Consider the following 115,343-nt stretch of genomic DNA (forward strand, 5'->3'; position numbering starts at 1 on the left):
ATGTTCCTGACGTTCTTCCGTCACGGATAAAGTAATACATAACTCCCTGTCCCGGGAGACCCCGTACTTGACGGCATTTTCAATGAATGTCTGAATAACAAGCGGTGGCACAGCGATGCCCGTAATAACCTCTGGCTGTTCAATTCGATAGGAAAAAGCATCTCGATAACGTGATTTCTGGATGTCCAGGAACGTTCTCACATGCTCAATCTCATTCTCCAGAAGAACGAAATTCTCCCCACTTTGAAAGATATAGCGGAAATATCGGGATGTAGCCAGAGCCATGCTCTCAATTTCTTCATACATCTGCATCTGTGCCATACTGTACATGCTCGTCAGACAATTCAGAAAGAAGTGGGGCTTAATCTGTAACTTCATATAATCCAAACGTATTTTTTGTTTCTCCAATTCCTGCTCGTAGCGATCAATCTTGAATCGTTTAATCTGGCCCACCAGTTCCTTGAACTGTGCATTGACCTGCTCCAGTTCCATAATTCGGCTGCTCTTAAAGTCTGTAGCTTCGTCACCTTCGTTAATACGCGCCAGATTTTTGGAAAATCGCTGAATGGGAACCAGCAGATTTTTTCTGAAAAACAACATAATTGCGCTTAACGAGGACGTTACGATCAGAAAAAGCAGCATAATGAGCAGCTGGGCCACCATAATTTTCTCGAATGCGCCAAACTTGATAACCATATGTGCGCTGAATGCCGCATTGGAGAAGTCACTGCTCACGACATTGTGAGACTGAAACAGATCAAGAAATGAATGTCTCTTTTCCGGTATGTGATCCCCTCCGGCAGGCCCGGAAAGTTGCACACCATTCTCGTCAACGAGAGAGGCGTATCCGTTGGCACCCAGATTAATCTGCCGGAGAGGGGAGATCAGATCATCCGCGGATATCAAGGCAATCAGATAACGGTTGTAGTACGGCACAATATTGATAAGATAAGAAGTGCCGTTCACGTGGATGGGTGTCCAATGGGAATAGAACTTCTCATATACAGCTTTATCGTGGGTCAGCGTAATGATCTGTTTTTTCACTTCTGCATAATCCGAATAGGAGATGCTTATTGGCGCGCAGTTGAGGAAATATTCACTATTCTCCAAATAATAAAAGAAATTGTACGATTGCCCGTAGTTTCGCTGTAGTTCGGCGAAGAGCATATGTAGTTTTTCGTTGGCCTTCAGGAACGGAATACTGTTTACACCATATGTATTCATGTTGTCGAGATTCTCGTCATTGGCCAGTGTCCATCCCATGAAATGATTAATGTACGCAAAATCGTGATTAATGCGATTGATGTACAGATCGGCCGCATCCTGCAAGTATTGGGTGGATTGCTGCTTCACCATAGAGATGGAAGCAATGCTGATGACCAGATCCAGAATGAACACGACAAATGAAATGACGAACATCATGCGGATATAATGCCGAATGGGGTAGGGTTTAATGACGTTCAGGTTTGCCATAAGCAATGCACCACTTTCTTGATTCCTTGGTTATGAATGCGCTTTAATATCTCAGGAATAGTATAAAACCTTTGTTTGAAAAAAGCATAAAGATTTGCGTTTTTTGATTCATAAGTCCGAAATACACACACGAAAGTCTGGATAACGATATGATTTTTGCTCCCAAGTGTTTCGGTTACTCGTGAACTTGAACAATGGAACCAGAGAAGTCCGAATAACGTCCGTAGCGGTCCGATAAACCGAATATGATGGGGTTTATACTGAAGCTATTCCAGAGATGACAGGTCCAGGGGGAAAGCAGCATCAGTATAGATTACAGGAGGGAAGGAAGAACCATGAGGACCAATCCATTATATATCGGAAAAAGGCTAGAGAGAATCAGGCGAAACTGGGGCCTTTACGTTCTGCTTTTTCCAGCAGTTCTGTTGACTCTATTATTTGCCTACAAGCCAATGTACGGCGTATTAATTGCGTTTAAGGACTACAGTCCGGCCATGGGTATCGGAGACAGCCCTTGGGCTGGATTCAAATACTTTGAGAAGTTCTTTCATTCCTATCAATTCACCAATACGATTCGCAATACACTCGTGATTAGCTTGTACAGTCTGGCTACCTTTCCGATTCCGGTTATGCTTGCACTACTCGTGAACCAGATGAGATCGGGGAGATTCAAAAGGTTTTTCCAGACCATTTCGTATATGCCCCATTTTATATCAACCGTAGTTATGGTGGGGTTAATGCTGATCCTGTTCTCACCAAGTACCGGGCTCGTAGGTAACATGTATCAGCTTTTTGGAGCGGAAGCACCGGATCTGATGGGTTCATCCGCTTTATTCAGCAGTGTATATGTCTGGTCTGATGTGTGGCAGCATGTTGGCTGGGACAGCATTATCTATATTGCTGCACTGTCTGCCGTAGACCCAAGTCTTTACGAAGCGGCAACGGTTGACGGAGCAAGTCGATGGCACAAGGTTCGATATATCGATATTCCGATGCTGCTGCCAACGGTCATCACGTTGCTTATTTTACGGATGGGCGGATTACTTGGGGTTGGATTTGAGAAAGTCTATCTGATGCAGAACGACTTGAACATTCTCTCCAGTGAGATTCTGTCTACTTATGTTTACAAAATCGGTCTGCTGAGCAGCCAATACAGCTTCTCCTCGGCGATCAACCTGTTTAACACGGTTATTAATTTCATTTTGCTTATACTGGTCAACCAGTTGTCCAAGAAATATAGTGAAAACAGTCTATGGTAGAGGGGAGAAAAACAAGATGAGCGTTATGGAACCGGCAGCAATGACCAGAACTCCCCGTACCAAACGTCGTGCACCCTTTTCGGTTGCAGAAGTCGTGCTGTATGCCTTTGCTGTTCTTTTTCTCATTGCTATCATTTACCCGATCTATTTTATTGTCATCGCCTCTTTCAGTGATCCTTCATCCGTGGCTAACGGACAGGTGTGGCTGTTTCCCAAAGGCTTTACGCTGGAAGGGTATAAGGAACTGCTGCGACACGAGAATATCTGGATTGGATATCGCAATACCATTCTGTATACGGTGGTGGGAACACTTTTTGGACTTGTGGTTAATATTTCGGCGGCTTATGCTTTATCCAGAAAAGACCTGGTCGGACGAAAGTTTTTCTCACTGTTTTTTATCTTTACGATGTTCTTCAGCGGAGGATTGATTCCCACCTTCCTGACGATCCGCGACTTCCATCTCTACAACACGTTCCTGGTGATGGTGCTTCCATTCTCTGTGGTGGTTTTCGACATGATCGTTGCCCGGACATTTTTCCAGACCAGCATTCCGGGGGATCTATGGGAAGCTGCCCAAATCGATGGTTGTGGGAACCTGCGGTATTTTGTACTGATCGTATTACCGCTGTCCAAAGCAATCATTGCAGTCCTCGGACTATGGATTGCTGTAGGATATTGGAATTCATATTTTAACGCCTTAATTTATTTGAAAGATCCGAATCTGTATCCGCTTCAATTGATTCTGCGCAATATCCTCATCACGAATCAGATGCAGTCCGGTATGGGTACAGGAGAAGCAGCACAAGTTGCCCTGCGCCTTGCCAATTTGATGAGGTATTCCGTTATTATTATCGCTACAATTCCGATCATGTGTGTGTATCCGTTCATCCAGAAGTACTTTAATCAGGGGGTGATGATCGGCGCCGTGAAGGAATAAGGCAGGTTAAAATTCATTACGAATCAAGGGGGTTCCCAAATGGGGAAAAAGATAGGCAAGAAGTTATTTACCAAAATGAGCAGCGTGCTTCTCGCGTCGGTCATGTTGGTCAGCGTTGTTGGCTGTAGTAGTGGAAAGGGTAGTGAACCTGCAGAGCCTACAATATCAAGCGACTTCAATCAGGAAGGTCTGCCGATTGTCAATAAACCGGTCACACTCAAGGTACTGACGGTTCGCTGGGGAAATATGGGCGACACCTTTACACAGAACCAATGGCTCAAGGATTTGGAGAAAGATTCCAATGTGAAGATTGAGTGGCAGGTGATGTCTTCTAATGACTGGGGTGAACAGAAATCCATAATGCTTGCCAGTGGCACACTCCCGGACATTATTCTGGGCGACCAGGTGTTTAGTGATTCGGACATTGTAAACAACCTGAGCTATTTCCGCCCACTGGATGAATATATTGACTCGTATATGCCCAACTTGAAGGCGGCTATGGAAGAGACGCCAGACATGAAGAAAATCAGTACATTTCCAGATGGTAAAATCTACTCCATGCCAACCAGACTTCCTTCCCGTCCAAAAAGCCGGAACCAGCCTGTAATCAACAAGGCATGGCTCGATAAGCTGGGCCTGAAGGCACCAACAACAACAGAGGAACTGTATCAGGTATTAAAAGCGTTTAGGGAAAAGGATCCGAATGGTAATGGCAAAAAGGACGAAATTCCTTACACGGAAACAGGACTGAATGTGGATTTTCTGAATCCGTTCGGGATTACCGACATTAATGCCAGCAGCATGATTGTCCAGGATGGCAAGCCTGTGTTCTATCCAACAACCGATGCCTATAAAGAAGCTCTTATTTATACCAATAAGCTCTATTCTGAGGGATTGATTGATCAGGAACTGTTCACACAGGACAACACCATGACATCAGCCAAATGGCAAAATGCAGACATCCCAATCGTCGGTTTCAGCAATCAGTGGACACCTGATGCGGTATTTGGCAAATGGAGTGACCAATATGAAGCCATTGCTCCCATTGCCGGACCTGACGGCAAACGCTATCAGCCGGGTGACCCCGGCGGCATGAACCTGGCCCGGAACGAACTGCTTATTACGACTTCATGCACTGTTCCTGAAGTAGCTGCACGCTGGGCTGACCAGTTCTATTCCAATGAAGCCAGCATCCAGAATTTCTGGGGTGCGATCGGAACGGTAATCAAGAAAAACGATGATGGCACATACACACTCATGGACCCGCCGGCAGGCACCAGCGCCGATGCATGGTACTGGGATCAATCCCTGCGTGATTTTGGTCCCAAATATGTAAGCCCTTCCTTTGAAGAGAAAATTAAACTTAATCCGCAGGCAGGCGACGGACTCAAACTGCAAATCGATCAGCTGGGCAGCGCCGATGTAACTACACCTTATCCGAAGGTCATGTACAATGCAGAAGAGTTCCAGGAGCTGCCAACGCTGACAACGGATATTGATGGTTACGTGGCCACGATGCGTGCCCAGTGGGTAACGAAGGGCGGTATCGAACAGGGCTGGGATGCTTATATCAAAAAGCTGAATGATATGGGACTTGAACAGTTACTGACCATCCGTAACAATGCCTTCGAGCGTTATATGAACGTCAAATAGGCTCGAATCAGCCGTTCATTTCTTAAATAACAAACAGGTGCGCTTCCGAGTTGAAGGAAGGCACCTGTTTGTTTGTTTATGATCTGCGTTTTAACAATAAGACGCCACTGATATTTGATGTTTTTTTACGATATACCACTTTAAATCCGATATCATTGTCCAGCAAGCAGTTTAAGGCATTGATCAGCAATGCGCCAGGTACCAGTGTGAAGGTACAAGGGGAAGTGTTTCCGATCACACGCACACTTTTGATTCTGCGTGGAGAACCGGGAACGAGCGGATTTCTGGACCAATAGATCAATACCAAATCCGGTTGTGGAACAGCTTTTACAGCAGCCATCCTCATCATCTCTTTTCTATTAAATTTCTTTATAGTAAATGAAAAGTAGATGAGGAAGGTGCTAGACAAAAGACGCTATGTTTGAGAAATGGGGCAATGATCAAGTTGCCAATAAGGCGAATCCCATGCGATATTACATTAAATGCCTTTCTTCGGGATAATAACGGAACAGAGATGTCTTCCAACGAAGGGGTTAAAATATCGGATGACAGCAACTCGCTAAAAGCGGGGGATCGTGGGCCTAGTTCGTTTTGATTACGTTGGGCCGCCGCTGAATCACAAATTGTTGAAACAGGATCTCTTCCCAGAGATCCTGTTTGTTGTACCTGAACAACGAGGAGCATAGTATATCCACTCTTTCATTCTCAGCAGTTCCTGTAGGCTCTACTTATTTGTGCTGTGCTGCTTCCCTGGCAATTTATCTGTTGGTGTTCCCTTGCCATTGTTTTTGTTATGACGCGCTTTCTCGGCATTTTCGTTTACCTTCTTCACAAAATCATGGGTGCTTTCCATGTTTAAGAGTACCTCCTTTAAAATTAAAATGTGCAGCCTGGATCTTAATATAACCATGGAGAGATCATTATATTTTGGAAGCTCGATCTCGACTTCATTTCACAATACAGCCATGACAGAGGCATGTGGGATAAACTGGACATGCGAAGGTAAGGCGTCTACACTGTATAGAAAGATATCAACAAGAAGGGATGGGCCGATTGGACCATGTTGCAGAAATTTGGTTTTACACAATATGAAAGTCAGGTATACGAGGCTATATTTGCGCAGGACCAACCACTGGATGCTACATCCATCGTCAATTCCTCCAATGTGCCCAAGGCCAAAATATACGAAGTGCTTAATCGGCTTATTGATAAGGGAACAGTCCTAACAACGATGCATGGGAAGAAGAAATTGTATATGGCAGTTGATCTTCAGTCCATTATCCTCAAAATAAGGGCCGACTTTGAGAAGGATATTGAGGAGTTGAAGACTTATAAAATCAAACGTTCATTCACGGATGAGCATATCTGGACATTGAAGGATGCATCATCTATTGCATCAAATATTGAACAGCTTATTGAAGAAGCCGACTCATCCATTCTTTTTCTGGCCTGGAACGAGCAAATGGACCAATACCGGGAGCTTTTGGAGCAGAAAGAGGTAGAAGGGGTACATGTAGAGGTTTTGGCTGTAGGAGGATTACAATCCTCTCTAACGCATAAATATTCGTTAATTCCCATGCTTGAGGACAGTAAACTTGAACCTTCGCAATTGATCATTGTGGATTATGCCTATCTTTTGTTTGCCGGTATTGAGCATGACTCATGGAAGGCGATCAAGACGACATCCAAACCAATTGTTAAAGCAATGACGGATTACTTCTATCATGACGTCGCACTTACTCAAATTACCAAAAAATATGGTGACCAGCTGCTTCAGGACGAAGAAATTGCACGTCTGCTGGCGCGTTTAATTTATTGAACCACGTATGGAAAAGCTATTCTTTCGGAGAATAGCTTTTTTGTATTGAAATCTTTTCTTCGTTAGGTTACTATCGTAGTTGTAACTTTCGAGGAGGATTCAAAAATGAACAAAAAAGTATATGTCCTTGCAATCGCGGCTTTTGTGGTGGGCACCGTTGAACTCATTTTAGGCGGGATTCTGGACTTGATTGCGACAGATCTTCATCTAACCTTGGCAAAAGCTGGGTATTTAATCTCCATCTTTTCACTTGTCTATGCGATATCTGCGCCTATTTTGCTAAATATGACGGCCAGATTTGAGCGTAAAAAAGTATACATGTGCACTTTATTCGTTTTTCTGATTAGCAATCTGATCTCTGCATTCAGTGCCAACTTCTATATTCTCATGGCTGGAAGAGCACTTGGAGCCGCAACGGGCTCACTAATTTTTGTCCTGTCTCTGACGCTCGCAGCTCGCATTGTGGAGCCTCAGTATAAAGGGCGTGCCGTGGGAATAATTACGATGGGAGGAAGTGCTTCACTGATTTTGGGTGTACCTATCGGAATCTTTGTGGGTAACCTCGCCGGATGGCGTGAAGTGTTTATGTTGATTGCAATTCTGACTGCAGTAGTTATGGTTGCCATTGGCATCGCCATGGAACGTGTGCAGCCGATTCCAGCCGTATCATTGAAGAAGCAGCTTGCTGCTCTATGGAATCCAAAAATGCTGGCGATCCATGTTACAACATTACTTGTGCTCGCAGGGCATTTGACGTTATATGCGTATTTCACACCATTTCTCCAGGAATCGCTGGGAGCCAGCTCAACAATGGTCACCTTTATATATATGATGTTTGGAATTGCAGCTGTGGCAGGGGGAGGAATCGGCGGTATATTATCAGATCGTCTGCACCCGGCCAAAGCCATTGTTATCGTGCTGATACCCTTTATCGTGAGCATGGCGGTTATTCCATTTAGTACTGGACTGCCTTTGATTGCTTTCTTGATCTTGCTAAGTATCTGGAGTGCGTTAAGCTGGACGGTTACCCCGGTACAGAATAGTCTGATTATCAAAACATCACCGGCAACGGCTGAAACGTTAATTAGCACCAATTCGGGGATTGCACATGCTGGCATTGCACTGGGAACCTATATTGGTGGGGTGGTTATCGAGCATTCGTCCATTATGTATACCGGATGGGTGGGATCTGTCCTGATCCTGATGGGTCTTGTGTCAGCCGTTTATGCAATTAGTCGTAAGGAGCAAACGGTTCAGGCGGCTAGATAAAGCCATTCTCTCCAGTGGATTTTGTGAAAGAACTTGATTTATTTACGTTATTTCATATAATTATTATAGCTTTATAAAGTATATTAATTTATTATATCGTACTTCTTGTCCTTGAATTCATTTAAGCGGATAACAGGTACAGAGTACGGAAAACGAGTGGCAGAAGAGCTAGCTGGAGGCACAGGAATTCATGACAGAAAAAGAGAAATCACAACTGGGACTGCTGTATAATGCGAATTACGACAAAGAATTGATCGATGAGCGTTTGTACGCGAAGGGGCTTTGTTACGAGTATAATCAGCTTCACCCAGGCAAGACCACCGAGAGAGAAGCGTTGCTCAAAACATTGCTTGGTAAAACGACGGATCGTTTCCTGATCGAGCAGCCGTTTGTATGTGACTACGGCTATAACATTGAAATTGGTGAGAATTTCTACAGTAATCATAATATCGTTATGCTGGATGGAGCCAAAATCAGTTTTGGTGACAACGTTTTTGTCGCTCCGAATTGTGGATTCTATACTGCCGGTCACCCTTATGATGTGGAACAGCGTAACGAAGGTCTTGAGATTGTAGGTCCCATCACGGTGGGCAACAATGTATGGATCGGTGGCGGCGTGACTGTTCTTGCGGGTGTGACTATTGGAGATAACACAATTATTGGGGCAGGCAGTGTAGTCACGAAAGACATTCCTTCTGATGTAATCGCTGCGGGTAATCCGTGCAGAGTTATTCGCAAAATAACGGAAGCAGACAAAATGAAGTACAGCAGAGGTTAATCACCAAGTGTATATCAACCTTCAGGATGCCCGATGTTTTTCATCGGGTGTTTTTAAACCCTTTGGAGATATTGTATAGTTACTACATCGAATAAGAAACTTTGGAGGAGGGTGCTTGTGAAAATAGCGAATGCGTATTTGATGAAAGAAATTAATATAAACCATGTACGCCAGGTCATGAAACGGGTGGAAACAGCCACCAAACCTCAACTGGCCTCCTTGACCAAGCTCAGTGTAGTAACCGTCAATTCACTGGTAAAAGAGTTATGTGATCTGGGTGAGCTGTTTGAGGATGAGACAGTCCCATCCAATGGTGGAAGACCGGCACTAACCTACCGATATAATTATGATTTCAGCTTGGCTTTGGTCATTTACATCAACGATAAGCAGGGGCAGGATCTGATCACGGCCACCGTCATTAACCTAGAGGATCGTATGGTGTTCAGAGAAGAATATACGATGCCAACCTTTGATCAGAAACACTTCTATGAAATTATTGAAAACGTGCTGGCTCAGCATGCTTCCATTAAAGTGATCGGTATCGGTATTCCGGGGCAAACCGTGAATGGAAAAATTATGGTGAGCAGTCACCAGCAGCTAGAAGGTATACGCATGATTGAAGATCTTGAAGCGCAGTTCGGATTGCCAGTAATGGTGGAAAATGATGTGAATGCTGCAATCAGCGGATATTGCGCCAAACAGGAGCTTGACGAAGATCACTGTGTCATTGGGATCTATTTTCCAACCAAATATCCTCCGGGCATGGGCATTTATCTGGACGGCAAAGTGATCAAAGGAAAACTTGGCATGGCGGGAGAAGTGAAATACCTCCCAATGGGAGTGGATTGGTATTCCTCAGTGGCAAAGGAAACGTTTATTGAAACGGTATGCAAAATGATTCAAACGGTCAATGCGATTCTTGCACCCGATAAAGTTGTAATATACCAGAAGATGGTTGAAGAAGAAGAGGTTGTTCAAGCATGGGCAATGTATCAAGCTAAGCTATCAATGCCATCTTATCCTGACATTATTCTGATCGATTCTTTTCAGGCAGATTTTGAAGCAGGAATGCGGTGGTTAACGTTGAAATCACTGGAACCGACCCTGGTCCAATTCAATTGAATCTATGGTATGAATGAATAAAAATCCCCCAGCAGAAAACAATACAAAACATGGTGTACCCAATGCTTGTCCGTATGTTCTGCTGGGGGCGAGCAGGAATGCACCTGCTTGCAATGATAGCAATTTTTTAACGTTTTAGGCTCTTACCATTACTGCTGATGATATCTTTGTACCAGTGGAATGATTTTTTGCGATACCGTTCGAGTGTTCCTGAACCATCGTCATGGCGATCAACATAGATGTAACCATAGCGTTTTTTCAATTGTGCTGACGAAGCACTGACCACATCAATACATCCCCAGGATGTATATCCCATAACTTCAACACCGTCTTCAATGGCTTCCCCGACCTGAACAAGATGATCATTCAGATACTGAATACGGTAGTCATCTTCCACTGTCTTCTCACCATCAGATCCGGTAATAAGTTCGTCCACAGCTCCCAAACCATTTTCCACAATAAAGAGTGGTTTCTGATAACGGTCATAGAACATGTTCAGAACATAGCGAAGTCCTTGCGGATCGATCTGCCATCCCCACTCACTTGCAGGCAAGTAAGGGTTAGGTATACCGCCAAGCAGATTACCTTCACCCGCAACTTGTTTGTCCGGATCAGCCGTTTGACAGATACTCATGTAATAGCTGAAGGAAATAAAGTCAACGGTATGCAGCAGCATGTCTTCGTCGCCATCTTCCATTTGAATCTGGATTCCATTTTCCCGGAAATAACGTTTCATGTATCCTGGATAACGGCCTCTTACATGCACATCTCCGAAGAAATAATTGCTATGTTCGAATTCCATTACTTTGATCATGTCATCCGGATTCGGTGTGAGCGGATAAGTCGGCATACTGAGCATCATACAGCCAATCTGCGCACCTGGAATGATCTCATGACAGAGCTTCACAGCAGAAGCACTGGCTACAAACTCATGGTGTATTGCCTGATAAAGATCCTGCTTGCTGAGCTTCTCTTTCGGTGTATAGATGCCGCCACTCATGAATGGTGCTTCCAGAATGGAATTGATTTCGTTGAATGTGAGCCAGTATTTTACTTTATTTTGATAACGTTTGAATACAGTAGTCACATAACGCTCATAGAAACCAATCATCTTCCGATTGACCCAGCCGTCATATTCCTTGGAAAGATGCAGAGGTGTCTCATAATGAGAAAGTGTGACCAGTGGTTCAATTCCGTATTGAAGACATTCGTCAAAGAGATCATCATAGAATTGAAGACCTTCTTCATTAGGTTCCAACTCATCGCCCTTAGGGAAGATGCGGGACCAGGCGATGGAAGTACGGAATACCTTGAATCCCATCTCCGCGAACAGCTTCACATCTTCTTTGTAACGATGATATAAGTCAATTCCGATCAGTTTCATGTTATCTTCAGTAGGTTCTTCAGTAATTGGACCCATGATACCTTTAGGTGCGACATCCTGGGTGGACAATCCTTTGCCACCTTGATTATATGCGCCTTCTGCCTGGTTGGCAGCAATGGCACCACCCCACAGAAAGTTCTCGGGGAAATTGAATGATGGATGTAGAGAATGACTCATACATATCGCTCCTATCGTTATGAATTCATTGTGGATGTTACATACAGCAGCACTGCATAAAAAAAGCTTAAACGTTGGAACGGGTTACACGTCAAGTTTTACTTTTTATATATTTTGAGGCAAACTGTAATTCATCATAGAAAATCAGCAAGAAAGGAGACTTCATGTGTCCAAGTTCGATGAAATTATGAAGCAGTCCGGTTACTCGAAGGCTACGGTGTCCAGAGTGATTAATCATTCACCGCATGTGAGTGACGAGGCCCGGCAGAAAATAACGGAAATCATGAAACAGCTCAACTATATACCGAATCGAAATGCCGTTTCGTTATCCACCGGACAGACGAAACAAATTGGGATTGTCACATCCGCAACCAACGAGATTATTCTTACGTTCATGAATCAATTCATTGATACCGCGATGGATTATGGATTTCAGACCTTGATTTATACTTCGCGTGGAGATAAGGAAATTGAATTGCAGGCGTTCGAGGATCTGCGGAGTAAACGGGTGGATGGACTCGTAATTATGACCTGTGTCAATCATCCCGACAAGCTGAAAGCCTATTGCGAGTATGGTCCGATTGTATCCTGGCAGCGGATGGGAAATGATGAAATTCCGTCAGTGGCCATGGATCAGGCGCATGGCTACAGGCTGGCACTTGAGCATTTGGTTTCCAAAGGGTATACACGTATTGCGAATGCCTTTGGCAGAGCAGAAAGCCTGAATACCCAGAGCCGGCGGTTAGCCTATGAATCATTTATGGCAGATAAGGGTCTGCCTGTATGGCGTGAAGCCTATCAATATTGGGTGTTTAGCTCATCTGATGGAGAAGAAGCGATGCGAAGAATGGCGAGTTGGCCAGAACTGCCTCAAGCCGTGTTATGTTCGAATGACTATGCAGCGATTGGAATTTGGTCTGAGGCACGCAAGCAGAATATACGGGTTCCCGAACAACTTGCGATTGTTGGTTTCGATGACATTGAGCTGTCCCGTGTTCTTGGAATAACAACTATACATAATCCGATTGCAGAACAGGCTACGCAGGCCTTTCATCGATTATGGGCCGTCCTTGGCAAGCAGGAGTTACAGGCTCAGCAGCTGGAATTTCAACTGATTGAGCGTTCAACTACCTAAATGCGGGGAAAAGGACGTACTCGTTTGCAAATTCTTACAAAGTGCAGGAGAAGAGCGCAGTATACCGAAGGAGTGGTCGAAATGGCGCGGGTATTATTCATTAATGGTGGATCAGAGGGACATGTCAATCCAACGATTGGGGTAGTGCAAGAGCTGGTTTCACGCGGAGAAGAGGTTGTGTACTTTACGATAGAAGCGTATCGGGAACGTATGGAGAAGACGGGCGCTATAGTTCGAACCTTTGACGATCAAAAATTCATTAAAGCCTTTATTTCAGGTGGCAGAGATTATTTGCTTGAACGGGTTAACGGTCTTTTGCTTACGGCAGATGTCGTCATTCCGAGCGTGCTTGAACAGATCAAGGGTGAACATTTTGACTACATTATCCATGATTCCATGTTTGGCTGCGGACGCTTGCTTGCGCAAATTTTGAAGCTTCCTGCTATTAATTCATGTACTTCATTTGCACAGACCGAAGAATCATTCAATCATTTGATACAACAATTTCACTTCAATGTTCCTGCGGAAATCGTCCAACCTATAAATGATAGGTTCCATAGCCTGACGATCAGATTACAGGAAAAATATGAAGTGGAGATTCCTTCTCCCTACGAAGTGTTTTGCAATCCCGCACCGCTTACCATCGTATATACAACAAGGGAATTCCAGCCTGATGGAGAAGCATTTGACCACACGTATCATTTTGTAGGACCATCCATCTTTTCGCGACTAACGCATGAAGAATTCGACCTGGCAGCAATTAAAGGGAAAAGACCGATTTACATCTCACTGGGTACAATTTTTAACCAAGCTCTTGATTTCTATAAGCTTTGTTTTGAAGTCTTTGGGAATACCAATTATACCATTGTCATGTCTGTAGGGGAGAAAACACCAATGGCTGATTTGGGAGAAATCCCGGAAAATTTCATCGTTAAACGTTATGTTCCACAAATGGATGTGTTGCAGTCTGCAAAATTATTCATCACACATGGCGGGATGAACAGTACGAATGAAGCACTATATTTCGGGGTTCCCCTAATTATACTTCCTCAAAGCGCGGATCAGCCGATCATTGCTGAGCAGGTGGCCAGCAGGGGAGCCGGCATCCGTTTATCTATGCAAACGTTGGCTGCCCGTCAGCTGCGTGAAGCGGTAGATCAAGTGTTAAACGTCTCTGCTTTCAAGACAGCTGCTGCAAATATTAGGGAGTCCTTTCAAAAATCAGGCGGTTATCATTGCGCTGTTGATGCGATTTTTGAATTTAAAAGTCAATATCTCACTCACGGGTAGTTCAGTCATCAATTATTCAAAATTGAAGCATTTTTGAACCGGAACCATGCGGTATACTGAACAAGAAGTTGCAAGAAGCTGCATCATTACATACGATGCAGCTTCAACTTGAAGCATCTTGTAACAAGTTACATATTTCACAAACTAACCGCTGGAAAGGTGAGATAGAACAGGTGAAGACAGTGACAGGTCGATTCAGAATTGCAGGCATATGGGAAGGGGTATCGTTGCTGCTGTTGATTTTTATAGCCATGCCGCTAAAATATTTTGCCGATATATCTTCCCCAGTAACCATTATGGGCATGATTCACGGCATTCTTTTTCCGCTATATCTGATTGCACTTGTGCATTTGGCAGTGGTGAAGAAATGGAAAGCTTCACGCTGGTTCATGGGATTGGTAGCCGGCTTGTTGCCTTTTGGAACATTTGTATTCGAATCCTATCTTCGCAAGAGAGACTGGACGTAAGAATCGATGAAAAGAACAATAACAGCAGGCGACCAACTCCGGAAGTTATCCGAACTGGTCGCCTGCTGTTTCTGTGCAACATCTTTTTTTGAAAGAGTGTTTTTGGAAAAGTGTGTATTGTTTATTTTACCGTGCCTTGTTGCCGATCGGATTGCAGGCTGACTCCAGTATCGCCAGAGGCGTTAGACACGGGTGCATAAGCGGAGAAGGAGGACACGACAATCAGGGCAGTGAACAGAAAAAGAACTGATTTTTTCATTGAATAACCTCTTTTCATTTGGGATGATATTCCATTTTATTGTAATCCAGGCAGGCTGTATTTGAAAAGAAAATGTTTAGCTTTAGATACGTACACATTTTGTACCGGATAAACATGCATGATAAACTATAGTTTAGCTAAAACCGCCAACAGCGGAAGGGAGTCCTCTATGAAAAAACACAGTGAGTTAACATCCATAGAAATGGTTGACGAGTTTCTTCAACAAAATGAATTGGTTTTTTTGTACGTATCTCGACCAGAGTGCAGTGTATGTCACGCATTGCTTCCTAAAATCAGGGAACTGCTTGAGGCGTACCCTATGGTATACCTGGGACACGTCGATGCGAACCAGGTGGAAGAGGTGGCGTCGAGGTTTTTAATTTTTACAGTCCCGACAATGATCATGTTTGTAGAGCAAAAAGAATATATTCGAGCAGATCGTTTTGTACGCTTTGATCGATTGGAAGAGCAGTTACAACAGATTTATCGGATGTATTCATAAAAGTGTTGTATTGAAAACGGTTTTATGCTAATTTAAAATATATAAAAACGTTTTTATAGCAAAGGAACAAATATTATGGGAAAGATTACAATTAAAGATGTTGCAAGGGAAGCCGGTGTATCCATTTCTACGGTTTCCAACGCCTTGAACGGCGTGGATGTCTTGAACCCGGAGACGAAGTCGCATGTCCTGAAGGTAGCAGAGCGTTTAAACTACGTCCCCAACCTGAACGGCAAGCTGCTGAAGTCCGGACAAACCAAAATGCTGGGCTTTTTCACCACAAGTGTGTCGGGTCCGTATTTTTATAAGCTGGTTGAATCCATGTCTCGCGAATGCGATCGTCTGGGTTACGGGCTGAATGTATTTGTGACCAAGGATAAGCAGGTCATTATGAGTAATATTCTGGGACGGCGTGTGGATGGTGTTATCATCTACGAAGAGCTGCGGATTGATGAGCAGGATATTGTCGCTATGGAGAAAGACAAGATCAAGGCCGTATTTTTGGATCGGGTCTATCAGAGCGATACGATGGGAAGCGTCATTTTTGACTCCTATGTGGCGGGTTACGAAGCGACCAAGTATTTAATTGGACTGGGTCACAAGAAAATCGCCTACATTTCCGGCGTGGACACTATGTTTGATAGTAATCAGCGTAGAGATGGATATCTGGCCGCTTTGCGTGAATACCAGCTTCCGCTGGATGATGATTACATCCTACAAGGGTATTTTGAGGAAGAGGGCACCTACAGTGCTGTAAAATCTTTTCTTCATCTGCATCCTGCCAAGCTGCCTGATGCTTTTCTTGCAGGAAATGATGTGAGTGCAATTGGCTGCATCCATGCATTGAAGTCGCACGGCTTTGAGGTTCCTCAGGATGTAAGTGTAGTAGGCTTCGATGATATTGATATTGCCCAATATTTTTCCCCGCCATTGAGTACCGTAAGAAATCAGATTGCGAGGCAGGGTATACTTGCGATCAACCACCTGGTTCGCATGATCAAGAAGAAGGAACATGGAGTTTCACAAAAATTGGCGGGTGAACTTATTATACGGGGTTCAAGTCATGTGAAGATCGACCGGAGTGATTATTTAACCTAACGTATTCAATCATTTCCGGTCTTTTTTTAATGATAGAATTGAGATCAGGGGGTTTTTTTGCTGAAAAATAAAAACGTTTTTATGAAGAAATGCTTAAGTTGGAGGGGAGCAAAAGAGCGTGAGTAAATTAGCCGTAGAGACGTCAACCGGTAAAAAGCCTGTAAGGCCGGGAGGAAGGAAACCGATCGGACAAAGAATGAAAGAGTTCGTCATCGATTACCGAAGACAATGGGAAATTCAATCGATGATTATACCCGGCATCATTTTTATGATTATTTTTTGTTACATTCCGATCTATGGATTGACGATTGCCTTCAAAAATTACACCGTCATTGATACACTGTCTAGCGCACCTTGGGTCGGGTTGGAAAATTTCAGAATTATTATGTCAGACAAATACTTTTGGGATGCTGTAGTTAATACGCTGGGGATCAGCTTTTTGAAATTGGGTATTGGATTCGTTATTCCGATTATTCTGGCAATCATGATCTATGAATTAAGCAGCGGACGCTTCAAAAAGTTTGTGCAAACGATTTCATATCTACCTCACTTTCTGTCCTGGATCGTACTGGGCGGTATGTTAATCACCTGGTTCTCAACAACGGGATTATTTAATCAGCTGCTTCTCAGCTTGGGAGTCATCTCGCAACCGCAAAACATTTTGCTGGATGCAGGGAAGTATTGGTGGATTGCAGTCTTATCCGATATTTGGAAAGAGGCCGGCTGGGGAACGATTCTGTATTTGGCGATTATGTCGAAGATTGATCCTACGTATTATGAGGCAGCCAAAATTGATGGTGCAAGTCGTCTCAGACAAATCTGGAATATTACATTGCCCAACATGAAGTCCATTATTAGCCTTAACCTGATTCTTACTGTAAGCGGTTTACTTGGTTCCAATCTGGACCAGACGCTGGTTCTGATGAACTCGCAGAACCGTGACAAAGCCGAAGTTATCAATTCGTATGTATATCGTATGGGGATGTCACAGGGTGACTTTTCGTATGCTACCGCGGTTGGTCTGGGCGTCTCGATCGTGTCCGTTATTCTGCTGGTCACCGCGAACAAAATTACAAGCAAATTAAACGATAATCAATCTGTGCTGTAGAAGGGGGCATCCCGTGTGAATGGAAAGGCGGCTAAAGAAGATCTTGATAGTCGGATCTTTGATACCTTAAATATTATTTTGCTCGTTATTTGTACTGTTGTTATTATAGTCCCGCTCTGGAATGTCATCATCTCTTCTTTTAGCTCAGGCAAAGCTTTGGCGGAAGGCGGGTTCATCTTCTGGTCACCGGAGTTCTCGCTGGAGAATTACAGAGCCGTGTTCAACGATTCGAACATCTGGCAAGCGTTCTTCATCTCGGTTTCCAAAACAACCATCGGCGTTGTTACACACGTGTTCTTCTGTGCCATGGTCGGCTACGGTCTGAGCAAAAAGTACATACGTGGTCGTAAACTGTACGTTGCCATGGGTGTTATCACAATGTTCTTCTCTGGTGGAATGATTCCAACGTATTTATTGATCAAATCACTCGGCCTGCTCAACAGCTTCTGGGTGTACATTATTCCGGCTTTGTTCAGCTTTTATGATGTCGTCATTCTGATGAATTTCTTCCGGAATGTCCCGGATTCTCTGGAGGAGTCAGCCAAAATTGATGGTGCAGGGGATTGGCATATCTTCCTGAAAATCTTTATCCCGCTGTCCATGCCAGCCATGGCGACCATCGCACTGTTCAATGGGGTGGGACAGTGGAATGACTTTATGACAACCAAGTTGTACATTACCGATCAGTCACTGTATCCACTGCAAATGATGCTGTACGAAATTATCGTTCAGTCCCAGACGCAATCGATGCAAAATATCGGCGGCTCGGCAGTCATTGAAACAACGACTAAAGGGGTACAACTAGCCACGATTGTTATTACCACACTGCCGATCGTACTGATCTATCCCGTCCTTCAAAGGTACTTTATCTCGGGTATGATGCTGGGAGCGGTCAAGGAGTAAGAGGCATCAAGGTACATTAAAAAGTTCGCTCTATTCCATATTTCTCACCTAACTTTAAGGAGGAAACAATATGTTCAAAATGAATAAGGCAGCAGGCAAAAAAGGAGTTAAACTGTGCGCGGCATTGCTGACAGCAGTGATCATGATTACAGGCTGCAGTAGTGGTTCAGGGGGTTCGAGCGAAGGGAACTGGGTTTCCATTGAAGATCGCTATACCGTCGATCCGGAAAAACCAGCCTGGCAGCTGGATAAAAAGGAAGAGGTTACAGACCTGACCTGGTACGTTAATGCGGACTGGTGGAACACGGATTTTGGCAAAGACATTGTGACCAAGAAGATCAAAGAAGACTTAAACATCAACATCAAATTCATTACAGGTGATGATACGAAATTAAACACGTTCTTTGCCGGTGGTGACATGCCTGACCTGCTGACCGTGTTTGACTCCAACTCCCCGGTGGTGCAAAAAGCTGCAACCTGGGCTATGCCGCTGAATGATCTTGCGGAAAAATATGATCCATACTTTAACAAGGTAGCTGCTGCCGACACGCTGAACTGGTTCCAGTTAGCTGATGGCAAGACGTATGGCTATCCAAACTATTCCAATACGCAAGCCGATTATGATAGCGGTAACATTCCGGCCAAAACAGCATTTATCATCCGTAAGGATGTATACGAAGCTATCGGAAGTCCTGTCATGGGAACGCCAGAGGAATTCGAAAGTGTGATGAAACAGATCAAGGAAAAGTTCCCAACGCTGATTCCATTTGGTTTTAACTCCATCGGTGAAGGCACAGGTTCACTCGGAGACGTATTGCAGGATTTCATTGGCGTGCCGCTTGAAACTGCAAATGGAGAATTCTACGATCGCAATCAGGATGAAGATTATCTTACATGGCTGAAGACGTTAAATAAGGTATACAGAGACGGAAACATTAGTGATGACAGCTTTGCTGATGATGGTACGGCCTTTGAGGAAAAAGTAAAATCCGGGAAATATGCAACGATGCTGCTGGATGGAACTCCTCAACAGGGAGGAAATCTGCAAATTTATCTGAGTGCCAATGAAGGCAAAGAGTATGTTGCCATTGATGGACCGCAAAGCACCAAGGGCAATGCACCGACACTTAATCAATCCGGTATTACAGGCTGGATGATCAACTTCATCTCCAAGGATGCCAAAGATCCGGCCAAAGCGATTCAAATTTATACGTATCTCCTTAGTGAAGAAGGTCAGCTTCTGATGAACTATGGTATTGAAGGCGAGACGTATCAAAAGAATGCCGATGGTACGGTTGAGCTGCTGCCAGCTGTGAAAGACCTGCAGCTGCACAATGCGGACAAATTCAAGAAGGAATACCGGATGGGTGAATTCATGTTCTTTGGTCATGACCGTCACAAAGCGCTGAGTGCGGATGCTTTCCCGGAAGCTATTAAACAAATGCAAGAGTGGGGTAAAGGAAAGCTGAAACCACACTTCATTCTCGAGAATATTAGTCCGAATCAAGGAACACCTGAAGCACGTGCGTTGTCTGCGATCAACGCCAAGTGGAACTCCACACTGGTAAGCATGGTACGTGCCAAGGACGATGCCTCGTTTGACAATGCACTTGCCGCTTACAAGTCATTCTTGGGTGATAACCGTTGGGATGACATCGTGAAGGTACGTAGTGAGAAGATGAAACTGAATAAAGAGAAATTGGGTATCCAATAAGAGGATTGTGGAGGGAAAGCATATGACGAAATTGAAAATGTACAAATCTACGGGAGAAGATGCATTGTTTGTATCCGTATCCCCAGATCAATTACAACCGCAAGACTCCGGTTCGGAGACAACGACAATCCTTCTGGATGATCAGCAAACATATCAGGAGATGGATGGTTTCGGGGCTTCTTTTACCGATTCATCTGCCTATCTGATCAACCAGATATTAAGCGAAGAGCAGAGAGCTGAAGTCATGACCCGGTTGTTCCATCCCGAGGAAGGCATTGGATTGTCGGTCATTCGTAATCCGATGGGAGCTTCAGACTATGCGAGAACGGTGTACAGCTATAATGATCTGCCAGCAAACCAAACGGACCCGGAATGTTCCGGGTTCAGCATTGCACACGATGAAGCGGATGTTATTCCTTTGACCCAAAAGGCGTTGGAGTTGAATCCGGATCTGAAGCTGTTCGCTTCACCATGGAGCGCCCCGGGCTGGATGAAAACAAGTGGCTCCATGATTACAGGTCAATTAAAGAATGAGTGGTATCCGGCATATGCGGAGTATTTTGTGAAGTATATCCAAGCCTACGCTTCGCATGGATTACCTATCCATGCCGTGACACCACAGAATGAAGCACTTTATGAACCGGGTCATTATCCCGGCATGTTGATGCCAGCAGAAGCACAAGCAGACTTTATCAAGAATCATCTGAAGCCTGCTTTGGACAGAAATGATATTCAGTCCAAAATCCTCTGTTATGATCACAACTGGGATCGTCCGGATTATCCGCTGACCGTGCTTGAAGAGGCGGGAGAAGAGGTAGATGGAGTGGCTTGGCACTGGTATGGAGGCGAAGCCTCGGCTCAAACGAAGGTGTATGAAGCCTTTGCCGGTAAAGAGGTGCACTTCACCGAAGGATCAGGTGGGGAGTGGATTCCTCCATTCGAACAGGCCTTCTCCAATGTAATCAGAACAGGTATTGAGATTCTTCGCAATTACAGCAAATCTTTTGTACTCTGGAATATGGCACTTGATGAGAACAACGGCCCTACTGTTCCTGGCTTCGGGAAAAGTACATGTCGTGGCATTGTGAAGGTCAACCAGCAAACTAAAGAGCTTACGTATACTCTCGATTATTATGCTCTGGCTCATTTCAGTGCCTTGATTCGTCCCAAAGCGGTACGTATTGACTCTTCCTCCAATGAGGCATCCATTCGTTCTGTAGCCTTCAAAAATACAGATGGTTCGATTGCCGTTGTGCTTTTCAATGACGGAGAAGAGACAGGAAATGTACAGGTTCAGCTAAAAGAAGAGGATCTGTTAAGTTTCCAACTGGAGTCCAAGAGTGCATTGTCCATTTTGATCAACCAAGAGTAGAGTAATGCAGTGTTCCCCCAGCTCGGCGGGAAGTAGTTCTAACAGGCTGTTTAGATAGTGGATGGCATGGAAAGAAAAGGCGATACGGAGAAAAAATCTCTCTGTATCGCCTTTTTATATTGGCGTCCAGTGAGCCTATACTCTTTGGATCGCTAAATTTGGTGTTCCGCTGCTCTCATCAATAAACAGCAGCACATACTGATTCCCGCTCGTCCCTGTTAACACAAGACCAGGCTGATTCAGTGCACCCGGATTGTAATAGAGCAGTTGTTGGATGAGCGGCAGGGCAGTTGGAAGAGTAGGCTGATTCAAGGCCATTAACTGGGTCGTTGCTTTTACACTGTCCCCCGCCTCAATAACTCCACCGACCCCCAGATTATTTGTGATGGAGGAACTATCGTTAATCTGCAAGCTGCCAACAATCGTCTGGTCTCCGTTAACCTGAAGGTCCAACCCAACCGTTTCATTACCGTCCACCTGCAAATCCTGATTGATGGTCTGGTTTCCCGTGACAAGAATGCTACTAAATGTTGGCAATCATATCAACTCCTATCTGGTATTGATATATTTTATGAGGACAAGAATCGGATGGACACGGGGTTGTGGCACATTTACAGAGAATGACGCAGCCTATCTTATCTTTGAGTAGTTAAATACCTAAAAATACAGCGATAGTGACCTAGCCAAAGACAAATGCATATTGTAGGCAATGAGGATTAATTTGCTGTGTGATTGGAGGGTATGGTCATCAAAAAAAGGAGGCGTATGCAAGTCAAGTCTCAAAGGAATCGGCGCCCTGTCCAGCAGTCCAATCAGCTTTTCCTTAGACAAATGAACGCAGCTTTGAACCGAAAACTTAAATCGATCCGGCAACATCTAGTCGTGCAGCAATCAGATTTACATCAGCATTTAATGAAAGTGATTCAGGAGAGTAAGGAACAAAGCATGGATCGAAGAGACAGCGAGAACGTTCCAGATTCTCCCCGTATTCATTATAAACAGCTGAAGGTTCTCCTGATTACTTCTTCCATGGAACGAGAAGGCTCTGCAAACTCTATTTTGATCGAACAGAGCTTGAGGCATTTGGTCCAACATATCAATGAGATCAAAACGATTCAGCCCTTGGCTGATCACACAGGACAGGAATTGGATTTGATTCTGGTACTGGATGGAGAAGATGTTCTGTCGAATCAGAATCTAGAAGCATTGAGGACATCCTCTGCCAAAAAGGCAATATGGTTGTCGGATCAGTCGGGTGTAAAACATATGGAATCGATAATTCCTTATTTTGATTATGTTTTTACACAGAACTCGGCCAACATTCCATTCTATCGACATATGGGGAATGTCCTGTGTCATGAAATTCCTTTCCCGCCGAACCCTGCTGTGTTCTGTCCTCAGGTTGTAGGGAGAGAATATGAGTCGGATGTCTATATCATAGGAGATGCTCGGCCTGGCAGCTGTCTGTATGCTCTAGCCGGCCATGCATGGTTATCGGATAAAAAAGTGCGAGTAGAGGGACAGGGATGGGAGAATTTCGGCGCATGTGTACCTGTTCAACCTCATGAGAATCGGGAAAAGTTGTACAACGGCACCAAAATTGTTGTTCAGGACAACTCATCGGTGAAACGTATTATGGAGGCAGCAGCTTGCGGAACGTTTCAACTGATTTCGCCTTCCTGTGGTTTTGTGAATACGGACGATTTCAAGCACTATGACTCTCTCGAAGACCTCGTACAGAAGCTCAGCCATTATTGGGACCATGTGGACCAACGGAGATTGTCTGCCTCCCGAACGCTTTCGTATATGAAGTACAATCAATCCTATCTTCATAAAAGTTTGCAACTTATGGATATTATTTTCCAATGAATACATCTGTCAATTGGAGGAGCCTACTTGAAGCTTATTGCGTTACATTTACCCCAATTTCATCGGATTGCGGAGAATGATAAGTGGTGGGGAGAAGGATTTACAGAATGGACGAATGTAAAAAAAACAACACCGCTGTATCCAGGCCATCTGCAGCCCAAGAAACCATTGCATCAGAACTACTATGATTTAACTGACCCCAAGGTGCGCAAATGGCAAGCCGAAACAGCCAAGCATTACGGAATATACGGATTCTGCTATTATCACTACTGGTTCAAGGGTAAACGATTGCTAGAAAAACCGTTTGATGAAATTTTGGACAGTGGGGAACCGGATTTCCCTTTTTGTCTGTCATGGGCCAATGAAACCTGGACACGCAAATGGGATGGACTCGAATCGGATATTCTTATTTCCCAGGACTACGGAGATGAGCGCGACTGGAAACAACATTTCGATTATCTGCTCAGAGCGTTTAAGGATGAACGATATATTCGCGTTGAGGGAAAGCCGTTATTTCTGATCTATCGGCCTGCCAGCATACCTCGATGTCAGGAAATGATTCATTATTGGCGCAGGCTTGCGATAGAACATGGACTGAAGGGTATTCATTTTGTGCAGACGATAGGTGGTTTTCCTACCTTTAATCCCCCGATCTTTGATGCAAGCATGGAATTCGAGCCTCACTATACGTTTGCACATGGTCATATGAATGGAATCTGGATTGAACTGGACATTAAGGGGCAGAAGCACATTGTGGTCAACTACGATAAGGTATGGTCATCCATTCTCGAAAGAACACCGCACCGCAACGGGGAAGTAGTATATCCTGGTGCATTCGTAAATTGGGATAATACGCCGCGTCGGTCGGTTGATGGACAGAGCACTGTCGGTTCAACACCTGAAAAATTCGGGTTGTATTTATCACGACAGATGGCGAGAGCCAGGGAATGGAACGGTAGTGGCTTCCTGTTCGTTAACGCATGGAATGAGTGGGCGGAAGGAGCGTACCTTGAACCGGATGACGATTATGGGTACGCCTATTTAAGAGAAGTCAAAAAAGTGGTAGAGCAAGGAGAGGGTAACCGTAGCCAGTACTAACCGTGGAGTTCCCTTTGCGGGACTCCGCTTGCTTTTTCAGGTGAAAGTTACATAATTCCTCAAGAGATTATAATCGTTGTTTGTCTGCGATACTCTGTCGGGTTAAGCCCTGTATGCTTTTTGAATTGTCTCGAGAAATAATACAAGTCACTAAACCCGAGGTATTCAGCTATGGCAGTCACCGTGTTTGATGTAGAGGTCAGGAGCTCCTTAGCTTTATCAATTTTTCTGCTAGTTATATAGTGGATGGGTGGAACCCCGATCTGCTGCTTGAAGAAACGAATAAAATAATTGGGATGCATATAAGCGATCTGAGCCAGATCCTGAACCGTAATATTCTGTTCGACGTTGGATTCGATATAAGCAAGGATCGCAGACATTTTCTCCATGACAGGCGCATTTACATAAGAAATCTGATTGAGATCCAGATTCATCACATAATAGGAAAATAACTCCATTAGCTTGCTTTTGGCCATCATATGAGCATAGACCTCGCCCGATCTGGCATAAGTAAGGATGCTATGAAAGGTTTCCTGAACCAGTCTCGGATCAGCTGGCGCACAAAAGTGCGGGAGCCGTAGAATTTGAAACAGGTTGAGGCCTCCGACTTTGGCGCTGAAATGACACCAGTATTTGAGAAAAGGACGATCACTGATGGCAGAGTAAGACTGTCTTATTCCTTCGGGCATCAAAAACAGTTGGCCAGGTGTTGGGTAATATTCCTGATTTCCAATCTTGAGCCAGCCTTCCCCTTCGCAGATAAAATAGAACTTACTGTAATCAGGTGTGTAATCGACATCTTTCCAGTCCGTTTCGCACCGATTATAGTTGACCATGAACAATTCAACCTGCAGATTGGATAAGTGGTTCGTGAGCAGTGTCCTGTCATTCACAATCTTCATCTCCTTACAAAGGTTAATATTGTCCATCTAAAAGTTAATGCTCTTCATGTCTATCTATGGCTCAAGTCACTACAATACAGGTGAATAGGATAACGGAAGGGTGACATTGCATAATGGACAAAAATGAATATTTGCAACGTATTGAAGCGACCATTAACGAAGGCAAATTTAAAGACAACTGGAATTCACTGAGTGCAATCCAGGTTCCCGAGTGGTATCGTAACGCGAAATTTGGTATTTTTATTCACTGGGGACTATACTCCGTTCCTGCATTTGATAATGAATGGTATTCGCGAAATATGTATATGGAAGGCTCCAAAGCTCATGAGCATCACCTTGCTGTTTACGGGCCTCCGAAGGATTTTGGATATAAAGATTTTATTCCAATGTTTCGGGCAGAGAATTTTGATGCAGACGAATGGGCTGCGCTTTTTAAAAAGGCAGGAGCAAGATACGTTATGCCAGTCGCAGAGCACCATGACGGATTCCAAATGTATAACAGCGCCATATCTCACTATAACACAGTTGAAATGGGACCCAAACGAGATCTTTTGGGGGAGATGAAGGCCGCATATGAGAAGCAGGGGTTGGTTCTTTGCGTGTCATCTCATCGGGCGGAGCACTGGTTCTTCATGTCTCATGGCAAAGCGTTTGACTCGGATATCAAGGAACCGCTCCGGCGCGGTGATTTCTACTGGCCTGCTATGCCCGAGCCGGATCATCATGACTTATATGGCTCACCTCCAACGGATGAATATCTGGAAGATTGGTTGATTCGTTGCTGTGAACTCGTGGATGATTACCAACCAAGCGTTTTTTATTTTGACTGGTGGATCCAGACGGCTGCGTTCAAACCTTACTTGAAAAAGTTCAGCGCCTACTACTATAACAAAGGCGAAGAGTGGGGTATCCCGGTAGCGATTAACTATAAACATGATGCTTTTATGCTCGGTTGTGCCGTACCGGATGTGGAACGAGGACAATTCACTGACCTCAAGCCGTATTTCTGGCAAACGGATACAGCAGTTGCCAAAAACTCATGGTGTTATACAGAAAATAATGATTATAAATCTGCGGTCGAGATTATCCGGGATCTCGTCGATATTGTAAGCAAAAACGGCAGTCTTCTGTTAAACATTGGACCCAAAGCGGATGGGACCATTCCCGATGAAGATAAGAACATTCTGCTTGCCATAGGTCAATGGCTGGAGGTGAATGGTGAGGCGATCTATGACACGACGTTCTGGCGGACGTATGGGGAAGGGCCAACAGAGGTGAAAGAAGGGCAGTTTACAGATGGTGAGACCAAGATTTTTACAAGTGAGGATATTCGCTTTACCGTAAAAGAAAGCTTTCTCTATGCGACGGTTCTGGTCTACCCGGAGAACGGGACTGTTCATATCCGGTCGCTAAAGGAGAATTCCCATCATTTTCATGGACTGATCAGGAATATTCAGGTGTTGGGCTTCGACGAAGAACCCGAATGGAGCAGGACGGAAGAATCTTTGACGATAACGACAAGGAACGTGCATAGCGGCTCACCCGTCGTATTTAAATTAGAACTGGAATAGGAAATATTTAAGGGCAATAACCAATAGGACTATGTATTGGTTATTGCCCTATTCTTTGTGCGATTCCGCAATGAGTTATACTCGTTTTCGGGTTGAAGAACTGCGACGGAGCTTTCTTCGTTTTTGGGACAAACGATGTATCTTAGCCATACGCTTCCGCTTCAATATCCGCTGCCGCACATGGCTAGGCCCTTTTTTTTCTACAGGTTTGGGAGGTGATTCCAATTGTATTGGTGGTAGTTTGCAGCGTTCATCAGGTATGTCCTTCAGCGCTTTATAGTTTATCGGTACAATGCCCAGCGCCTGTAGCGTTCGGGGGATTGTCTGATCGACAAATACTGCAAGTTCATGCTCCCGGATGTCCAGCCAGCTGGAAATCTCTCGAAGAGCATCGTCTACATATCCCGGATGACATACAATCTCGGTGATGCCATCTGGGAGCCTAAATAAATGTAAAAGCAGTCGCTGCAAACCCTCCTGATCTCCGTAAGTATCCAGCAGAATCGTATCTGTCATCCGGGGGACTGGCTTAGCATGTGTTGAATGCTGGACTTGTGATCCCGAAGGGGGATGTTTTCCCGGACAGCTTTCTCCGCCATGATTTGGAACATTATCGGATCGTTCTGATGCAGCAGCTGATGTGAATCGAGATGTGTAGGATAACGAAATGCTTGAACAAAAACGTTCCATTGAGCATCCTTGGACCGTTCATTCGCACAGACCTGTTAGAATACTTCAAAATGCTGTCTTGTCCAGTGTATATCCTGTTCATGGATAGAAATAATTGAGTCGCAGACAGAATACATTTAATGTAAACGTTGTTACGGATTGAGAAAAATGGGGTATCTCTGTTCAGTATCAGTCCGTTAATATGGGGAGGGAAAAGTTTGTTAAAGAAAAGAAAAATCGTAAGTCTGCTGGTGCTGTTCAGTTTCCTGATCGCTTTACTGCCTGGCACGACGACAAATGCAGCGACCAATTGGAATCTGGTGTGGAGTGATGAATTCAATGGAAGCTCTCTGAATACGTCGAATTGGTCTGCAGAGATTGGTACGGGCAGCGGCGGATGGGGAAATAATGAATTGCAGTATTATACGAATCGTACCGAGAACCTGCAAGTTACTGGTGGAAATCTCGTCATTACCGCGCGCAAAGAAAATTACAATGGCAGCAATTATACCTCGGCACGAATCAAAACCCAGGGGTTGAAAGATTTTACTTACGGTAAAGTTGAAGCGCGTATCAAGCTGCCTTCGGGTCAAGGGCTCTGGCCTGCTTTTTGGATGCTGGGAAGCAACATTAATTCCGTCGGTTGGCCCAAGAGCGGAGAGATCGACATTATGGAACGGGTCAACAACAATGCTTTTGTAAACGGTACCGTGCATTGGGATGCCAACGGGCATGCCGATTATGGAAAGATATCGGAAAATCTTGATTTTTCCCAATTTCATGTGTACAGCATCGAATGGGACTCCAAATATATTAGATGGTTTGTGGACGGTAAACAATTTAATGAGTTTTACATCGAAAATGGAACAGGAAACACGGAAGAGTTCCAGCGTCCGTTTTTCCTCCTGTTGAATATGGCTGTAGGTGGAAATTGGCCTGGCAGCCCTAATAATGCGACACCGTTCCCATCACAAATGCTTGTGGATTATGTGCGTGTATATCAAGCAGCAGCAAGTACACCGAATATTGTCAGCGGGGGCCTCTATACGATCGGTTCCAAAGCAAGCGGTAAAGTGTTGGATATTGTGGATGTCTCCACAGCAAGCGGGGCTAAAGTACAACAATGGACCAACTACAGTGCGAGCAACCAGACGTTCAGAGTCGATAGCACAGGAGATGGTTTCTATAAACTCACAGCTGTTCATAGTGGAAAAGTTCTGGATGTGCCCAACTCAACAGCATCAGCCGGCGTACAACTCCAGCAATGGGATGATAATGGCTCTAACGCCCAAAGGTGGAGCATCCAGGATGCGGGTAACGGTTACTATAAAATTATTTCCAAGGTGAATGGGTTGGCGGTAGATGTTGCGAGCTCCTCAACAGCGGATGGGGCCGCGGTCCAGCAATGGAATGATAACGGAACAGATGCCCAAAAGTGGTTATTCACCAAATTGAACTAATTCTATGCCCGATACTTTATAGGGAGATGGGTACTAATTATAAAGAGGACAGGAAACAAGCTGCGCTCCATGATTTTATTGGAGACAGCTTGTTTTTTTGTTCTTTTAGGTCTATCTTCGTCAGAAACAGGAATAAATCAAACACTTGAGAAAACGTCAAACACAGCTGCCTGCAACTAAATGTGCCACTCTTTGGAAATCCTAAACGGGGAACCCGAAGAGGTGATGGGCAGAGGGTCAAAAAGATAGGTGCGTGGAGGGAATCATGAATATTGAGCAACTTTATTTTCATATTTTGTATTGCAATTCAAGGAAAAGGAATGAACCGCGAAAATTTTCAAATAAAGGGGTGCGGACACTTCAACATCATGAGCTTATTCTTATTACAGGCGGGAAAGCGGAGATTTCCGTTAATAATAAAAAACATACCGTTCAGGAAGGGATACTCATCTACCTTCAGCCTGATGTTCCACACTTCATCGTGATTGATTCTGATGATCCCATAAGTTTTGTGTCCGTACACTTCAACTATGTGCAAATCGAGCAGAATGACAAGGATGTGAAGATGTTCCCTTTGCCCGCTGTCCAGCAGTTAAAGGACTATTATCAAGTGGACGAGGTATTTAAACAAATGGCGGACACCTGGAACACGAAACTGCCCGGTTATGAGTTTATCGCCAAGACGTTACTACAGCAATTAATTATTGCAATTGCGCAAAATATTAAAAAGCGGCATCGTAATTACGCAACATCCGTGAAAGTGGAAAAGATCATCAATTATATGCATCACCATCTGTATGGTAAAGTCACTTTGACTGAACTATCGGAATTGGTGCAGTTGTCGCCTCCCTATCTATCGAGAACATTCAAAGAAATTACAGGATATTCCATCATTGAATTCTTCAATAAGCTGAAAATGGACAAAGCGAAAGAGCTTCTTTTGGAAGGCGACAGTAAGGTCAAAGAAGTGGCTCAGTTCCTTGGTTACACAGACGAATTCTATTTCAGCAGGTTATTTAAACAAACGGAAGGTATGAGTCCTTCAGAATTTTACAGCAAAAATGTCCATGGAGTTTAACATAGTGCATGGTGTATAGCCTTTCTGACCGCTAAGATGAGGATATGATTGTGAAGCGGGAGGAAGGCTGTTGACATGCCGCTGTGGAAAAGAAATCTAATTGTATGCTGGTTTGGGATGTTTGTGACAGGGGTTGGCATGAGTCAGATTGCGCCGATTTTGCCGCTTTATATCAAGCAGCTTGGTGTGAATGATTCGGCGGCGATTGCCCAATTTTCCGGAATTGCCTTTGGCATAACATTTGTACTTTCCGCCCTTTTTTCGCCGATTTGGGGGGCGGCTGCCGACCGATGGGGACGAAAACCGATGCTCCTTCGAGCCAGTTTGGGAATGGCTGTAGTAGTAGGTTGTATGGGGTTCGCATCCAACGTGTACATGCTCATCGGACTTCGACTGTTACAAGGTGTTATCACCGGATACAGCACCGCCTGTACGACACTGATTGCTACCCAGACCGATTCCAAGCATGCGGGCTATGCGTTGGGCACACTTTCAACGGCCAACATTGCAGGGTCCCTGATTGGTCCGACGATTGGAGGTTTCATTGGGGGGCGCTGGGGGCTCCAGAATTCCTTTTTTATCACAGGTGGTCTGATGATGATTGCGTTTATTACAACTGCTTTATTCGTGAAGGAGTCGTTCACGCGAGAGAACAAAGCGGTGCTTGGCCTCAGGGAAGTATGGCGAAAGGTTCCTGAGAAAAGTCTGACGATTCACTTGTTTGTTACTTTTTTTGTACTAACTGTGGCCTTATATTCGGTGGAGCCGATCCTCACTGTATATATTACGCAGCTTTCCGGTAACACTTCCCATGTTGCTTTGATGGCCGGAATCGTATTCTCCGCATCAGGGCTGGCCAATCTGATTGCCGCACCAAGACTGGGCAGGCTTTCCGATCAAGTAGGCGCACAGAAAGTAATATTGGTTGCTCTTATCGCTGCCGGAATTCTCTTCATAGCCCAGGCTTTTGTAACGAGTCCATGGCAGCTGATGGGTCTGCGTTTTTTATTGGGATTGGCGCAGCCGGACTGATTCCGTCCGTAAATACGTTAATTAAAAAAATCACACCGGCTTCTCTGACAGGGAGAGTCTTCGGTTTTAACATGTCAGCCGGATATCTGGGTGTATTCGGCGGTGCCGTTTTAGGCGGACAGGTGGCCGCCTGGATGGGAATACGATATGTGTTTCTGATTACCAGTGCTTTGATATGGATCAACGCTGGCTGGGTGTATTTTAAGGTATACCAAAAACTTGAAATGAACGGGAGAGAAGAGCATGGAAAACTTGAATAAAGCCGAAGCTGAACAGCTTGCAGCAGAAAAAACAGCGTTGGTCGTTATTGATTTGCAGAAGGGGATTGTAAATAGCCGGCAGCAGGCTCCACATACAGGTGAGTCAGTAGTGCAAAATGCAGCCAAGTTAGCGCAGGCTTTTACCGAAAAGGGAGCTTTTGTAGTGCTTGTAAAAGTCTCGACCGTCGATGGAAAAGATATGTTGAAGCCCCAGACGGATATGGAACGTGGAGCGGCTCAATTTACCGCTGATTGGGATCAATTCGTGCCTGAAATTGCAGCCCATACCCCTTATCATACGATTACCAAGCGTCAATGGGGGGCTTTCTTCGGTACTGATCTTGACCTCCAGTTGCGTCGTCGGGGCATTGATACAATCGTATTGTGTGGCGTTTCTACCTCCATTGGAGTGGATACTACAGCAAGAGAAGCTTATCAGCATGGTTATCATCAGATTTTTGCAGAAGATGCTATGACAGCTGCTACCAAGGAAGAGCATGACTACGTTTGTAAAACCATTTTCCCCAGAATGGGTCGGATTCGGTCCAGTGAAGAAGTGGTTACGGCACTGAAATAGGATAGACGGGTCAATGGTCCACGATTATGGCAAGGATCTATTAAGTAGAGTTTCTAAAATGCTCAAAAAGGAGACATCGGATCCGATGTCTCCTTTTTGGAGTTTTCTATAATGCATCAGAATAAATTGTTGGCTGCAATCAACAGCAAGAGAATTCCGCTGACCAGCGTTCCGAACTGACCCAGTGTGAACGAACCAATACGGACATTTGCCGCTTTGGTTCCCATCCACACGCCAAACCATACAGTAACAAAACTGCCGATAGCTGCTGTCAGGGAAATGTACAAGGGGGACAAGCCCATCAGGCCGGCGCTTAGGCCATTCGTCAGTGCATTTGTCGATAGAGCAACGCCCAGGATCAATGCTTCCAGCACTCCGATATGGTTTGATTTATCCAGGTCTACCCGTTCAGGATTTTGCAAAATGGTCCCGATCCCGAGAGCTTGGGAATCGGTCTCTTCATGCTCTTGCTTCTTGCGGGGAACCGATAACAGGATGATACGAAAACCGATGACAAGCAGGATAAATGTGCCCAGTAGTATGGGGAAGACGCCAGGAAGCACGACAGATATCCATTTCCCGAACAAAATGCCAGAATAACTGAACAGTAAACAAACAACGGCAATCAAAAAATTCGAAAATAGGCTAATTTTGATTTTTCTGATCCCGTACGATAGTCCGACACCCAGGTTGTCAAGACTCGAAGAGACAGCCAAAGCTAAGATAAGCATCCATGCCATAAAATCACCTCATGATCTGTAGTCTGCTCCTAATGTATGTGGTGTTGAGAATCCTGTGCCCGTCCTTGAGAAAAAGGTAACAAAACGTTTCCGTTGAGGAAAGAATAAGGTAAACTTTCAGACATTGTCCCATATACTAGACTATCGATCATATCTCTGGAGGGATGCCGGTGAGAGCAAATGATCAAATAAAGGATGGTCATATCGGAGATTTGATCAAGCCTCTGCTAGCCAGACGTGCGCTCTCGATGCGCAAATTCAGCACACTTTGCGGAATGGACACCGCTACCATTTCCCGGATCTTGAATGGGAAGCAGCAACCAAAGCTCACGCATCTGCAGGTCTTTTCCGAACATCTGGATGTTTCTCTGGATATTCTGCTTGAAGCTGCCGGCTATCCAATCCATCACGGAAAAAAAGAGGCCGAGCAGGGTATCCTGGATTCGCTTGAATCGATAAAGTCAGTCCTGCAACATACCCAGTTATTTGACCCTGCAGTGACAACAGAGCGAATTGAGCAGGAAATGATCAAGTACGAACAATATGCCCGTACGGATGAAGGGCACCGAATCATCTGTAAAGAGTTTGAGGTGAAAATCACCCAGACAAACGGTGCAGGACCGTTCATTGAACATTTGAAGGAAATGCACATTCAATACTGTGATGAGATTACACCTGAGAATGATCGGTCCCTGATCGGCAGTGCATTGTTATACTTTATTTCATCTGCCGATCTGATTCCCGACTATCTCTTTCCGATTGGTTATCTGGATGATGCCATCGTTGTTTATCTGGTGTTGAATCGTCTAAATCAGCGTACATGAGCAGATTCATTGGGGGACGATCCACCCCTGCCCTTAATCGATATCCCGGAACATCAAAAGAACGGCGCGAGAGGATTTCGCGTCGTTCTTTTGATGTCAGAATGACTAGGTCATAGTTATAAAGAACCGTTTGAATCAACCGAGCAGCCCTGATATTCGCATTTGCGTAAAATGTGTGAGGGAAGGAGAGACATTAGGCTTATAAAAGCATTAAAAAGGCTTATTTTCTATAATTTTCAAGAAAAATGCTTGTATATCTCATTTTATGACTCTATAATATACCATAAAAATACTATTAGATTCTAAATTTTATATTATATGTAATTTTAAGAGTGTTGGTACATATTTAAAGAAATCTCCCGAGCCACCCATATCCATAATACTCCCTTGAAAAGTATGCGTTCTTGCTAACGCTGGTGATTACCCTCCTTAATGAATGCGAATCATTTCCGCTCACAAGATGAATTGAGCTGGAATGCAAATCTACCTCTTCCATTAATGCTGAAAATGGCTATCTATAATCTTTCACATCCGATGTAATTTAATAACCTGTCCTGTAAAGGAGGTGAGGCTTGATGTAAATGAACGCAATACGTCTGTCCATTTTGAGGCCGTTTCATCGTTTCGTTTAAAGGAATGGATACAGTAAATCGCTGTATTACAAAAACCGGGTAAAAGGAGTGGAAAAGTTTGATAAAGATGAATCGTTTACGCAAGCCGCTCTCCATGGGCCTGTCACTTCTCCTTGCATTATCTATCATTCATCCGGTTTCAGCTGATAACGCCGCATCGCAGAAGATCGACATGAAATCCAGTTCGGACAAAATCACTACCTCCAAAGTGAACGCCAAGCTGAGCAAGGAATTTGAGAACAATGATTATGTAACTTATCTGGTGAAAATGAAAGAACAGGTAGATACAGCCTCTGTCTCCAAACAAGCTATGCAAAAGGCAACAATCGAAAAGCAAACGGCTTCGGCAACGAAACTGTCTGTGCGCAGCACGGTTGTCAGTTCTCTGCGAGAAACGGCCTCGCGATCCCAATACACCCTGGAAAGTTTTCTTGAGAAGGAACTTGACCTTGGCAAGGTCAAAGAATATAAAAGTTATTTCATCGTTAATGCACTCGCAGTAACAAGTACGAAAGAAGTTATGGAACAGATTGCACTTCTTCCCGAGGTGGAAAAATTACTGCCTAACGAGCAGCGTTATATGCAAAAAACTGAGGTTGGTAGCGAAAAGGCAACAGCAGCCCCAGCAACGGAGCCTGCCAAGACACCAGCCAAAGAAGCGGATACAAAGGAAAGCGCAGTAGCTAATGAGAAGAGCCTGCAGACAGAGAACGTTGAATGGAACATCGATTCGATAAACGCGCCTGCAGTCTGGGACAAAGGAATCGACGGTACAGGAATCGTTGTTGCCAACCTGGACAGCGGGGTCGATTACACCCATCCGGCGCTCCGCAGTAAATGGAGAGGACTGGATGCTTCGGGAAATATCGTCGATCCAGAGCTAAGCTGGTATGATCCCCATAGTAATGCCTCTCTTCCTGCGGATGGAGACGGTCATGGTACACATACGATGGGTACCATGGTAGGATCCGAAGCCAATGGCACCAATAAGATCGGGGTTGCTCCCGGAGCAAAATGGATTGCCGTCCGGATTTTCAATCCGAGTACGACGGATGCCATTATACTGGATGGCGGGCAATGGCTGATTGCTCCAGTGGATGCCGAAGGAAACCTGCACCCTGAGCTTGCCCCGGATGTGGTTAACAATTCCTGGGGTGGTGGTCCTGGATTGGACGAGTGGTTCCGTCCGATGGTTCAGGCCTGGCGTGATGCACAGATCTTTCCGGAATTCTCAGCCGGCAATGTAACATTGACGAATCCGGGAGGCCCAGGTTCGGTTGCGAACCCTGCGAACTATCCAGAGAGCTTCGCGACCGGAGCAACGGATATCAACGGGAATCTGGCTTCTTTTTCCCTACTTGGTCCTTCCCCTTATGAGGAAATTAAGCCGGAAGTTTCGGCTCCAGGTGTTAACATTCGTTCCTCCGTTCCGGGCGGAGTATATGAGGGTGGCTGGAACGGTACGTCCATGGCAGGCCCGCATACCACTGCATTGGCTGCACTTCTGCTTCAAGCCAATCATTCCCTTACGGTTGATCAGTTGGAGCAGATTATTATGGATACAGCGACACCGAGAACAGACAGCCGGTATCCAACCTCGCCAAATAATGGCTACGGTCACGGTATCATTAATGCGCTGGATGCAGTAGGTTCCGTGCTTGAAGGCATAGGCACGGTATCCGGGAGGGTTGTCACAGCAGGTGATGATCTGGAAGCACCCGTTCTGGAACATACACCTGTAAACTCTGCGTTTACGGGGCTTGATATTCCACTGACTGCGCGTGTTACCGATAATGTCGGTGTAACTACAGTGGAGGCATTCGCCAAAACAACGGGTACGAGCCAGTACGTATATCTGCCGATGAATCGAATAGCTGGAGATGCCAAAGATGGAACCTACACAGCGACGATTCCGGCATTCCTCATCGAGTCACAGGGCTTGGAATACTATATCCGGGTCAATGATTATGGTAATAACGGATTCGAAAGTGAAGTTTACAAGGTTGCGGTATCCAATGGAGTCCAGCCTGGGTATTTGCAGGATTTTGAGGAAGATAATCTGGGCTTCACCTCGGGTGGAGTTGGCAACACCTGGACATGGGGAGCACCGACAAGTGGACCGGGAAGCGCCTATTCCGGTGACAAGCTGATTGCAACCAATCTGACTGGGACTTATGCAGCCAACAGCAATGCCTATTTGCTCGCACCACCCATTGATCTTACCCAGAGCCCTGAAGGAGCCTTGTTATCCTTCAAGCACTGGTATGATTTGGAGAGCAACATCGATTTTGGCAAGGTGTACATTGCAACAGAGGATAGTGATTATGCATTTGAAGAGGCATTGAGCTTTACAGGTGCCGGTGGAGGCTGGAAAACGCAATATATTGACTTGCGAGACTACGCCGGTCAACAGGTATTTATCAAGTTTAATCTGACCAGTGACAATTCCGTTCAAAAGGCTGGTTGGTATATCGATGACTTTTCAGTACAAGCTCCAGATGATATTGCTCCGGGAGCACCAAGCGGATTGTCCGCTACAGCTGACATTCTGGGGAACGTAAACCTGTCCTGGACGGGATCGGACGATGAGGATCTGGAATCCTACAACGTCTATCGTTCGACGAATCCCGGCTCAGGTTATGAGGTTATTGGAAATACTTCTGCAACGACATTTTCGGATACGGCGACCGTAACCGATTCGACTTATTATTACACGGTAGCTGCGCTTGATTATAGTGGCAATGAAAGTGACAAGTCGAATGAGGTATCCGTGACCGTGGAGGTCCCTGAAGATATCTTCATTGATCACTTTGATGGCAATAGCGACAATGGATGGTCTCATTCGGGAACCAAGGACGAGTGGGAACGTGGAGCACCTGTCGTTGGTCCTGCCAGTGCGGTTTCTCCGCCGAATGTTTGGGCGACCGATCTGGACAGCACCTATGAGAACGGTTCAAACTATTCTCTGGTATCGCCAGTCGTGGATTTGACTCAAGTGGATCAAGCTACACTGACGTTCAATCATTGGTATGAAATTGAAAGTGGATATGATTATGGTTATGTCGAAGCTACAAAGGACGGTGGCAACACATGGTCGGAGCTCGGTAAATTCTCTCATTCTTCGAATGGGAAACAATGGACTCCGGTATTCTACGATCTGGCTGCATTGAAGGGAAATGAAGTTCAATTCCGGTTCAGATTGACGTCGGACAGCAGTGTCGTCAAGCAAGGCTGGTATATCGATGACTTCCGTATTCTGGGTATCGCCGCTGAGACGGTTACGAAAGATACCGCGGTTGTTCTGAGCAGTGACAAGCCTAAACCTGAATATGATAATCCTTGGTATAAAGTTTCAAGTACAGACAAGGCTGAATTCAATAAAACGAAACAGGAGCAGCCGGAAGTACAGAAACCTGGAACAGGCTCTGTAACCCCGCAAAGCTTGCCTGCAAGTGCAACGGTCACCGTTCTGGAAACAGGGCGTTCAGTGAAGACAGACCCGACAACAGGCAAATACAGTTTTACTCACGTGGCGGGTGATTACACGTTGAAGGCTGAGGCTTATGGATATTATCCTCAGACGAAAACGGTAACCATCACGGACGGCAGTGGAGCGACAGCCAACTTCAATCTGGAAACCATTCCCCAAGGAAAGATTGAAGGTACTGTAAGTGATGAACGGACAGGAAAACCTCTAGCTGGCGCATCCGTTCTTGTGTTGGAAGATGCTCAAGTAGGGGCAGTTCGTACAGGCACAGACGGCAAGTTCATTCTGGATGTTCTGGAAGGAACCTACACGCTGTCGATCATCGCGACGGACTACTATAGTAAAACTGTAAGTGTAACGGTACCAGGAAATGGTACAGTCGAAGCGAAAGTTGCCTTAAAACCATTTATCGGATTTCCTGGTGAAATCGCTTATGACGATGGAACTGCTGAAAATGCAAGAGCCTTTGTGGCCGCAGATAACGCATGGGCTGTACGCATGACGCCAGAATTGGAGACAGCACAGCTCACAGGTGCATCACTTCGATTCTGGAATACAGAGTGGCCAGTACCCGGCGGAACAGCATTCAAATATGCCGTTTATGACGCCTCCGGATCAGGTGGAGCGCCAGGCCGATTACTGGCGGGGCCATTCGACGGTACGGCATTGCGTAATGATCAGTGGACGACCGTAGAATTTCCTGAGCCTGTAGTGGTACAAGGCGATTTCTATATCGTGTATGTGCAGACTGCAGTCGGAACGAGCGCGCCGGGACTTGCAACCGATGAAAATGGTGTGAATGCAGGCCGGAGCTGGCAGCGTGTAGGCGGAGTATGGAGTACTGCACCAGCAGAAGAGGGGAACTATATGATTCGTGCAGTGGTTAAATATCCGGTGAATGCACCTGTACTCACTACACCTGCTAACACGTATACCAATAAGTCAGCCTTCACCGTTTCGGGAACTTCTCCTGCGAATGGGGCAGAGGTTAAAATTTATAACGGAAAAAAATTGGTGGGTTCAACAACGGTTCAGAACGGGAAATTCACTTATAATGCACAGCTTCAATCAGGCGTTAATGCCTTTACTGCCGAGGCGGTAGTTAATGGAAAAACGACAGACCGTTCTCTTCCAGTTGTGATCATCTTAGATCAGACCGCACCGGTATTAACGATTCTTACACCTGAGGAAGGAAGTCGAACCAACACAGAAGTGGTTCATGTGACCGGCAACGTGCAGGATCAATTCCTTGACAAGGTGACGATTAACGGACAAAAGGTGAAATTGGAGCAGGACAGAAGCTTTAATCACCGCGTACTAGTGAATGAGGGTAAGAACACGATTACAATAATAGCGACAGATATTGCAGGTAATAAAACAACCGTGACCCGAACGGTTAATGTGGAAACGTCTTTGCCTGAATTGACCAATATCTCTCCGGCTGAGGATGTACGGATTGTGGCAGGAGAAACCGTAACGGTTTCGTTCGACAGCAAGCCCAAACTTCAGGCTTCTTTCCGAATTGAACTGCCATCCAATCTGACTCCACAGGCTGGGGGAGAGATTCCATTGGTGGAAACGGAACCTGGTCATTATACGGGTACGTATACCACACCTGCATCACTTGTGCTTGAGGGTGGGGTTATTGTGATCCGCGCCCAGGATACGGCTGGTAACAAAGTAGAGGTGGAGGCGCCAGGACGGTTGTTTGTATCTGCTGCAGAAGCGCCTGTTACAAATGTACCTTCCGATGATGACAATCTGTTGCCAGGAACTCAGATCGAGTAGACTTCATCTTTCAAAACAATGGACATCCGCCTTGTCATGGCGGATGTCTTTTGTATTGACTTTATTGTCATCGCATTATAATATAAGCATGTTCTTATATAAGTTACATACAGGAGGGGAAGGGCTATGGATTTCATTCAAGACGCTGCGGATAAGTTGAAATTACTGGGTGACAAAACACGCCTGACCATGCTCTCGCTCCTGAAGGATAGAGAATGGTGCGTTTGTGAATTTGTAGATATTCTGGACATGTCGCAGCCTGGCATCAGCCAACATTTGAGAAAATTAAAGGATCAGGGTTTGGTTAAAGAGAGCAAACGCGGACAGTGGGTGTATTATTCTTTGAATGTCGAAGATACGCCGTATATTAAACTTGTATTGGAATGCATGCCGGATACAGCGGCTATCCTGAAGTCATTAAACAAGGAAGGGGTATCGTCCAAGTGTAATTAACTTTTTTTGATTTACATATAAGTATATCATTATATAACTATGTCAAAGACAGAGTATTAACGGTAAGGGGGTGAAATGTTTGTTCACGGCAGCGTTGGCAAGCATCATTTTTTTGATCACACTGATTCTTGTTATCTGGCAGCCCAAAAACCTGTCTATTGGATGGTCCGCATGCGGGGGAGCTATTCTGGCATTACTTTTAGGTGTTGTTCATCTTCAGGATGTATGGGATGTTACCCAGATTGTATGGAATGCAACGCTTGCCTTTGTGGCTATCATCCTAATTTCACTTATTTTGGACCGCATTGGCTTTTTTGAATGGGCTGCCTTACATATGGCTAAGGCGGCTTATGGCAGAGGGGTTCGGATGTTTGTCTACGTCTCGATTTTAGGAGCAATAGTTTCCGCTTTCTTTGCCAATGACGGAGGCGCCCTAATACTGACACCGATAGTACTGGCTATGGTACGTGCACTAAACTTTGATGAGAAAAAAGTATTTCCCTTCATTATAGCTAGCGGATTTATCGCCGATACGACGTCATTGCCACTCGTTGTAAGCAACCTGGTCAACATCGTGTCAGCCGATTTCTTCGGTATTACGTTTATGCAGTATGCAGGAAGAATGTTCATACCAAATCTGTTCTCATTAGCTGCAAGCATAGGAGTTCTATATCTCTTTTTCAGAAAGAGCATTCCCAAACGGTTTGATAGCCGTCAATTGAAACCTCCAGCTACAGCCATTAAGGATAAGAAGATGTTTGGGTTGTCATGGATTGTTCTCGGAATCCTGCTCACCGGTTACTTCTGTAGTGAATTAATAGGCGTTCCCGTCTCCCTTGTAGCAGGTGTGGCCGCTATTTTCTTCTTGGTTATGGCTTCCCGCAGCACTGCTGTGCCGACGAAATCGATTCTTAAGGAGGCTCCTTGGGCTATCGTATTTTTCTCCATCGGCATGTATGTGGTGGTGTATGGTCTGCGAAACGCGGGATTGACGGATCTGCTGGCTGCCGCCATTCAGGCTTTGGCAGATCAAGGGTTGTTGGTTGCAACCATTGGCATGGGCTTTATTGCTGCGTTCATTTCATCACTGATGAACAATATGCCTACCGTCTTGATCAATTCGCTTGCCATTGAAGCAACGACAGCTACAGGAAGCATACGGGAAGCGCTCATTTATGCCAATATCATTGGCTCGGATCTGGGGCCCAAAATCACACCCATCGGTTCCTTGGCAACATTACTTTGGCTTCACGTTCTCAGCACCAAAGGCGTCAGGATTTCTTGGGGCACTTATTTCAGAATAGGTATTATTATTACGGTTCCAACGTTGCTAATTACATTAATAGGCTTGTATTTGTGGTTAAGCATTCTGTAATCAAATAGCGAGGAGACGATGACATGAGCAAAAAAACACTTTATTTTCTATGTACAGGCAATTCCTGCCGAAGCCAAATGGCCGAAGGCTGGGCCAAGAAATACCTGAGTGAGGATTGGAACATTTATAGCGCAGGAATCGAAGCTCACGGTTTGAATCCCAAAGCGGTTGAAGCTATGAAGGAATTAGGCATGGATATCTCCAGTCAGACATCCGATATCATTGATTCCGAACGGCTAAACCATGCAGATCTGGTAGTTACATTGTGTGGTGATGCAGCAGATAAATGTCCAATAACACCTCCACAAGTTAAACGGGAGCACTGGGGGTTCGATGATCCTGCCAAAGCAACAGGTACGGATGAGGAGAAATGGGCTGTCTTCCAACAGGTTCGTGACCAAATCGGACTTCGAATTAAAACGTTTGCGGAAACGGGCAATTAACCATTTATTATTTGCAAAAAGCTTTCTCAGTCACAATCCCGTGGCAGAAAGCTTTTTGCTTATTTATAAGTGAGTACTTATCTGAATGATGTCGTAATTTTATATAGTTATTGTCGTAAGTTCCTATTAAAATTAGATCAGGTCTGTGTTAATTTATAGTTAGATGTCAGAATATCATATAGTATGGAGGTTAATCATAGTGACCATTCGAATAGGTAAAGTAAGCTTATGGCACGTACATGCCTGGGATTATATTAAACAGGCTCAGGAGCATGAAGATACAGTGATGGCTGCTGTGTGGGATGAAGATGCCGAGCGCGGACAGGAAGCAGCCGAACGTCTGAACGTGCCATTCTATGCTTCACTTGAAGAGATGCTGGCACAGGACAACATTGATGCCGTCATTGTGGATGCACCGACACGACTTCATGAAGATGTGATCACTGCTGCAGCGAAAGCGAGCAAACACATTTTTACAGAGAAAGTTATCGCTTCAACCTTGAAGGAAGTTAATACAATTATTTCTGATGTACAGGATAACGGAGTGAAAATGACGGTTTCATTACCTCGTTTGAACGATGGATATACATTAACGATTCAAGATGTACTGAACCAAGGATTACTTGGTAAAGTGACTTATGTTCGTGTGCGTTTATCGCATAACGGAGCTATTGCCAACTGGCTGCCTGAGCACTTTTATCATCTGGAAGATTGCCAGGGCGGGGCATTAATTGACCTCGGTTGTCATCCAATGTATCTGACGAATCTATTTATGGGTCAAGAAGTGACAGGGGTTAATGCTAATTTCGGATATGTAACCGGAAAAGAAGTGGAAGATAACGCGGTTGCCACCTTATTTACGGATTCCGGAGCGATCGGTGTGGTCGAGGCTGGGTTTGTGAACAGTCATTCGCCATTTGCGATAGAGGTTCATGGTACGGAGGGCACGCTGTTATACGGAACACCGGAGGAGAAGCTGCTGATTCGCACGAATGTCGGTTCGGAGCAACAGAAAGAATGGACGGAGATTCCTTTGCTGGACAGAAGAGAAAGCGCATTCAGCCAGTGGGTATCTCATATTCAAAACGATACAATTGCTAGCGAGAATTTGCAGACGGCTACTCAGTTAACTCGCCTGATGGAGGCGGCCAACCTTTCTGCGAAGGAAGGGCGTAAAATCTCCTTAAAGGATTTACAGGGATAGGATATTGGGAGGTGCTGCATTGAGCCGATATCCTTTTGAGAAAATGCTTGAGCGACAGGATATCCTGGAAAGACTCGATGTCTCGATCCTGTGGGGACACTACGAGATACGGGTTCTGCGATTTCATCTGACTTCTTTTCCGGCAGGCAGAATCGTTGATTTTCATAATCATGCGGAATTCGAACTCCATTTTATCCCGAGAGGGAAAGGGAAAGTCATTCTGGGGGATGAGATGCATCCGCTCTCTGAAGGCATGCTGTATCTAACGGGTCCGGGTCTTGTTCATTATCAGGAGGCGGATTCCCAGGAGGCTATGGATGAATTATGTCTTCATGTGGATATCATCGAACATCCCAGAGAGGGTGTAGATCCATGGGAGGCAGCCGAATCAGAGGAAACGATTGAAAAGCTTAGAACGCTTCCTCTTGCTCCGGTACATGACTATCATCGCGCCATGAACTGTTTCCTGGAAGCATATGAGGCTTGTGACCGTAAACTAATTGGTTATTACACGTCCATTAAGCAGCAGGTAATTAGTATTCTGCTCAAGACCGTCCGAGCCTACGATATCGGGGGAAATCGGGCGGAGGCCCCAGTCCGAGACATGTCTGTGTACAGGTATGATTATGCCATTCAGTATATGGAGGCGAATCATCCCTCCGCAGTAACACTGGAGAATGTAGCGGAGAAGCTGCATATCAGCAGCAGACAATTGCAGCGAATCTTTTATCAGGTACAGCCGGAAATGCCTTTCAGCCGTGTGCTGGAGGATATTCGCCTGCGCGCGGTGTGCCGCAATCTGGAAGAAAGTCATGTTTCCATTGAACAAATTGCCCTGGCTTCAGGGTTTACCAATGCCAATTATTTGCATGCTGTTTTTCGCAAGCGTCTGGGGATGACCCCATCGGCTTTCCGTAAAATGAAACAACCAAACCAAAAGTGAGGGTGATTGGATATGAGTAAAACGTATCGTGTAGGGATTATTGGCTGTGGCGGGATTGCAAACGGCAAGCATCTGCCAAGTCTGAGCAAGCTTGAACATGTAGAACTGGTTGCTTTTTGTGATATCGTTCAAGAACGTGCAGATGAAGCCAAAGAAAAGTATGGCAGTTCAGAAGCACAGGTATACACGGATTATCAGGAGCTACTTCAGGATAAAACGATTGATATTGTTCATGTTCTTACGCCGAATATCTCCCATGCTGAGATTTCAATTGCCGCGCTGGAATCCGGAAAACATGTAATGTGCGAAAAGCCGATGGCCAAGACATCTGCTGAAGCGCAAAAAATGCTTGAAGCAGCCGAGCGTACGGGTAAAAAACTGACCATCGGATACAATAACCGTTTCAGAGAAGACAGCTTGTATCTGAAGCAGCTGTGTGAAGCTGGCGAACTGGGTTCGATTTACTTTGCCAAAGCACATGCGATCAGAAGAAGAGCGGTTCCGACATGGGGTGTTTTCCTTGATGAGGAGAAACAAGGCGGCGGACCATTGATCGACATCGGTACACACGCACTCGATCTGACGCTGTGGATGATGGATAACTATCAACCGAAGGTTGTTCTGGGTACAACGTATCACGAGCTTTCACAAAGAGAAAATGCAGCGAATGCCTGGGGCCCATGGGACCCGGAAAAATTCTCAGTTGAAGATTCCGCTTTCGGTATGATCGTAATGGAGAATGGTGCCACAATCATGCTGGAATCCAGCTGGGCGCTCAATTCACTGGATGTGGATGAAGCAAAATGCAGCTTGAGCGGAAGCGAAGCAGGCGCCGATATGAAGAATGGCCTGCGCATCAATGGCGAGAAATTCAGCCGTTTGTACACTAACGAAATTGAGTTGAGTGCAGGCGGGGTTGCTTTCTATGATGGAAAGAGTGAAAGTGCTCCGGATATAGAGATGAGAAAATGGATTGAAGCAATCGATAAAGATCTGGAGCCGGTAGTAACACCTAAACAGGCTTTGGTGGTTTCGCAAATCCTGGAGGCACTCTATGAGTCCGCTCGTACAGGTAAAGCTGTATATATGAACGAATCCAATCAAGCATAGAATGAATTTCAGAAACCTTTATCCTCATTGGAGGATAGAGGTTTTTGGTCTTTTATACGCTATCACTTTGTCCAGACCATGCCTTACTTCGTACGTATGATGAAAAAACATATATGTGGAGGAGAGCATAGGTCATGGCTAATAACAGAACGGAGAACGGTGTTTCCATCATTGTATGTACCAATCGGGCACAATTTTTTGATAATATTCTGCAAAATTTCAATCGGCAGCGTTATAAAGTAAAAGAGCTTATCATTATTCTGAATCATGACAGCATGAATCTGCAATTATATCGAAACCGGGTTCGAAAACATGCAGATGTTACCGTATATCAAGTTCCAGAAAGAATCTCGCTCGGACAAAGTCTGAATGCGGGGATTACCCGAGCCCGATTTCCCTTGATTGCCAAATTTGATGATGATGACTACTACTCGCCTTATTATTTGAAAGAACAAGTGAGAGAACTCAAGCGGACCCAATGTGATATCGTTGGTAAACACTCATGTCTGGTCTATTTAGGTGCTTCAAAGACGTTGTTGGTCAGATCCCCCAGTGAAAAGAATAAACATGTGGAATTTGTACAAGGCGGTACGCTTCTGTTCAAAAAGGGGATATTAAAGAAGGTCCGGTTCACGGACCGTTCCATTGGAGAAGATGTAACCTTTCTGAGGCAATGCAGAAAAAGAGGATTCAAAACCTATGCTACGTCACCGTTTAACTATGTGTATCACCGGAGACAAAATAAACAAAGTCATACCTGGAGAGCAACTGATCAATTTTACCTGGAAGGAAGCAAAAGTTTAGCGATTACGGACGATTTCAGGTTATTTGCGGATAAGGAATTCTAGAGGAATTAATCCAGATTAGAAGATGTGTCTGTCCAGTGCAGATGCTTCTTCTTTTTTGCTTGGAAAATGGGTCAAGCTATAGAAGAGCAGAAACCACTTCACGTCCGAAGCCTTCCTAGCGCGAAAAAGAAGACGCCCAATTAGCGCCTTCATTCTTCTCGTTTAATCATCATTTAAGAAAGATATTCCTCAACTTTTCACAAGGGCTGCCTTCCAATTTCAATTATCGGTACAATGAGTGCAGCCGCAATTTTAAAGCCTTTGTATATGTGTACTAGTAAATGCAGAATCTTGATATTTCAATCCGGCACCTATTGCTCTATCCAAACATATATGAGCTATCCAGATGATCGACCCTAAAAGCAGATAATCGTTTGAAAAATATAAGTAACTTAATGCTAAAAGCAGAGGAAAAATAAATGTGTGTCCGAAATTATAAACCATCGCACCTATTTTCTTATTCATTGCGTAACCAAGCATTGTAAGATCAGGAACGAATAAAAGCACAAAAAACAACCAAATTGGAAAGTGTAGCTGCATGTAAATAAAAAAAGAAAGTATAACGGCTAATATATATTCCACATGAACGATTTGTTTATTCGTCACCATATCTCTCTCCTTATGAATCCTTTTGGAATAAACTAAGTAACAATTTTTCGATAACTTCTTTATTCTCTGAATATACCGCTTCACTTGCAAGCTCTTTAATGGTTTGCACGACTTGTAATGCCTGTTGGTAAAACTGAATTTTTTCTTCAAGTTTCGTTATTTTTTGATTCAATAACCATACTGTTGCATCGTTACATTCTGTTGATATGGATTGGTCTCGTAATATAAGTAATTGTTGCATCTCTTTTATTGTAAAACCTAATTGTTTTAATACGATAATTAGCTGTAGCTGTTTTTCACATTCTTCATCATACTCCCGATACCCATTTTCTCGCCTTAACGGATTCAATAAGTTCTCTTTCTCATAATAACGAATTGTATCCGTTTGAATTTGATATTTGCTAGCAAAATCCGTAATTTTCATATTAACCTCCTTTCCGATAAGATCATAACATTGGAGTAAACTCCAAGGTCAAGAGAAATAGTTACAAGAGATCGGGCCTATTATGCTAGTTACAGGTCTTTAAAAAATAAGAACCTTGACTTTTGCAGGTGTTTAAACGGTACTTGACAGCCGTATGGTATATTATTTAAAGGTCTTTTTAATGGTGTGAACATATGATAATCATACAAGATGGGGTGTACGTGATGTTTCAATATAAGGATCAGGAATACGAAGGGGTGCATTTTGAAGGACGGGACTTACGGTATGGAGAACTGATCAGCTGTGTTTTCAAACAGTGTACCTTTATGAATGCTTCAATGGAAGAAATCGAAACAAGCAACTGCCGTTTTATCGAATGTGACTTTAAGGGCGCTTCCATGAATGGTTCCATTCATACAGAATCGGCTTTTGAAAACTGTTCCTTCGGTGGTGCTAATCTGTTTGCTTCCAAATTCAGCTCATGCAAGATGACGGGGTCGGACTTCTCTGGTGCGCAAATGGATGGCATTACCCTGAGTCGGGGCGATTGGTCTTATACGAATCTGAGACATACCCGATTAGGTAAACAGGACTTGCGAGGAATTCGTTTCTTTGAAGCCGATTTTACGGATACGGATTTTACCAAAGCGGATCTGAGAGACTGCGACCTGACAAGAGTGGTTTTGAGCAGAGCCAAACTGCAAGGGGCGGATCTTAGAGGAGCCAACCTGGAAGGAATCGATTTGAAATCATTGGATATTAAAGGTGTACGTTTGGATCGCGAACAAGCGGTTTTATTTGTACGGTCATATGGTGCAAAAGTAGATTAAGATTAAAGATTAACTCATTATGCGAATAGATTATGCCAGAATTGTTGAAGTCGATAAACTTCATAACCTACAGGAGGCCGCCAAACATGGTGGCTTTTTTTGGTTTGGAGAAGCGCTGTGGAAGCAGATGTGCAGGAATAGACAGATAAAGAAAAGAAGTAGTAAACTTAACTTTCAATTAAAAGGAGGCTATCATGTCAACTACATTGATTACTGTGATTGCAGTCATTGGTTTTGGAGTTCTAACGGGAGCAATCATTTTGATTACCGTATTTAAACTTGTGCATAGCGCTAAAAAGAAACAGCAACTTCGAAAAAACATTTTAATGGATGGGACTCCGGCAGAAGCGATTATTCATGACATCATACAGACTTCATCCAGTATGGATGGAAGACCGGGAGTGCGAATGGAGCTGACTGTAACCCAAGTGGATGGCAGTACCTTTCCCGCGACTGTAGAGACATTTATTCCGGTTACACATATCGCCCATTTCCAGAAAGGAAATGTCATTAACGTAAGATACATAATAGACGGAATTGAACCAAAGGTTGAGGTAGAGGATGCCTATATTCCGTAAGTTCATCTTCACTAAGTTAACTGAGCTCAAATAGAGAAAAGTATGAAGTGGATTAGGGGGAATTTTTTTGAAAATAATTAAAGCTTATGATATGGAGATGAAAGAAGAATGGATAACACATCTTCAAGAATTGCTTGTTGCGAGTTTTCCAGAGGTCTATCCCAAAGACAGATTGTTTTTTAAGCAAATCCCACAGTGCAGATTATTGGCATTCAACTCTGATAATCAACTGGTAGGACATGTAGCATTAGACTACAGGATGATGAATTTAAACGGAGAAGCAGTAAGAGTATTAGGGATAATCGACTTGTGTGTCTCTATCACACATCGCTCTCAAGGGATCGCTTCCTTGTTGCTTGGTGAAGTGGAAAAGTTGACTAAGGGAAATATTGATTTTGTACTTTTATTTGCTGATAATATGAACTTGTATCGTAAAAATGGATTCAAAGGTGTAAGCAACACATGTAAATGGTTAAAAATTGACCATGAAAGCTTAACTACAATTGGAGTTGGGGTTCAGAAGGTTGAGGGATTAATGATTAGAGAAGTTGGAACCAGGGCTTGGAGTGAGGGAGAACTCGATTTTTTAGGATACCTATACTGATTAATTAAATCTCATATGAAATAGTATGAAGCAGAAATTGACCCAGCGGGAAATTGACTAAAGCCACGAAGATTCGTGGCTTTTTATGTGTTCGAAATGAACTTTTTCATAAAATGAATTTGTTGAAAAAATGCAAAGTGATAAATTTTATTTATCAAGGAGAAATTGAATTTCATTCATGAAAGTTTCATGAGTTCGTTTACATGCCATAAAAAATACCTTATAATTGTCATCGGAAGATATTTAACTAACTAAAAGTTATCAAGTGATAAAAATATATTAAAAAGACAACAAAGAGACGTCATGAAAGAAGGCAATTAGTAAATGAACTCATTTTTTGTGGATTCCAATGGAAATTTAAAAACCTCTTTGAAAGGCAAGGATGTTCTGTCCAATCCGATGTTGAACAAGGGTACTGCTTTTACCGAAGAAGAGAGAAGAGAGCTTAACCTGAACGGCATTTTGCCGCCGATGGTTTTAAATATTGAAGAACAAGTGAGCCGCGTATATCAGCAATTGCAAAATGAATCGGATAATTTGCGCAAAAGCATTATGCTTAGTGATCTGTTTAACCGAAATATTGTACTATTCTACCGTTTAATGAAGGAGCATCTTAGTGAAATGCTGCCGATTGTGTATACACCTACGGTTGGGCAAGCCATTCAGGAGTATAGCAATCAGTATCACAGACCAGGCGGTATATATCTGTCCATTAATGATATGGATGGGCTGGAAGAAGCCTTCCGCAACAGTGGCCTGCATGCAGGAGATGTGGATCTGATCGTGGTGACCGACTCGGAAAGCATCCTCGGGATTGGAGACTGGGGTGTTGGAGGCATCAATATTGCTATTGGCAAACTGGCCGTATACACCGCAGCCGTGGGCATTGATCCAAGCCGTGTACTGCCAGTTGTACTGGACGTCGGAACCAATAATCCCAAATTGCTGAATGACCCATTGTATGTGGGCAACCGTCATGAACGTATTCGCGGGGAGAAATATGATCAATTTATCGAGGCGTTTGTGAAAGAAACAACAAAGTGGTTCCCGGATATCCTGCTTCACTGGGAAGATCTGGGCAGCGTGAATGCCAGAAATATTATTAAGAAATACGGGGAAGAGCTCCTTACGTTTAATGATGACATACAGGGAACGGGCGCTGTCACGCTTGCAGCTATCATGTCTGGAGTTCAAGTGACGGGTGTACCTCTTCGAGAGCATCGTGTTCTTGTATTTGGACCAGGGGCTGCTGGCATTGGCAATGCGGATCAGATTCGTGATGCCATGATGGAAGAAGGTCTTGAGCAGAAGGAAGCGGAAAGTCGGTTCTGGGCCTTCGATTACCGTGGAATTCTTACAGATGAGACGGAAGGTCTATTCGAATTCCAGAAACCTTATGTACGTGAAGCATCGGAAGTGAAAGATTGGGTATTGAATGAGCAGGGACAGGTCAGTTTACTGGAAGCTGTGAAACAGATTAAACCAACGATCCTGATTGGGACTTCCGGTGTGACTGGTGCCTTTAATGAACAAGTTATCAAAGAAATGGCGAAACATGTGGAACGTCCAATTATTATGCCGATGTCCAACCCGACATCCCTTGCCGAAGCAGCACCAAGAAGTCTGATTGAATGGACGGATGGCAAAGCGTTAATCGCAACAGGCAGTCCATTTGAACCAGTCATGTTTAATGACACTTTATATGAAATCGGTCAATCCAATAATGCTTTTGTTTTTCCAGGATTGGGACTTGGCGCTATCGTTGCAAAAGCATCGAAATTCACCAAAAACATGTTCACCGCAGCAGCAGTGGCCGTAGCTAATTCGGTAGATTCCTCTGCACCGGGTGCTCCACTTCTGCCACGAGTAAAAGAGCTGCAAGCTGTTTCGTACAAAGTTGCAGTCGCAGTCGCCAAAGCGGCAGTCGAAGATGGCGTAGCGCGTGTGGAGCTCAAGGACGTGGAAGAGGCAGTCAAAGCTGCTATGTGGCATCCGGTTTACAAACCGCTGTATGCAGCGTTTGATAACTCAATGAATGCAGAGCAGGTCGCCTTGACCTAAGCACGTATTCCATGTTAAGTTTCTGGTATTAAATTGTTGAGCCTTTAAAGGGGGGATAGAGCGATGACTGAGTTAGAGGTTGTAGATGTTGTTGTGAACCTGTCAGCGAACATGGACATTGACATGGTTCACAACATAACTAATCAGAATCCGGCACTTTATCCTCCTATGCATAGATCATCTTGGCGTTAAGCTCCAGGACGCCAGGTTTCGTCATCGTATAGTCAGGTTGATGTAACGCAAAAAAAGAACCGGGTGAATTGGGCTTTTTTGCGTTTTTTTCATTTGAGGATATATTCTCATAATTCTGACAGGGAAAGTGTGTCTTTTATTTCAAGAGTGGATTGAAATTCTGATTATGTTCAAATATAAAGTGAGGGACCATGTCGTGGTAAATACCCGCCCGATTAACTTTTATATTTCACATAAAAAGGATGATCCTTAATGTCTTTAATCAACGTTACCAACCTAACCTTTGCCTATGACGGCAGTTACGATAATATATTTGAAAATGTGAGTTTTCAGCTGGACTCCGATTGGAAATTAGGCTTTACCGGAAGGAATGGAAGAGGCAAAACGACATTCCTCAATCTGTTGCTCGGTAAATATGAATACAGCGGAACTATTTCTGCAAATGTCAGCTTTGAGTACTTTCCGTTTCAGGTTGAGAACAAAGGAGCGATGACCCTCGATGTCATTGAAGAGGTCTATCCTGAGTATCTGCACTGGCAGCTTGTGCGTGAGCTTAACCTGTTAAAAGTGTCGGAAGATATTCTGTATCGACCTTTCGATTCCTTATCCAACGGAGAGCAAACAAAGGTGATGCTGGCTGCCTTGTTCCTGAAGGATAATCGATTTTTGCTCATTGATGAACCTACCAATCATCTCGACATTCATGCGAGAAAACTTGTAAGTAATTATCTGCGCAGCAAAAGTGGATTTATCTTGGTATCCCATGATCGATCCTTTCTGGATAACAGCGTAGATCATATCCTGTCCATCAATAAAAATAACATCGAGATTCAGAAAGGGAATTTTTCCGCGTGGTGGGAAAATAAACAGAGACAAGATCAATTTGAGCTTGCCAGTAATGAGAAATTAATAAAGGATATCAAACGTTTATCCGACTCCGCCAAACGGACGGGTGGATGGTCGCATGAAGTCGAAAGAACCAAAAATGGTACGAGAAATTCCGGTTCCAAGGTGGATAAAGGATATATTGGACATAAGGCTGCCAAAATGATGAAACGTTCCAAAAATATCGAGCAGAGGCAGCAATCCGCCATTCAGGAAAAGTCCAAATTGCTCAAAAATATTGAAAATGCAGAACGCCTGCAGATTCATCAACTGGATTATCACAAGAAGGAACTCGTCGAATTGGAACATGTATCCATTGCCTATGATTCCAATGTCGTTTGTAAGGACGTGAGTTTCACGGTTGAAAAAGGGGATCGTATCGCCCTTTATGGTCAAAATGGATCTGGAAAATCAAGCATCCTTAAACTGATTTGTGGTGAGAATATCCCTTATACAGGCCTTTTTCGGAAGGATCACCAGCTTAAAATCTCGTATGTGTCACAGGACACGTCTGATCTCGGAGGCCATTTATCTGACTTTGCAGCCGCTCAGAGTATTGATGAAAGCCTGTTTAAATCCATATTAAGAAAGCTGGATTTTTCCAGATTGCAGTTGGAGAAGGATATCTCAACGTATAGCGCAGGCCAAAAAAAGAAAGTGCTAATTGCCAAAAGTCTCAGTGAGAAAGCTCATTTGCACGTTTGGGATGAACCTCTCAATTTTGTGGATGTCATCTCACGTATGCAAATTGAAGAGTTGCTGTTGGAGTATTCCCCGACCCTTCTGTTTGTAGAGCATGACAGTGAATTTTGCGCAAATATTGCAACGAGAATTATCGAGCTATAAGCAACGGGGAATGTTATAGATACTAAAAGCCGCCGAAAGGCGGCTTTTAAGTTTTCCATTTACATCAGCCATATTTGAGGATGTTTGTCACGTTCAGATATTGGTATGGCGAGGAACTATGCTATAATTTTATAGTCATATCCCACTCAAATGATGGATTATTGAATCAATCTATAGAATAAACTCTCCAAGAGGTGTAAACCCGTTGAAAAAAGAACTGACATCGATGAAGCAAACGAGACTTAACTCCATCCTGGACGAAGCAACCAAACTGCTGATTGAAAAGCCCAATGCATCCATGAATGACATCGCAGAAGCTGCAAAAATCGGCATTGCGACCCTGCATCGTTATGTGGAGAGTCGAGAACAATTAATGGTTTATCTGGGCTTGCGTGCGATTGAGGTTGTAAGTGAGGCTATGCAAAACATTCATCTGGATGAAGAAAACTGTGAAACGTATATTCCGGAACTGATTGAAGTGCTCATTCCGTTAGGAGATAAAATATTTTTCCTTACCCATGATGCAGCTATTCACTACAACCCTGAGATCGAAGGAGCAGATTCGAAGCTAAGAGAGCCGATACTGCATGCGGTCAGCTTGTTGCAGCAAAAGAATTATTTTCGTCAGGATGTCAATAAAAACTGGATTGTAGATGTGCTGTATTCTATCTTGTTTCTGACTTGGCAGCAGGTAGTAAGTGGTGAGATTGCTCGTAAATCGGCAGCTTCTCTGGTTGTGGATACGTTCTATCATGGCTTCAAGGCCAGATCGTAGCCGCTAATTATATGGAACGATGTATTGTTATAGTTTAAGCACGTCTGGTAGTCAACCGTGTCAATGGATACGGAGTGGCTCTAGGCGTGTTTTTTTGCGTGGATAGCTAACGAAAATGCTCCAAAGGATTAAATGGATCTTAAGGGTAGATATTCAAAAATTAACAGTGTTCATAATTTAAGATTTTAAACTTACAAAAAATGATATAAATTTATAGTAGATTCAAATCATTACCAAATTAAGACAGTGAATTTGCGACAAGGAGGTTGATAATCTGCACTGAACCCAATACCGTTTCAAGCCGCTTTTGCACGCATTCCATCATATCCAACAGGAGGGATTCCATGCTTTACACCATTATTGTGCCAGTCAACCAGGACTACAACATTCTGAACCTGTTCACCGATTCGCTGCTTCGGACCGTAAGCCCGTCCACTCAAATCATTTTTATCAACGATGGTTCCGGCTCCGCGGTTTTACAGCATCTGGAGAAACTGAAGCAAGAGGTAAGGGAAGATGTAACCATCGAGATTCTCCAGCATGATTTTCCACTTGGGTGCGCTGTATCGATCAATAGTGCACTGCGGCGGGCAGAGGGGGAGTATATTTTCTTCCTGGATTCCGACACGATTCTTCAACCAAACTGGCAACCGATGATGAAAGAGACACTGGATACTGACATTACAATCGGCATGATAGGCGGGGTTCTGTTATATCCGCAAACGGGAGGTGTGCAGCATTGTGGTATTGCTTTTGCTGACACGATTGGCCGACATTTATTCCTGAACGCGTCGCCTGATGACATTCCGAAGGAAACATTTTCGGTTCAGCTTGTCGTATTCGCCATGTTCGGCATGAAGAGGGAAGTGTATGAAACGGTAGGCGAGCTGGATGAGAAGTTCTTTAACGGATATGAGGATTTTGACTATCAGATGCGAGCACGAGCTGCTGGTTATGATACGGTCATTAACCCGAATATTCTCGCTTATCACTGGGAACGCAGCAGTGGCATTCATCGCAACTTCAACCGGAAAAACAATCTGGCACGTTTCTGGAAAAAGTGGGGTGGGGAAATTGAGGCCGATGTTTGGCCATTCGTATTCAGTCATCTGAAAGAACAGCTTAATAGCCAGCGTGAATATCAGCATCTGCCAATCGTTGGTATTGATCTTGCAGAGGTTCGCAGTGACGCAGATACATTCTGGACCAAGCTGGAGGAAGCAAATATTGCACCTGTTGCCGAGGTGCGTGACTATTCCAACCGCTTTAACTCTAATGGAGCCATCTGGTTGCCGCAGGTTCTGGGCAAGGAGCTGATTCATAGCGAGAACCGATTATTGTTTTTGGTGGATAATTTCGCCCGTTTGCTGGAAAACCGTTACTGGATCGAGATGAGACATGCTCATCGGGCCAAAGATCTCATTATTGACCTGTATGGCAATGTCATCACCATGGATCGCATATATGATGGCTGCTGGCCCGGTTCCAAAGTTCGCTAACACACAAACCAAATAAACAGGGAGGAACGAAAGGTGAATTCAAAAGAGAGCACATTGGACCGTGCCGTAAGATTTACCCGGAATCTGGAGTGGTTGGAACATGTCGAAAAGGTAATTCCGAGCGGATGCAGTACGTTAGCCAAAGCACCAGAACGATTATTCCCGGGATATACGCCCGTATGCTGCGCCGAAGCACGTAATTCCCGTTTTATCGATATCGATGGTAATGAATGGCTGGATTGTGAAATGGCCATGGGTACGGCACCATGGGGACATGCTCGGCACGAAGTTCAACTAACGGTCATACATCAGCTGAAAAAAGGCGTAAGCTATTCCATTCCTGCTGACATTGAACTGGAATGTGCTGAACTGATTTTGGAGCGATTTGAAGGCCGCTACCCCTCATTGCGATTCACCAAAAGCGGAGCGGATGCAGTCAGCGGAGCTGTACGTTTGGCACGTGCGGGAAGTGGCAAAAGCAGGGTCATCGCGACGGCCTATCATGGTTGGCATGACTGGTCTGCCTATGGGTACTATGGGCGCGAAACGAAAGAGCGAGGCATCCCCGTGGATATCGAACGCACAACCATCTGGGTAGACAAGCCCACGCCAGAGCGTATCGAATTCCAAATTAAATCCTCTCCCGAGGATATCGCCTGTATTGTTCTTTGCCCGAATGAATGGAAACGTGAGCCGTTGGAGCAAGTTGTATCCCTATGTCGTTCATTGGATATCATTGTCATATTTGACGAAGTGACCTCTGGTATTCGAATGGGCAAGCAAGCTACAGCAGGGGAGTATGACATCTGGCCGGATCTGCTTTGCATTTCCAAAGGTATGGCGAATGGACTGCCGCTTGCAGCCGTAATGGGACCGGAACATCTAATGTCGTTATCAGGACAAGTCAGATTCAGCAACGCCCATTCCAGCGAGACCACTGCGCTGGCGGCAGCGATTGCATGTGAGCGATTGATGAAAAGCGCAAAAGTATGGCCTAGCTGGCGGGATGCTACAGTCCGGATCATGGATCTGATTGAAGCTGAACTCGTGCTTCTTGGATTAACCGAACAATTGGTGCTGAAGGGTACCTATGCGAGCTTCTCCATTAGCTCTATTTCGGAGGATAACTTTCACACGGATCCTTTCCGTGAGTTTATCGTAAAAAGAATGGCCCACTTCGGAATTTTCACCAAAGGGTATTTTATTTTCTCGGATGCTCATACCCGGGAAGAATTGCTCTGGGTGGAGGAAGCTCTTTTGCAGACACTATCGGACTGGAAAGAAGTTCTGAAACAGGAACACCTTTCGAATTGAGATTTTCGAAAACGTTTATAATTTTTATCCAAAAGGAAAATCGACTAGGAGGAGTATTCAATGAAAGCACTCGTGTATCAGGATCTTAAACAGGTGGCGTTTCAGGATATTGAGGAGCCGAGCATTCAAAAGGCAGATCAGGTTAAAGTGAAGATTTATGGTTCTGGTATCTGCGGTACGGATTTGAACATTGTCAAAGGTAAAGTGCCGGCCAACAAAGGGACGATTATCGGTCATGAAGGGGTCGGGACAGTTGTTGAAGTGGGTTCCGCAGTTCGGGGACTTCAGGTTGGAGACCGGGTTTTGATTGATCCGACTCAATCCTGTGGCATTTGTTCTTATTGCCGTGAAGGATTGTTCATCTATTGCGAAAACTTTGATGACCATCAGGTAGGTATGACCACCCATGGCACATTTGCAGAATATTACGTCGGGGATGAAAAGTATATTTATCCGATTCCCGATACCATGAGCTGGGAAACAGCGATGATGATCGAGCCGCTTGGTTGTGTACTGCAGACGTTCATGAAAGCAGGGGTTAAGCCAAGTGATTCTGTTCTTGTCCTGGGTTCCGGGGCCATTGGTTCATTATGTCAGCTTGTGAGTAAACGACTAGCTAGGCTTACTGTAGGAACAGAAGTAGATCCATACCGCAAAGAGTTTGCTGTAGGCATTGCCGATCATGTTTTCTATCCTCAGGAACTCACGCTGGATAAAGTATATGAGATCAATAACAATAAGAAATTTGATATCGTGGTCGATGCAGTCGGAAACCAGCTTCATGTGGGATTTGAACTGATTGCCAAAGGGGGCAGAATCATTCCTATGGGCTATGACGACAGCTATGAAGTGACGTTTAAATCGACACACGTAATTAATGACGGAATTAGTATCATAGGTGCGGTGGCGAATCATTCGATGATCAGTACAGCACTGAAATTCGCACAAAGCATTCCGGAACTGGAGCAAATGGTTACCTCTTCAGAACTGCTGAGTGATTATGAACAGGCGTTCAACGGCACACTGGGATATCATCTGCGTACAGGTGAGCCTCTGCCAATGAATTCAGTGAAGACAGCTTTGATCTTGTAAGCATGTAGACATTGGCGGTTTTGCCGCTGCGAAAAGCAGGAATTCGCAGCGGTGAAAACCACCGCAGAATAGGGGGAGAAATCGATTGAAGCTGCTACAGGATTTGCCGAGAAATCCGCGGTACTCCATCTTACTTGAACCGGTATGGGCCATTCCGGGTACGATTGTTCTTTTTTATGCTCCCTTATATATGAAGGAAGCCGGACTTTCGGATATCGAAATCGGTTTGATCAATTCGGTGAATCTTTATTTTGCCTTTATATTTCAGTTGTTTGCGGGTTCAATCACGAATAAGCTCGGTCGCAAGAGAACAACACTGATTTTTGATCTGATTGCCTGGAGTGTTCCCATGTTCATCTGGGCTTTTTCTCAGAATTTTTGGCTGTTTCTGATGGCTTACCTGCTGAATGCCACCTCCAAATTTGTGACGGTTTCCTTCAACTGTCTAATTATCGAGGATGTTGAGGAACACAAGCGATCCAAGGTATTTGCCATTCTCAACATGATTATTACAGGGGCTGGAGTATTAACACCGATTGCCGGGGTAGTGATTGCCGATTTTGGCATTGTGCCAACATTAGCCAGTATTTATTTTGTCGGGGGCATTCTGATGACCGTGATGTTCTTCATTCGTAACCGATATACGGATGAGACCGCAGTCGGGAAGGAGCTCATGGGGATGCATAGCCAGACCCGAGTGATACAGAGTCTGGCTTCAAGTTTGCGCCTATTCGGAAAATCGTTCTACAAACGGAGGCTTTTACCGATTATTCTGATTACGGTACTTTCCAATCTGATCCTGCAGCTGAATTTTTTTCAAGTCATTTTTTTTAAGGAACAGTTAAAATTCAATGATCAGATTATTTCCTTTATCCCGGTTGTCACCGCAGTAACCGTCATGCTGCTATATTTGGTCATCATCCCTCGTCTGAAACGACGCTCGGAAGAAAAGTATGTCGGGTTCTCCATCATTCTGAGTACAGCCGGGGCAATCCTTTTTCTGTTGATACCTGTAGGGAATATAGCCATGTTATTTCTGACTTTGATCGTACTGGCGGCAGGTAATTTCATCTTGCAAACGTACCGGGACTCCCTGCTTATGAATCGATTGGGTACACATGAAAAAGCGGATATGTTTTCGGCTGTGCAGACCGTCATGACGTTAACAGCTATTCCCTCAGGCTACCTGACAGGTCTGTTGTATCACTATAATCCTGTGCTGTTATTTAGTGTCATTCTTGCACTTTACATCGTACTCATGGTCATTATGTTATTCCTTCCTGATCCCCAAAAGCACTCCCAAGTGATTGGAACTTACAAAAATATGTAGGGGAAGGGGTTTTCTGTATATAAAACGAATATATAATACAGAAAATGAACCTGGGAGGCAAAGAAATGACAAATGTATTTGCAGCAGAAACAAAAAACCAAATGAAGTGGATCAATGAGCCGAATACCTGGTCGTATACGGATCAAGGCGTACTTATTGTAGAAGCTCAGGCCGATACGGACTTTTTCCAGGACCCGGCGGGTAAACATATCCGTGCAACTGCGCCCTTTCTGTCGATGCCCGTGCCTAACGATTTCGAGATGACAACCCAGCTAACCGTGGACATGAAACACCAGTATGATTCCGGTTGTTTGATGGTGATGGCGGATGAACGAAACTGGTGCAAGCTTTGTTTTGAGTATGATGGAAAAGCAGCTACTATTGTGTCGGTGGTCACGAAGGATGGTTCATCTGACGATTGCAACTCCGTTGAAGTTCCCGTTACCAATCCTTATCTGCGCATACGCAAAGTGGAGGACTGTATTTCATTTTTTTACTCACCCGATGGGGTGGAGTGGAAACTGATTCGATATTTTGGCATGCCGATGGAGGGGGAGATCCGGGCTGGAGTTGTTGGACAGTCACCAGCTGGAACGGGCTGTACCTGTCATTTTTTATCCATGAATGTTACCCGTCCAGACGTGACTGCACGCTTCTAAGCCCATCTCCCTGCCCATCGGCTGATCATTGGAGGGAGAAAAGCTGAATGGTAAAAGCCTTTATTTTGGATTTTGATGGACTTATTGTAGACACGGAGACTCCCTGGTTCTATGCCTTTCGGGATATTTATAAAGAGCATGGACTTGAACTTGGCTTGGAGCTTTGGTCGAAAAATGTGGGGACATCATTTGAGGAATTTCACCCGTTTCTGTATCTGGAGCAAGTGCTGCAAAAGCCGATTGATCACGATCATATCAAGTTGCTCTCTGAACAGAAATATGAAGCGTATCTGGGACAGGCAGCAATTCTTCCAGGTGTACATGAGTTGCTCCATGCTGCCCGTGAAAAGGGAATTCGCCTTGCCGTTGCTTCCAGCTCTACCCGGGATTGGGTTCATGGGTATTTGCGCACACTTGGCATATTCGAATTATTCGATGTCATTCATACCGCCGAGGACGTCCAGCGGGTCAAACCGGACCCGGAATTGTATCTGCTTGCCCTGGAGAGTCTCGGGATCGAGGCATCCGAAGCGGTTGTGTTCGAAGACTCCCCCAATGGACTAAAGGCAGCCAAAGCCGCTGGGATTCGCTGTGTCATTGTGCCTAACGAGGTAACGCGTAATCTGGAATTCACGAAGTATGATCTGCGGTTAACCTCGTTGGCAGAGATCACAATGGAAATCCTTTAACCCTGATATTGTTTGCGTAACTCGATCGGGGAGATCCCTTCATATTTTTTGAATACGGATCCAAAGTAACTGGCGCTGTTAAATCCGACAGCTCTGGCTATCTCATGAGCAGTTATCCCGGCGTCATGGACGAGCAATTCCTTGGCTTTCAACAACCGATATCGTGTCAGATAATCAAGCGGAGTCATTTGAAATTCCTTTTTGAATATTCGATTCAAATGCTGTTCGGTGACATTCATCTGCTGTGCCAGCATGGAGAGCGAAATATCCTGATGATAATTTTGTTTGATAAATGTAACAAGTCCGCCCAGTTTTAGTCGGGCATCCGAGCGTTCATAAGCGCCATAACGCTCACCCTCAATGGTTAACCTGACCAGAAGCATGTACAGCAGTGCGGATACATGCCAGATCTGATCCTTGTGCCGGGACTGCAGCGCTAACGTTATTTCATGCAACAGGATATGAAGCATTCCGTCCGGCTTGAAGGCGCGCAGCTCCCCGATCTGCAAGGTATGCAGAAACCGGGGCAATAAATAGCCATTAAAGGACAGACAATCGAACAACAATGAATCACTCAAATTGTCGTAACGGTACGTCACCTCTGGGAACATAATAAGAGCGGTTCCTTCCCGAATCGAGTACTCATGATTTTTGGCTGCGATTTTCCCGGTTCCCCCGATACACTGCACAATGCTGTAATCCCGTGAATGGTCGCTCCAATGGATCAATTCATCTACGGTCAGCTGGTTTTGGCCTGTAATCATAAGTGGCATATCGGTATCCAGCGAATTCCCCATACTACGTTTCGGCATCGTTGTGTTATTCCTCATTTCGTTAAAGGTCGTGTGCGTAAATGGCGCGGATACTGCGTTAAAAGAAACTTGATTTGAATTATATTACATAAATAACAGTAATTTAAATAATGTTTTCAATCCGATGAGCTTTTACCGAAAACCTTTTAGGAATATGTATCACCATGCCGATGCCTTGCCATTATCATGTCGAACAGTATAGGCTATAATGGATACAGTGATTTAGGAAAGGAATGCAATCATGAAGAAAGTCATCGTCATAGGATCAGGAATTCTTGGGGCATCAACAGCCTATCAATTAGCAAAATGGGGTGCAGAGGTCCTTATTATAGATCGGAAAGATCGAGGGCAGGCTACGGATGCCGCTGCCGGGATTATCTGTCCCTGGTTATCCCAACGCCGCAATCAGGATTGGTATCAGCTTGCCAAGGCAGGTGCACGTTTCTATCCCGGGTTGATTGAAGAACTTAAGAGTGAAGGGGAAACGGAAACGGGTTACGCTCAAGTGGGTGCGCTTAGTATTCATACCGATGTGGAGAAACTCAACAAGATGCAGGAACGGGCACATCTTCGTAAAGAAGATGCACCGGAGATTGGTGATATTACCCTGTTGGATGCAAAAGAAACCCATCAGCGTTTTCCTCTACTGGAGGAAACTTTTCAATCTGTGTACATCAGCGGTGCTGCGCGTATCGATGGGCGTGCGCTGCGCGATGCCTTGATCCGATCGGCACAACGAAATGGGGCGGTCCTGATTGATGGGGACGCGACACTTCAGTATGAATCGGACCGGGTAACTGGAGTAGTTGTTGACGGGAAAGTCATATCGGCTGACGAGGTTATTGTGTGTGCCGGCGCTTGGGCCAATGAACTGTTCAAGCATTTGGGCATTGACTTTAAGGTTCATTATCAGAAGGCACAAATTATGCATTTGCAGGTTCACGATCGAGAAGATACTGAGAAATGGCCTGTGGTCATGCCTCCTTCGGATCAATATTTGTTAGCCTTTGATCAACAGAAGATTGTGATTGGGGCAACTCACGAAAATGATATTGAAGGCTATGATACAAGAGTAACCGCAGGCGGAATGCAGGAAATATTGAATAAAGGATTGGAACTGGCTCCTGGTTTAGCTGATAGCACGTTTCAGGAAGTGAGAGTAGGCTTCCGTCCGTTCACACCGGGTTTTCTTCCGGTAATGGGTGTTGTTCCTGATTGGGATGGATTGATCACAGCCAACGGGCTTGGAGCATCAGGTCTGACGATGGGGCCCTTTATAGGAAGTCAACTGGCCAAATTGGCTCTGGGTATGGATTTGGATATCGATATTCAACCATATAATATAGGAAAAGCAATGGAAGACCAGAAATGAGGTGAACCATGACATATTCACAGCGTTTAACTCACGGCAGCTCTTCAGATATCATATATCTGGAGCACCAGATTGGCGTTGCAGAGGATGAATTGGCAAAAGCCAAGGAAGAGGAACAGGCATACGAAAGGGATTTGAACCAGTTAAGTGAAGTGCAGAATAGGATTGAAACCATTCGCACCCGTCTGAAGAGCTTGCAGGAGGAATTAGGCAAACTCGAAGATTAATAGGAATAGTTTGACATTTGGAAATACACATGTTGTAATAAGCCTGAGCTATTTGCAGGGGGACTGTTCGCAGTTGAGAAGGTTAAAACCTGACCCTTTGAACCTGTTAGTTAATACTGACGTAGGGAGCAAATGACATGTACTCATGTTATTTTTTGCCCTTGCCGAAATTAGGACAAGGGCTTTTTGGTGTGTATATTTCATAACAGGAAGCAATAGCTGGATTGCAGATGGGACAATATGATTTGGACAAAGGAGAACTGATCATGTCATTTTCAAGAACGTTAAAAGACAAGTCCATAACCGTATGGGAAGATGGATACAATCATCCTTTTTTACACGAGATGGGGAAAGGCACACTGGATCAGGAAGCGTTTAAGTTTTATCTACTCCAGGACTATACATATCTGATTGAATATGCGAAGATTTTTGCGATGGGTGCAGTGAAGGCTGCGGATGAAAAACTGATGACGAACTTTACGGTTATTCAACACGCTATTCTGTACGAAGAAATGGATTTGCATCGGAATTACATGAATGAATTTGGGATTAAGCTGGATGAAAATCACAATGTGAAACCATCTCTTTTCAACAAGGCATATACGTCAAATATGATGAGTGTCGCTCAAACAGGCGGGATTGCCGAAATCATTGCCGTCATTTTCCCTTGTGCGTGGACGTATTACGATTATGCCACAAGATTAAAAGAACAATATCGCGATTCATTAGAGGGTAATTTCTATCAGACTTGGATCGAAAATTATGCAAGTGATGAATTCCGGAACTCATTCGAATGGTTCTATGATACACTGGATGCATTATGTGAACATAAAACCGAGCAGGAACTGGAAGCCATTGAAGACATATTCAGAAGAAGTGTTGAGTTTGAATATCTGTTCTGGGATATGGCGTATAAACGGCAACTTTCCTACTTGTGATGATGAATGAAATTGACTACAACCAGAGACAAGGATGAACATACCGAAGATGAACAATCGTGGACAACGCATCTATTTACGGTTTTTGAACATGGAGGACGCGGCATCACTGCTGGATGTACAGCTCCGCAATCGGGCTGTTTTTGAAGAGATCTCGGCAAGTGAACGATCGGAGACATTCTATACGCTGGAGGGTCAGGTCACCCTGCTTGAAGGTTGGAACAAGGCCAGGGAAGAAGGGAAGCGTTATTCTTTCGGAATCTTCCTGAACACGACAAATGAGCTCATTGGGGAGATCTCTCTGTTCGAGCTTGAACTGGATTCCACCCAAAAATGGATCGTGGGTTATGTGCTCGACCAGGCGCACAATGGCAAGGGCTACATGAGTGAAGCCATTCAACTAGCACTGAGTTTTGCCATGAATGATGCGGGAATCAAACGCGTGGAGGCAGGTGCGCTGCCCGACAATGCCGGATCGATCCGAGTGCTGCGTAAGGCGGGTTTCCAGGAGATGGATCGCCAGAATATTAAAATCAGGGGGATATGGAAGGAACATCTGATGTTTGCAGTGGATTTACGCTAGATGATCAAGATATCGTGACGTGAACCACCGAAATCATCCAGGGGGAACTTATGAATAAACGGAAACAAATGTTATTGGACTCTGCTCTTGTACTCTTTGAGAAACATGGAGTGACCAGCACCTCCATACAAATGATCCTAGATGAGTCGGGTGTGTCCAAAGGAACATTTTATAAATTCTTTAGTTCGAAAGATGATTGTATTCTTGCTATTCTGGAGCAACGTGTGCAGGAAGACATGATGATTCGCAAAAGTTTGGAGCGTCAAAGCTATGCTTCCGATTTTGATTTACTGGTGGATCAGATTATGATGCCGATGATTTTGCCTGAAAAACAGAGTGTTGTGGAGCTATTCTGGACAGGCTTTTATTCTGGAAAATGTGATGTGGCAAATCTGACTCGCATGCAGTTAAATTGGTTGTCGGAAAGACTGGTACAGGTATTTGGCGAAGAATTAAAACCCTTTGCTTTTGAAGGAGCCATTTTTTGTTTTGGCATGGTACATCAAATCTCAAATACGTGGAGAAATTTCCATCTCGATCAGCCGGATTGGAGCCATCTTGTGCCAAAAGTGCTGAATTATATCGAAATTTTGCTGCGTTCCATGCTGGAAAGACAGGAGCATATTATTGATTTTCCTAGTCTTTCGATGATTGCTCCTGATTCTAAAGACATTGCGCTGGATAAAAACAGCCTGATTGCAGGTCTTCAGAAATTCAGTCATTCCATTCTTCAATCGGAAGTGTCTATTAAAGCGAAAGAACTGACAAAAGGGCTGCTTTCCTTAGTCGAGCAGAAAGAGATCAATATTTCCATGTTGGAAGTAACTCTACAGGCATTTCAGACGGAATTTGAATCGGGTTCTCTTCAAGGCGAGGCAGGCAGGATTGTCAAGGATTGCAGATCATATCTCGAACAAATCAGGCGGGTCCCGATGGGGAGTACGAAATGAAACGATAACGAAGTTGAGCTTACTTATGTGAGAAGACTATTATTCATAATTCAATACACAAAAAGCGGCAGATTGGACGTAAAGCTTAGAGTCCGGATCTGCCGCTTTTTTGTATAAGATACCAAGCACTCTACAAGATGCAATTCATGTAAATGCTATTTTTAATTTGTATTCATTGAGACTTTTTGTCTTACAGGCTGTTTGGAATCGTCCTCTGTTGCCTGTTTGGTACGTTTAATGAAGAAGGAAAGTAACAATCCGAGAACAGCAATGCCGATAATGACAACGTAAGCATCATTAATTCCCTGAATCATGGACTCCATTCCCAACTGCTGCTTCGTTAATCCGTTGGCTGCACCCGTTGCAACCATATCTTGCGCATGTGTCATTGTACGACTGGTCATTACACTCACGAGTAATGAAGTACCAACTGCGCCAGCCACTTGTCTAACGGTATTGGATATCGCTGTACCGTGTGGTCCAAGTCGTGGTGGCAGCTGATTCAAACCTGCCGTTTGAATTGGCATCATGAGCAAGGCCATACCAATTCGGCGACCTGTTGACATTAATACCAGGTAGGTGTAGCTGGTAGAATCGGTCAAATCAATGAACCCGATAGTGGTTACGATTGTGATAACCATCCCGATAATCGCCAGCCATTTTGCGCCAAAACGGTCAAACAATCTACCCGTAATCGGCATCAGGAAGCCCATGACCAGCGCTCCTGGAAGAAGCAATAATCCGGACTCCAATGCAGTGTAACCCCGTGCATTTTGGAGGTATAACGGAAGCAGCATCATATCGGCATACATGATCATCGTGATCGCGATATTAATGATCGTGGTCAGAGAGAACATATTATACTTGAAGGCCCGCAGATCGAGCAGAGGATTTGCAGATGCAAGTTGTCTCCATGTGAATAGTCCAAGAGAAACAACTCCTGCTGCAAGGCATATGATGACTTCTGCACTTGACCATCCCAGACTTCCCGCCCGGCTGAAGCCATACAGTAATGCACCAAATCCAATCGTGGACAGCAATACACTGAGTGTGTCGAATTTGGTATTGACTCGTTCCGATACATTCTTGAGGTATACAAACGCAAAACCAATAACGATAACGGTTAGTGGAATCATTCCGTAAAACATTGTTTGCCATGTGTAATTTTCAAGAATATAACCAGCAAGGGTCGGCCCAATCGCCGGAGCGAAAATGATGGCAAAACCGACCATGCCCATTGCGGCGCCCCTTTTCTCAGGAGTGAACAAGGTTAGAATGACATGCATTAACAATGGCATGATAATACCAGCACCGGCTGCTTGAACCATACGCCCTGTCAGCAGTGTACCGAAATTACTCGCAAGGGCAGATATAATCGTACCGATGAGGAAAATAAACATCGAAGCTTGAAATAATTGCCGTGTCGAGAAGCGTTGCATGAAATAGGCCGTGATGGGAATAAGTACACCATTCACCAGCATGTAACCTGTTGTAAACCATTGGGCTGTTGCTGCTGAGATATTAAAATCACCCATCAGCTCCGGAGTTGCCACACTCATTACGGTTTGGTTCAATGTGGCAAGAAATGCACCCAAAATCATAACAAACAGTATGGGGCCCTTTTTTACGTCATCTCTTTCTTTTAATCTAGCCTGGCTCAATCCATTCCATCCTTTCAATCCACACGTGACTAAATTTACAACGTGTTGTATAGTTTACATTGTATCTATTGAATTATATACATATTCCCGAAGAATACAATTTACGATTTTGAGTATTTTCGTTGCTTATTTTACGGAAAAATAAAATATGTAGTCTAATTCGCAAATAAACGACTGATCATTTAAAATTGTAATTTTTAAAATTTGAGGAGGGATTTTGCGATGAAAAACGAAAAGAAGTCTGCTACAGATCCTCGTATACTTCGTACGAGGCAGTTGATTCGTGATGCTTTTGTAGATCTTTTGCAGGAAATGGACATCGAAAAATTGTCGGTCAATCGGATTGCAGAACGAGCGACGATCAACCGTGTGACCTTCTATCTGCATTATCGGGACATCACAGACATGATGGAGAAAATGGCGGACGAGATGATCGAGCACATTGAACGGATCGTGGACGAATATGCTCCTCCGTTAGAGGATGCTGCCAAAGACGATGGTTGGCCTGTGCTTGTGAAATTGCTTGAACACTTTGCCGACCATTCCAAATTCTATCGTGTTGTTCTTGCATCCAGACGCACACCCATTTTTACGGAAAGGCTCTTGAAATTGTTAACGAGACTCGTATCGGCCAAGATTGAAAGTTTGGAGATAGGAAGCTCTCTTGCACAAGCGGGTATTCATAAGGAGATCGCCATCTGGTACAGTTCCTCAGCCCTGATAGGAACCATTGTATCCTGGCTTCGCAATGACATGCCCTATGCACCACATTTTCTTGCCAAACAGTTTTCTTTAATTCGGGCTTATTCTTACAATGATTTGATATAACCAAAAAACATCCAACAATAGTCAGGATCAACTATACGCGGATGTCTTTTCAACGGATTATAAAATGGCTATTCATCTGCCGGAGTTCGTAATATCATATACAGCCCAATGAGTGCTGCAAGAGCACCAAAAATGATACCTGACAGTCCATTGTAAAAGGTGGGATCTCCTTTGTATGTGAATGACATAATCGCAGTTTGTGTTAAGGAAAGGGAGATCAAGGATGAGGAGAAATTTGTCAGCTTGATAGCTTCAATGACTGGCTCATTATTCCGTCTCGCCATAATCGCGCCCCCAAGAGATACCGCAATTTCGGTAAAAGTAACGGCAGCTATAATGAAGGCAACATAGTGAGGATAATGTGTTCTGCTGCTTGCAACAAATAATAACTTACTGCAATAAATGATGTACACCACACTTGAGGCGAGCACAATATTGCCTATAAATCGGTATGCAGCGTATTGTTTTTTTAGGATTTCCTCCGGGCTGGAATCATCAAGATTCGAGTCCTCATGTGCTTTTGCTGCGAAATACTTGGCAACAGCAATGCCGATATTATAGAAGGCGTTAATGCATAAAAAGAAAGAGAGGGAGTAAATCCCTAAGAATATTTTTCCAACAGCGATAAGGGCATTAAGTGGAATAGATAATTTTGCAAAGTAGACAATGCGATTATTTTTAACTTTAAAGACAGATTCTCCTCTATTCAATGGACGTATCCAATTCACTGTATCCCTCCCGAACGAACCCATGTCAAAAAAAATGAACCTAGTGTTCAAGCATACCATAGTAAACCATATGGTCCACGTATTCGGTTTAGACATGTTCATTCCTAGTGATATGGAACTACATAGCAGTAAACCAAATTTCTTCTTAATTTTCATCATTAAATGTACGAACAGTATAAAAATACACCTTAAATTATACATATTATGAATTTAGTTCAAAAGTTTCATTTCAAATAATATACGATTGGTATAAAATGGGTTGTGCGCTGAACTGTCAATTCATGTGCCGACAAAGAAAAATAGTTCGAGAGGCGGTGTTTGGATGTACAAAGAAGTGATTCGTGTTCACGATATAAGCAATTTCCAGTCAAGATCGGAGGAGTTTTTCCCAATTCACTGGTTTCGGAAAATGTTGTCGGAGAAACCTGTCTACTATCATGAGGATACGGACACCTGGAATGTGTTCAGGTATGACGATGTTAAGCAGGTACTAAGCAATCATGAATTTTTCTCATCCGAAGGCTCAAGAACAACCATATCCGTTGGTGCCAAAAACAAGGAAGGTACACCCCCGGACAAAATGAATATTTCCAGCATCGATCCCCCGGGCCATCCAAAAAGCCGTTCGCTGCTCTCTGCTGCATTTACACCGCGCAGCCTGAAAAACTGGGAGCCACGGATTCGGAACATTGCAACTCAACTGGTCGAGGACATCGAGCTCGATACAACGATCGACATCGTACAAGCTCTGGCAGCACCTTTGCCGTCAATGGTTATGGCTGATTTGTTGGGTATCCCGCTAACAGACAGCCATCGCTTCAAAAGCTGGGTAGACATTCTGTTTCAACCTGCAAATAACGAAAATGCAGAGGAAATGGAACTGAAAAAGCAGGTCGCAGCGCAGGAGTATTACCAGTTCCTGTACCCTATTGTCGTTCGGAAACGGGCACAGCCTGGTGACGATATCATTACGGATCTGCTGAAGGTGGATGTGGACGGCGAGAAATTTTCCGATGATGAGGTTGTTCGGACTACAATGCTTTTGCTCGGAGCCGGTATTGAAACAACCAGTCACATGGTATCCAGTACATTTTATTCTTTTCTCTATGATGACCCCAACTTGTATGTTCAATTAAGAGAGAACCCTCAGCTTGTCCCACTTGCAGTGGAAGAGATGCTTCGTTATCGATTTCATAATGCCAAGCGGCATCGGACGGTTAAGAAGGATAATGATCTGTTGGGTGTACAACTGAAAAAAGGGGATGTTGTCATCTCATGGATGAGTGCGGCGAATATGGATGAGAACGTATTTGAGAATCCGTTCGAATTGAATATTCATCGTCCTAATAACAAAAAACATCTTACCTTTGGAAATGGTCCACATTTCTGTCTGGGTGCTCCACTGGCGAGAATGGAATTAAGTGTTGCTTTGACCGCATTTGTAGAAAGGGTGCCCTTTATCGAATCGGTTGAATCATTTGAATTGGAAAACCATCTTACCGTCTCGGCTCCAGGTCAGTCCCTGACATACTTGCCCGTGAAGATTGGGCACTAGGAGAAAGGCGAATATCATACTTTTCATACAAAAAGCCGAGATTAGATGCTTAACAGCATCCGATCTGCGGCTTTTATATCGTTTAAGCCATTAGTTTTGATTCACCGTGGCAGAGATTCAAGGGGATAATTCACGCAAGTAGGAGCTGCAGCAATGTGGCTGAATATATGCTTAAGCTAGACATGATAATCTATATGACAAAACAGCTGTTTAGGTGACAGAGTAGGGGAAGGATTTCACGGGTTACCATACAAATAGATATGAGAAAATTACATTAGGGGAGGTGGCGATGACTCGACGTGGTCTTCGTGGTCTTCTTTCTGCGTCATGTGCTTATTTTCGTCAGGAGGGGAAAACGGCCGGGCAAAATGCTGCTGCTCCTTCATGAGCAAATCGACTTTGTGGTGCAGATGGTCCAACTTTTTATTGTAATGCTTGTAGGTATAGAACCCAATTACAGCCTTGATCGCAAAAAAAATAACAGCTGCCGCAATAATCAAGATATAGTTAGAAGCAATATGCCTGATCCAGCTATTGATTTCATTTATCACGTATAACCTTCCTTTCACTAGAAATGCAGAAATACAGATTACTCTATTCATTGCCTTAGTTACAGGAAAAATTACGTGGAAAATGTTCTCAAATGAGAGCTGAGGTACCAGGATTACACATGGTATCATTGTGTTTATTCCTGTTATTCAGTAAAATTATTTTTAATTTAACTTTTCCAAAGGAGAGCAGAATCGTGCTGGAACTTAGCTTTAACGACCCGGAAAAACTAGTAAGTGTCACTCACGCCTTGTCGACGCGTTCCCGGATTGACATTCTCCAGCTTTTGAATGCAAACAAGCTAAACATTATCGAAATCGCCGAGGCGTTGAACCTGCCAGTGTCGACGGTAGCCAACCATATTAAAGTGCTGGAGGCTGCCCATTTAATACATACAGAAATGCTTCCAGCTTCGCGCGGGGCCATGAAGGTTTGCAGCCGCAATTATGATGATATTCATATTGCCCTGGACAGGGTGAGTTCCTTTCCCCAACGGGATACGAATGTCTATGAAGTTCATATGCCGATAGGGCATTACAGCGATTGTGAGGTTGCGCCAACATGTGGTATGGCGAGCACGGAGGAAATGATTCTGAAGGAAGACGACCCGGCAAGCTTTTATCATCCCAAGCATATTGATGCTCAGATCATCTGGCTGGCAAAAGGGTATCTGGAATATTTGCTTCCGATGGATATTCCGCAAGGTGCAACGATTGAAGCTTTGGAATTGTCCATGGAAATCTGTTCTGAAGTAGCAACCTATAATAATGAGTGGCCTTCGGATATTTCCGTTTGGGTCAATGGCACTGAGATCGGAATGTGGACAAGTCCCGGAGATTTGGGTGACCGCCGTGGCAAACTGAATCCGGCATGGTGGTCTGATGGTTCCACACAGTACGGCATTCTCAAAAAATGGCGAGTGGACGACAACAAGACCATGCTGGACAAGGAGAAAATTTCGGATGTGTCCCTGTCCGATCTTCATCTCGAGGATAAACACAAGTTAAGATTACGAATTGGAATCCATCCGGATGCCAGACATCAGGGCGGTATGAATCTGTTCGGTAATGAATTCGGAGATCATGAACAGAACATTATGATGCAGGTAAAGTATACGATGAATGCGGGCGATAAGGATGCGAGATATGCCAAGTAACGGTACCTCATTTATCGTGAGTATCGAGCGTTTCAAACCTCACTTGTTTCATCTGGAGCAGGGTGAGGGCTTATTCAAGTCCCATTCACATGCTTATGACGAACTCACACTTATACTGGATGGAGAAGGGTATTACAGTTCCCCTGAGCAGAATGTCAAAGTGGGTGCGGGTGACCTCATTATGATTCCGCCAGGGCTTCATCACGGTTGTGTGTGGGCACTGGAAACTCCTGTCCCCGGTCTGGATGGCACCGTGTTGAAGAGGGGGAGCATGTGCTGCTAACTACGCCCACCCTTTCCTGGGAAAAGCAAGGCGGAATGGCGATTAATGAAGGTCCGGTCACGCTGCATCGAAATGGACGCATTTTTCTGATTTACTCGGCAAGCACAACCTGGTCGGAAGATTATGCACTGGGCATGCTGACCATGAATGAAGAGGATGATCCGATGCTGGCCTCATCATGGACCAAATCCTTGCAGCCTGTTTTTCGAAAAAGTATTGAAAATAATGTATATGCCACAGGGCACAACAGTTTTACAACGTCACCCGGATGGTCTGGAGGACTGGATTATATATCATGCTCTTCCTGCACCGGGTGCAGATACCGGTTTACGGGCAACGCGCATTCAAAAATTTGAATGGAACGGCGATGGAACACCTGATTTTGGTGTGCCTTTCAGCGATGATCATGCGCTTCAACTTCCATCGGGAGAGTGAAACCTAAGGCTCGAGAATTGTGTATAAGTGTGCCTATAGTTACAAGTATTTTGTAATTAAAAACAAAAACAAGTGAATAATTTGATGGAAACGCGTGCGGTCATCCATGGAATAAAGCAATACTTCTATTGCCATTGAATTCATGTGAAGTGTATTAAATCAGCAGTATTTCAGCTATTTTACAGTTATTCATTTCGTTTTTTTATGTTTCTTGTAGAAAAACAATCAGGAATGGCAAATGCAATTTGTTACAATAAATTAAATTGAAAACGTTGACATCTAATTATTGTGTAACTATACTTTGATTCGAATACAGAACATTACTATTCAGATCAAAAACGTTCTGGGGAGGATTTCAAATTCGTAGCGGGGGGATGGATATGTTCGGATCATTCCCAACGATTATTCAGCCTTTCCCTATAAAACAGATGCCACGCTGAACGTTTGCATGTCAGCCAATCCCAGCATTCCGGACATGAACAATCAAGCCGTGCAAAAGCAAGTAGAGCAATTGACCGGTATTAAAGTGAACTTTATTACACCGTCCGTTGGACAGGAGGAGGATGCCTTTACTCTGATGATCTCATCCGGCGAGCTTCCCGATATCATTATCAATCCCGAACGTTACCCTGGGGGCTTGAGGCCGGATTGAATGACGGCACTTACATGGAGCTCACTGATTTTTTGTAAAAGGAGTATACGTCGTTTCAATCAAAGACTAATAGGAGTGATTTACATGAATAAAGAGAAGATGTTACAGATACCCCGCCCGGAATACCCTCGCCCTCAGTGGGTGCGGAGCAATTGGACCAATCTTAACGGAACCTGGCAGTTTGAAATGGATCATGGAAAAAGCGGAAAAGAACGCGGCTATGAGCATCCCGGCCATCATCTCGCTGGAACGATCACCGTTCCATTCTGCCCAGAAAGCAAGCTGTCCGGTGTGACATATACCGATTTTATGGCGGCGGTATGGTATAAACGGGAATTCTCTATCCCGGATAACTGGATGAACGGACGCATTTTGCTTCATTTTGGCGCTGTTGATTATGAAGCGGAGATCTGGGTCAACGGAAAAGCCGTTGGTAAGCATCGGGGTGGCTACTCACCCTTCCATTTTGACATCACATCACATGTCTCATCGGGTACAAATGTAGTCACGGTGTATGCGGAAGATGATGTGCGTTCTGGGTGCCAGCCGCGAGGCAAACAGAGCGAACAATTCCATTCACATGGCTGTGATTACACCCGGACTACGGGGATCTGGCAGACCGTGTGGCTGGAGCAGGTGCCAGAGGTGTATCTATCCGACATGAAAGTCGTCGCTGATCCGGATAATTCATGCGTGCACCTGGAAGCGAATATATGCGGTAACGCTGCTGGAGGTGAACTGACTGCAAATGCCCGCTTTGAAGGAAAGGATGTTGGGTCGACAACCGCGGTTGTTCATGGTCCTTCGGTGAAGCTTACCGTTCCATTATCCGAGATCCATTTATGGGAGCCGGGGCATGCCAAACTTTATGATCTGGAACTGAAGCTGAATAAACAGGATCAGACCAGCGATACGGTTGCTTCGTATTTTGGACTACGGACGGTAAGGCTGGATGGTATGGCGTTTCGTATCAATGAGAAATCCATTTTTCAGCGGCTCGTGCTGGATCAGGGATTTTACCCGGAAGGCATCTATACGGCACCCAGCGACGAGGACCTGCGCAAGGATATCGAAATCTCTATGGAGCTTGGCTTTAATGGGGCGAGATTGCACGAAAAGATGTTTGAGCCGCGTTTCCTGTATTGGGCTGACCAGTTAGGCTATCTGGTATGGGGAGAACATGCCAACTGGGGACTGGATATTACAACGACCGAAAGTCTGGCCCGGTTCCTGCCGGAATGGATGGAAGGTATGGAACGTGACTTCAATCATCCATCGCTTATCGGTTGGTGTCCGTTCAACGAAACGTGGGATCGTGGTGGGACGCGTCAGGATAACGACGTGCTCCGTATTGTCTATGAGATGACTAAACGAATGGACCCGACACGTCCTGTCATTGATACCAGCGGTAACTTTCATGTGGTGACAGATATCTTCGATTTGCATGACTATGATCAGAATCCGGAAACGTTCCGTGCCAGATATGAACCGATGAAAAGCGGCGGGGAAGTGTTCAATACGTTTCCGGAGCGGCAGACGTATGAAGGGCAGCCTTATTTTATCAGTGAGTACGGTGGTATCTGGTGGAACCCGGATCAGCAGGATGAGAATGCTTGGGGATATGGAGATAGACCCCAATCTGAAGAGGCTTTCATTGCGCGTTACGAGGGATTAACCAATGTCCTGCTGGACCATCCAAAGATGTTCGGGTTTTGCTATACCCAGCTGTATGATGTGGAACAGGAAGTGAATGGACTGTACACCTATGACCGACGTCCCAAATTCGACCCGGAAATCATTCGTCGAATCAATTCCCGCAAGGCTGCTATCGAAGATTGAACGTTGAAGGGTTAGTTACGTGCTTGATTCATAATCCGATAGGAGAGGGAGCGTGACTGTAGATGAAAATCATGAATTACAGGAGCAAATTGTTGCTGGCCTTATGTGCATTTCTTATTTTTCCAATGGGACAGACGACACATGCAGCTACCGTTCAGAACAACTTCTATAATGTGGTGATGCAGGATGGAGCTGATCCATGGGTTTACAAGCACACAGACGGATTCTACTATTTCACCAAAACGACAGGCGGAGACGTTACCATCTGGAAGTCAGCACAATTAACAACCGTTGATGCGGCTCCAACCACGGTTGTAAATACCGGCTGCTGCGGCATCTGGGCCCCTGAGCTTCATTACATCAACGGTGCATGGTATATCTATTATGCCAAGGATGATGGAGATAACGTCAATCACCGCATGTATGTTATGGAGAATACATCAGCTGATCCCACACAGGGAACCTGGCAATACAAAGGACAGATTACGGACCCAACCAACAAATGGGCCATCGACGGGACGGTATTACAGGTGAACGGACTGCTCTACTTCCTCTGGTCGGGATGGGAAGGAGATACGAATGTACGGCAGAATCTGTATATTGCCCATATGAGCAATCCATGGACCATCGATTCGAATCGTGTGGAGATTGCTCGACCAACCTACACCTGGGAAACCAATCATTCTCCGAATGTAAATGAAGGACCGCAGGTAATCGTTCGAAAGGGTGTCATCAGTCTTGTGTACTCGGCAAGTGGCAGCTGGACCAATGATTATTGTCTGGGGCTTATTACTGCCAGCGCCTCAAGCAATTTGCTGAATCCGGCATCCTGGAGCAAGCGAAGTCAGCCTATCTTCCAATCCGGTAACGGCCTTTACGGTCCGGGTCATCATTCCTTTACCAAGTCTCCTGACGGGACCGAGGACTGGATCATGTACCACACAGCAAAATTCAATAATTCCGGATGGAATCGAGAAATCCGCATACAGAAGTTCACCTGGAATGCCGACAATACCCCCAATTTGGGTACACCGGTGAATCCCAACGCTCCTATTGCCTTGCCTTCGGGAGAAAAGCCGATTGTTCGATATGAAGGAGAAGAGGGAACTTATGGTGGGATCGCTTACGCTTCCCAAAGTCCTTCCGGTTCAGGTGGCATGAAAGCTGGACATATCGATACTGCGGACAGCTATGTGGAATTTAACGTCAATGCAGCGACTACTGGCCAGTATATTCTTCTGGCAAGGACGGCGAATGGCACCGCAGGTGGCAACTGGTCCAACCTGCTGCTGAGTGTAAATGAAGGCACGGCCAGCCCTTTCTACATCACGAACAAGGGATGGGAGAACTGGGGCCTGTCTACAGCGAGAATTCAGCTGAAGGCTGGTGTGAACAAAATTCGCTTCTCCAAAGGTGAAGGATATGGAGAACTGGATTTTTTTGATATCAAACCTGCAAATTAGAAAATTATGATACGATTCCAACCCTGCCAGTGTCCCATGTGGACCTTGGCGGGGTTTTAATGTTTTAAAATTGAAACTTCATTCCATTCATATTCAGTTCATAAAAGTACGTTATTCTTCCCCTATAAACGATATGGGAGGAACCACAATTGAACAATACAGAGCAAAGAGCAACAGGCAATGACCTTGGAGAATGGGCGATTGAAGCACAAGGACTCGTGAAAACGTTTGGAGATAAACATGCAGTGGATGGTGTGAATCTGAATGTAAAGGCGGGTACAATCTACGGCGTACTGGGTCCAAATGGAGCAGGGAAAACAACAACGATTCGTATGCTGGGCACGCTGCTTCGGCCAGATGGAGGATCGGCCAAAATATTTGGGCATGATGTGGTGAAGGAGTCACATATCGTACGCCAGCTGATTGGACTCACAGGACAATATGCATCCGTTGACGAGTCACTTAGTGCCAATGAAAACTTGATGATATTTTCACGGCTATTGGGCCTTGGCCGCGCAGAATCCAAACGCAAGACAGCTGAGCTTCTCGAAGAATTCGGCTTGACGGAAGCGGCGAAACGTCCGATCAAAGGGTTCTCGGGAGGGATGCGCCGCCGTCTGGATCTGGCAGCAAGCCTTATTGCTCAGCCGCCGCTGATCTTTCTGGATGAACCGACGACGGGACTCGATCCACGGACACGTGCACAGATGTGGAATACGATCCGGCAGTTGGTCAAAACAGGTTCAACAGTGCTTCTGACGACACAATACCTTGATGAAGCAGATCAACTGGCCGATCGTGTTGCCGTAATCGATCAGGGTCATGTTGTGGCAGAGGGCACGGTGGATGATTTGAAAGCTTCAGTTGGTACTGCATCACTTCAGCTGCGCATCCAGGAACCGACACGGATTGAACACGCTCGGCAGATTGTGGAGCAGATCCTTCGGACAGAATCCAGTGTATCGGCGGAAGCAGGGAAGATTACTGCACCCATGGCGAATGCGAATATTGCAGCAGATTTGCTGATCGCCTTCCGTTCCGCAGGCATTGATCTGGCAGAGATGAGTGTCCAGAAACCTACACTTGATGAAGTGTTTCTGACCATTACAGGCCAAGATGCGAGTGGTCATGCGTCTCAAACATCTCAAGAATCTCAAAAATCAAATGCAGTGAAGGAGTTGCGAGCATGAACAGTACAATAGCGAAACAAAACCCAAGTCGGAAGCTGAGAAAATACACAAGCTTTGGGCAAACCGTCCGGAATTCCTTGACGATGGCTTATCGTGGGATTTTGAAGGTTCGGCGTACACCAGAGCAGTTATTTGATGTTACACTACAGCCGATCATTTTCACCATGATGTTTACGTACATTTTTGGCGGTGCGATCTCGGGAAATATTCAAGCTTATTTGTTGGTGATTATTCCGGGTATACTGGTCCAGACGGTAATTACAAGCTCCGTTGTTACGGGGGTGCAATTGCGTGAGGATATGGATAAAGGGGTATTCGACCGGTTCAAATCGCTGCCTATAGCTCGTATTGCGCCACTGGCTGGAGCATTGCTGGCAGACACGATTCGATATACCATTGCAACGTTCCTTACCTTTACGATTGGCTATTTATTGGGATATAGCCCTGCAGGTGGACTAGGTCATGTCGCTTTGGCAGGATTGCTGGTTATTATATGCGCTTGGGCAATCAGTTGGATATTTGCTTTTCTTGGTGTTATTGCTCGTACAGCTTCCAGTGTACAGGGGATTTCTATGCTCGTGCTGTTTCCGCTCACCTTTGCTTCGAACGCTTTCGTTCCGGTAGATACGATGCCGAATTGGCTTCAGTGGGTTGTCAATGTCAATCCGATATCCCATCTGGTCTCAGCTGTACGGGAGTTGGCGAATCAAGGGACAATGGGAACCGATCTGGTGACTAGCCTAGCCGGAGCTGCGGTCATTGTCGCCATTTTTGCACCATTAACTGTACGGGCATATATGCGTAGAACATAATTGAAAATCATGAAATTTTGCTGAAAAGTAATGGATGTCAGGAAAGAGACGTTATGCCCGCAGGGTATACGGTCTCCTTCTTGACAGAATGTGAAGGATAAGGCAAGGTTGAAAAAATGGAGGTGGTCACATTGACAAGCATATTGGTCGTTGATGACGACCCGCATATCCGAGAGCTGGTAGGACATTTTTTGCAGCAGGAAGGTTTGCATGTAATCGAGGCTGTTGACGGACTGGATGCACTGCGATTACTCGCTGACCATAAGGTCGACCTGGTCGTTCTCGATATTATGATGCCGGGTATGGATGGATGGGAGCTGTGCCGTCAGTTGAGAGAGCAGACGGATCTGCCGCTCCTGATGTTAACGGCAAAAGGGGAAACTTCGCAGATCATTAAAGGATTTACACTTGGGACGGATGATTATTTAGTAAAGCCTTTTGACCCGCTGGTACTGGTCGCACGGGTGAAGGCTTTGTTGAAACGATATCGTATTATGACTTCACAAGTGATACCCCTTGGAGAACTTGTTCTGCGGCGTGATACGTATGAGTGCAAGCAGGGGGATCAGGATATTGTGTTGCCACGCAAGGAATTTGAACTGTTGTTTACTCTTGCGAGTTATCCTGGCAAGACCTTTACCCGGGATCAGTTAATCGAAAAGATCTGGGGTTATGATTATGAAGGGGACGAGAGAACGATTGATGTGCATATCAAGCGTCTTCGTGAACGGTTTCCGGAGGAAGAGCATGCTTTCGTCATTCGTACCATGCGAGGTTTGGGCTATCGTCTGGAGGTAAGGCAATGAAGCAGGGGCCCGGATTTCTTCATGTTGCCAGAAATTTCATTCTGATATCTCTGACCCTGTTTGCCTGCTGGACAGCGGCATTCTACATTACCAAGAGTGCGTATGCCTATATTTCGTGGAATCCGCATGATTTGATTAGTTTACTCATCAATGCCATGCTCGGATTTATTTTTTTCGGATTATTCATTGTCATTATCGGCCCGCTGGTCAAAGGTAGGGAATATGACTTCCTACACGAGATGATTCAGGCGTTAAGAAGTATTTCCCGTGGCGATTTTCGTGTGAATCTGGATTCGGCTTATGTGAAAAGAAACGGAAGGCCAGGACATAATCATCCGTTAGCCGAGCTGGTAGATAGTATTAACGATATGGCAGCGAATCTCAAAGTGATGGAAGATTTACGTCAGGAGTTCATCTCGAACGTATCACATGAGATCGGATCACCGCTCACGTCAATCAGCGGGTTCGCCAGAGCGTTGAAAAATAAAGATATGGATCAGGAGAAACGGGAAAAGTATCTGACGATCATTGAGACGGAATGTGTCCGTTTGTCCAGACTCAGTGATAATTTGATGAAACTTGCCGTTCTGGATTCATCCGAGCATGCCTCTCATAAAACATCTTACCGATTGGATCGACAGCTGGTGACTCTTGTTCTGGCTTGCGAACCCCAATGGGATGACAAAAAAATTGATATGAACGTAGAGCTGGAAGAAGTTGAAATTTTTGCTGACGAGGACTTGATGATTCAGTTATGGATCAACCTGATTCATAATGCAATCAAGTTCACACCAGAAGGTGGAACGATTGGTATTTTCCTAACGCAGAGTGAAGACAAGGTCAGTGTTCGCATTACGGATAGTGGTCCTGGTATCACCAAACAGGATCAGCTTCGCATATTCGAACGGTTCTACAAGGTGGATCAATCCCGTACACGTTCCATGGGAGGCAGTGGGCTGGGCTTATCCATCGTGCATAAAATTGTGGAGATGCATGATGGCACCATCTCTGTGTTTAGTGAACCGGGAGAAGGTGCGACATTCACGGTACAACTTCCGGCCCATTCAGCTTAAAAGAATGCAATAAAGGGTAATCGATGGACGTTGTCTGTCAATTACCCTTTTTATTTCAATGAATTCGGCTTTTTTTGTACAAAATAAGAGATACAAGTGATAATTTACAGGAAAGCCAAACCCATAAGGTCGTAAGGAGTGAGCAAAGTGCTGATATCTTCTACTCACCAAAAGCGTCTGACTGACATAATGAATTCATTCCCGATACAGCCAAAGTATTCAAAAGCACAACTGCTGATTAATGATCTGAAATTAAGCTCTTCGGGAGAGATTGATATATTCTATTCTCCGCATAATGAATATATCAATCCTTCCGCAAAAGTCATGCTTGTGGGCATCACACCAGGTTGGCAACAGATGGAGATTGCTTATAGAACGGCCATCCAAGCTCTGAAGGAACATCATTCATATGAGCAAGCCTGTAAAAAAGCCAAAATGGCGGCAAGAATGGCCGGCTCCATGCGTACCAATTTGATTCAAATGCTCCAGGAGATAGGGCAGCATGACTACTTATCAGTGCCCCATGTGCAAAGGCTATTTGAAGCAGACTGTACATTGTTACATACAACTTCCCTGATTCGATATCCGGTCTACGTGAATAAGCAAAATTACAATGGACACCAGCCTTCCATTACTAAAAATGAATTTCTGTATGAAGCCATACTTGAGTCTTTTCTTCCAGAATTGGAGCAGCTGAAGCATCCTCTTATTATTCCATTAGGAAAGTCGGTGGAGGCTGTACTTCATCAATTGCTTGATGAACATCGGATAGACAATGGGAAAATTTTATGGGGATTCCCTCATCCATCTGGTGCCAACGGCTCTCGTGTGACACAGTTTCTTCATAACAAGGCGGGGATGCAGAACATTCTGAGGGGATGGCGTAATTAAATTTCTTACGTGCTTCTTGCTTTTTACAAATTCAATAATAGTATAATGATTACGACTACATGACATGGAAACAGGAAAAGAGGAAACAAATGCCTACAATACTAGTTGCTGACGATGATCCGAATATTCGGGAGCTCGTCTGTTTATTTTTGAAAAATGACGGATTCGAAACGGCAGAAGCTGCGGATGGCAAGGAGGCACTGACCGTTTACGGCTCAACACATGTCGATCTTGTTGTGCTTGATATCATGATGCCTATCATGGATGGTTGGACGTTATGCAAGGAGCTGCGAAGAGCCAATCCTGATCTTCCGTTGCTCATGCTGACGGCGAGAGGGGAGACCTGGGAGAAAGTGAAGGGATTCGAACTGGGGACTGATGATTATCTGACGAAACCGTTTGATCCGTTGGAGCTCACGGCTCGTGTTCGAGCATTACTGAAACGATACAAAATCGGCTCCACGCAGACGATCCATTTCGGCAACGTCATCCTGGATCGACAAACCTACAAGGTGACAAGCGGAACAGAGTCGCTTACGTTGCCGCTCAAGGAGTTCGAATTGCTCTATAAACTCGCTGGAACACCCGGACAAGTCTATACACGTGAGCAATTGATCGATCAAATCTGGGGTATTGATTACGCCGGTGATGATCGAACGATAGACGTACATATTAAACGCCTGCGTGAACGGTTCGCAACAACACCCGATTTTCGGATCGAAACGGTGCGAGGTCTGGGGTACCGGCTTGAGGTTTACGAATGATTAGATCGTTATATATCCGTGTGGTCCTGACATTTCTGGTCTCCGTCATCGCCGGCACAGTCATTTCTTTTTTTATGTCCACGATGATATTTGAAGATCAATTGAATGAAAATGCTCAAATTAACATACGTAACTTCGGCCAAGATGTCGTGCAGATTTACAAGACCCTTCCATTAAGTGAAGCAGAATCGTTCGTGAGTGGAATGAAGCTACTGAATTCATATCATATTCGAATTTACGATGCATCGGGTCAGTTCCAGTCGTATGGAAAGCTTAACGGACATAAATCGGCCACGGTGACGAAAGAGCAACTAAAGAAAGTGTTAGATGGAGGCGTAGTCCAGGACAATCCGAACGGTATTGCAACAGTTCTTTTAGGTTTACCGGTGAAAACGGAAATGGGAGCGAAAGCAATGTTTTTTGAGACGCTCTCTCCACCTTCTTCCTTGTTTGTCGTCCAATGGGCTTCGATCTTTGCAACCTGTTCATTGCTTGCAGGAAGTATTATCATTCTGATTGCTTCCGTATTTCTGGTTAGACCGATCAAAAAACTGACAAAGGCGACCAAACGGATCGCTGCTGGAGATTTCAATGTTAAGCTGAATATCAAGCAAACCGGAGAACTGGGGACGCTGGCACGAAGCTTCGAAGAAATGATGCATGATCTGCAGCAGTTGGAGCAGATGCGCAGGGAATTTGTAACGAATGTGTCACACGAGGTTCAATCTCCGCTTACTTCGATATCCGGTTATGCTCAAGCACTGAAACAAGTCAATCTCGCAGATCATGAACGAAGTCGTTATCTTGATATTATCATCGCCGAGGCGAAGCGGATGTCTAAAATGAGTGATAATCTGCTCAAGCTGAGTGTGCTCGAATCGCAGTCACAGCAACCGCGACTTAGCACACTGAGCCTGGATGAACAGATCAGGCGGGTCATTGTAACTCTCCAGCCACAATGGTCTTCACGCAATATTCATTTTGAACTGGATTTACAGACCGTTAAAGTTACGGCTGATCACGACCAGTTGAACCAGGTATGGACGAACATTCTCAGCAACGGTATCAAATTTTCCAAGGATGGCGGCGTAATTGACGTCGATATCAAGCAGGATGCCAAAAATGTATCCGTACGAATCTCCGATACGGGCATCGGAATTCCTCTCGAAGACCAGAAGCGTATTTTTGAACGATTTTTCAAGTCGGATCGTTCTCATAGTCGCAAGTATGGCGGTAGTGGTATGGGGCTTGCCATTGTTAAACAGATTGTATCGCTTCATCAAGGTGATATTGAGGTGGAGAGCGAAGTGGGTCAGGGAACGACCTTTATCGTTTCATTGCCAATCACGCCACCCACCGATATTTAGACATAAAGGAGAGATGAATGTATAGAACAGAATATTACACTGGATTATGGTTTAACCGAATTTTCAGGCCACGTTTCAAATACAAGCTTCCTTGTATTTGAAACGTGGCCTTTATTTGTTAGTTCATACTCCGTTCATATTGTCGTCACGGTGAGGACAACTTGGTTGGTTAGGCTTGAATTAACGCTTGTTACGGCCATTAACCAGATGAGGACAGGAGCAGATGTATGTGACACAAGAAAGAGAGAAGAAAATGGTGGAATAAAATGGAAGAGGATATTAACCCGTCGTGATTCTACCCAGTTATGAAACAGCCGTACCAGCACTAGATTTTAAGCCGCTTATCTCAGAGCTGACTCCATATTATAAAGTGGTCGTGGTTGAGCCTGGATTGAGTGATCAGACCGAAAAGTAACGCAGTACGGCAAATATCGTAAGTGAAATTCATGAAGCTTTACAGAGTCTCCATATCGAGCGTTATATCCTTATGGGTCATTCCATTTCGGGAATTTATGAAGGAAATCCAATAATGTGTTCACGGAATTTATCCGCCAATGACGTCACCGTAATTATTAATTTATTTGCTTGTTCATATTCAGTTCATATTGACGTCACGGAGAGTACATTTTCATTAGTTAAGATTTCATTAATGGCAATGAAGCAAGCCTAACCAACAGTTCAAGACAGGAGAAGATGAGAGTGACACAACCAGAAGAAAAGAAAGCTAAGAATGGATCGAAGGCCAAGAAAGTACGAAACATGATACTTAAAATACTAGGAGCAATCGTAATCGCGATTGTTTTGTTTCTAGGTATTGTTTATATCACGAATGTGATCAGTACTAATTCAGAGGCGAAAAAGATAGAGACTTACGGCCAACACGTATCTGTAGACGGGAAAAATATGAATGTGTTCATTCAAGGCGAAGGCAAGGAAACGATCGTGCTTCTGCCAGGCTATGGAACAGCTGCACCAGCACTTGATTTTAAGCTGCTTATCGATGAGCTATCTCCATATTACAAAGTTGTAGCGGTTGAGCCATTTGGTTATGGATTAAGTGATGGAACTGAAAAAGAACGAACGGCAGAAAATATCGTAAGTGAAGTTCATGAAGCTTTACAACAGCTTAACATTAACGAGTATATCCTTATGGGCCACTCCATTGCAGGCATTTACGGCATTGATTATGTGAACAAATATCCAAACGAGGTGACGGCATTTGTCGGAATCGATAGCAGTGTTTCAACACAACCGGGTATGGATGCCAAATTACCTACAAAAATGTTCGGATTCCTTAAAAAATCAGGTCTCCAAAGATTAGTGGTCAAATTTGGTGAAGGGCCTTATGTTGGACTCCCATTTGATGAGCACACCGTAGAGCAGATGGAAATGCTGTCGAATAAAAACTCGAATAGTTCCACGATGTTGAATGAGATGGACCATATTTCTTCCAATTTCAAAGGGGCTCAAGGACTAACCTTCCCTAAAGACCTTCCACTTCTGCTCCTTATTCAAGAGAATAATGAAGGTGTAGAAGGATGGATACCTTTGCACGAAGGACAGATCAAAGACTCGGTACATGGAAAAGTAATAACAATGGATGGCGAGCATTACTTGCACCATACGTTATCTAAAGAAATAGCTGAAGATGTTAGAGCATTCCTGAACGAAGCGAAGTAAATATCCTGTAAAAGTCTAATGTAAATTCACAGATGTGCATTAATTAAATATGAAAAACCGTCCTCAGGGCGGTTTTTCATAGTATGACCAATTTGGCTGATACGTAATGAAAGAGAGTGATACAAATGAGATTATTTGAAATACTTTTAGTTTTATCCTGTTTCGCTTTACTCGTAGATCTATTGTTTATTAAAAGAAGTGCAAAGAAAACAGGATTGGGTTTGGGGATCGGAAGTAGCGTTATACTCGTAGTTCAATTGTTGGTTGAGGGATATAGATGGCAGTTGCTTGTGGTATATATCATGACGGCTCTATTCATACTTATTGTTTTACTCAGACATTCCGAAAAGATGATCAATCTAAAAATAGGAAAGCTGTTGAAATATAGTTTATCTTCCCTAATTGTCATTCTGCTGGTTGCTTCTACTGCCTTGTCTGTATACTTACCTGTCTTTAATTTGCCGAAGCCGGATGGTCCAGAGAAAGTGGGTACTCAAACCTTTCATTTTACGGACCAGAACAGAGACGAAGTCTTAACTGAAGATCAAAGCGACAAGAGGGAACTAATGGTTCAAGTCTGGTATCCTACTGAGAACATGAATAACAACAAGCGTGACACGCTGTTTCCAAATAATAAAGAAATGTTCAAAAAGTATATTCAGAGCTTCTCTGCTTCTTTAAAACTGCCCGAATTTTTGCTCGACTACTTGAAGTATAGTCAAACCAACTCTTATGAAAATGTAGAAATATTACCTTCCACAAGTCCTTATCCCGTGGTACTGCTATCTCATGGTATGGGAACCAGTAGAATTCTACAAGCATCACAGGCGGAGAGTCTGGCCAGTCATGGGTTTATCGTAGTAACAATCGATCATACGTACAGCACCTTTGCTACCCTTTTTCCGGATGGCCGTGTAACGGGCTATAAAACAAAGATGACAACCATAGATGATCGTACAAAAATCGGGAAAATATGGACAAAAGATGTGGAGTTTGTAATCGATCAAATTGAAAAGCTGAATTCAGGTGCAATTGAAAGTCAATTTAAAGGGAAGATCGATTTAAAAAACATAGGCGTGATGGGGCATTCTTTTGGGGGTGCAACCGCATTTAATGCAACGTATTTAGATCATCGAATCAAGGCCGGGGTCAATATGGACGGGTCACTAAATGAAGTGGAAAACAGAGATGATATAAACAAGCCGTTTATGTTCATCCGATCGGGAGGTTTTAAAGACTGGTTAGTCAATTTTGAAAATGATAGAAATTCGGATAATGAAGTCAATAAATTTCTCTCAGATGAGCTGCACATTATGAAAAATGTTATCGAACATGGGGGAAATGTGATTTATGTAGAAGGAACGCAGCACTTCAATTTCACGGACCTTCAATTCTATTCGGAGTTGATTAAACTGTCGGGGATAACAGGAGATATCAATGGTAAAAGAGGATCAAACATTGTTAATCAATATGTACTTGATTTCTTTAATAAACAATTGAAAGGAACGGGTGGAAATCTGATTCAGGGACCGAGCGACATGTATCCAGAGGTGAAATTTATAGACCCGGAAGAACTCTAATCAACCACAACATTTAAACTCAGGAGATGATGTGAATGGGACGACAAAAGGGAAAAAGAAATTCAATCGCTGCGTTAACCCTGGTGTTAACGATGTTAGCTCCGATGTCAGTAATGGCCACACCAGCTGCCGATAACAGGAGCAATCTTTTGTATGAACCAACCAAGAAAACAGTAGCGGAGAAAGCCAAGATCCTTACCGAGACGTACGGTACGACCAGTGTGCAATATGCATTAATCGATGGTGGAGAGATTGTGGTGTCCGGTCAAACGGGCAAAAACGATATAAATAACAAGATCCCGCTTACTTCGAATACGATCTATGGTATTGGTTCAACCAGTAAAATGGTACTTACCACTGCTGTAATGAAGCTGGTTGACGAAGGCAAGATTGATTTGGATGTGCCTGTTGTGAACTATATCCCTGACTTTAAAATGAAAGATCATCGCTACACACAAATCACACCGCGAATGCTGTTAAATCATTCTTCCGGTCTGCTTGGCAGTACTGGCAGCAATGCCACATTGTACGGAGATAATGATACGTATTCACATGATAACTTTCTGGAGCAATTGGCGAACCAAAACCTGAAGGCAGATCCCGGCGCATACTCGGTGTATAGTAACGACGGCTTTACGTTAGCCGAGATTATGGTTGAACGTGTTAGCGGCTTGAGCTTTACGGCTTTTATACACCACTATTTTACGAAGCCTCTGGACATGAAGCATACCAAAACACCACAGGATATCGTTGACCCAACAGATATGGCTGGAATCTATTCTCCTTTGGTTGACGGTCAGCTTCCCCAAGAGAATTATAATATCATCGCTACTGGAGGCATTTATTCCACCGCTGAAGATCTGGTAAAATTTTCACAAATCTTCACGGGAGAGGTCGAAGGCATTCTTTCCAGTAAGTCGATAGAGGCCATGGAGCAAGAAGAATACAAAAGAGGCATGTGGCCGGAGGATAGTGATTCGTCTATATCTTACGGGCTAGGGTGGGATAGTGTGAACTTGTTCCCATTCAGTGAATACGGCATCAAGGCCGTTACCAAAGGTGGAGATACCATATCGTATCACTCCTCATTAGTCGTACTGCCTGAATACAATTTGGCTGCAGCCGTTACTTCATCTGGTGGGACAAGTGCCAAAGATCAGTTCATTGCAAGTGAATTATTGCTCAGCGCACTTGAGGAAAAGGGCATCATTACAGAACGTAAGCCTGAAAAATCATTTGGCGTGCCAGTGAAGGCAGAGATACCCAAAGAAATATCCACGTATGCCGGTATATATGGCGGCAATAATTCAGTTAAAAAGATTGAAATGAATCATGCTGGACAAATGACTGTATCTGTACTCACAGCTCCGAATAATCCGGTTCAAGAATACACATATACAGCGGATGGCACTTTTGTTAACAAAGAAGGCACAGAAAAGTTGAAATTTGTTACGGAGAAGAATGGAAGGACGTATCTGTGGTCTCGATCTTATATATCGTTGCCAGGACTCGGACAGTTGGCTTTCTCAGAATATACAGCGGAGAAGCTGGAAGCCAATGAATTGTCCCAGGATATTACGGCTTCGTGGGAGAAGCGTGAAGGTAAAAGATATTACGTGGTAAATCAGAAATATACATCAACGGTTTATCTCAATTCATCACCAATCATTCCGATCAACTCGAATAAAGAGACGCCAGGGTACATGTCCAATAATAAGATTATTGGAGCAAATGAAGCAGTTACAGAGCTGCAAATCCCTGGCATGGCTGGACGTGATACAAAGGAAATTTATTTCTCTCAAAAGAACGGAGTAGAGTACATTACAGCCTTAGGTAGCGTATACGCCAGTGAGGAAATTGTACAACCACTCTATTCGGGCAAACAATCTGTAACTACGATTCAAGCAGACGGTTATGCCAAATGGTATTCTGTACCCGCAACGGTGAAAGGAAAAGTCATGACGGTAAAAATGCCTGAAAATGGCGCTTTCGCCGTATATGATCAAAAGGGTGTATGTATTAATCACACCGTGGTTAGCGGTAAGAATGAGGTTATTTTACCAGAAAACGGCCGCATTGTATTTGCAGGTGACGTGGATTCCACATTTGAAATTTCATTGAAATAGATGAATTCTAGTAAGGTAGCATGCTGAAGGTAGCAAGAACATGAACAGAAAAAAGTTGCAGAATGGTATTATCCCCTTTAAGTAGACAGCCGGCTAAATAGTTGACTGTCTTACGGTTAAGCTAAGGGGCAGGTTAACGCTATATCATAAATTCTCACATGTGATTGCTTCCTGAGGATTGCAAAACCATGGAAATAGGGGAGTTTAAAATAGATGTTGTGCCGTAGTTAGTTTTATGAAAGGAAGGTATAGGGGGGTATTTATTACGCTTCAAGCAAAGAGGATATCACTAAGGATGCACTTTGCACCAATGTTTATCTCAGAGTTAATATGATTGAGCTAACATGATACGTTAATTTAACGAAACTAAGAAGGCAGCCGATCAAAGTAATCGGCTGCTTTTGTTCAATTTAACTATAATTAGTTTGTCACTTCTGTTAGAAAGAAGTACGTGTGTTATAAGGAGTTTATCTTTGAGGTTCATATAGTGATAGAAAAGAGAACGGAAAAGGGGCATTATACAAAGAGAGAAGGCGATGCAGCTTGCAACGCCGACTCAGGATATATATGGGAGCAGCGGGACTTGTTTATGGAATTATGCAAAGAAGAAGATGTATTTATAGTAGAACAGAGTGATTTCAACCAATGAGGTAGCATGATTTAGAATTCTTCGCTCTTGCTCAACTGAAGAATTATTCTTTTTTAGGAGAGTGGAAACGATGCCTACGATATTAGTTGCTGACGACGATGCGAACATTCGCAAACTCGTCTGTTTATTTTTGCGCAACGACGGATTTACAACCATCAACGCCGTAGACGGAAAGGAAGCCCTGGCTATCTATACCTCCACGCCAGTCGATTTGGTTATTCTTGATATTATGATGCCAGTCATGGACGGTTGGGCATTATGCGAGGAACTTCGAAGAGCCAATCCGGATCTTCCGTTACTAATGTTGACGGCAAGAAACGAGACCTGGGAGAAAGTACAAGCATTTCAGCTCGGGACAGATGACTATATGACGAAGCCATTCGATCCGCTTGAGTTGATGGCTCGCGTCAAGGCACTGTTGAAACGATACCGTATAGGTTTAACGCAGACCATCCAATTAGGAAACGTTATTCTGAACCGGCAGACTTATAAGGTCCTGAGGGGTACAGAGTCGTTCACCTTGCCGCTTAAAGAGTTCGAATTATTGTATAAACTTGCTGGATTACCGGGACAAGTCTATACGCGGGAGCAATTAATCGATCAAGTTTGGGGAATTAATTATACTGGCGATGATCGAACGATAGACGTGCATATTAAACGTCTACGCGAACGTTTTGCCGATATCTCCGATTTTCGTATCGAAACGGTGCGGGGACTTGGCTACCGGCTAGAGGTGCAGGAGTGACCGGCTCCCTCTATACACGTGTAGTCCTGACCTTTCTGGTCTCCGTGATCGGGGGCACAATCCTTTCTTTTCTTGCTACAACCTGGATATTTCAAGATAAATTAAACGAAAACTTACAAGGCTCCTTGCTTGACTTTGGCCAGGATATCGTCCGCATCTACGAGACATTGCCTCTACGCGAAGCAGAAATGTTTATAAGTGAAATGAAACAACTCAACTCTTACCACATTCGAATCTATAAAGCAACGGGTCAGTTTCAATCCTATGGAGAACTTAAAGGACAACATCCTTTTCTAGTGACTACAGAACAAGTGAAGAAAGTGCTGGATGGAGGAAGAGTCCAAGTTAATGGAATCGATACGATCTTCTTGGGATTGCCGATAAAAACTGAAATGGGAAGCATAGCAATGTTTGTAGAGCCCCTCACTTCCTCTTCCACCTCATTTCTTATCAAGTTTGTTGTAACCTTTTTGATTTGTTCGTTGTTAGCAGGAAGCCTATTGATACTAATTGCGGCTATTTTTCTGGTAAGACCGATCAAAAAATTGACAGAAGCGACCCGGCTTATAGCTGCTGGAGATTTCAGCGTCAAGCTTAATATTAAACAAAAGGGTGAGATAGGTACTTTGGCTCGCAGCTTCGAAGAAATGATGCACGATCTACAACAGCTTGAGCAGATGCGCAGGGAATTCGTAGCAAACGTGTCCCATGAAGTTCAGTCTCCACTCACTTCCATTTCCGGTTTTGCTATAGCGCTCAAGCAGGTAGACATCCCGGATGACGAACGAAGCTCTTATCTCGACATTATCATCACTGAGACTGCACGGATGTCCAAAATAAGTGATAGTCTGCTAAAGCTGAGTTTGCTCGAATCTCAGTCATTGCAAATGCGACTTGCCACGCTCAGTCTGGATGAACAGATCAGACGAGTAATCGTCGCTATTCAACCCCAATGGTCGGCCCGTAACATTCAGTTCGATCTTGATTTGCAGCCCGCTAAAATCACGGCCGATCATGACCAGTTAAATCAGGTGTGGATCAATATCTTCGGCAATGCGATCAAATTTTCCGAAGAGGGTGCCCGAATTAGCATCAGGATCAAACAGAATATCAAGAACGTGACGATCTGCATATCGGATTCGGGTATTGGTATTCTCCCGGAAGACCAAAAGCGTATATTTGACCGCTTCTTTAAAGCTGATCGTTCCCACAGTCAAAAATATGAAGGAAGCGGTATGGGACTAGCTATTGTAAAGCAGATCGTCTCGCTTCATCAAGGGGACATCCGGGTGGAGAGCGAATATGGACGAGGAACGACCTTCATAGTCATCTTGCCAATCACAACACCCACAGAGTGATTGGATTTCATGCCTTCTCTAGGCTATGACACGCTGTATAAACCTCCTTGCGTATGATGATGCAAACTTTTTTGCCTGTTCATCCTCCGTTCATGCTGTAGTCATTAGGGGGACATCTTGGTTTGTTATATTGTCTTTAGCGCCCACGTTATGGTGGCTTAACACAATGATGAAGACAGGAGTAGATGCAAGAATGAAACCAAGAGAGGTAACAAAACTGAAGATGAGTGTGAGGAGAGCAAGAAAGAGAAATACTATAGCTGCTGTGACTCTCATGCTGACGATACTTGCCCCAATGTCTGCAATGGCCGCACCGGCTGCCATGAATAACAGCATTAACCTTACGTATGAGACAACAAAGAAAACCGTAATCGAAAAAGCTAAGTTGCTGACTGAAACGTACGGTACGACGAGTCTGCAATATGCGCTCATTGATGGTGGAGAGATTACGGTGTCCGGTCAAACGGGCAAGAACGATCTAAACGACAAGGTACCTCTTACTTCGAACACAATCTATGGCATTGGTTCAACCAGTAAAATGATGCTTACAGCCGCTGTAATGAAGCTGGTTGATGAAGGCAAGATCGATTTGGATGTGCCTGTTGTGAACTATATGCCTGATTTTACAATGAAAGATAAACGATACAAACAGATTACACCCCGTATGTTGCTGAATCATTCGGCAGGGCTTTTCGGAACCTCTGTCGGTAGTGCTATACTGTATGGGGACAATGATACCTATGCACATGATACCTTTTTGGATCAATTGGCGACCCAGAATCTGATGGCAAAGCCAGGTGCGTATTCGGTGTACTCTAACGATGGATTTACATTAGCTGAAATTCTGGTTGAGAGAGTCACTGGTATGAGCTTTACGGCATTTATACACAAAAATTTTACAGAGCCTCTGAAAATGAATCATACCAAAACACCACAGGATATAGTTAATACGGGAGAAATGGCGGGAATCTACTCTCCTGTGTATAAGGGGCAGCTTCCACGCGAGAATTATAATATCATAGCTTCAGGAGGCTTATATTCCACCGCTAAGGATCTGGTGAAATTTTCGCAAATCTTCACAGGAGAGGTCAAAGGGATTCTTTCCAACAAGTCGGTAGAAGCCATGGAGCAAAAAGAATACAGAAGAGGCATGTGGCCAGAGGATAGTGATTCTTCTATGTCTTACGGATTAGGGTGGGATAGTGTGGACTTGTTCCCATTCAGTGACTACGGCATCAAGGCTGTTACGAAAGGTGGAGATACGTTATCTTATCATTCTTCACTCGTCGTACTTCCGGAATACAACATGGCTGCAGCCGTGATCTCTTCAGGCGGAGCAAGCATAACCAATCAATTCATTGCGAGTGAGTTATTACTTAGCGCACTTGAAGAAAAGGGCATTATTAAAGAACGGAAACCGGAAAAATCATTTGGTGTACCTGTGAAGGCTGATATGCCTAAAGAAATCTCCAAGTTTGCAGGGAATTATGGTGGCAATAATTCAGTTACGAAGATCAAAATAAATAAGGCAGGACAAATGACGCTCTCCTCTCTCACGGCTCCAAGTAATCCGGTTCAAGAATACACCTATACATCAGATGGTACTTTTGTGAGTGATGATGGTACAGAAAAGTTGAAATTCGTTGTGGAGAAAAATGGGAATACCTACCTGTGGTCTCGATCTTATATCTCCGTTCCAGGACTCGGACAGGTGGCTCTCTCAGAATATAATGCGGAGAAGCTCAAAGCCAATACATTACCCAAGGAGATTAACGCTGCATGGGCAAAGCGTGATGGTAAAAAATATTATCTGGTGAATGCGAAATACACATCAATGCTTTATCTTAATGCTACATCGATCCTGCCTATTCAATTGAATAAAGAGAATCCAGGGTATATGTCCAATAATAAAATTATTGGAGCAGGCGAAGCAGCCAATCAATTGCAGATTCCGGGTAGTGCCGGACGAGAACCGATGGACATTCATTTCTCCAAAAAGAACGGAGGAGAGTATCTTACATTTTCAGGTTATGTATTCGCCAGTGAGGGATTGGTAAAACCAATCTATTCCGGTAAACAATCCGCAACAACCATTCAAGCAGATGGATATGCCAAATGGTTTTCGGTACCCGCTACTGCGAAAGGAAAAGTCATGACAGTGAAGTTACCTGCAAAAGGAGCCTTTGCTATCTATGATCAGAACGGAATTTGTATTAATCACAGTGTAGTAAGCGGTAAGAATTTTGTTGTTCTACCAGAAAACGGTCGTATTGTATTTGCAGGTGAGGCTGGTTCTCAATTTGAAATTACATTAAAAAAGTAAAATGAATAGATCTCGGAACGGCTGTACAACAAACGAACTCAACAGGAGAGAACCATCATGATGAAAAAAATATTAATCATTTTGCTCAAAATATTCGGAGCCATCGTTATCGCTTTTGCATTATTTATTGCCACCGTTTTTATTGTTAATGTATTTAGCAACAAATCAGAGGAAGGTAAAATAAAACCCTATGGTCAGTTTGTAGCGGTTGACGGGAAAAACATGAACGTGTTGATTCAAGGAAAAGGCGAAGAAACGGTCGTATTACTTCCCGGATACGGAACACCAGCTCCAGCCCTTGATTTCAAACCGCTCATCGATGAGTTATCACCATTTTACAAAGTCGTTGTCATTGAGCCTTTTGGTTATGGATTAAGTGACATTACTGAAAAAGAACGTACCACTGAAAATATGGTTAGTGAAATTCATGAAGCGTTACAGCAGCTTAATATTCATCGTTACACGCTCATGGGTCACTCCATTTCAGGAATTTACGGACTGGACTATGTGAACAAATATCCAAACGAAGTAAGTGCCTTTGTCGGGATTGATAGCAGCGTACCAACGCAGGGAGGTAATGATGATCCATTCCCAACCGAAACGTACAAACTGCTTAAAAAATCCGGATTCTACCGATTGTTAATGAAACTGGCCCCTGATCAACTGATTGCACCCGATGTTGATGATGAAACAAGAGAGCAAATTAGAATCCTTTCACTCAAAAATACGTTTAATCCGAACAACCTGAATGAAGGCGAAAACTTTGGTCCTAATTTCAAAGCAACGGAGAACTTGTCCTTCCCCAAAAATCTTCCTGTGATTTTCTTCTTACAAGCGAATGATACCGAAACGGAAGGCTGGATCCCTTTGCATGAAGAGCAAGTCAAAGATTCTGTGCATGGAAAAGTGATGACATTTGAGGGAGAACATTATTTGCATCACACCCGATCCAAAGAAATAGCCGAAAACTTCAGGAAGTTTATGAATGAAGTAAAATAAACTTGGTACCTATCAAAATTGATTTCAGAAAGAGAGAAACGCCCGTCCCCAGTTGAACACCGGGGAACGGGCGTATTTATTTTTCATATTTATTATTATTTATCTGTTAACGAAATTTCGAACCTTGAACCTGCTTCACCGGCAAATACAATCGTACCATTCACAGGTAATGCAACTTCATTCTCACCACTGACCACGGTATGATTCGTGCTGATACCAGCCTGGTCATATACAGTGAAAGCACCTTTGAAAGGCATCTTCACCGTCATCACTTTACCTGCAGCGGCTGCGGGGACCGAATACCATGTCGCATAACCATTCGTTTGAATCGATGTCTCTGATTGTTTTCCCGAATAGAGTGGTCTCACAAGTTCTTGACTGACGTATACCTTTCCTCCTGCTGCCACGTATTCCACGCCGTTTTTCTCGAAGAACGCATACTCCATCGTATCCCGTCCAGCCAAACCTGGAATTTGCAGTTGGTTCACGGCCAGGTTTGCATCAATAATTTTATTGGTATACACATAACCGGGTATCTCATTAAACATATGAATGGGGATGATCGGCGTTGCACTGTCATATACAGTTGAGGTGTATTTCTCATTCACCAGATAATAAATGTGGCCTTCGCGCTGCTTCCAAGCGGCTGTTACATCTTCGGGTAATGTATTGGGTTCGAGCTTTTCTGCCTTGTATTCCGAGGAGGCGATCTGTCCAAGCCCTGGCACAGACTGATACGAACGGGACCACAGGTATGTATTCCCATTATCCCCTTGGGCGAATTTCAACTTTTCTGTCCCTTGCTCGTTAACAAAAGAACCATCTGCGGTATACGTATACTTTTGTTCCGTATTGTTCGGAGAAGAAAGCATGGTCATCGTTAATTGCCCTTCATCATTCACTTCTACTTTCAGTAACGAGCTACCGACAGCCCCATAAATGCCTGCATACTGCGTTAGTTTCTTCGGCATGGATGCTTTTACAGGTACGCCAAACGATTTTTCCGCTTTCCGTTCTTTAATAATATCTTTTTCCTCAAGTGCGCTGAGCAACAATTCACTCGCAATCAATTGATCAGTTGTGCTTGAACCTCCTGAGGAGGTAACAGCGGCTGCCATGTTGTATTCTGGAAGTACAATTAATGACGAATGATAGGCAATCGTATTCCCACCTTTGGTAACCGCCTGGATGCCGTATTGGTTAAATGGGAACAAGTTCACACTATCCCACCCTAACCCGTACGAAATAGATGAGTCGCTGTCCTCTGGCCACATGCCCCTTTTGTATTCTTCTTGCGTCATGGCTTTTGCCGAATCACTAGAAAGAATGCCTTTGACCTCTCCCGTAAAGATTTGTGAAAATGTGACCAAGTCTTCAGCGGTAGAGTAAATACCTCCAGAGCCAATCATGTTTGTATTCTCTAATGGGAGTTCTTCCTTGTGCAACTGAGAATAAGTTACTGCCATTTGGTCAGGGTCAACCAGATCCTGGGGCGTTTTGGTGTGGTTCATGCCCAAGGGCTCGGTGAAATTCTGATGGATGAAATGGCTAAAGCTCATACCGCTGATCTTCTCGACCAGAATTTCGGCTAAGGTAAAGCCATCATTACTATATACCGAATAGGCTCCTGGATCAGCCTTCAGATTTTGCTCTGCCAATTGATCCAATAACGAATCATGTGCATAGGTGTCATTGTCTCCATACAGTATTGCACTACTGCTTGAGGTTCCGAGAATCCCGGATGAATGGTTCAGCAGCATGTGTGGTGTGATTTGGGTGTAACGTTTGTCCTTCATTTTGAACTCCGGGATATAGTGTACAACCGGCAGATCCAAATTAATCTTGCCTTCGTCAACCAGCTTCATTACTGCGGCTGTAAGTATTACTTTACTGGTTGAACCGATTCCATACATCGTATTAGAAGAGAGGGGGATACGGTCCTCCGGGTCGTTTTTGCCTGCTTGTCCGGAGATCACGATCTTTCCCTCGTCCATGAGTGCGAACTGCACACTTGTTGTACCGTAAGTTTCGGTAAGGATCTTGGCTTTCTCCATTACTGCTTTTTTCGTTGTCTCATACGTAAGATTACTGCTGCTCAAGGTTGCCGGTGCGGCGAAAGCAGACATTGGGACCAACATCGTTAACACCAGGCTTACGGCGGCAAATGAAGTTCTTTTTTTCAGTGTCAATCTCATCTTCTCCTGTCTTATCTGTGAATTGGGAATCTCTGTGGTGGTACGTAAGTTAGTGTACTCTAGGACGGTGAACTGAATATGAATTGACCCGGAATGAACTGGAAAAATACGGGTTGACAGAATGATTTTGCACGTATACAATCGTATACATAATAAGATTGTATACATATGTATACAATCCGAAAATGGAGGTGCTTCACAAATGAGAGAAAGACATATCAATGAGAATGAGAAAACGGAGCGTCATGGAGAGCGTTCCAGACGCGGCCGCGGGGAAGATGAGCAACAGGGCGAACGTTCCAGACGTGGAAGAGGGCATGGAGAGCATCACGGAAAACGGGGGAATGGGGCACAAACGTTTCGTCGTGGGAGAATTCTAGTCTTTTTGGAACAAATGCAGAATCGAAGAGCTACGTTGGCCAGACAGCTTGGTCAGGAGGAGTTCCGGAATATTCACCAAATGATTAGTGGTGAGCTGAAAGCCATAGATCAGGTTATTGATGAGTACATCCAACTATTTGAATTGCAAAATGAAGAAGATAGCCCTAATCAGGATCTGGAGAGTGAATAAGAATGGTTCGTCGTTTTTTCTCGTATTATCGTCCTTACAAAAAACTGTTTCTAATTGATTTTGGTTGTGCAGTCATCGCAGGTTTACTGGAGCTGGCATTTCCACTTGCTGTAAGCAAGTTCATTAATGATCTGCTGCCAGGTCAAGATTGGCCGCTCATTATTCTCGCTTGTGTTGTACTGTTATCGATCTACGCGCTGAATACCGTCCTGAATTATGTCGTGACCTACTGGGGACATATGCTTGGCATCAACATCGAGACCAACATGCGTTCGAAGATGTTCGCTCATTTGCAGAAGCTTTCCTTCCGGTTCTTCGATAATCGCAAGACGGGTCATCTGATCGGTCATCTGACCAATGACCTTAACGATATTGGCGAGGTAGCTCACCATGGACCGGAGGATGTGTTCATCGCAGTGATGACATTAATCGGATCTTTCTGGCTCATGGCGAACATTAACTTGGAGCTTGCACTAATCACCTTTATCATTATCCCAATCATGGCTTGGGTAATTATCGTGTTTGGTGGGCGCATGACGAAGACCTATCGGCGTCTCTTCGGTGATGTGGGGAATTTCAATTCCCGTATTGAAGACAACGTAGGCGGAATTCGTGTCGTTCAATCATTTGCTAACGAAGAGCATGAGAAAAAACTTTTTTCCGTAGACAACGAGAACTTCCGCAAAACAAAGCTGCTTGCTTATAAAACGATGGCGAAGAGTATATCGGTCAGCTACATGATGATGCGTTTGGTTACCGTGTTCGTTATGATCAGCGGTGCCTGGTTCTTTATCGATGGCAGAATTGATATGGGTGATTTCATGGCGTTCCTGCTGTTATCCAACATCTTCTTCCGTCCGATCGAGAAAATAAATGCTGTAATTGAGAGTTACCCGAAGGGCATCGCTGGATTCAAGCGTTATCTGGAAATCATTGATACCGATCCGGAAATCGCGGATGCGAAAAATGCCGTTGAACTAAAAAGCGTGCGTGGGGATATTCGCTTCGAAAATGTCTCGTTCGGTTATGAGGAGAATCGACGTATTCTGAATAATATCAGTCTGTCCATCAATCCAGGGGAAACCGTTGCTTTTGTTGGTCCTTCCGGTGCAGGTAAAACGACGATCTGCAGTCTGCTTCCACGATTCTATGAAGTAGAAGAAGGCCGGATCACCGTTGACGGGATGGATATTCGCGAGGTGCAGCTGGAATCTTTGCGCAGACATATCGGTATTGTTCAACAGGATGTCTTTCTCTTCTCAGGCACAATTAAGGAAAATATCGCTTATGGCGATTTAACGGCAACGGACGAGCAGATCTGGGATGCAGCCCGTCGCGCTTCTTTGGAAGAGCTGCTTCTTAGTTTGCCAGAAGGAATCGATACGATCATTGGTGAACGTGGTGTCAAACTTTCCGGAGGTCAGAAACAGCGATTGTCTATTGCTCGGATGTTCCTGAAAAATCCACCGATTCTCATCCTGGACGAAGCGACGTCCGCTCTGGATACCGAGACCGAAGCGCTGATTCAGAAGTCCTTGGCAGAACTGTCTGTGGGTAGAACAACGCTTGTTATTGCACACCGACTGACCACGATCAAGAATGCAGATCGGATAATCGTTGTGAACGCCGATGGCATTGCAGAGCAGGGTAACCATGAGGAACTGGTCGCTGCCGGAGGCATATACAGCCGGCTTCATCAGGTGCAATACAGCCATTCATAATGTTGTAACGCCAAAACCGCGCATATTGCGCGGTTTTTTATTATGAGCATTTAGCCAGTTAATCCGTGTGTTACAAAGACTTATTTTGCTAAGCTTCTCATTCAAGTGCATTAACTTGCTCATTACGATTTATATTGTTGACAACGTCCACTAAACTGATTATTATAATGTTGACAATGTCCACTAAAAAGGAGGGTTTCACATCGACTCTCAGCAAATAAATGCAGATATGTTGACGGAAATGCGGCGTTTTAACCGTTTTTATACCAATATACTCGGTGTACTTGATAAGCATATCCTGGGAACTGGATACTCCTTCGCCGAAGCAAGGGTCATTATTGAGATTGGTATTCAAGGGGAGAGCATTGCGAACAACCTGGTGGATACGCTGACGATTGACCGCAGCTACATGAGCCGAATTGTGAGCAAACTGACCAAAGAAGGGCTGTTGATGAAAGTGGATTCAGCCGCTGACAGCCGGGTGAGTTTGATTCGTCTGACTGAGAAAGGCCAGGAGCTTTACAGTGAATTGAATGAGCGTTCGGATCAGCAGATTGTAAAATTAATGCATGGTTTGGGTGAGGAAGAGATCAGAGAAGTGTACGCTTCAATGATGAATATTCAGGATAAGTTGAACAAGAGAGCAGGAGAGACAAGACGATGATACGATTTGAATGTGATTATAACGAAGGCGCGCATGAGCGTATTTTGCAAAGACTGATTTCAACGAACATGGAACAAACGAGCGGTTACGGTACAGATCCCCATTGCGATCGGGCGAGAAGTCTTATTCGACAGGCTTGTGAAAATGAACAGGCGGATGTGCATTTTTTGGTTGGCGGTACACAGACGAATACAACGGTGATTGCTTCTACTTTACGTCCATACCAAGGTGTGATTGCAGCGACTTCGGGCCACATTGCGGTCCATGAGACGGGAGCGATTGAAGCCACAGGTCACAAAGTGATCACGGTGCCAAGCGATGACGGGAAAATTACCCCAGATCAGGTCAAAGCGGTCTATGATGCCCATGTCAATGATGGATCTCCGGAACATTGTGTCCAGCCCGGAATGGTTTACATATCTCAGCCTACTGAGAATGGTACGATGTACAGCAAGGCAGAGCTGCAAGCATTATTTGACGTAAGCCGCCAGTGCGGCCTCCCGTTCTTTATTGATGGGGCGCGCCTAGGGTATGCTCTTGCTTCCCGAAATTGTGATATGACTCTCGCTGATCTCGCCCGTCTATGTGACGTATTCTATATTGGCGGAACCAAGATCGGAGCATTGATGGGGGAAGCGGTAGTCATCCTGAATGACAAGCTGAAGCCAGATTTTCGTTATATGATCAAACAAAAAGGTGGCCTGCTCGCTAAAGGCAGATTGCTGGGTATTCAGTTTGAAACGCTGTTTGAAGATGGTCTTTATCTTGAAATATCCCAGCATGCTGTGGACATGGCTATGCTCATTCATGATTCGCTCGTGGAGCAAGGTATCGCTTTTCTATATGATTCACCAACCAATCAGCAATTTCCGATTCTGCCAGATTACCTGCTTCAGGACTTACAGAACCGTTACTCGTTCACATTCTGGGAAAAGGTGGACGATACACACAGCGTCGTTCGTTTTTGCACCAGTTGGGCAACTCAGCGGGAAAATGTGGATTCATTGATTAGTGATATTTCCCAGAGCCTAAACAAATTAAAAGCTTGTGTATAATCATTAATATCTAAAGGATAGTACCTTGGCGGAGTAAACCGCCAATGAAGAAGTCGCCATGCTGATGGCGACTTTTTTTTGATGATATATGTTCGATGAATGTGCTTACTAAAACTGAATTACGACCATTTGATGACAGGACCATAGAGGTATGGTGTAGGTCACAAGGCCGTTCGCTTGACTGAATGGAAGACTAAGGCGCTGTGGTGCCAAGTACACGTCCTGTACTTTTTCAGCCGCCGCGATGGTCACCTCTGTATTTATGAGTGGAGGAAGATCCTCGATAACTTCCACACCTAAACCTCTGCGCACTGGAGAAGCATACAGCAGATGATTCACCCAGCGTTTCGAGTTCGCTTGTGCCTGTAACGTGGTAACCCCTTGTGCAGGTAGATTGGTTATTAGGGATTTATTGTTGCCGAGTAAGCGATCCAGCGCATAACAGATGATTTCCTTGATAGGCAGGCTGCCCTTCGTTGCGTAATCTTCAAAAACATTCCACGCGATGTAGATCCCATCTCTTCCTTCGGTCATGCCCGTTCCCGATTCTTGCAGATCAGAAGGGGTGTGCTGGTGAGAGCAGAACGTGAACAAGTCTCGGTTGAAATATGAATTTTCTTTACTGCCAAGGAGGATGCCGTCTGTCGTTAGTATTGTATTCTGTCCTTCGGTATAGATGACGAAAGAAGCTGTACGCAGCGAAGGAAGCTCGAAATGTGGACGGAAATAGGAGGGACGGAACGGGGATACCTCCTGAAATTCAACACCCAAATCGAATTCAAAGCCCGTTCCATCCAGTGAAAGTCCGGAACGGCCGGTGGCGAGAATTTTGCCGCCCTCCGCAAGAAAGCCCTTCAGTTTGGTCTTGATGGACTCTGTGATGAGGATGTCATCCGGCAAAATAACAACTTTATATTTGGACAGATCAGCCTGCAAATCCACGACATCAAAGAGATAGTGGCCTTCCAGCAAGACTCTTACAGCCCCGGTATCATAATGGTTGTGCTGATCATGTGGATTACCTCCCGCTTCCCATCGCGTTGCCTCCACCGTCAGCAACGCGATATCGGCTATCGCTGTAGTATCTCGGCACCATTCCTCCTTAGCTTCTACCTCGCGGTAGGCTTCACCGATCAGTGAATACGTGGCGAGATCCATTTGACCAGCCGGATGCAGCTGATCCCCGATGGAGCAGCGTGCCCCGTTCGCAAGGCTCAGCGCAGTTTCATAACGCAGCGCATTTGGATGTTTATATCCTCCGAATTCACCCCAGGAAGTATGGAATTTCCCGGTCATGCCGAGGAAATCCACCCCTAGTGTCTGTGCATAACGCGCCGAGAGTGGGAAGTGATCGTACCCCCAGCCGCCCGTTGGCAGCGATTCCAACTCCAGATGGGTATTCACATGAGCGAGATCCCGCCGCCCTCGGTCGACGTGACTGCTGTTGTGGAACACGGGTAGTCCTGGCTTCAATGTATGTACTGTCTCATTCATTCGATGGGTATAACGAGCATAAGTCTGTTCCCACAGTGTTCTCATGTCTTGAATGTTTCGTGGATCGGAGCCCTGCGTGCGAATTTCGGCAACGCAATATTGACAATAACATTCCCGGACGCCAACGATATCAAGGAAGATGCCGTCCGCATCGTAGTGCTTTACGACTTCCTCGACCTGTTGGGCGAGAATATCAAGATACGGGGTGTTCATGCAAAATTGATGATATCCTGGCGTCATGAAGTCAGCTGTCCAGCTGATTTGCTCTTGCTGATTGCGGATGAGCCATTGTGGATGTTTGCGGGCGAGTCGCTCATCCAGGCCGGCGGAGAGATAGACCGGTGTCTTCACGCTTATCTCCTGAGCAGCCTCAATCTGGGCACCCATTAGGTCGAAATTCAGATGTGGATGCATTTGATTGGCGGTTGTCGGGTGATAGGCCCAGCCATGATGGCACTTGGAGAATATGGTGATGGAATCGACATGCCCCGTTTTGAGCATCTCCTGAAATTGCTGCTTCGAAAAATCACGGCCAATGCCTTCAATGGCCTCTGACGTATGAAAATCGAGATGAACCTGACGAAATTTCATGCTTGCATCCCCCTGGTCAATAAGTGATAGAATCATATTATATCTACTACTCTAAGGGATCGCGTGCTTCGATAACAGCTGACAATTACGACTTTATATAGCACATTCTCTACATTTTGAATGAAGGGAGATCTTTCATGCTTGTACTTGAACTTCAAGTTCCACCGTTTCCGTTATTAGCAGCAATTGGGCACACCGAATGGCAGCTGGGTATGCAACATGCCCAGCGTTGCTTTGATGTGTTCGACCTGATTATTTGCGCCAATGGAGCGATATTTATGGAGGAAGAGGGGATTCGTTACGAGGTGGCGGAAGGCATGATGCTGGTTCTTGAACCTGGCAAAGAACATCGTGGGTATAAACCAACGGAGGTGAAGACGGAGGTATACTGGATTCATTTTCAGCTTCCCTCTGTCCAAAAGCTGATTTTAAAAGAAAAGACGACATGGGAGCAGCCCCTGCTTCAGCAAACAGACCAGGATATTGAGGCTCCCCCTGGAGTCATTGAAATTCCCAAATTCTCCGGGGTGGATCTACATACCCTGGAGCCGATAATGAAAGAAATGCTTGAGCTGCATCGTGTACTTACCCGTCAGCGTTCATTTGAGCTGCATGTTCTGTTAGGCCAATTCCTTCTGCAATTACAGAAGGGAATGAGACAAAACAGCCCGCAGGCTCGTTCCTATTTACTAAGTGAGAAGGTGGCGGCTTATCTTGGTCAGCACCTGGAGCAGCCGTTTGATTCCGGACAGATGGAGCGGGATTTGCTCTATCATTTTGATTATCTGGCCCGCTGCCTGAAGCAGTATACGGGGATGAGCCCACTTCAATACAGGCATCACCTGCAGATGGAGAAGGCCAAGCGGTTATTGGCACATTCTGAGCTTCCCCTGAAGCGTATCGGCGAGTTGTGTGGATTGCAGGACAACAACTATTTTACGCGCTTGTTCAAGCGTCAAACTTCCCTCACGCCTGGAGAGTACCGCAGGAAACACCAGCTGTATTTTATGGAATAGAAGTTCGGCCTGCCGAAGACTATCCGCTCCATGCTTAGAACTTTGTGTTCAACATTATTAATAGAAGCAGCCCAGATACGATAAAAGTACTGGACTGCTTCTATGTTTTGAAATGTGCCCCGTGACATTTCTTTTATTATTTATGATCCTAATGAATTATTCTAATGGATTATTCTTCGGCAATAAAACTTTTGCCAAGCCACCACATTGCGCCGCTAATGACCAGAAAATATATAGGCATTATCAGCAATGAACCGTTGTGGAGAGCACCCATTCCCCAGGTCGTAAGGCTTACCAGCAAGTAGTAGCCCAAGCTGAATATGGCACCCGCTGTGCCAATTACATTATGAAAATGAACAAGGGCAAGACTTAGACAATTAGGCAAAGCAATACCTGCACCAATCAACAGAACAAACATAGCCGTTAACATGCAGATGATCTGCAAAAGGTTGGGGAGCATAGACATACTGCTTCCAAGGGTTAGGAGCAGAGCCCCGCTGGTCATGACCAGACAACCCAAGCGAATAATCTTTTCCGGTGCGTAAACGGTCAATAATCTTTTGGAGATCATTGCCCCCACAACCGATGCCAAGGCCACAATAATGCCAAAAAAACCATAAACGCCAGGCGACAATTCAAAGTGTTCAATAAAGATGAAGGGAGCTTCGGCATAATAACTGAATAAAACTCCGTTAATACCACCAATCAATACCCCAAACACCAGTACACGCGGCATAGCAAGCATCTTTTTTACAATCGGAAGTATAGCCACCTTGGATCGTAAAGAGACGTTCGTTGTCTCCGGCAGTTTAAGAAAAGCATATATAAACAACAAAACGCTCATCAATACTAACGCAAAGAATACCCACCTGAAGCCAAGGGCCTGATCAATCCAACCGCCAATAAGCGGTCCAACTGCCGGCGTAAAGGCAATGACAGCAGATATTTGGGCAAACATAACATGTCTTCGATCTCCCGATACACTTTCTCGAAGCATGGTTTGGGTGATAATCGATCCAGTTGCAGCACCGTAAGCCTGAACGAAACGGCTGACGAGGAGCCAGTGAATCGATTCAGAATAAAAGCACATCAAGCTTCCGATCCCATATATGATAAGACCCGCCAGCATAGCAGGTCTGCGACCGATCAAGTCGGACATCCAGCCCCAGCAAAAAACACCCAAGGCAAATCCTATAAAATAGATGCTTAACGTGAATTGTACGGAACTATTCGTTACACCAAGTGCTGCTGCGATATCTGGCAGCGATGGAGTGTAGATGGTCTCACTGATTTGTGGAAATGCGACAAGAACAATCATTAAAAGCAAAGATGGTACTGCATATTTCTTCATTATATATTAGCCCTCCTACAAGCTTATACTCTGTTTTATGACAACAAGAATATGAGCCTAGCTAGGGAAAGGGGGGCATCATGATGGCGAGGCGACTATATATCATCATGGGTTGAATTACCTTTCATCGTTATAAGGTAGGAGGGTTTGACAATCATTGTTAATACTCGGCCTAGGTTAACATGCTTGATAGGGCTAGTCAACCAGCTCAGGCTAATAATACGGTTAAGCGGTTTTGTCCAAAGCTCGGATCGTACTAGACTTGGAATTATGAAATTTAATGAAACTAGCCATTCGCCAAATAGCAATATAGGATAGGGCGACTACATTATTCAAGAATCCAAGAGTCTTGGGATCAATACCTGAGATGAACATGAAGTCAATGAATCGAATTGAGAAAATAACAATAATAAGAACATAAAGAGATACGTTTCTTTTGTAATACATCCTGCCATCCGATTTCCGCTGGAATTGTGTCACCAGAATTAATGGAATCGACAGAATCGCACCAATAGCTATAGCACTGATCATTCTGCCAGATGTAAGCACCAACGTAGGATCGAACAACTCAAACAAAGATGTAGAGATATAAAGAATCGGAATCAATAGTTTTCGACCTGATTCGTGCAATGGCTTCTTGCTGCCCTGGATAACGCCCCTCAAAATGAGTACGAAAATTAATAATGAGATTGTTAAAGATAATGGATTCATAGGAAGCACCTCGTCTGTTTTTTTTTGTGTAACCTAAGTATCGAGGATATTTGAAATTTAGTTAAGTGTACAAAGTAATTCGTTAAGGTGACTATTGTCACTTTTCGGCTCTCAAAACAAACTGGGCGACCTCTCACCGGTTGAAATCCGGGAAAAAGTCGCCGCTTATTAAAATTTCTTATGGGTATTGTCTACTTGACGGAACTATGATATGACCACGGAAGGCCCCTTTTGCTGTGAATAACCTGCTTCTATCCCTCCTGAATTACCTATACGCTGTAAAATGACTATACCAGCTCTCGCGATGGGGAGCTCGTTCAAACCGTCCTGAAGCTCGATTTGGCGGAGTAGAACAACTTGACCGCAGCAATTTTTTACAGTTAGGTCGTAACGACCCTGATGGTGGCAACGGACAACTACTTGTTCATTATAAGTTCCGTTGACTACAATGAATCGTTCATAGGTAGCGTCCATTGGGACAACAATATCAGTGTAAACGGCGACAATTTTCGTACCTCCTCTTTGGGCACTGACAAGTGGGTAAAGTAACTCGGGTTGTACCGGAGCTATTTTACCTTTCAGCAGAATGTCACTGTTCTCCTTGCAGAAGGAGAGCCAGAAGCGGAGCATTCCAGCATACACTTCTCCAATCTCATCGAGACGAACAGAGATTTGAGGCACTGAGAAAAGAACATTGATCAGCTGCATGGCTGCGCTTTCGACCGGTTCTTTAGGGTTGAACATGATCATGTCGGAATGGACGGCTGTATTTCCCGACAATAGTCGCAGGTCGAGCGTGCGGACCCGATTTTGAATGGAGTCGTTCGGGCAATCGTTGGCCCTGAACATGTTACCATATTTTCGCATTAGCGGACCGATGTACGTTTGGCGGAATTCGATAAGAATATCCGGCTTGATGGCTCTCAGTCGCTCCATAACATCGGAGAGCAAGCGGTCCACCGCTTCAGGCACTGACTTATAATCCCGCCCTTCCGCTGTTCCTTCCTTCTGATCCGGACTCAGTCTGAAGCTATCCACAAAATCCAGCTTCAGACCGTCGATATCCCACCCGGATACGGCCTGTTCATAGGTGCTGATTAGGTATTCCCGGACATCCGGGTACCGGGGGTCCATCACTCCCGCATTCAGCTTCTCATCTACCCGCAATAGTTTATTCTCGAACTTGCTCCATACCTTGCTGCACTTACCTACAAATGGCACGGAGTACCATAGCATATATTTCATACCCAGCCGATGTACGGTATCCACATGAGTTTTCATGTCCGGTATTTTGCCCGAATAGACTTCCCAGTCTCCGGTAAAGGCATAACCCCGATTGTTGTCGTCCGTCTGCCAGCCATCATCAACGATAATAGTCTCACAGCCAAGTTCCTTAGCAAATCTACATTGTTCCTCCAATTCGGAAGCGGTCAGCTTCTGATGATAGGAATACCACGTGGAGTACATGGGGGCGAGGGCCATATTAGGAACTGCGGCGGGTTCATACCCGGGAAGGCTCTCCCACCACTCGGTTACCTCTTCCAGCGCATTATAGAAGGGAATATCCCTGCGGTCGATTCGGAGCGTGGCTTCGTAATGATCCAGTTTCGGCATAGCTTCTTCAAACAGAGTAACAGAGCATAGGAAGGTGGAATCCTCTTCATGGATACCGGCTTTTATTGACACGCTGTTCAATGCATCGCTAAAAGCGAAGGTCATTCGATTCCGCCCCTCTAGATTGTATAGGGAGGCCACAGGTGCGAGAGAAGTGCTTTTGGACTGGAAACCGTCACCCCAATCCACTTGAAAGGCTTTATTGCGGTCTGTACCCGGATGCCATAAAGAGTGGATGTCTACGGCGGGAATAGACCACTCGATTCGGTACACTGGCGGCTGTTCTTTGTTCACAGCTGTTAACCGGATATGGACCAGAAAAAGGTTCTCCGTTATGGTTTCAATGTTGGTAAAGCTGTTAAATAGGGTGCTGTTACTGTTAATAATTACAGTGGGACAATCGTAGTTGATTAAAGTTTTCATAATACCTCCTGCTCGTATAAAAAAATAAGGGACTAACAATACCTTGTTTAGAGTATATCGTTTACAAAATATTTAGTAAACAAATAATGTGAATAAACAAAAATTAAAATGTAAATACCATTTTAGGGTGAAAAAAATACATGTAAGCGATGACAATAAGTTATTGTCAAACGATTTGAACTCTGTTATATTGAATTCACGCATTAGTTTGCTAATGTTTAGTAAACAAAATACAATGTGATTGGCAATTGCTTGGCAAAACTATAAAATGATTGTGAGGGGTGTTTCCCAAATATGAAGTGAAAAGGTGATTAATAGTGTCAACTATTCGTGATATTGCAAGTCTGGCCGGTGTTTCTCCATCTACAGTTTCTCGTGTACTGAACGGAGATCCTTCCTTATCGGTATTGGAGGAAACAAGAAGAAAAATTCTTTCGGCTGCAGAACAGCTGCAATATAAAGTAACCCAACGTCGTCATACCAATCAAGCGGCGCAGTTGAAGGATTATAAAATTGGACTGGTGACCTTCTGTTCGGAGCAATTTGAGTCGGAGGATCCGTATTACCTGACGATAAGGCTGCAAATCGAGAAAGAATTCAATCTGCTGGGACTTCACATTACTCGGACTATTCGCTGGGTGAACCATGATTCGTATGAAAGCCTGTCAGGGCTTGATGGCCTTATCGTGATCGGCAAGTTCGAATTCGATCCATACAATTTGTACTTCAGCCGGATACATAACATTGTTTTTGTCGACTATTCGCCGGATGAGGATCGCTTTGATTCCGTCGTCGTCGATTTTGACAAGGTAACCCGGATGGCTTTGGATCATCTTACCGGACTTGGTTATGAAAGGATCGGCCTGATCAGCTCACGCGATTTTATTAATCGTTTCGGTTCCAACTCTGGTATAGATTCAGTGGATCAGCGGCAAAGCAGTTTTGAAGCTTATATGAAGCAGAAAAATCTGTACCTGCCCGAGCATGTGCATATCGGTAATAATTTCTCCATGTCAACCGGGTATCAGCTCATGAAGGAAGCTATTGAGAAGCAGGATTTACCGGAAGCTTTCCTGATTGGTTCTGACCCCATGGCCATAGCTGCCGGAAGGGCGTTGAAGGAGGCCGGCTTAAAGGTGCCGAGTGATATCGCAATAGTCGGCATCGATGATATTGAAATGGCTTCTTATGCCAATCCGCCGTTAACGACGGTGAAAATCTACACTGAACAAATGGGCCAGAGCGCGGTAAAAATGCTGCTTGAACGGATCGGTGGCAGAGAAGTGCCGTTAAAGATCGTGATTCCGTCGAAGCTGATTATTAGAAGCAGCTGTGGTGCGGAAATCAGGTCCGTAGAGGACATAGAAGGCTGACCGTCATTTAAATATTCAATAGGGGGAAAAAATGGTGAAAAAATGGTCTTTGATTATTTTATCTCTACTTGTTGTAATTGCGTTGTCGGCGTGTTCCGGAAATGGAGGGAACTCGTCGGAAAGTCAGAGCGGGACGAAAGACAAGGGGAAAATAACGTTTGCATTCTGGGGAGCTCAGTCAGAAGCTGATGCGATCAAGCAGGCCATTGATAACTTCGAAACAAATTACCCCGACATTCAGGTTGAGAGCCAATGGATACAGAAGGATTATCTTACCAAGCTACAGACGATGATTGCAGGAGGAACGACTCCTGATGTCATGCTGATCTCAGGGGGGGATCTGCCTGGTTTTGCAAACGCTTTCCAAGAATTGAAAATGGATAAGTCACTTTTCAGCTCCCCTTCCCTCGTCGATTCCATGAGTGTGGATGGCATAACATATGCAGCACCATTTATTATCAAGCCTAAAGTCATGGCGATTAACGTCGATCTTTTCGAGAAAAATAACATTCCGCTTCCAAGCAAGACTGAACCGATGACGATTGAACAATTCAATGACATCGCTAAGAATCTCACTTCTGGAGAAGGAGCAGCGAAAATTTTCGGTTCCGAACCGCTGTGGCTCGGTAACTGGATTTATGCGTTTGGCGGTCAATTTTACAGTGATGATCTGAGCAAGTCGGCACTTGATTCACCGGAAGCTATTGCAGCTGCGGAGTATATTGTCTCTAGCAAACAAGCCGGAATCGTTCCAAACGATAGTGAGAAGCAGGGACAAAGCATGATGAACTGGTATCTGGGAGGAAGGATCGGCATGTTCACCGACTTTGGTCCTTGGTATTTACCGCAAATGGCTGATGTACAGAAATTCAAATGGGATATTGTTCCTTTCCCAGGGAACGGTGGTTCCAAAGAAGTTAATGGGCTGGCTCTAAGCAAAGACAGCAAGAATGCTGAAGCTGCCAAAACTTTCATTAATCACCTTACACAAAACGAAGAGGTGCAAAAAATCATCGGAGGGAACAAGAATGCTTATGGGGTGCCGGTTATTTCCAGTGCAACAAGTGCGTTTGAAGCTGTTTCCCCAGACAAGAACCTGAAAGCCTTCGTCCTTGCCGCCGAGAAGCAGCATACACAGGAAGCCCAGAAGGGTACGAATGAAATCAACAACGTGATGAAAGCTATCGATGATACGACACCAATCGGAATTGGAAACAAGGATGTAAAGGAAGTATTCCCGCAGGTAGCAGAGAAGATAAACCAGATTTTACAACAAAACTAACGGGAGCAAACTATGAATGGAATAATAGAAGGGATCTACAATTTCTATGAAGGAATAGGGGCACCAGCAGCTTTGCTGCCTCTTCTCCCTTTTCTGACCGTTATCGTGCTAGTATTCGCTATCATCTTTACCATTACCAGCGTTCTTGTGAAAAAGAAGATTATCCATACCAAAGCAGCGAGCTTTTATTTGTTCGTCTCGGTCTGGATCATTGGTTTTCTGTTATTTACCGTAGGTCCGATGATTTTTTCTTTCTATATCAGTTTCAACAAATGGGAGGTCGTGAGCGATCCGAAATGGATCGGTTTGGACAACTACCGCATGCTGTTCAAGGATACCATGTTTTATAAATCGCTGTCCGTGACCTTCTATTACACGCTCGTAAGTGTACCCCTGCAGGTCATTCTCTCTCTTGCGATTGCCTTGCTAATGAATTTGAAGCTACGCGGGATTTATTTTTTCCGTACCATCTATTATTTGCCAACGCTCGTGCAGGGTGTTGCACAAATGGTGCTGTTTATCTGGATCTTTAACCCGAATGTCGGTCTGGTCAATTCGTTATTGCGTAGGATAGGTATCGAAGGCCCCGGCTGGTTCTCAAGTCCAGAATGGTCAATGCCTGCAGTCATTATCATGAGCCTGTGGACGGTCGGAGGCAATATGATTATCTATCTGGCCGGTCTTTCGGATATTCCACAAAGCCTGTATGAGGCAGCCGAGATTGATGGAGCAACGGCAGCAAGAAAAGCCTGGCATGTGACGCTGCCGCAGATTTCACCGATTTTATTTTTTAATACAGTTACAAGTATGATCGGGGCATTCCAGACCTTTACCCAAGGCTTCATGGTAAACGGCGGACCGGATAATTCATTGTTGTTCTACGCCTACTATCTATATCAAAATGCCTTTATGTGGTTCAAAATGGGCTACGGGTCGGCACTGGCCTGGGTACTCTTTGTAATTATCCTCCTGTTCACTGCGCTCGTATTCCGCAGCAGTGCATTATGGGTGTATTACGAAACAGAGCAAACCGGAAGGAGGAAGCGTCGTGTCCGTAAAAAAAGAGCGTAAATCTGCTCACAAAAAGGTGCATTGGCTGGCCTATATATTGCTGCTGATCGGGAGCATTATGTTCCTGTATCCCTTTCTCTGGATGGTTTCTGCATCTCTAAGGAGTCTGGAGGAGGTCGCAGTATCTGGGATGAGCATCTGGCCTGATAACTGGCGCTGGGATAATTATGCGAAGGCGCTTACGGCGTTCCCGTTCGGTCGTTATCTGGTCAATACCGTAATTACAACGGTGCTACCTATCATTGGTACGGTTCTTTCTTCATCCATTGTGGGCTATGCCTTTGCCCGTTTGAAGGTGAGGGGAAGTGGAATATTGTTCGTACTGGTCCTGTCGACCATGCTGTTGCCGGGCGAGGTTACGATGATTCCGCAATTCATTCTGTTCAAGAATCTGGGCATGCTGGATACGCTGTACCCGCTGATCGTTCCAGCCTTCTTTGGGTCGGCGTTCTATATCTTTTTGCTACGTCAGTTCTATTCCCGGCTACCCGTCGCATTGGAGGAAGCAGCGATTATCGACGGCTGCGGTTACTTTAAAATTTGGTGGAAGATTTTCCTGCCGCTGTCCAAACCTGCTCTGATGGCGGTTGGCGTCATGGTCTTCATGGGCTCCTGGAACAATTTCATGGGACCGCTTATTTATATCAACAGTGATAAATGGAAGACGCTCACGCTCGGTCTGGCAGGGTTCCAGGGGACTTATGCCACAGATACCAATTTGCTAATGGCAGCGGCTGTTGTAATCACTTTGCCATGTATCCTATTATTCTTCACCTCGCAAAAAGCATTTATGGAAGGTCTGACCTTCTCAGGTTCCAAGGAAAGTTAACCGAAAAGGACAGGAGTGACTTTGACATGTCTTATGAGAGAGAAATAGAATCCCAAGCTGGTGCAGTAACTTTTCAATCTTCCGATGAGGATTTGAATGAAGGTTTTGTTTGGGCCAAACGCCAGGCACTGGAGTATGCCCACTTTGGCGAAGATCCCGTCGGGCTATGGTACGAAGCCGCTCTTCCAGCCAGAGAGGCATTCTGCATCCGTGATGTCATGCACCACAGCACCGGAGCTGCTGTTCTCGGGCTTCGTCTCCATACCAGGAATATGATTATGCATTTTGCCGAAAACATTGCCGAGTCCCGTGACTGGTGTACTTACTGGGAGATCAATAAGGACAATGTTCCTGCCCCAGTCGATTATGAAAGTGATGAGGATTTTTGGTATAATCTCCCTGCCAATTTTGACATTATTGATGCCAGCTTGCGTCAGTACCTGTGGACAGGCGATACTTATTATTTGAATGACAGTAAGCTATTGGAATTTTTTGAGTTAACGTTAAATGAATATACAAGTGCCTGGGACAAAGACGGGGACGGAATATTGGAATATTACCCCGAATATGGACGCAGGGGGCTGGCTACATTCAACGAAGCTGGACATCAGCCTTTGATGGGTGGTGATATGATCGCTGCACAAATTGCCGGTTACCGTGCATTTGTCCATCTTACCAGTCTCAGAGGCCAATCGGAGACAGCGGAAGTGTACGCCGCCAAGGCACAAGACCTGGAACAGCGTTATCAGCAGGAATGGTGGAACGAGGAGAAGGGGCGCTTCTTCGGCGCCAAGCTGCAGGACCATTCTTTCGTAACAGGCTATAATGCAGAAGGGACCTTTCTCCCGCTTTATTACGGGGCGGTCAGTGACCCGGAGAAACTGCATAAGGCGCTTGAGGATGTCAAGATTAATCGTGTTGCCAACGTTGAAGGAAAGACTTATCTGCCGGATATTTTTTATCGGTACGGCCAAAATGAAGAAGCCTTGAATGAATTGAAAGAGCTGGTAGATCCATCTTTGGAGCGACGGGATTACCCGGAGGTATCTTATTGCGTGATAGGCTCCATGGCCGCCGGATTGATGGGAATTACGGCAAACGGAGCATCGGTAATCAGCACCTTGCCAAGACTTGCACATTCACTAAAATGGGCGGAAATGGGGAATATCCCTATCCTTGACAGGAACATTACGATTAAACATACTGAGAACACAGAGAGTACATTGACGCTGCAATCTGGAAAACCCTTTGTCTGGAAGGCTGCTTTTCCTGTAAATGCCGAGACGTTATACCACAACGGCATAGCTGCCCTGACCCAACAGGAAACAACCGAAGGGGGAGAACAGATCTGCTTTATTTCTGTAGAGGTGTCAGAAGGAGAGACGCATCATGTGTCTACTGTGCCGGAAGATTAACATTCATGAGATATAATCTATTTGTTCCAAGTGGTTGTGAGTCATAAAACCTTCAAAGAGACATGTACCTTATATTTAGCAGGACATGCCTCTTTTTTATTTATTTTTTTGGGGATATGTCGAATTTTTGTTGCAGCGCTGGAGCGCTAAAAGACATCAAACGGTCGCATCATTTCGTAATCTTCATGCTCAAGCATGTGACAATGCCATACATAACGCCCGGTAAAGGGTCCGAAACGAGCAATAATCGTTGTAACGTAACCAAAGGGGGTTGCTACAGTATCTTTTAATCCCGTTTCATATGGATTAGGAGGAGTAGGGGGACCTGTGTAAATAAGTTCTCCAGTTTTCTGATAATGAGAAACATCAAAAGGTTGACGATCAAGAATTTGAAAATCAACCAAATGAATATGAATGGGGTGAGGATCATCATCAATGATATTGATGATTCGCCAGATTTCCACCGTATTTACTTCAATTCTTTCAGAAATGCGATCCATCCACATTTTTCCGTCTAATAGGTTTAAGGAGCGACCATATTGATCCTTCACTCTGACAAGTGTTAAATATCTTGTTCTCTTTGCCATACTTTGTGGGAGTCGTTCGAATGCTTCTAGATAAAAAGGAATTGAGCTGGTATCTGTACTTTTTAAGGGAACACCTACTCTGAATTGCATGATATCTATTGTTTCAGGGGACGCACTTTTCGTGACATTTTTGAGAATAATAGTTTGACCATAGTATTGAGAAAAATCAATGATCACATCTACTCGCTCGGCACTTAAAAGTACAAATTCGTTTATTCTTACTGTTGTCTCAAGAAACCCACTATCGGTCCCAATTTGATAAAATGGTTGATTGGATTCCATTCTTAATGTAAGGATTCGGCTATTGGATGCGTTCAAAATCCGAAATCGGTATTTTCTTGGTTCTACATTCAAAAATGGATACACCTTGCCGTTTATCAGAATGGTATCCGCATCAAAAGGGGGGACAAGGGAAGGATGAGGAAGGTTTGCATCGTTTTGATCCGGTTTGCTGGGGTAGTATAGGGATCCGTCCGGATTGAATGATCGGTCCACAATAAGTAGAGGGATTTCATAA

General features: G+C 44.5%; 101 protein-coding genes, 3 pseudogenes and 1 riboswitch (2 of these 105 cut by a window edge). Of the genes and pseudogenes, 82 read left to right on the plus strand and 22 right to left on the minus strand.

Going from position 1 to position 115,343, the window contains the following annotated elements:
- Nucleotides 1-1,473 carry the 5' portion of a sensor histidine kinase gene (locus QP794_RS12590; RefSeq protein ID WP_285076959.1) on the minus strand. 279 nt of this gene lie to the left of the window's left edge, so the window shows 1,473 of its 1,752 coding nt (coding positions 1-1,473); the start codon lies at nt 1,471-1,473; the stop codon falls past the left edge of the window.
- 335 nt (nt 1,474-1,808) lie between these two features.
- Between QP794_RS12590 and QP794_RS12595 the strand changes: the two genes are divergently transcribed.
- The 3 genes from QP794_RS12595 (at nt 1,809) to QP794_RS12605 (ending at nt 5,322) form a co-directional block, all read left to right on the plus strand.
- A complete protein-coding gene (locus tag QP794_RS12595; protein ID WP_024634500.1) occupies nt 1,809-2,732 on the plus strand; it encodes an ABC transporter permease in 924 nt (307 codons plus the stop codon).
- A 40-nt stretch (nt 2,733-2,772) separates the two neighbouring features.
- A complete protein-coding gene (locus tag QP794_RS12600) occupies nt 2,773-3,669 on the plus strand; it encodes a carbohydrate ABC transporter permease (RefSeq protein WP_256984716.1) in 897 nt (298 codons plus the stop codon).
- Nucleotides 3,670-3,771: 102 nt separating this feature from the next.
- A complete protein-coding gene (locus tag QP794_RS12605; protein WP_483311908.1) occupies nt 3,772-5,322 on the plus strand; it encodes a type 2 periplasmic-binding domain-containing protein in 1,551 nt (516 codons plus the stop codon).
- A gap of 76 nt (nt 5,323-5,398) precedes the next feature.
- Here QP794_RS12605 and QP794_RS12610 read toward each other — a convergent pair whose 3' ends face one another.
- Entirely contained in the window at nt 5,399-5,662 is a 264-nt protein-coding gene (locus tag QP794_RS12610) for a hypothetical protein (RefSeq protein ID WP_285076964.1), read from the minus strand.
- Nucleotides 5,663-6,046: 384 nt separating this feature from the next.
- Nucleotides 6,047-6,175: a DUF4023 family protein gene (locus QP794_RS12615; RefSeq protein ID WP_285076965.1), complete on the minus strand. Its 129-nt coding sequence runs from the start codon at nt 6,173-6,175 to the stop codon at nt 6,047-6,049.
- A gap of 207 nt (nt 6,176-6,382) precedes the next feature.
- On the opposite strand from QP794_RS12615, the gene QP794_RS12620 reads away from it, so the two are divergent.
- The 4 genes from QP794_RS12620 to QP794_RS12635 all read left to right on the plus strand — a co-directional run bounded on the left by QP794_RS12620 (nt 6,383) and on the right by QP794_RS12635 (nt 10,310).
- Nucleotides 6,383-7,141, plus strand: a complete 759-nt coding sequence (locus tag QP794_RS12620) for a TrmB family transcriptional regulator (RefSeq protein WP_285076967.1) — start codon at nt 6,383-6,385, stop codon at nt 7,139-7,141.
- A gap of 105 nt (nt 7,142-7,246) precedes the next feature.
- Nucleotides 7,247-8,410 carry an MFS transporter gene (locus QP794_RS12625; protein ID WP_285076969.1) on the plus strand — a complete coding sequence of 388 codons (1,164 nt, stop codon included), beginning with the start codon at nt 7,247-7,249 and terminating at the stop codon, nt 8,408-8,410.
- Nucleotides 8,411-8,600: 190 nt separating this feature from the next.
- Nucleotides 8,601-9,188 carry a sugar O-acetyltransferase gene (locus tag QP794_RS12630; RefSeq protein ID WP_024628371.1) on the plus strand — a complete coding sequence of 196 codons (588 nt, stop codon included), beginning with the start codon at nt 8,601-8,603 and terminating at the stop codon, nt 9,186-9,188.
- 117 nt (nt 9,189-9,305) lie between these two features.
- On the plus strand, nt 9,306-10,310 hold the full coding sequence (locus QP794_RS12635; RefSeq protein WP_285076972.1) for an ROK family protein: 1,005 nt from the start codon (nt 9,306-9,308) through the stop codon (nt 10,308-10,310).
- Between the two features lie 127 nt (nt 10,311-10,437).
- Here the strand turns inward: QP794_RS12635 and QP794_RS12640 are convergent, their stop codons facing one another.
- Nucleotides 10,438-11,871, minus strand: a complete 1,434-nt coding sequence (locus QP794_RS12640; RefSeq protein ID WP_094938383.1) for a glycoside hydrolase family 1 protein — start codon at nt 11,869-11,871, stop codon at nt 10,438-10,440.
- A gap of 166 nt (nt 11,872-12,037) precedes the next feature.
- Between QP794_RS12640 and QP794_RS12645 the strand changes: the two genes are divergently transcribed.
- From QP794_RS12645 to QP794_RS12655, 3 genes are all read left to right on the plus strand, one after another.
- Nucleotides 12,038-13,006 (plus strand): LacI family DNA-binding transcriptional regulator, encoded by a 969-nt coding sequence (locus tag QP794_RS12645; protein ID WP_285076975.1) that lies wholly within the window; start codon nt 12,038-12,040, stop codon nt 13,004-13,006.
- An 81-nt stretch (nt 13,007-13,087) separates the two neighbouring features.
- A complete protein-coding gene (locus tag QP794_RS12650) occupies nt 13,088-14,296 on the plus strand; it encodes a macrolide family glycosyltransferase (protein ID WP_285076977.1) in 1,209 nt (402 codons plus the stop codon).
- A gap of 95 nt (nt 14,297-14,391) precedes the next feature.
- Nucleotides 14,392-14,763, plus strand: a complete 372-nt coding sequence (locus tag QP794_RS12655; protein ID WP_285076979.1) for a DUF3817 domain-containing protein — start codon at nt 14,392-14,394, stop codon at nt 14,761-14,763.
- Between the two features lie 121 nt (nt 14,764-14,884).
- Here the strand turns inward: QP794_RS12655 and QP794_RS12660 are convergent, their stop codons facing one another.
- Nucleotides 14,885-15,022 carry a hypothetical protein gene (locus QP794_RS12660; RefSeq protein WP_285076981.1) on the minus strand — a complete coding sequence of 46 codons (138 nt, stop codon included), beginning with the start codon at nt 15,020-15,022 and terminating at the stop codon, nt 14,885-14,887.
- Between the two features lie 169 nt (nt 15,023-15,191).
- On the opposite strand from QP794_RS12660, the gene QP794_RS12665 reads away from it, so the two are divergent.
- From QP794_RS12665 to QP794_RS12690, 6 genes are all read left to right on the plus strand, one after another.
- Nucleotides 15,192-15,524, plus strand: coding sequence for a thioredoxin family protein (locus tag QP794_RS12665; protein ID WP_079344352.1), 333 nt, complete (start codon nt 15,192-15,194; stop codon nt 15,522-15,524).
- 75 nt (nt 15,525-15,599) lie between these two features.
- Nucleotides 15,600-16,622, plus strand: coding sequence for a LacI family DNA-binding transcriptional regulator (locus QP794_RS12670; protein ID WP_285076983.1), 1,023 nt, complete (start codon nt 15,600-15,602; stop codon nt 16,620-16,622).
- Between the two features lie 118 nt (nt 16,623-16,740).
- On the plus strand, nt 16,741-17,730 hold the full coding sequence (locus QP794_RS12675) for an ABC transporter permease (RefSeq protein WP_179283052.1): 990 nt from the start codon (nt 16,741-16,743) through the stop codon (nt 17,728-17,730).
- A 15-nt stretch (nt 17,731-17,745) separates the two neighbouring features.
- On the plus strand, nt 17,746-18,633 hold the full coding sequence (locus QP794_RS12680) for a carbohydrate ABC transporter permease (protein WP_285076985.1): 888 nt from the start codon (nt 17,746-17,748) through the stop codon (nt 18,631-18,633).
- A gap of 70 nt (nt 18,634-18,703) precedes the next feature.
- Nucleotides 18,704-20,347 (plus strand): type 2 periplasmic-binding domain-containing protein, encoded by a 1,644-nt coding sequence (locus tag QP794_RS12685; RefSeq protein WP_079344355.1) that lies wholly within the window; start codon nt 18,704-18,706, stop codon nt 20,345-20,347.
- A gap of 22 nt (nt 20,348-20,369) precedes the next feature.
- Nucleotides 20,370-21,719: a glycoside hydrolase family 30 protein gene (locus tag QP794_RS12690; RefSeq protein ID WP_285076988.1), complete on the plus strand. Its 1,350-nt coding sequence runs from the start codon at nt 20,370-20,372 to the stop codon at nt 21,717-21,719.
- A gap of 135 nt (nt 21,720-21,854) precedes the next feature.
- On the opposite strand, the gene QP794_RS12695 is transcribed toward QP794_RS12690, so the two are convergent.
- A complete protein-coding gene (locus QP794_RS12695; protein WP_285076989.1) occupies nt 21,855-22,256 on the minus strand; it encodes a hypothetical protein in 402 nt (133 codons plus the stop codon).
- A 294-nt stretch (nt 22,257-22,550) separates the two neighbouring features.
- Between QP794_RS12695 and QP794_RS12700 the strand changes: the two genes are divergently transcribed.
- Together QP794_RS12700 and QP794_RS12705 are read left to right on the plus strand one after the other, a co-directional pair.
- Nucleotides 22,551-23,588, plus strand: coding sequence for a glycosyltransferase family protein (locus tag QP794_RS12700; RefSeq protein WP_285076990.1), 1,038 nt, complete (start codon nt 22,551-22,553; stop codon nt 23,586-23,588).
- 27 nt (nt 23,589-23,615) lie between these two features.
- Entirely contained in the window at nt 23,616-24,686 is a 1,071-nt protein-coding gene (locus QP794_RS12705) for a glycosyltransferase WbsX family protein (protein WP_285076991.1), read from the plus strand.
- A gap of 59 nt (nt 24,687-24,745) precedes the next feature.
- Here QP794_RS12705 and QP794_RS12710 read toward each other — a convergent pair whose 3' ends face one another.
- Nucleotides 24,746-25,579, minus strand: a complete 834-nt coding sequence (locus tag QP794_RS12710; RefSeq protein ID WP_285076993.1) for an AraC family transcriptional regulator — start codon at nt 25,577-25,579, stop codon at nt 24,746-24,748.
- Between the two features lie 122 nt (nt 25,580-25,701).
- On the opposite strand from QP794_RS12710, the gene QP794_RS12715 reads away from it, so the two are divergent.
- Complete coding sequence (locus QP794_RS12715; protein ID WP_285076995.1) at nt 25,702-27,159, plus strand: alpha-L-fucosidase; 1,458 nt, start codon at nt 25,702-25,704, stop codon at nt 27,157-27,159.
- A gap of 75 nt (nt 27,160-27,234) precedes the next feature.
- Here QP794_RS12715 and QP794_RS12720 read toward each other — a convergent pair whose 3' ends face one another.
- Together QP794_RS12720 and QP794_RS33160 are read right to left on the minus strand one after the other, a co-directional pair.
- Nucleotides 27,235-27,675, minus strand: a complete 441-nt coding sequence (locus QP794_RS12720) for a ChbG/HpnK family deacetylase (protein ID WP_285076997.1) — start codon at nt 27,673-27,675, stop codon at nt 27,235-27,237.
- Nucleotides 27,672-27,848 (minus strand): annotated as a pseudogene (locus QP794_RS33160) (hypothetical protein); the annotation flags it as partial. The gene QP794_RS12720 and the pseudogene QP794_RS33160, both read right to left, overlap by 4 nt.
- 198 nt (nt 27,849-28,046) lie before the next feature.
- Between QP794_RS33160 and QP794_RS12725 the strand changes: the two are divergent.
- The 4 genes and pseudogenes from QP794_RS12725 (at nt 28,047) to QP794_RS12740 (ending at nt 32,235) form a co-directional block, all read left to right on the plus strand.
- Nucleotides 28,047-29,288, plus strand: coding sequence for an RICIN domain-containing protein (locus QP794_RS12725; protein ID WP_094938392.1), 1,242 nt, complete (start codon nt 28,047-28,049; stop codon nt 29,286-29,288).
- Nucleotides 29,289-29,637: 349 nt separating this feature from the next.
- Entirely contained in the window at nt 29,638-30,366 is a 729-nt protein-coding gene (locus tag QP794_RS12730) for an AraC family transcriptional regulator (RefSeq protein WP_285077000.1), read from the plus strand.
- Nucleotides 30,367-30,504: 138 nt separating this feature from the next.
- Nucleotides 30,505-31,658, plus strand: a pseudogene (locus QP794_RS12735) (multidrug efflux MFS transporter).
- The gene (locus QP794_RS12740; RefSeq protein WP_285077003.1) at nt 31,642-32,235 is read left to right on the plus strand and encodes a hydrolase; all 594 of its coding nucleotides are present in this window, start codon (nt 31,642-31,644) and stop codon (nt 32,233-32,235) included. Before QP794_RS12735 ends, QP794_RS12740 begins: the two are co-directional and overlap by 17 nt.
- 116 nt (nt 32,236-32,351) lie before the next feature.
- On the opposite strand, the gene ytaF is transcribed toward QP794_RS12740, so the two are convergent.
- On the minus strand, nt 32,352-32,975 hold the full coding sequence (ytaF, locus tag QP794_RS12745; RefSeq protein ID WP_024628354.1) for a sporulation membrane protein YtaF: 624 nt from the start codon (nt 32,973-32,975) through the stop codon (nt 32,352-32,354).
- A gap of 164 nt (nt 32,976-33,139) precedes the next feature.
- On the opposite strand from ytaF, the gene QP794_RS12750 reads away from it, so the two are divergent.
- The 9 genes from QP794_RS12750 to QP794_RS12790 all read left to right on the plus strand — a co-directional run bounded on the left by QP794_RS12750 (nt 33,140) and on the right by QP794_RS12790 (nt 46,082).
- Nucleotides 33,140-33,799: a DUF1232 domain-containing protein gene (locus tag QP794_RS12750; protein ID WP_483311901.1), complete on the plus strand. Its 660-nt coding sequence runs from the start codon at nt 33,140-33,142 to the stop codon at nt 33,797-33,799.
- A 690-nt stretch (nt 33,800-34,489) separates the two neighbouring features.
- Nucleotides 34,490-39,706 (plus strand): S8 family serine peptidase, encoded by a 5,217-nt coding sequence (locus tag QP794_RS12755; protein ID WP_285077008.1) that lies wholly within the window; start codon nt 34,490-34,492, stop codon nt 39,704-39,706.
- 126 nt (nt 39,707-39,832) lie between these two features.
- Nucleotides 39,833-40,159, plus strand: coding sequence for an ArsR/SmtB family transcription factor (locus QP794_RS12760; protein WP_285077010.1), 327 nt, complete (start codon nt 39,833-39,835; stop codon nt 40,157-40,159).
- Nucleotides 40,160-40,238: 79 nt separating this feature from the next.
- Complete coding sequence (locus QP794_RS12765) at nt 40,239-41,534, plus strand: arsenic transporter (RefSeq protein WP_285077012.1); 1,296 nt, start codon at nt 40,239-40,241, stop codon at nt 41,532-41,534.
- Between the two features lie 23 nt (nt 41,535-41,557).
- Nucleotides 41,558-41,977 carry an arsenate reductase (thioredoxin) gene (gene arsC / locus QP794_RS12770; protein WP_079344372.1) on the plus strand — a complete coding sequence of 140 codons (420 nt, stop codon included), beginning with the start codon at nt 41,558-41,560 and terminating at the stop codon, nt 41,975-41,977.
- A gap of 199 nt (nt 41,978-42,176) precedes the next feature.
- Nucleotides 42,177-43,181 (plus strand): Gfo/Idh/MocA family protein, encoded by a 1,005-nt coding sequence (locus QP794_RS12775; RefSeq protein WP_285077016.1) that lies wholly within the window; start codon nt 42,177-42,179, stop codon nt 43,179-43,181.
- Between the two features lie 19 nt (nt 43,182-43,200).
- On the plus strand, nt 43,201-44,124 hold the full coding sequence (locus QP794_RS12780) for an AraC family transcriptional regulator (RefSeq protein WP_024634223.1): 924 nt from the start codon (nt 43,201-43,203) through the stop codon (nt 44,122-44,124).
- Nucleotides 44,125-44,136: 12 nt separating this feature from the next.
- Nucleotides 44,137-45,234, plus strand: coding sequence for a Gfo/Idh/MocA family protein (locus QP794_RS12785; protein ID WP_024634224.1), 1,098 nt, complete (start codon nt 44,137-44,139; stop codon nt 45,232-45,234).
- Nucleotides 45,235-45,368: 134 nt separating this feature from the next.
- Entirely contained in the window at nt 45,369-46,082 is a 714-nt protein-coding gene (locus tag QP794_RS12790) for a glycosyltransferase family 2 protein (protein WP_285077021.1), read from the plus strand.
- 252 nt (nt 46,083-46,334) lie between these two features.
- On the opposite strand, the gene QP794_RS12795 is transcribed toward QP794_RS12790, so the two are convergent.
- Together QP794_RS12795 and QP794_RS12800 are read right to left on the minus strand one after the other, a co-directional pair.
- The gene (locus tag QP794_RS12795; protein WP_179132566.1) at nt 46,335-46,691 is read right to left on the minus strand and encodes a DUF4260 domain-containing protein; all 357 of its coding nucleotides are present in this window, start codon (nt 46,689-46,691) and stop codon (nt 46,335-46,337) included.
- A gap of 10 nt (nt 46,692-46,701) precedes the next feature.
- Entirely contained in the window at nt 46,702-47,115 is a 414-nt protein-coding gene (locus QP794_RS12800) for a MerR family transcriptional regulator (RefSeq protein WP_053782366.1), read from the minus strand.
- Between the two features lie 224 nt (nt 47,116-47,339).
- Between QP794_RS12800 and QP794_RS12805 the strand changes: the two genes are divergently transcribed.
- From QP794_RS12805 to QP794_RS12860, 12 genes are all read left to right on the plus strand, one after another.
- Nucleotides 47,340-47,945, plus strand: a complete 606-nt coding sequence (locus tag QP794_RS12805) for a pentapeptide repeat-containing protein (protein WP_285077026.1) — start codon at nt 47,340-47,342, stop codon at nt 47,943-47,945.
- Nucleotides 47,946-48,139: 194 nt separating this feature from the next.
- Nucleotides 48,140-48,523: a hypothetical protein gene (locus QP794_RS12810; protein ID WP_285077028.1), complete on the plus strand. Its 384-nt coding sequence runs from the start codon at nt 48,140-48,142 to the stop codon at nt 48,521-48,523.
- Nucleotides 48,524-48,590: 67 nt separating this feature from the next.
- On the plus strand, nt 48,591-49,127 hold the full coding sequence (locus QP794_RS12815; protein WP_285077029.1) for a GNAT family N-acetyltransferase: 537 nt from the start codon (nt 48,591-48,593) through the stop codon (nt 49,125-49,127).
- A gap of 324 nt (nt 49,128-49,451) precedes the next feature.
- Nucleotides 49,452-51,188 (plus strand): NAD-dependent malic enzyme, encoded by a 1,737-nt coding sequence (locus tag QP794_RS12820; protein WP_285077031.1) that lies wholly within the window; start codon nt 49,452-49,454, stop codon nt 51,186-51,188.
- Nucleotides 51,189-51,632: 444 nt separating this feature from the next.
- Complete coding sequence (locus QP794_RS12825; protein WP_285077033.1) at nt 51,633-53,111, plus strand: Lsa family ABC-F type ribosomal protection protein; 1,479 nt, start codon at nt 51,633-51,635, stop codon at nt 53,109-53,111.
- A gap of 205 nt (nt 53,112-53,316) precedes the next feature.
- The gene (locus tag QP794_RS12830) at nt 53,317-53,886 is read left to right on the plus strand and encodes a TetR/AcrR family transcriptional regulator (RefSeq protein WP_285077035.1); all 570 of its coding nucleotides are present in this window, start codon (nt 53,317-53,319) and stop codon (nt 53,884-53,886) included.
- A gap of 344 nt (nt 53,887-54,230) precedes the next feature.
- Entirely contained in the window at nt 54,231-55,385 is a 1,155-nt protein-coding gene (locus tag QP794_RS12835) for a glycosyltransferase family 2 protein (protein ID WP_285077037.1), read from the plus strand.
- A 33-nt stretch (nt 55,386-55,418) separates the two neighbouring features.
- Nucleotides 55,419-56,699 (plus strand): aminotransferase class III-fold pyridoxal phosphate-dependent enzyme, encoded by a 1,281-nt coding sequence (locus QP794_RS12840; protein ID WP_285077040.1) that lies wholly within the window; start codon nt 55,419-55,421, stop codon nt 56,697-56,699.
- 60 nt (nt 56,700-56,759) lie between these two features.
- Nucleotides 56,760-57,791, plus strand: a complete 1,032-nt coding sequence (locus QP794_RS12845) for a zinc-dependent alcohol dehydrogenase (protein ID WP_285077041.1) — start codon at nt 56,760-56,762, stop codon at nt 57,789-57,791.
- 85 nt (nt 57,792-57,876) lie between these two features.
- Nucleotides 57,877-59,121: an MFS transporter gene (locus QP794_RS12850; RefSeq protein WP_285077043.1), complete on the plus strand. Its 1,245-nt coding sequence runs from the start codon at nt 57,877-57,879 to the stop codon at nt 59,119-59,121.
- A 65-nt stretch (nt 59,122-59,186) separates the two neighbouring features.
- Nucleotides 59,187-59,780 carry a DUF1349 domain-containing protein gene (locus tag QP794_RS12855; RefSeq protein ID WP_024634354.1) on the plus strand — a complete coding sequence of 198 codons (594 nt, stop codon included), beginning with the start codon at nt 59,187-59,189 and terminating at the stop codon, nt 59,778-59,780.
- A 47-nt stretch (nt 59,781-59,827) separates the two neighbouring features.
- Complete coding sequence (locus QP794_RS12860) at nt 59,828-60,469, plus strand: HAD family hydrolase (RefSeq protein ID WP_285077045.1); 642 nt, start codon at nt 59,828-59,830, stop codon at nt 60,467-60,469.
- On the opposite strand, the gene QP794_RS12865 is transcribed toward QP794_RS12860, so the two are convergent.
- Nucleotides 60,466-61,281, minus strand: a complete 816-nt coding sequence (locus QP794_RS12865) for an AraC family transcriptional regulator (RefSeq protein WP_285077047.1) — start codon at nt 61,279-61,281, stop codon at nt 60,466-60,468. The two genes, QP794_RS12860 and QP794_RS12865, sit on opposite strands and share 4 nt — an antisense overlap.
- A 241-nt stretch (nt 61,282-61,522) precedes the next feature.
- On the opposite strand from QP794_RS12865, the gene QP794_RS12870 reads away from it, so the two are divergent.
- From QP794_RS12870 to QP794_RS12890, 5 genes are all read left to right on the plus strand, one after another.
- Nucleotides 61,523-62,653: an NAD(P)/FAD-dependent oxidoreductase gene (locus QP794_RS12870; RefSeq protein WP_285077049.1), complete on the plus strand. Its 1,131-nt coding sequence runs from the start codon at nt 61,523-61,525 to the stop codon at nt 62,651-62,653.
- 8 nt (nt 62,654-62,661) lie between these two features.
- Nucleotides 62,662-62,880: a hypothetical protein gene (locus tag QP794_RS12875; protein WP_024634358.1), complete on the plus strand. Its 219-nt coding sequence runs from the start codon at nt 62,662-62,664 to the stop codon at nt 62,878-62,880.
- A gap of 46 nt (nt 62,881-62,926) precedes the next feature.
- Nucleotides 62,927-63,025: riboswitch (TPP riboswitch) on the plus strand.
- Between the two features lie 121 nt (nt 63,026-63,146).
- Nucleotides 63,147-63,818 (plus strand): thiaminase II, encoded by a 672-nt coding sequence (gene tenA / locus QP794_RS12880; RefSeq protein ID WP_285077051.1) that lies wholly within the window; start codon nt 63,147-63,149, stop codon nt 63,816-63,818.
- A gap of 34 nt (nt 63,819-63,852) precedes the next feature.
- Nucleotides 63,853-64,401, plus strand: a complete 549-nt coding sequence (locus QP794_RS12885) for a GNAT family N-acetyltransferase (RefSeq protein WP_285077053.1) — start codon at nt 63,853-63,855, stop codon at nt 64,399-64,401.
- 50 nt (nt 64,402-64,451) lie between these two features.
- Nucleotides 64,452-65,351 carry a TetR/AcrR family transcriptional regulator gene (locus QP794_RS12890; protein WP_285077054.1) on the plus strand — a complete coding sequence of 300 codons (900 nt, stop codon included), beginning with the start codon at nt 64,452-64,454 and terminating at the stop codon, nt 65,349-65,351.
- 161 nt (nt 65,352-65,512) lie between these two features.
- On the opposite strand, the gene QP794_RS12895 is transcribed toward QP794_RS12890, so the two are convergent.
- Nucleotides 65,513-66,952, minus strand: coding sequence for a DHA2 family efflux MFS transporter permease subunit (locus QP794_RS12895; protein ID WP_094938594.1), 1,440 nt, complete (start codon nt 66,950-66,952; stop codon nt 65,513-65,515).
- Nucleotides 66,953-67,234: 282 nt separating this feature from the next.
- Between QP794_RS12895 and QP794_RS12900 the strand changes: the two genes are divergently transcribed.
- The gene (locus QP794_RS12900; RefSeq protein ID WP_024634363.1) at nt 67,235-67,840 is read left to right on the plus strand and encodes a TetR/AcrR family transcriptional regulator; all 606 of its coding nucleotides are present in this window, start codon (nt 67,235-67,237) and stop codon (nt 67,838-67,840) included.
- A gap of 68 nt (nt 67,841-67,908) precedes the next feature.
- On the opposite strand, the gene QP794_RS12905 is transcribed toward QP794_RS12900, so the two are convergent.
- The gene (locus tag QP794_RS12905; RefSeq protein WP_024634364.1) at nt 67,909-68,568 is read right to left on the minus strand and encodes a hypothetical protein; all 660 of its coding nucleotides are present in this window, start codon (nt 68,566-68,568) and stop codon (nt 67,909-67,911) included.
- 322 nt (nt 68,569-68,890) lie between these two features.
- Between QP794_RS12905 and QP794_RS12910 the strand changes: the two genes are divergently transcribed.
- Complete coding sequence (locus QP794_RS12910; RefSeq protein ID WP_285077057.1) at nt 68,891-70,123, plus strand: cytochrome P450; 1,233 nt, start codon at nt 68,891-68,893, stop codon at nt 70,121-70,123.
- A 269-nt stretch (nt 70,124-70,392) separates the two neighbouring features.
- Here QP794_RS12910 and QP794_RS12915 read toward each other — a convergent pair whose 3' ends face one another.
- On the minus strand, nt 70,393-70,674 hold the full coding sequence (locus QP794_RS12915; RefSeq protein ID WP_285077059.1) for a hypothetical protein: 282 nt from the start codon (nt 70,672-70,674) through the stop codon (nt 70,393-70,395).
- A 194-nt stretch (nt 70,675-70,868) separates the two neighbouring features.
- On the opposite strand from QP794_RS12915, the gene QP794_RS12920 reads away from it, so the two are divergent.
- The 21 genes and pseudogenes from QP794_RS12920 (at nt 70,869) to QP794_RS13015 (ending at nt 94,863) form a co-directional block, all read left to right on the plus strand.
- Nucleotides 70,869-71,828, plus strand: a complete 960-nt coding sequence (locus QP794_RS12920; protein ID WP_285077061.1) for an ArsR/SmtB family transcription factor — start codon at nt 70,869-70,871, stop codon at nt 71,826-71,828.
- Nucleotides 71,818-72,111 (plus strand): cupin domain-containing protein, encoded by a 294-nt coding sequence (locus QP794_RS33315; RefSeq protein ID WP_483311902.1) that lies wholly within the window; start codon nt 71,818-71,820, stop codon nt 72,109-72,111. The genes QP794_RS12920 and QP794_RS33315 overlap by 11 nt, the downstream gene beginning before the upstream one ends.
- Complete coding sequence (locus QP794_RS33320) at nt 72,102-72,467, plus strand: family 43 glycosylhydrolase (RefSeq protein ID WP_483311903.1); 366 nt, start codon at nt 72,102-72,104, stop codon at nt 72,465-72,467. Before QP794_RS33315 ends, QP794_RS33320 begins: the two co-directional genes overlap by 10 nt.
- A gap of 554 nt (nt 72,468-73,021) precedes the next feature.
- A complete protein-coding gene (locus QP794_RS12930; protein ID WP_285077063.1) occupies nt 73,022-73,198 on the plus strand; it encodes a hypothetical protein in 177 nt (58 codons plus the stop codon).
- A gap of 84 nt (nt 73,199-73,282) precedes the next feature.
- Complete coding sequence (locus QP794_RS12935; RefSeq protein ID WP_285077065.1) at nt 73,283-75,037, plus strand: glycoside hydrolase family 2 protein; 1,755 nt, start codon at nt 73,283-73,285, stop codon at nt 75,035-75,037.
- Nucleotides 75,038-75,099: 62 nt separating this feature from the next.
- Complete coding sequence (locus QP794_RS12940; RefSeq protein ID WP_285077067.1) at nt 75,100-76,500, plus strand: family 43 glycosylhydrolase; 1,401 nt, start codon at nt 75,100-75,102, stop codon at nt 76,498-76,500.
- A gap of 149 nt (nt 76,501-76,649) precedes the next feature.
- Nucleotides 76,650-77,690, plus strand: a complete 1,041-nt coding sequence (locus QP794_RS12945) for an ATP-binding cassette domain-containing protein (RefSeq protein ID WP_285077068.1) — start codon at nt 76,650-76,652, stop codon at nt 77,688-77,690.
- Nucleotides 77,687-78,502 (plus strand): ABC transporter permease, encoded by an 816-nt coding sequence (locus QP794_RS12950; protein WP_285077071.1) that lies wholly within the window; start codon nt 77,687-77,689, stop codon nt 78,500-78,502. Before QP794_RS12945 ends, QP794_RS12950 begins: the two co-directional genes overlap by 4 nt.
- Nucleotides 78,503-78,633: 131 nt before the next feature.
- A complete protein-coding gene (locus QP794_RS12955) occupies nt 78,634-79,308 on the plus strand; it encodes a response regulator transcription factor (RefSeq protein WP_285077072.1) in 675 nt (224 codons plus the stop codon).
- Nucleotides 79,305-80,381 carry a sensor histidine kinase gene (locus QP794_RS12960; protein ID WP_285077074.1) on the plus strand — a complete coding sequence of 359 codons (1,077 nt, stop codon included), beginning with the start codon at nt 79,305-79,307 and terminating at the stop codon, nt 80,379-80,381. Before QP794_RS12955 ends, QP794_RS12960 begins: the two co-directional genes overlap by 4 nt.
- Before the next feature lie 147 nt (nt 80,382-80,528).
- The gene (locus tag QP794_RS12965; protein ID WP_285077076.1) at nt 80,529-81,272 is read left to right on the plus strand and encodes a hypothetical protein; all 744 of its coding nucleotides are present in this window, start codon (nt 80,529-80,531) and stop codon (nt 81,270-81,272) included.
- An 89-nt stretch (nt 81,273-81,361) separates the two neighbouring features.
- On the plus strand, nt 81,362-82,036 hold the full coding sequence (locus QP794_RS12970; protein WP_285077078.1) for a response regulator transcription factor: 675 nt from the start codon (nt 81,362-81,364) through the stop codon (nt 82,034-82,036).
- Entirely contained in the window at nt 82,033-83,403 is a 1,371-nt protein-coding gene (locus QP794_RS12975; RefSeq protein ID WP_285077080.1) for a HAMP domain-containing sensor histidine kinase, read from the plus strand. The genes QP794_RS12970 and QP794_RS12975 overlap by 4 nt, the downstream gene beginning before the upstream one ends.
- 289 nt (nt 83,404-83,692) lie before the next feature.
- Nucleotides 83,693-83,921: pseudogene (locus tag QP794_RS12980) on the plus strand (alpha/beta fold hydrolase); the annotation flags it as partial.
- Nucleotides 83,922-84,102: 181 nt separating this feature from the next.
- Nucleotides 84,103-85,083 (plus strand): alpha/beta hydrolase, encoded by a 981-nt coding sequence (locus QP794_RS12985; protein WP_285077082.1) that lies wholly within the window; start codon nt 84,103-84,105, stop codon nt 85,081-85,083.
- A gap of 125 nt (nt 85,084-85,208) precedes the next feature.
- Nucleotides 85,209-86,663 (plus strand): alpha/beta hydrolase family protein, encoded by a 1,455-nt coding sequence (locus QP794_RS12990; protein WP_285077084.1) that lies wholly within the window; start codon nt 85,209-85,211, stop codon nt 86,661-86,663.
- Between the two features lie 35 nt (nt 86,664-86,698).
- Nucleotides 86,699-88,789, plus strand: a complete 2,091-nt coding sequence (locus QP794_RS12995) for a serine hydrolase domain-containing protein (RefSeq protein ID WP_285077086.1) — start codon at nt 86,699-86,701, stop codon at nt 88,787-88,789.
- A gap of 719 nt (nt 88,790-89,508) precedes the next feature.
- A complete protein-coding gene (locus QP794_RS13000; RefSeq protein WP_024634381.1) occupies nt 89,509-90,183 on the plus strand; it encodes a response regulator transcription factor in 675 nt (224 codons plus the stop codon).
- On the plus strand, nt 90,180-91,541 hold the full coding sequence (locus QP794_RS13005) for a sensor histidine kinase (protein WP_285077089.1): 1,362 nt from the start codon (nt 90,180-90,182) through the stop codon (nt 91,539-91,541). The genes QP794_RS13000 and QP794_RS13005 overlap by 4 nt, the downstream gene beginning before the upstream one ends.
- A 193-nt stretch (nt 91,542-91,734) precedes the next feature.
- Nucleotides 91,735-93,864 carry a serine hydrolase domain-containing protein gene (locus tag QP794_RS13010; RefSeq protein WP_285077472.1) on the plus strand — a complete coding sequence of 710 codons (2,130 nt, stop codon included), beginning with the start codon at nt 91,735-91,737 and terminating at the stop codon, nt 93,862-93,864.
- A 57-nt stretch (nt 93,865-93,921) separates the two neighbouring features.
- A complete protein-coding gene (locus QP794_RS13015) occupies nt 93,922-94,863 on the plus strand; it encodes an alpha/beta hydrolase (RefSeq protein ID WP_285077092.1) in 942 nt (313 codons plus the stop codon).
- A 95-nt stretch (nt 94,864-94,958) separates the two neighbouring features.
- Here QP794_RS13015 and QP794_RS13020 read toward each other — a convergent pair whose 3' ends face one another.
- Nucleotides 94,959-97,058: a serine hydrolase domain-containing protein gene (locus tag QP794_RS13020; protein WP_285077093.1), complete on the minus strand. Its 2,100-nt coding sequence runs from the start codon at nt 97,056-97,058 to the stop codon at nt 94,959-94,961.
- A gap of 202 nt (nt 97,059-97,260) precedes the next feature.
- On the opposite strand from QP794_RS13020, the gene QP794_RS13025 reads away from it, so the two are divergent.
- From QP794_RS13025 to QP794_RS13040, 4 genes are all read left to right on the plus strand, one after another.
- Nucleotides 97,261-97,629, plus strand: coding sequence for a hypothetical protein (locus tag QP794_RS13025; RefSeq protein ID WP_285077095.1), 369 nt, complete (start codon nt 97,261-97,263; stop codon nt 97,627-97,629).
- Nucleotides 97,630-97,631: 2 nt separating this feature from the next.
- Complete coding sequence (locus QP794_RS13030; RefSeq protein WP_285077097.1) at nt 97,632-99,350, plus strand: ABC transporter ATP-binding protein; 1,719 nt, start codon at nt 97,632-97,634, stop codon at nt 99,348-99,350.
- A 229-nt stretch (nt 99,351-99,579) separates the two neighbouring features.
- Complete coding sequence (locus QP794_RS13035; RefSeq protein ID WP_236703519.1) at nt 99,580-100,014, plus strand: MarR family winged helix-turn-helix transcriptional regulator; 435 nt, start codon at nt 99,580-99,582, stop codon at nt 100,012-100,014.
- Nucleotides 100,011-101,069, plus strand: a complete 1,059-nt coding sequence (locus QP794_RS13040) for a threonine aldolase family protein (protein ID WP_079344421.1) — start codon at nt 100,011-100,013, stop codon at nt 101,067-101,069. Before QP794_RS13035 ends, QP794_RS13040 begins: the two co-directional genes overlap by 4 nt.
- A 108-nt stretch (nt 101,070-101,177) precedes the next feature.
- Here the strand turns inward: QP794_RS13040 and QP794_RS13045 are convergent, their stop codons facing one another.
- On the minus strand, nt 101,178-103,154 hold the full coding sequence (locus QP794_RS13045; protein ID WP_285077101.1) for a beta-galactosidase trimerization domain-containing protein: 1,977 nt from the start codon (nt 103,152-103,154) through the stop codon (nt 101,178-101,180).
- 137 nt (nt 103,155-103,291) lie between these two features.
- Here QP794_RS13045 and QP794_RS13050 point away from each other — a divergent pair, with 137 nt between their 5' ends.
- Nucleotides 103,292-104,170, plus strand: a complete 879-nt coding sequence (locus QP794_RS13050; protein WP_285077103.1) for a helix-turn-helix domain-containing protein — start codon at nt 103,292-103,294, stop codon at nt 104,168-104,170.
- A gap of 169 nt (nt 104,171-104,339) precedes the next feature.
- On the opposite strand, the gene QP794_RS13055 is transcribed toward QP794_RS13050, so the two are convergent.
- The 3 genes from QP794_RS13055 to QP794_RS13065 form a co-directional block, all read right to left on the minus strand.
- On the minus strand, nt 104,340-105,521 hold the full coding sequence (locus QP794_RS13055) for a multidrug effflux MFS transporter (RefSeq protein ID WP_285077105.1): 1,182 nt from the start codon (nt 105,519-105,521) through the stop codon (nt 104,340-104,342).
- Between the two features lie 225 nt (nt 105,522-105,746).
- On the minus strand, nt 105,747-106,232 hold the full coding sequence (locus QP794_RS13060) for a CcdC protein domain-containing protein (RefSeq protein ID WP_285077108.1): 486 nt from the start codon (nt 106,230-106,232) through the stop codon (nt 105,747-105,749).
- A gap of 204 nt (nt 106,233-106,436) precedes the next feature.
- Entirely contained in the window at nt 106,437-108,269 is a 1,833-nt protein-coding gene (locus tag QP794_RS13065) for a glycoside hydrolase family 36 protein (protein ID WP_285077110.1), read from the minus strand.
- A 317-nt stretch (nt 108,270-108,586) separates the two neighbouring features.
- On the opposite strand from QP794_RS13065, the gene QP794_RS13070 reads away from it, so the two are divergent.
- From QP794_RS13070 to QP794_RS13090, 5 genes are read left to right on the plus strand one after another with little or no spacing between them, the layout of a single operon-like run.
- Complete coding sequence (locus QP794_RS13070) at nt 108,587-109,642, plus strand: LacI family DNA-binding transcriptional regulator (RefSeq protein ID WP_285077112.1); 1,056 nt, start codon at nt 108,587-108,589, stop codon at nt 109,640-109,642.
- Nucleotides 109,643-109,673: 31 nt separating this feature from the next.
- Nucleotides 109,674-110,924 (plus strand): ABC transporter substrate-binding protein, encoded by a 1,251-nt coding sequence (locus QP794_RS13075; protein WP_285077114.1) that lies wholly within the window; start codon nt 109,674-109,676, stop codon nt 110,922-110,924.
- A gap of 12 nt (nt 110,925-110,936) precedes the next feature.
- The gene (locus QP794_RS13080; protein WP_285077115.1) at nt 110,937-111,995 is read left to right on the plus strand and encodes a carbohydrate ABC transporter permease; all 1,059 of its coding nucleotides are present in this window, start codon (nt 110,937-110,939) and stop codon (nt 111,993-111,995) included.
- Complete coding sequence (locus QP794_RS13085; protein ID WP_285077117.1) at nt 111,973-112,824, plus strand: carbohydrate ABC transporter permease; 852 nt, start codon at nt 111,973-111,975, stop codon at nt 112,822-112,824. Before QP794_RS13080 ends, QP794_RS13085 begins: the two co-directional genes overlap by 23 nt.
- Before the next feature lie 26 nt (nt 112,825-112,850).
- The gene (locus QP794_RS13090; RefSeq protein WP_285077119.1) at nt 112,851-114,239 is read left to right on the plus strand and encodes an MGH1-like glycoside hydrolase domain-containing protein; all 1,389 of its coding nucleotides are present in this window, start codon (nt 112,851-112,853) and stop codon (nt 114,237-114,239) included.
- A gap of 146 nt (nt 114,240-114,385) precedes the next feature.
- On the opposite strand, the gene QP794_RS13095 is transcribed toward QP794_RS13090, so the two are convergent.
- A protein-coding gene (locus tag QP794_RS13095) for a multicopper oxidase family protein (protein ID WP_285077121.1) crosses the window boundary here: on the minus strand, nt 114,386-115,343 show its 3' portion. Its footprint extends 569 nt past the window's final position; the window shows 958 of its 1,527 coding nt (coding positions 570-1,527); its start codon lies beyond the right edge, outside the window; the stop codon is at nt 114,386-114,388.

This window comes from Paenibacillus sp. UMB7766-LJ446, from assembly GCF_030226665.1.
Taxonomy (GTDB): domain Bacteria; phylum Bacillota; class Bacilli; order Paenibacillales; family Paenibacillaceae; genus Paenibacillus; species Paenibacillus vandeheii.

Excerpts from the sequence above, each read along its gene's own strand:
- QP794_RS12595 (WP_024634500.1), top strand. The coding sequence starts at position 1,809 with ATGAGGACCAATCCATTATATATCGGAAAAAGGCTAGAGAGAATCAGG.
- QP794_RS12600 (WP_256984716.1), top strand. The coding sequence starts at position 2,773 with ATGACCAGAACTCCCCGTACCAAACGTCGTGCACCCTTTTCGGTTGCA.
- QP794_RS12605 (WP_483311908.1), top strand. The coding sequence starts at position 3,772 with ATGTTGGTCAGCGTTGTTGGCTGTAGTAGTGGAAAGGGTAGTGAACCT.
- QP794_RS12610 (WP_285076964.1), bottom strand. The coding sequence starts at position 5,662 with ATGGCTGCTGTAAAAGCTGTTCCACAACCGGATTTGGTATTGATCTAT.
- QP794_RS12615 (WP_285076965.1), bottom strand. The coding sequence starts at position 6,175 with ATGGAAAGCACCCATGATTTTGTGAAGAAGGTAAACGAAAATGCCGAG.
- QP794_RS12620 (WP_285076967.1), top strand. The coding sequence starts at position 6,383 with ATGTTGCAGAAATTTGGTTTTACACAATATGAAAGTCAGGTATACGAG.
- QP794_RS12625 (WP_285076969.1), top strand. The coding sequence starts at position 7,247 with ATGAACAAAAAAGTATATGTCCTTGCAATCGCGGCTTTTGTGGTGGGC.
- QP794_RS12630 (WP_024628371.1), top strand. The coding sequence starts at position 8,601 with ATGACAGAAAAAGAGAAATCACAACTGGGACTGCTGTATAATGCGAAT.
- QP794_RS12640 (WP_094938383.1), bottom strand. The coding sequence starts at position 11,871 with ATGAGTCATTCTCTACATCCATCATTCAATTTCCCCGAGAACTTTCTG.
- QP794_RS12650 (WP_285076977.1), top strand. The coding sequence starts at position 13,088 with ATGGCGCGGGTATTATTCATTAATGGTGGATCAGAGGGACATGTCAAT.
- QP794_RS12655 (WP_285076979.1), top strand. The coding sequence starts at position 14,392 with ATGCAGCTTCAACTTGAAGCATCTTGTAACAAGTTACATATTTCACAA.
- QP794_RS12660 (WP_285076981.1), bottom strand. The coding sequence starts at position 15,022 with ATGAAAAAATCAGTTCTTTTTCTGTTCACTGCCCTGATTGTCGTGTCC.
- QP794_RS12665 (WP_079344352.1), top strand. The coding sequence starts at position 15,192 with ATGAAAAAACACAGTGAGTTAACATCCATAGAAATGGTTGACGAGTTT.
- QP794_RS12670 (WP_285076983.1), top strand. The coding sequence starts at position 15,600 with ATGGGAAAGATTACAATTAAAGATGTTGCAAGGGAAGCCGGTGTATCC.
- QP794_RS12685 (WP_079344355.1), top strand. The coding sequence starts at position 18,704 with ATGTTCAAAATGAATAAGGCAGCAGGCAAAAAAGGAGTTAAACTGTGC.
- QP794_RS12690 (WP_285076988.1), top strand. The coding sequence starts at position 20,370 with ATGACGAAATTGAAAATGTACAAATCTACGGGAGAAGATGCATTGTTT.
- QP794_RS12700 (WP_285076990.1), top strand. The coding sequence starts at position 22,551 with ATGAACGCAGCTTTGAACCGAAAACTTAAATCGATCCGGCAACATCTA.
- QP794_RS12715 (WP_285076995.1), top strand. The coding sequence starts at position 25,702 with ATGGACAAAAATGAATATTTGCAACGTATTGAAGCGACCATTAACGAA.
- QP794_RS12720 (WP_285076997.1), bottom strand. The coding sequence starts at position 27,675 with ATGACAGATACGATTCTGCTGGATACTTACGGAGATCAGGAGGGTTTG.
- QP794_RS12740 (WP_285077003.1), top strand. The coding sequence starts at position 31,642 with ATGGAAAACTTGAATAAAGCCGAAGCTGAACAGCTTGCAGCAGAAAAA.
- ytaF (WP_024628354.1), bottom strand. The coding sequence starts at position 32,975 with ATGGCATGGATGCTTATCTTAGCTTTGGCTGTCTCTTCGAGTCTTGAC.
- QP794_RS12750 (WP_483311901.1), top strand. The coding sequence starts at position 33,140 with ATGCCGGTGAGAGCAAATGATCAAATAAAGGATGGTCATATCGGAGAT.
- QP794_RS12760 (WP_285077010.1), top strand. The coding sequence starts at position 39,833 with ATGGATTTCATTCAAGACGCTGCGGATAAGTTGAAATTACTGGGTGAC.
- arsC (WP_079344372.1), top strand. The coding sequence starts at position 41,558 with ATGAGCAAAAAAACACTTTATTTTCTATGTACAGGCAATTCCTGCCGA.
- QP794_RS12785 (WP_024634224.1), top strand. The coding sequence starts at position 44,137 with ATGAGTAAAACGTATCGTGTAGGGATTATTGGCTGTGGCGGGATTGCA.
- QP794_RS12790 (WP_285077021.1), top strand. The coding sequence starts at position 45,369 with ATGGCTAATAACAGAACGGAGAACGGTGTTTCCATCATTGTATGTACC.
- QP794_RS12795 (WP_179132566.1), bottom strand. The coding sequence starts at position 46,691 with ATGGTGACGAATAAACAAATCGTTCATGTGGAATATATATTAGCCGTT.
- QP794_RS12800 (WP_053782366.1), bottom strand. The coding sequence starts at position 47,115 with ATGAAAATTACGGATTTTGCTAGCAAATATCAAATTCAAACGGATACA.
- QP794_RS12805 (WP_285077026.1), top strand. The coding sequence starts at position 47,340 with ATGTTTCAATATAAGGATCAGGAATACGAAGGGGTGCATTTTGAAGGA.
- QP794_RS12810 (WP_285077028.1), top strand. The coding sequence starts at position 48,140 with ATGTCAACTACATTGATTACTGTGATTGCAGTCATTGGTTTTGGAGTT.
- QP794_RS12820 (WP_285077031.1), top strand. The coding sequence starts at position 49,452 with ATGAACTCATTTTTTGTGGATTCCAATGGAAATTTAAAAACCTCTTTG.
- QP794_RS12825 (WP_285077033.1), top strand. The coding sequence starts at position 51,633 with ATGTCTTTAATCAACGTTACCAACCTAACCTTTGCCTATGACGGCAGT.
- QP794_RS12835 (WP_285077037.1), top strand. The coding sequence starts at position 54,231 with ATGCTTTACACCATTATTGTGCCAGTCAACCAGGACTACAACATTCTG.
- QP794_RS12845 (WP_285077041.1), top strand. The coding sequence starts at position 56,760 with ATGAAAGCACTCGTGTATCAGGATCTTAAACAGGTGGCGTTTCAGGAT.
- QP794_RS12855 (WP_024634354.1), top strand. The coding sequence starts at position 59,187 with ATGACAAATGTATTTGCAGCAGAAACAAAAAACCAAATGAAGTGGATC.
- QP794_RS12860 (WP_285077045.1), top strand. The coding sequence starts at position 59,828 with ATGGTAAAAGCCTTTATTTTGGATTTTGATGGACTTATTGTAGACACG.
- QP794_RS12865 (WP_285077047.1), bottom strand. The coding sequence starts at position 61,281 with ATGCCGAAACGTAGTATGGGGAATTCGCTGGATACCGATATGCCACTT.
- QP794_RS12870 (WP_285077049.1), top strand. The coding sequence starts at position 61,523 with ATGAAGAAAGTCATCGTCATAGGATCAGGAATTCTTGGGGCATCAACA.
- QP794_RS12875 (WP_024634358.1), top strand. The coding sequence starts at position 62,662 with ATGACATATTCACAGCGTTTAACTCACGGCAGCTCTTCAGATATCATA.
- tenA (WP_285077051.1), top strand. The coding sequence starts at position 63,147 with ATGTCATTTTCAAGAACGTTAAAAGACAAGTCCATAACCGTATGGGAA.
- QP794_RS12885 (WP_285077053.1), top strand. The coding sequence starts at position 63,853 with ATGAACATACCGAAGATGAACAATCGTGGACAACGCATCTATTTACGG.
- QP794_RS12890 (WP_285077054.1), top strand. The coding sequence starts at position 64,452 with ATGAATAAACGGAAACAAATGTTATTGGACTCTGCTCTTGTACTCTTT.
- QP794_RS12895 (WP_094938594.1), bottom strand. The coding sequence starts at position 66,952 with ATGATTTTGGGTGCATTTCTTGCCACATTGAACCAAACCGTAATGAGT.
- QP794_RS12900 (WP_024634363.1), top strand. The coding sequence starts at position 67,235 with ATGAAAAACGAAAAGAAGTCTGCTACAGATCCTCGTATACTTCGTACG.
- QP794_RS12910 (WP_285077057.1), top strand. The coding sequence starts at position 68,891 with ATGTACAAAGAAGTGATTCGTGTTCACGATATAAGCAATTTCCAGTCA.
- QP794_RS33315 (WP_483311902.1), top strand. The coding sequence starts at position 71,818 with ATGCCAAGTAACGGTACCTCATTTATCGTGAGTATCGAGCGTTTCAAA.
- QP794_RS12930 (WP_285077063.1), top strand. The coding sequence starts at position 73,022 with ATGAACAATCAAGCCGTGCAAAAGCAAGTAGAGCAATTGACCGGTATT.
- QP794_RS12935 (WP_285077065.1), top strand. The coding sequence starts at position 73,283 with ATGAATAAAGAGAAGATGTTACAGATACCCCGCCCGGAATACCCTCGC.
- QP794_RS12940 (WP_285077067.1), top strand. The coding sequence starts at position 75,100 with ATGAAAATCATGAATTACAGGAGCAAATTGTTGCTGGCCTTATGTGCA.
- QP794_RS12950 (WP_285077071.1), top strand. The coding sequence starts at position 77,687 with ATGAACAGTACAATAGCGAAACAAAACCCAAGTCGGAAGCTGAGAAAA.
- QP794_RS12960 (WP_285077074.1), top strand. The coding sequence starts at position 79,305 with ATGAAGCAGGGGCCCGGATTTCTTCATGTTGCCAGAAATTTCATTCTG.
- QP794_RS12970 (WP_285077078.1), top strand. The coding sequence starts at position 81,362 with ATGCCTACAATACTAGTTGCTGACGATGATCCGAATATTCGGGAGCTC.
- QP794_RS12975 (WP_285077080.1), top strand. The coding sequence starts at position 82,033 with ATGATTAGATCGTTATATATCCGTGTGGTCCTGACATTTCTGGTCTCC.
- QP794_RS12990 (WP_285077084.1), top strand. The coding sequence starts at position 85,209 with ATGAGATTATTTGAAATACTTTTAGTTTTATCCTGTTTCGCTTTACTC.
- QP794_RS12995 (WP_285077086.1), top strand. The coding sequence starts at position 86,699 with ATGGGACGACAAAAGGGAAAAAGAAATTCAATCGCTGCGTTAACCCTG.
- QP794_RS13000 (WP_024634381.1), top strand. The coding sequence starts at position 89,509 with ATGCCTACGATATTAGTTGCTGACGACGATGCGAACATTCGCAAACTC.
- QP794_RS13010 (WP_285077472.1), top strand. The coding sequence starts at position 91,735 with ATGAAACCAAGAGAGGTAACAAAACTGAAGATGAGTGTGAGGAGAGCA.
- QP794_RS13015 (WP_285077092.1), top strand. The coding sequence starts at position 93,922 with ATGATGAAAAAAATATTAATCATTTTGCTCAAAATATTCGGAGCCATC.
- QP794_RS13020 (WP_285077093.1), bottom strand. The coding sequence starts at position 97,058 with ATGAGATTGACACTGAAAAAAAGAACTTCATTTGCCGCCGTAAGCCTG.
- QP794_RS13025 (WP_285077095.1), top strand. The coding sequence starts at position 97,261 with ATGAGAGAAAGACATATCAATGAGAATGAGAAAACGGAGCGTCATGGA.
- QP794_RS13030 (WP_285077097.1), top strand. The coding sequence starts at position 97,632 with ATGGTTCGTCGTTTTTTCTCGTATTATCGTCCTTACAAAAAACTGTTT.
- QP794_RS13035 (WP_236703519.1), top strand. The coding sequence starts at position 99,580 with ATGTTGACGGAAATGCGGCGTTTTAACCGTTTTTATACCAATATACTC.
- QP794_RS13040 (WP_079344421.1), top strand. The coding sequence starts at position 100,011 with ATGATACGATTTGAATGTGATTATAACGAAGGCGCGCATGAGCGTATT.
- QP794_RS13045 (WP_285077101.1), bottom strand. The coding sequence starts at position 103,154 with ATGAAATTTCGTCAGGTTCATCTCGATTTTCATACGTCAGAGGCCATT.
- QP794_RS13050 (WP_285077103.1), top strand. The coding sequence starts at position 103,292 with ATGCTTGTACTTGAACTTCAAGTTCCACCGTTTCCGTTATTAGCAGCA.
- QP794_RS13055 (WP_285077105.1), bottom strand. The coding sequence starts at position 105,521 with ATGAAGAAATATGCAGTACCATCTTTGCTTTTAATGATTGTTCTTGTC.
- QP794_RS13060 (WP_285077108.1), bottom strand. The coding sequence starts at position 106,232 with ATGAATCCATTATCTTTAACAATCTCATTATTAATTTTCGTACTCATT.
- QP794_RS13065 (WP_285077110.1), bottom strand. The coding sequence starts at position 108,269 with ATGAAAACTTTAATCAACTACGATTGTCCCACTGTAATTATTAACAGT.
- QP794_RS13075 (WP_285077114.1), top strand. The coding sequence starts at position 109,674 with ATGGTGAAAAAATGGTCTTTGATTATTTTATCTCTACTTGTTGTAATT.
- QP794_RS13080 (WP_285077115.1), top strand. The coding sequence starts at position 110,937 with ATGAATGGAATAATAGAAGGGATCTACAATTTCTATGAAGGAATAGGG.
- QP794_RS13090 (WP_285077119.1), top strand. The coding sequence starts at position 112,851 with ATGTCTTATGAGAGAGAAATAGAATCCCAAGCTGGTGCAGTAACTTTT.